Source organism: Rhizobium sp. NZLR1 (assembly GCF_017357385.1).
In the GTDB taxonomy this organism is placed as follows: Bacteria; Pseudomonadota; Alphaproteobacteria; order Rhizobiales; family Rhizobiaceae; genus Rhizobium.
This window is the reverse complement of record NZ_CP071633.1, coordinates 623618-737461: the sequence shown is the minus strand read 5'-3', so window position 1 is coordinate 737461 and position 113844 is coordinate 623618. Positions and strand designations below refer to the sequence as shown.

The 113844-nt window shown below is 61.4% G+C and carries 107 protein-coding genes (2 of these 107 only partly in view); 49 read left to right on the top strand and 58 right to left on the bottom strand.

What is annotated here, in order from left to right; genetic code table 11:
- The 3 genes in view from J3O30_RS25900 to J3O30_RS25890 are tightly spaced (at most 15 nt apart) and all read right to left on the bottom strand, a layout consistent with a single transcriptional unit that may run on beyond the window.
- Nucleotides 1-587: the 5' portion of an aldolase gene (locus tag J3O30_RS25900; protein WP_207584642.1), read on the bottom strand. Its footprint begins 82 nt before the window's first position; 587 of the gene's 669 nt are visible here — the first part of the coding sequence; it begins with the start codon at nt 585-587; its stop codon lies beyond the left edge, outside the window.
- A 15-nt stretch (nt 588-602) separates the two neighbouring features.
- Nucleotides 603-1601 carry a LacI family DNA-binding transcriptional regulator gene (locus J3O30_RS25895; protein WP_207584641.1) on the bottom strand — a complete coding sequence of 333 codons (999 nt, stop codon included), beginning with the start codon at nt 1599-1601 and terminating at the stop codon, nt 603-605.
- A gap of 13 nt (nt 1602-1614) precedes the next feature.
- Complete coding sequence (locus J3O30_RS25890; protein ID WP_207584640.1) at nt 1615-1839, bottom strand: hypothetical protein; 225 nt, start codon at nt 1837-1839, stop codon at nt 1615-1617.
- A gap of 106 nt (nt 1840-1945) precedes the next feature.
- On the opposite strand from J3O30_RS25890, the gene ltnD reads away from it, so the two are divergent.
- From ltnD to J3O30_RS25845, 9 genes are all read left to right on the top strand, one after another.
- On the top strand, nt 1946-2890 hold the full coding sequence (gene ltnD / locus J3O30_RS25885; RefSeq protein ID WP_207584639.1) for an L-threonate dehydrogenase: 945 nt from the start codon (nt 1946-1948) through the stop codon (nt 2888-2890).
- Nucleotides 2891-2904: 14 nt separating this feature from the next.
- Entirely contained in the window at nt 2905-3681 is a 777-nt protein-coding gene (gene otnI / locus J3O30_RS25880; protein WP_207584638.1) for a 2-oxo-tetronate isomerase, read from the top strand.
- 3 nt (nt 3682-3684) lie between these two features.
- Nucleotides 3685-4965, top strand: a complete 1281-nt coding sequence (otnK, locus tag J3O30_RS25875; protein ID WP_207584637.1) for a 3-oxo-tetronate kinase — start codon at nt 3685-3687, stop codon at nt 4963-4965.
- A gap of 727 nt (nt 4966-5692) precedes the next feature.
- The gene (locus tag J3O30_RS25870; RefSeq protein WP_207584636.1) at nt 5693-6406 is read left to right on the top strand and encodes an HAD-IA family hydrolase; all 714 of its coding nucleotides are present in this window, start codon (nt 5693-5695) and stop codon (nt 6404-6406) included.
- 62 nt (nt 6407-6468) lie between these two features.
- A complete protein-coding gene (locus tag J3O30_RS25865) occupies nt 6469-8079 on the top strand; it encodes an ABC transporter substrate-binding protein (RefSeq protein WP_207584635.1) in 1611 nt (536 codons plus the stop codon).
- An 89-nt stretch (nt 8080-8168) separates the two neighbouring features.
- On the top strand, nt 8169-9119 hold the full coding sequence (locus J3O30_RS25860) for an ABC transporter permease (protein WP_207584634.1): 951 nt from the start codon (nt 8169-8171) through the stop codon (nt 9117-9119).
- Nucleotides 9116-9982: an ABC transporter permease gene (locus tag J3O30_RS25855; protein ID WP_207584633.1), complete on the top strand. Its 867-nt coding sequence runs from the start codon at nt 9116-9118 to the stop codon at nt 9980-9982. Before J3O30_RS25860 ends, J3O30_RS25855 begins: the two co-directional genes overlap by 4 nt.
- Entirely contained in the window at nt 9979-11634 is a 1656-nt protein-coding gene (locus J3O30_RS25850; RefSeq protein WP_207584632.1) for an ABC transporter ATP-binding protein, read from the top strand. The genes J3O30_RS25855 and J3O30_RS25850 overlap by 4 nt, the downstream gene beginning before the upstream one ends.
- A 448-nt stretch (nt 11635-12082) precedes the next feature.
- Entirely contained in the window at nt 12083-13408 is a 1326-nt protein-coding gene (locus tag J3O30_RS25845; RefSeq protein ID WP_207584631.1) for an FAD-binding oxidoreductase, read from the top strand.
- 114 nt (nt 13409-13522) lie between these two features.
- Here J3O30_RS25845 and J3O30_RS25840 read toward each other — a convergent pair whose 3' ends face one another.
- The 3 genes from J3O30_RS25840 to J3O30_RS25830 form a co-directional block, all read right to left on the bottom strand.
- Nucleotides 13523-16063 (bottom strand): methyl-accepting chemotaxis protein, encoded by a 2541-nt coding sequence (locus tag J3O30_RS25840; protein WP_207584630.1) that lies wholly within the window; start codon nt 16061-16063, stop codon nt 13523-13525.
- Between the two features lie 169 nt (nt 16064-16232).
- Nucleotides 16233-19940, bottom strand: coding sequence for a trifunctional transcriptional regulator/proline dehydrogenase/L-glutamate gamma-semialdehyde dehydrogenase (gene putA / locus J3O30_RS25835; RefSeq protein WP_207584629.1), 3708 nt, complete (start codon nt 19938-19940; stop codon nt 16233-16235).
- Between the two features lie 28 nt (nt 19941-19968).
- Complete coding sequence (locus tag J3O30_RS25830; protein WP_207584628.1) at nt 19969-20172, bottom strand: hypothetical protein; 204 nt, start codon at nt 20170-20172, stop codon at nt 19969-19971.
- Nucleotides 20173-20345: 173 nt separating this feature from the next.
- Between J3O30_RS25830 and J3O30_RS25825 the strand changes: the two genes are divergently transcribed.
- The gene (locus J3O30_RS25825; RefSeq protein ID WP_207584627.1) at nt 20346-20840 is read left to right on the top strand and encodes an Lrp/AsnC ligand binding domain-containing protein; all 495 of its coding nucleotides are present in this window, start codon (nt 20346-20348) and stop codon (nt 20838-20840) included.
- Between the two features lie 67 nt (nt 20841-20907).
- On the top strand, nt 20908-22560 hold the full coding sequence (locus J3O30_RS25820; protein ID WP_207584626.1) for an acyltransferase: 1653 nt from the start codon (nt 20908-20910) through the stop codon (nt 22558-22560).
- 14 nt (nt 22561-22574) lie between these two features.
- Here the strand turns inward: J3O30_RS25820 and J3O30_RS25815 are convergent, their stop codons facing one another.
- Complete coding sequence (locus J3O30_RS25815; protein WP_207584625.1) at nt 22575-23462, bottom strand: LysR substrate-binding domain-containing protein; 888 nt, start codon at nt 23460-23462, stop codon at nt 22575-22577.
- A 111-nt stretch (nt 23463-23573) separates the two neighbouring features.
- On the opposite strand from J3O30_RS25815, the gene J3O30_RS25810 reads away from it, so the two are divergent.
- Together J3O30_RS25810 and J3O30_RS25805 are read left to right on the top strand one after the other, a co-directional pair.
- Nucleotides 23574-24827, top strand: a complete 1254-nt coding sequence (locus J3O30_RS25810) for an aromatic ring-hydroxylating dioxygenase subunit alpha (RefSeq protein ID WP_207584624.1) — start codon at nt 23574-23576, stop codon at nt 24825-24827.
- Entirely contained in the window at nt 24817-25908 is a 1092-nt protein-coding gene (locus J3O30_RS25805) for a hybrid-cluster NAD(P)-dependent oxidoreductase (RefSeq protein WP_207584623.1), read from the top strand. Before J3O30_RS25810 ends, J3O30_RS25805 begins: the two co-directional genes overlap by 11 nt.
- A gap of 121 nt (nt 25909-26029) precedes the next feature.
- Here the strand turns inward: J3O30_RS25805 and J3O30_RS25800 are convergent, their stop codons facing one another.
- From J3O30_RS25800 to J3O30_RS25715, 18 genes are all read right to left on the bottom strand, one after another.
- Nucleotides 26030-27040 (bottom strand): GlxA family transcriptional regulator, encoded by a 1011-nt coding sequence (locus J3O30_RS25800; RefSeq protein ID WP_207584622.1) that lies wholly within the window; start codon nt 27038-27040, stop codon nt 26030-26032.
- Nucleotides 27041-27070: 30 nt separating this feature from the next.
- Nucleotides 27071-28069: a 4-hydroxyproline epimerase gene (locus J3O30_RS25795; protein ID WP_207584621.1), complete on the bottom strand. Its 999-nt coding sequence runs from the start codon at nt 28067-28069 to the stop codon at nt 27071-27073.
- 16 nt (nt 28070-28085) lie between these two features.
- A complete protein-coding gene (locus J3O30_RS25790) occupies nt 28086-28937 on the bottom strand; it encodes an ABC transporter permease subunit (RefSeq protein ID WP_207584620.1) in 852 nt (283 codons plus the stop codon).
- Entirely contained in the window at nt 28934-29782 is an 849-nt protein-coding gene (locus J3O30_RS25785) for a proline/glycine betaine ABC transporter permease (RefSeq protein ID WP_207584619.1), read from the bottom strand. The genes J3O30_RS25790 and J3O30_RS25785 overlap by 4 nt, the downstream gene beginning before the upstream one ends.
- A 21-nt stretch (nt 29783-29803) precedes the next feature.
- A complete protein-coding gene (locus tag J3O30_RS25780; protein WP_246762833.1) occupies nt 29804-30895 on the bottom strand; it encodes a glycine betaine/L-proline ABC transporter ATP-binding protein in 1092 nt (363 codons plus the stop codon).
- Nucleotides 30896-30975: 80 nt separating this feature from the next.
- Nucleotides 30976-31827, bottom strand: coding sequence for a glycine betaine ABC transporter substrate-binding protein (locus tag J3O30_RS25775; RefSeq protein ID WP_207584617.1), 852 nt, complete (start codon nt 31825-31827; stop codon nt 30976-30978).
- 78 nt (nt 31828-31905) lie between these two features.
- The gene (locus tag J3O30_RS25770) at nt 31906-33252 is read right to left on the bottom strand and encodes an FAD-binding oxidoreductase (protein ID WP_207584616.1); all 1347 of its coding nucleotides are present in this window, start codon (nt 33250-33252) and stop codon (nt 31906-31908) included.
- Entirely contained in the window at nt 33249-34766 is a 1518-nt protein-coding gene (locus J3O30_RS25765; RefSeq protein WP_207584615.1) for an aldehyde dehydrogenase, read from the bottom strand. The genes J3O30_RS25770 and J3O30_RS25765 overlap by 4 nt, the downstream gene beginning before the upstream one ends.
- The gene (locus J3O30_RS25760) at nt 34759-35670 is read right to left on the bottom strand and encodes a dihydrodipicolinate synthase family protein (protein WP_207584614.1); all 912 of its coding nucleotides are present in this window, start codon (nt 35668-35670) and stop codon (nt 34759-34761) included. Before J3O30_RS25760 ends, J3O30_RS25765 begins: the two co-directional genes overlap by 8 nt.
- Nucleotides 35667-36383, bottom strand: coding sequence for a GntR family transcriptional regulator (locus tag J3O30_RS25755; RefSeq protein WP_207584613.1), 717 nt, complete (start codon nt 36381-36383; stop codon nt 35667-35669). Before J3O30_RS25755 ends, J3O30_RS25760 begins: the two co-directional genes overlap by 4 nt.
- Before the next feature lie 404 nt (nt 36384-36787).
- Nucleotides 36788-37357, bottom strand: coding sequence for an S-(hydroxymethyl)glutathione synthase (gfa, locus tag J3O30_RS25750; RefSeq protein ID WP_207584612.1), 570 nt, complete (start codon nt 37355-37357; stop codon nt 36788-36790).
- A 57-nt stretch (nt 37358-37414) separates the two neighbouring features.
- Nucleotides 37415-38251 carry an S-formylglutathione hydrolase gene (gene fghA, locus J3O30_RS25745; RefSeq protein ID WP_207584611.1) on the bottom strand — a complete coding sequence of 279 codons (837 nt, stop codon included), beginning with the start codon at nt 38249-38251 and terminating at the stop codon, nt 37415-37417.
- A gap of 3 nt (nt 38252-38254) precedes the next feature.
- Entirely contained in the window at nt 38255-39382 is a 1128-nt protein-coding gene (locus J3O30_RS25740; RefSeq protein WP_207584610.1) for an S-(hydroxymethyl)glutathione dehydrogenase/class III alcohol dehydrogenase, read from the bottom strand.
- Between the two features lie 96 nt (nt 39383-39478).
- Nucleotides 39479-40180 carry a dimethylsulfonioproprionate lyase family protein gene (locus J3O30_RS25735; RefSeq protein ID WP_207584609.1) on the bottom strand — a complete coding sequence of 234 codons (702 nt, stop codon included), beginning with the start codon at nt 40178-40180 and terminating at the stop codon, nt 39479-39481.
- 16 nt (nt 40181-40196) lie between these two features.
- Nucleotides 40197-41126 (bottom strand): electron transfer flavoprotein subunit alpha/FixB family protein, encoded by a 930-nt coding sequence (locus J3O30_RS25730; protein ID WP_207584608.1) that lies wholly within the window; start codon nt 41124-41126, stop codon nt 40197-40199.
- Nucleotides 41127-41148: 22 nt separating this feature from the next.
- Nucleotides 41149-41898 (bottom strand): electron transfer flavoprotein subunit beta/FixA family protein, encoded by a 750-nt coding sequence (locus J3O30_RS25725; protein ID WP_207584607.1) that lies wholly within the window; start codon nt 41896-41898, stop codon nt 41149-41151.
- A gap of 36 nt (nt 41899-41934) precedes the next feature.
- Nucleotides 41935-42537, bottom strand: coding sequence for a dimethylsulfoniopropionate lyase (locus J3O30_RS25720; RefSeq protein ID WP_207584606.1), 603 nt, complete (start codon nt 42535-42537; stop codon nt 41935-41937).
- 45 nt (nt 42538-42582) lie between these two features.
- Nucleotides 42583-44619, bottom strand: coding sequence for an NADH:flavin oxidoreductase (locus J3O30_RS25715; protein ID WP_207584605.1), 2037 nt, complete (start codon nt 44617-44619; stop codon nt 42583-42585).
- 146 nt (nt 44620-44765) lie between these two features.
- Here J3O30_RS25715 and J3O30_RS25710 point away from each other — a divergent pair, with 146 nt between their 5' ends.
- The 7 genes from J3O30_RS25710 (at nt 44766) to J3O30_RS25680 (ending at nt 51705) form a co-directional block, all read left to right on the top strand.
- Nucleotides 44766-45395: a TetR/AcrR family transcriptional regulator gene (locus tag J3O30_RS25710; RefSeq protein WP_207584604.1), complete on the top strand. Its 630-nt coding sequence runs from the start codon at nt 44766-44768 to the stop codon at nt 45393-45395.
- 12 nt (nt 45396-45407) lie between these two features.
- A complete protein-coding gene (locus J3O30_RS25705; protein WP_207584603.1) occupies nt 45408-46202 on the top strand; it encodes a pyrroline-5-carboxylate reductase dimerization domain-containing protein in 795 nt (264 codons plus the stop codon).
- A 67-nt stretch (nt 46203-46269) separates the two neighbouring features.
- Nucleotides 46270-47271: an ABC transporter substrate-binding protein gene (locus tag J3O30_RS25700; RefSeq protein ID WP_207584602.1), complete on the top strand. Its 1002-nt coding sequence runs from the start codon at nt 46270-46272 to the stop codon at nt 47269-47271.
- 95 nt (nt 47272-47366) lie between these two features.
- Nucleotides 47367-48254, top strand: coding sequence for a proline/glycine betaine ABC transporter permease (locus J3O30_RS25695; RefSeq protein ID WP_207584601.1), 888 nt, complete (start codon nt 47367-47369; stop codon nt 48252-48254).
- Entirely contained in the window at nt 48247-49326 is a 1080-nt protein-coding gene (locus J3O30_RS25690) for a glycine betaine/L-proline ABC transporter ATP-binding protein (protein WP_207584600.1), read from the top strand. Before J3O30_RS25695 ends, J3O30_RS25690 begins: the two co-directional genes overlap by 8 nt.
- A 285-nt stretch (nt 49327-49611) precedes the next feature.
- Nucleotides 49612-49761 carry a hypothetical protein gene (locus tag J3O30_RS25685; RefSeq protein WP_246762881.1) on the top strand — a complete coding sequence of 50 codons (150 nt, stop codon included), beginning with the start codon at nt 49612-49614 and terminating at the stop codon, nt 49759-49761.
- 945 nt (nt 49762-50706) lie between these two features.
- Nucleotides 50707-51705, top strand: coding sequence for a helix-turn-helix domain-containing protein (locus tag J3O30_RS25680; RefSeq protein WP_207584599.1), 999 nt, complete (start codon nt 50707-50709; stop codon nt 51703-51705).
- A 105-nt stretch (nt 51706-51810) separates the two neighbouring features.
- Here J3O30_RS25680 and J3O30_RS25675 read toward each other — a convergent pair whose 3' ends face one another.
- The 7 genes from J3O30_RS25675 to J3O30_RS25645 all read right to left on the bottom strand — a co-directional run bounded on the left by J3O30_RS25675 (nt 51811) and on the right by J3O30_RS25645 (nt 60137).
- The gene (locus tag J3O30_RS25675; protein WP_207584598.1) at nt 51811-53742 is read right to left on the bottom strand and encodes a diguanylate cyclase; all 1932 of its coding nucleotides are present in this window, start codon (nt 53740-53742) and stop codon (nt 51811-51813) included.
- A gap of 86 nt (nt 53743-53828) precedes the next feature.
- Nucleotides 53829-54752 (bottom strand): ribokinase, encoded by a 924-nt coding sequence (rbsK, locus tag J3O30_RS25670; RefSeq protein ID WP_207584597.1) that lies wholly within the window; start codon nt 54750-54752, stop codon nt 53829-53831.
- Nucleotides 54749-55210: an RbsD/FucU domain-containing protein gene (locus J3O30_RS25665; protein WP_207584596.1), complete on the bottom strand. Its 462-nt coding sequence runs from the start codon at nt 55208-55210 to the stop codon at nt 54749-54751. The genes rbsK and J3O30_RS25665 overlap by 4 nt, the downstream gene beginning before the upstream one ends.
- A 44-nt stretch (nt 55211-55254) precedes the next feature.
- Entirely contained in the window at nt 55255-56277 is a 1023-nt protein-coding gene (locus J3O30_RS25660) for a LacI family DNA-binding transcriptional regulator (RefSeq protein WP_207584595.1), read from the bottom strand.
- A 17-nt stretch (nt 56278-56294) separates the two neighbouring features.
- Complete coding sequence (locus J3O30_RS25655; RefSeq protein ID WP_207584594.1) at nt 56295-57206, bottom strand: carbohydrate ABC transporter permease; 912 nt, start codon at nt 57204-57206, stop codon at nt 56295-56297.
- The gene (locus J3O30_RS25650; RefSeq protein WP_207584593.1) at nt 57206-58324 is read right to left on the bottom strand and encodes a sugar ABC transporter permease; all 1119 of its coding nucleotides are present in this window, start codon (nt 58322-58324) and stop codon (nt 57206-57208) included. Before J3O30_RS25650 ends, J3O30_RS25655 begins: the two co-directional genes overlap by 1 nt.
- Before the next feature lie 172 nt (nt 58325-58496).
- Nucleotides 58497-60137, bottom strand: coding sequence for an extracellular solute-binding protein (locus J3O30_RS25645; protein WP_207584592.1), 1641 nt, complete (start codon nt 60135-60137; stop codon nt 58497-58499).
- Nucleotides 60138-60474: 337 nt separating this feature from the next.
- Between J3O30_RS25645 and ugpC the strand changes: the two genes are divergently transcribed.
- Complete coding sequence (ugpC, locus tag J3O30_RS25640; protein ID WP_207584591.1) at nt 60475-61542, top strand: sn-glycerol-3-phosphate ABC transporter ATP-binding protein UgpC; 1068 nt, start codon at nt 60475-60477, stop codon at nt 61540-61542.
- Between the two features lie 99 nt (nt 61543-61641).
- Here ugpC and J3O30_RS25635 read toward each other — a convergent pair whose 3' ends face one another.
- From J3O30_RS25635 to J3O30_RS25620, 4 genes are read right to left on the bottom strand one after another with little or no spacing between them, the layout of a single operon-like run.
- A complete protein-coding gene (locus J3O30_RS25635) occupies nt 61642-63081 on the bottom strand; it encodes a coniferyl aldehyde dehydrogenase (RefSeq protein WP_207584590.1) in 1440 nt (479 codons plus the stop codon).
- Nucleotides 63082-63102: 21 nt separating this feature from the next.
- The gene (locus J3O30_RS25630; RefSeq protein WP_207584589.1) at nt 63103-64209 is read right to left on the bottom strand and encodes an NAD(P)-dependent alcohol dehydrogenase; all 1107 of its coding nucleotides are present in this window, start codon (nt 64207-64209) and stop codon (nt 63103-63105) included.
- Nucleotides 64210-64243: 34 nt separating this feature from the next.
- Nucleotides 64244-65068, bottom strand: a complete 825-nt coding sequence (locus J3O30_RS25625; RefSeq protein WP_207584588.1) for a p-hydroxycinnamoyl CoA hydratase/lyase — start codon at nt 65066-65068, stop codon at nt 64244-64246.
- Between the two features lie 45 nt (nt 65069-65113).
- Entirely contained in the window at nt 65114-66697 is a 1584-nt protein-coding gene (locus tag J3O30_RS25620; RefSeq protein ID WP_207584587.1) for an AMP-binding protein, read from the bottom strand.
- A gap of 216 nt (nt 66698-66913) precedes the next feature.
- Here J3O30_RS25620 and J3O30_RS25615 point away from each other — a divergent pair, with 216 nt between their 5' ends.
- Together J3O30_RS25615 and J3O30_RS25610 are read left to right on the top strand one after the other, a co-directional pair.
- Nucleotides 66914-67399 (top strand): MarR family transcriptional regulator, encoded by a 486-nt coding sequence (locus J3O30_RS25615; protein WP_207584586.1) that lies wholly within the window; start codon nt 66914-66916, stop codon nt 67397-67399.
- 123 nt (nt 67400-67522) lie between these two features.
- Entirely contained in the window at nt 67523-68929 is a 1407-nt protein-coding gene (locus tag J3O30_RS25610) for an adenylate/guanylate cyclase domain-containing protein (protein ID WP_207584585.1), read from the top strand.
- Nucleotides 68930-69106: 177 nt separating this feature from the next.
- On the opposite strand, the gene J3O30_RS25605 is transcribed toward J3O30_RS25610, so the two are convergent.
- The 3 genes from J3O30_RS25605 to J3O30_RS25595 all read right to left on the bottom strand — a co-directional run bounded on the left by J3O30_RS25605 (nt 69107) and on the right by J3O30_RS25595 (nt 71334).
- Complete coding sequence (locus J3O30_RS25605) at nt 69107-69610, bottom strand: SRPBCC family protein (protein ID WP_207584584.1); 504 nt, start codon at nt 69608-69610, stop codon at nt 69107-69109.
- The gene (locus J3O30_RS25600; protein ID WP_207584583.1) at nt 69594-69950 is read right to left on the bottom strand and encodes a metalloregulator ArsR/SmtB family transcription factor; all 357 of its coding nucleotides are present in this window, start codon (nt 69948-69950) and stop codon (nt 69594-69596) included. Before J3O30_RS25600 ends, J3O30_RS25605 begins: the two co-directional genes overlap by 17 nt.
- A 478-nt stretch (nt 69951-70428) precedes the next feature.
- Nucleotides 70429-71334 carry a LysR family transcriptional regulator gene (locus J3O30_RS25595; protein ID WP_207584582.1) on the bottom strand — a complete coding sequence of 302 codons (906 nt, stop codon included), beginning with the start codon at nt 71332-71334 and terminating at the stop codon, nt 70429-70431.
- 119 nt (nt 71335-71453) lie between these two features.
- Between J3O30_RS25595 and J3O30_RS25590 the strand changes: the two genes are divergently transcribed.
- Together J3O30_RS25590 and J3O30_RS25585 are read left to right on the top strand one after the other, a co-directional pair.
- Nucleotides 71454-71876, top strand: a complete 423-nt coding sequence (locus tag J3O30_RS25590) for a DoxX family protein (RefSeq protein ID WP_207584581.1) — start codon at nt 71454-71456, stop codon at nt 71874-71876.
- Nucleotides 71877-71921: 45 nt separating this feature from the next.
- A complete protein-coding gene (locus J3O30_RS25585; RefSeq protein WP_207584580.1) occupies nt 71922-72794 on the top strand; it encodes an NmrA family NAD(P)-binding protein in 873 nt (290 codons plus the stop codon).
- A 336-nt stretch (nt 72795-73130) separates the two neighbouring features.
- Here J3O30_RS25585 and J3O30_RS25580 read toward each other — a convergent pair whose 3' ends face one another.
- The gene (locus J3O30_RS25580; protein ID WP_207584579.1) at nt 73131-74027 is read right to left on the bottom strand and encodes an AraC family transcriptional regulator; all 897 of its coding nucleotides are present in this window, start codon (nt 74025-74027) and stop codon (nt 73131-73133) included.
- A 254-nt stretch (nt 74028-74281) separates the two neighbouring features.
- Here J3O30_RS25580 and J3O30_RS25575 point away from each other — a divergent pair, with 254 nt between their 5' ends.
- The 8 genes from J3O30_RS25575 (at nt 74282) to J3O30_RS25540 (ending at nt 82821) form a co-directional block, all read left to right on the top strand.
- The gene (locus J3O30_RS25575) at nt 74282-75715 is read left to right on the top strand and encodes an aldehyde dehydrogenase (RefSeq protein WP_246762832.1); all 1434 of its coding nucleotides are present in this window, start codon (nt 74282-74284) and stop codon (nt 75713-75715) included.
- Between the two features lie 71 nt (nt 75716-75786).
- Nucleotides 75787-77106: an ABC transporter substrate-binding protein gene (locus J3O30_RS25570; protein WP_207584577.1), complete on the top strand. Its 1320-nt coding sequence runs from the start codon at nt 75787-75789 to the stop codon at nt 77104-77106.
- A 10-nt stretch (nt 77107-77116) separates the two neighbouring features.
- Nucleotides 77117-77872, top strand: a complete 756-nt coding sequence (locus J3O30_RS25565; protein WP_207585189.1) for an ABC transporter ATP-binding protein — start codon at nt 77117-77119, stop codon at nt 77870-77872.
- Nucleotides 77869-78597 carry an ABC transporter ATP-binding protein gene (locus J3O30_RS25560; RefSeq protein ID WP_207584576.1) on the top strand — a complete coding sequence of 243 codons (729 nt, stop codon included), beginning with the start codon at nt 77869-77871 and terminating at the stop codon, nt 78595-78597. Before J3O30_RS25565 ends, J3O30_RS25560 begins: the two co-directional genes overlap by 4 nt.
- Nucleotides 78594-79508, top strand: coding sequence for a branched-chain amino acid ABC transporter permease (locus tag J3O30_RS25555; RefSeq protein WP_207584575.1), 915 nt, complete (start codon nt 78594-78596; stop codon nt 79506-79508). The genes J3O30_RS25560 and J3O30_RS25555 overlap by 4 nt, the downstream gene beginning before the upstream one ends.
- Nucleotides 79505-80530 carry a branched-chain amino acid ABC transporter permease gene (locus J3O30_RS25550; protein ID WP_207584574.1) on the top strand — a complete coding sequence of 342 codons (1026 nt, stop codon included), beginning with the start codon at nt 79505-79507 and terminating at the stop codon, nt 80528-80530. The genes J3O30_RS25555 and J3O30_RS25550 overlap by 4 nt, the downstream gene beginning before the upstream one ends.
- Before the next feature lie 36 nt (nt 80531-80566).
- The gene (locus J3O30_RS25545) at nt 80567-81352 is read left to right on the top strand and encodes a coniferyl-alcohol dehydrogenase (RefSeq protein WP_207584573.1); all 786 of its coding nucleotides are present in this window, start codon (nt 80567-80569) and stop codon (nt 81350-81352) included.
- 23 nt (nt 81353-81375) lie between these two features.
- Entirely contained in the window at nt 81376-82821 is a 1446-nt protein-coding gene (locus J3O30_RS25540) for an aldehyde dehydrogenase (protein ID WP_207584572.1), read from the top strand.
- Between the two features lie 56 nt (nt 82822-82877).
- Here the strand turns inward: J3O30_RS25540 and J3O30_RS33375 are convergent, their stop codons facing one another.
- Together J3O30_RS33375 and J3O30_RS33370 are read right to left on the bottom strand one after the other, a co-directional pair.
- Nucleotides 82878-83144, bottom strand: a complete 267-nt coding sequence (locus J3O30_RS33375) for a hypothetical protein (RefSeq protein ID WP_246762830.1) — start codon at nt 83142-83144, stop codon at nt 82878-82880.
- Nucleotides 83145-83147: 3 nt separating this feature from the next.
- Complete coding sequence (locus tag J3O30_RS33370; RefSeq protein ID WP_246762822.1) at nt 83148-83453, bottom strand: hypothetical protein; 306 nt, start codon at nt 83451-83453, stop codon at nt 83148-83150.
- Nucleotides 83454-83883: 430 nt separating this feature from the next.
- Between J3O30_RS33370 and J3O30_RS25530 the strand changes: the two genes are divergently transcribed.
- From J3O30_RS25530 to J3O30_RS25510, 5 genes are all read left to right on the top strand, one after another.
- Nucleotides 83884-84405, top strand: coding sequence for a DUF4142 domain-containing protein (locus J3O30_RS25530; protein ID WP_207584571.1), 522 nt, complete (start codon nt 83884-83886; stop codon nt 84403-84405).
- Nucleotides 84406-84412: 7 nt separating this feature from the next.
- On the top strand, nt 84413-84733 hold the full coding sequence (locus J3O30_RS25525) for a cupredoxin family copper-binding protein (RefSeq protein ID WP_207584570.1): 321 nt from the start codon (nt 84413-84415) through the stop codon (nt 84731-84733).
- Nucleotides 84734-84772: 39 nt separating this feature from the next.
- Nucleotides 84773-85501: an RNA polymerase sigma factor gene (locus J3O30_RS25520; RefSeq protein WP_207584569.1), complete on the top strand. Its 729-nt coding sequence runs from the start codon at nt 84773-84775 to the stop codon at nt 85499-85501.
- A 139-nt stretch (nt 85502-85640) separates the two neighbouring features.
- Entirely contained in the window at nt 85641-86231 is a 591-nt protein-coding gene (locus J3O30_RS25515; protein WP_207584568.1) for a TetR/AcrR family transcriptional regulator, read from the top strand.
- Between the two features lie 110 nt (nt 86232-86341).
- Nucleotides 86342-87160: an alpha/beta hydrolase gene (locus J3O30_RS25510; RefSeq protein WP_207584567.1), complete on the top strand. Its 819-nt coding sequence runs from the start codon at nt 86342-86344 to the stop codon at nt 87158-87160.
- A 510-nt stretch (nt 87161-87670) separates the two neighbouring features.
- Here J3O30_RS25510 and J3O30_RS25505 read toward each other — a convergent pair.
- Entirely contained in the window at nt 87671-88099 is a 429-nt protein-coding gene (locus J3O30_RS25505; RefSeq protein WP_207584566.1) for a DoxX family protein, read from the bottom strand.
- A 116-nt stretch (nt 88100-88215) separates the two neighbouring features.
- On the opposite strand from J3O30_RS25505, the gene J3O30_RS25500 reads away from it, so the two are divergent.
- The 5 genes from J3O30_RS25500 (at nt 88216) to J3O30_RS25480 (ending at nt 93320) form a co-directional block, all read left to right on the top strand.
- A complete protein-coding gene (locus tag J3O30_RS25500; RefSeq protein WP_207584565.1) occupies nt 88216-89148 on the top strand; it encodes a LysR family transcriptional regulator in 933 nt (310 codons plus the stop codon).
- 186 nt (nt 89149-89334) lie between these two features.
- Nucleotides 89335-90696, top strand: coding sequence for a TadE/TadG family type IV pilus assembly protein (locus J3O30_RS25495; protein WP_207584564.1), 1362 nt, complete (start codon nt 89335-89337; stop codon nt 90694-90696).
- Nucleotides 90693-91223, top strand: a complete 531-nt coding sequence (locus tag J3O30_RS25490) for a TadE/TadG family type IV pilus assembly protein (RefSeq protein WP_207584563.1) — start codon at nt 90693-90695, stop codon at nt 91221-91223. The genes J3O30_RS25495 and J3O30_RS25490 overlap by 4 nt, the downstream gene beginning before the upstream one ends.
- Nucleotide 91224: 1 nt before the next feature.
- Nucleotides 91225-91809, top strand: coding sequence for a TadE/TadG family type IV pilus assembly protein (locus J3O30_RS25485; RefSeq protein WP_207584562.1), 585 nt, complete (start codon nt 91225-91227; stop codon nt 91807-91809).
- A gap of 509 nt (nt 91810-92318) precedes the next feature.
- Nucleotides 92319-93320 carry an Ldh family oxidoreductase gene (locus tag J3O30_RS25480; RefSeq protein WP_207584561.1) on the top strand — a complete coding sequence of 334 codons (1002 nt, stop codon included), beginning with the start codon at nt 92319-92321 and terminating at the stop codon, nt 93318-93320.
- 92 nt (nt 93321-93412) lie between these two features.
- Here J3O30_RS25480 and J3O30_RS25475 read toward each other — a convergent pair whose 3' ends face one another.
- The 10 genes from J3O30_RS25475 to J3O30_RS25430 all read right to left on the bottom strand — a co-directional run bounded on the left by J3O30_RS25475 (nt 93413) and on the right by J3O30_RS25430 (nt 102770).
- Nucleotides 93413-94168: an SDR family NAD(P)-dependent oxidoreductase gene (locus J3O30_RS25475; protein ID WP_207584560.1), complete on the bottom strand. Its 756-nt coding sequence runs from the start codon at nt 94166-94168 to the stop codon at nt 93413-93415.
- A gap of 9 nt (nt 94169-94177) precedes the next feature.
- Nucleotides 94178-94942 (bottom strand): SDR family NAD(P)-dependent oxidoreductase, encoded by a 765-nt coding sequence (locus tag J3O30_RS25470; RefSeq protein ID WP_207584559.1) that lies wholly within the window; start codon nt 94940-94942, stop codon nt 94178-94180.
- A gap of 8 nt (nt 94943-94950) precedes the next feature.
- Nucleotides 94951-95985, bottom strand: a complete 1035-nt coding sequence (locus J3O30_RS25465) for a proline racemase family protein (RefSeq protein WP_207584558.1) — start codon at nt 95983-95985, stop codon at nt 94951-94953.
- Nucleotides 95982-97472, bottom strand: a complete 1491-nt coding sequence (locus J3O30_RS25460) for an aldehyde dehydrogenase family protein (RefSeq protein WP_207584557.1) — start codon at nt 97470-97472, stop codon at nt 95982-95984. The genes J3O30_RS25465 and J3O30_RS25460 overlap by 4 nt, the downstream gene beginning before the upstream one ends.
- A 34-nt stretch (nt 97473-97506) precedes the next feature.
- Nucleotides 97507-98745 carry an FAD-binding oxidoreductase gene (locus tag J3O30_RS25455; protein WP_207584556.1) on the bottom strand — a complete coding sequence of 413 codons (1239 nt, stop codon included), beginning with the start codon at nt 98743-98745 and terminating at the stop codon, nt 97507-97509.
- A gap of 59 nt (nt 98746-98804) precedes the next feature.
- Entirely contained in the window at nt 98805-99683 is an 879-nt protein-coding gene (locus tag J3O30_RS25450; protein WP_207584555.1) for a dihydrodipicolinate synthase family protein, read from the bottom strand.
- Between the two features lie 28 nt (nt 99684-99711).
- Nucleotides 99712-100377: an amino acid ABC transporter permease gene (locus tag J3O30_RS25445; protein ID WP_207584554.1), complete on the bottom strand. Its 666-nt coding sequence runs from the start codon at nt 100375-100377 to the stop codon at nt 99712-99714.
- Between the two features lie 9 nt (nt 100378-100386).
- Nucleotides 100387-101049 carry an amino acid ABC transporter permease gene (locus J3O30_RS25440; RefSeq protein ID WP_207584553.1) on the bottom strand — a complete coding sequence of 221 codons (663 nt, stop codon included), beginning with the start codon at nt 101047-101049 and terminating at the stop codon, nt 100387-100389.
- Between the two features lie 42 nt (nt 101050-101091).
- Complete coding sequence (locus J3O30_RS25435; protein WP_207584552.1) at nt 101092-101874, bottom strand: amino acid ABC transporter ATP-binding protein; 783 nt, start codon at nt 101872-101874, stop codon at nt 101092-101094.
- Nucleotides 101875-101936: 62 nt separating this feature from the next.
- Complete coding sequence (locus tag J3O30_RS25430; protein ID WP_207584551.1) at nt 101937-102770, bottom strand: transporter substrate-binding domain-containing protein; 834 nt, start codon at nt 102768-102770, stop codon at nt 101937-101939.
- 200 nt (nt 102771-102970) lie between these two features.
- Here J3O30_RS25430 and J3O30_RS25425 point away from each other — a divergent pair, with 200 nt between their 5' ends.
- Nucleotides 102971-103690: a GntR family transcriptional regulator gene (locus tag J3O30_RS25425; protein ID WP_207584550.1), complete on the top strand. Its 720-nt coding sequence runs from the start codon at nt 102971-102973 to the stop codon at nt 103688-103690.
- A 4-nt stretch (nt 103691-103694) separates the two neighbouring features.
- The gene (locus J3O30_RS25420) at nt 103695-104477 is read left to right on the top strand and encodes a pyrroline-5-carboxylate reductase (protein ID WP_207584549.1); all 783 of its coding nucleotides are present in this window, start codon (nt 103695-103697) and stop codon (nt 104475-104477) included.
- Between the two features lie 46 nt (nt 104478-104523).
- On the opposite strand, the gene J3O30_RS25415 is transcribed toward J3O30_RS25420, so the two are convergent.
- Entirely contained in the window at nt 104524-105072 is a 549-nt protein-coding gene (locus J3O30_RS25415; protein WP_207584548.1) for a cupin domain-containing protein, read from the bottom strand.
- A 142-nt stretch (nt 105073-105214) separates the two neighbouring features.
- Here J3O30_RS25415 and J3O30_RS25410 point away from each other — a divergent pair, with 142 nt between their 5' ends.
- Entirely contained in the window at nt 105215-106549 is a 1335-nt protein-coding gene (locus J3O30_RS25410) for an aspartate aminotransferase family protein (protein ID WP_207584547.1), read from the top strand.
- Nucleotides 106550-106628: 79 nt separating this feature from the next.
- Here the strand turns inward: J3O30_RS25410 and J3O30_RS25405 are convergent, their stop codons facing one another.
- From J3O30_RS25405 to alr, 3 genes are all read right to left on the bottom strand, one after another.
- Complete coding sequence (locus tag J3O30_RS25405) at nt 106629-107648, bottom strand: AraC family transcriptional regulator (RefSeq protein ID WP_207584546.1); 1020 nt, start codon at nt 107646-107648, stop codon at nt 106629-106631.
- Between the two features lie 82 nt (nt 107649-107730).
- Entirely contained in the window at nt 107731-108981 is a 1251-nt protein-coding gene (locus J3O30_RS25400) for a D-amino acid dehydrogenase (RefSeq protein WP_207584545.1), read from the bottom strand.
- Nucleotides 108982-109011: 30 nt separating this feature from the next.
- Nucleotides 109012-110145 (bottom strand): alanine racemase, encoded by a 1134-nt coding sequence (gene alr / locus J3O30_RS25395; RefSeq protein WP_207584544.1) that lies wholly within the window; start codon nt 110143-110145, stop codon nt 109012-109014.
- A 130-nt stretch (nt 110146-110275) separates the two neighbouring features.
- On the opposite strand from alr, the gene J3O30_RS25390 reads away from it, so the two are divergent.
- The gene (locus J3O30_RS25390; protein ID WP_207584543.1) at nt 110276-110740 is read left to right on the top strand and encodes an Lrp/AsnC family transcriptional regulator; all 465 of its coding nucleotides are present in this window, start codon (nt 110276-110278) and stop codon (nt 110738-110740) included.
- A 290-nt stretch (nt 110741-111030) separates the two neighbouring features.
- The gene (locus J3O30_RS25385; protein ID WP_207584542.1) at nt 111031-111549 is read left to right on the top strand and encodes a hypothetical protein; all 519 of its coding nucleotides are present in this window, start codon (nt 111031-111033) and stop codon (nt 111547-111549) included.
- An 87-nt stretch (nt 111550-111636) separates the two neighbouring features.
- Here J3O30_RS25385 and J3O30_RS25380 read toward each other — a convergent pair whose 3' ends face one another.
- Nucleotides 111637-113283 (bottom strand): cache domain-containing protein, encoded by a 1647-nt coding sequence (locus tag J3O30_RS25380; RefSeq protein ID WP_207584541.1) that lies wholly within the window; start codon nt 113281-113283, stop codon nt 111637-111639.
- A gap of 143 nt (nt 113284-113426) precedes the next feature.
- Here J3O30_RS25380 and J3O30_RS25375 point away from each other — a divergent pair, with 143 nt between their 5' ends.
- Nucleotides 113427-113844: the 5' portion of a GGDEF domain-containing protein gene (locus J3O30_RS25375; RefSeq protein ID WP_207584540.1), read on the top strand. 890 nt of this gene lie beyond the right edge of the window; the window shows 418 of its 1308 coding nt (coding positions 1-418); its start codon is at nt 113427-113429; its stop codon lies off the right edge, out of view.

Here is a 113844-nt window from a genome sequence, read left to right as displayed (position 1 = left end):
TAACGGGGATTGAGATTGCGCAACAGCAGATAGAGCTTCGCCGTTTCCTCCAGTTCCTCGGTCGCAAAGACCGCCGCCTCCAGACTGTCACCGGCAACGACAGGTCCGTGGTTGGCCAGAAGCACCGACGAATACTTGCCCGCCAGTCCGCGGATGGCGTCGGCCACCGCTGGATCGCCGGGACGGTAATACGGCACCAGAGCGGTTTCACCGGCGCGCATGAGATAATATGGCGTCATCGGCGGCAGGGCGGCGCGCGGATCGATCTCCGGCAGCATGGTCAGCGCCACCGCGTGGGTGGAGTGAAGATGGACGATGGCGCGGGCGCTGCCGCGTGTATCGTAGAGAGCAGTGTGCAGCGGAATTTCCTTGGTCGGCTTGTCGCCGGACAAGAGCCGGCCTTCGGCGTCGAGCCTGGAGATCCGTGCCGGATCGAGAAAACCGAGCGAGGCGTTGGTCGGCGTGACCAGCCAGCCACCGTCATCGAGCCGCAACGATATGTTGCCCGACGAACCGGGCGTCAGCCCGCGCTCGAACAGCGAGCGGCCGTATCGGCAAATTTCTTCACGCTGGCGCGCGTCGGACATGACACTTCCTCCATATTACGCGGTTGCGCCTTCGATCAGTTCAAAACCGAGATCGACGGCCTGGGACGGCGCGTTGGCGACGACCAGTTGTGCGGCTATCTCTCCCGTCGCCACGCGCGGTGTTCGGATGGTCGATAAGGGCTGCGGTATCGCCCGGCCGATATCGAGGCCGTTATAGCCGAAAATGGCGAGCTTCGAGGGGATAGCGATCCCCTCAGCCAGACAGTGAAAATAGCCGCCCAGCGCCATATCGTCGTTGGAGAAATAAACCGCATCGAGATCGGTCGTCCGACCAAGCAGCCGCTCCAACCCCAGTCTGCCGTTTTCCACAGACGAAGCGCCGGCGAGAATTTCGCGCGCGACGAGGGGCGCGCCAGAGGCCTCGAGCGTTTCGCAAAAGCTTGAAAACCGCTTGCCGGCGCGGGTATCACGATTGAGGTCGTGACCGACATAGCCGATCCGGCGATAGCCCCGCTTAAGCAGGAAGGCAGCGCTCCCCCGCCCGGCCGCGCGGTTCGAGAAACCGACAGCGATATCGAGCGCATCTCCGTCCAGATCGAGCAGTTCCACGACCCGGCACCCGCTGGCGCGCAGCATCTTCACTGTCCCGTCGGTATGCTCGTATCCGGCCAGCATGACCGCCGCCGGCCGCCAGGCCAACATCGCGGCGACGAGCGCTTCCTCCTTGCCCGGATCATAGTCGGTGACGGAGAACACCGCCTGATAACGGTTTTCCTCCAGGACGGCGCTGGCGCCGCGCAGCACATCGGGGAAGACGATGTTGGACAGCGAGGGAATGACGAAGGCAACGAGACGCGAACCGGTGGAGGCCAGCGTCCCGGCGATCCGGTTCGGCACATAGCCCAACCGTTCGACAGCGGCCATCACCCGCTCCCGCGTCTTGCCGGAAAACGAGCCGTGATTGCGCAGCACACGCGACACCGTACTCTCGCCAACACCGGCCGCTTCCGCGACTTCGGCAAGCGTTACCGCCACCTGCTGTTTGAATTCCATGGTATGTCTGAACTCACGCTTTTGGGATGGCTGCTAGATGTCGGCCGGCAACCACCGCGCTGTCACCATTTTTCACTGCCCCTGCCAAGAAGCAAGGTTTTTTTGGCAGCGCTACCAATTTGGTGTTGGCAGCGCTGCCAAAATAGACTAATGCAAATGGCAGCGCTGCCACAAATGGCTTGGCGTGCTGCGGGAGGACCGACAGGAGACCGCGGCAACAATCGGAGGAGAAAATCATGGCTCTGCGTCCTTAGCGCGTCTTACAGACGCACGGCGCTTTAAAGCCTCTCCGGGATTGCACCCGGCGGGGCACAGACTTTCTCACAGGACTGGAGAACTTCCTGATGTCGCCATTTGCTGAAAACTCGGGGCCTGCCGTCGTCGCGGCCGTCATCGGCCTTGGTTCCATGGGGCTCGGAATGGCCCGGTCGATGAAGCGCGCGGGGCTCGATGTCGTTGGATATGACATCACGCAAGCGGCAGTGGACCGCTTCATCGCCGATGGCGGACGTGGCGCGACGACCCTAGCCGGCGCGGCGAAGGGCGCCAACATCGTCGTCTCCGTGGTCGTCAACGGCGCGCAGACCGAGGCCGTGTTGTTCGGCCCTGAAGGCGTCGCGAGGATGATGAAGCCCGGGGCCGTTTTCATCTCGTCGGCAACCATGGATCCTGCGGTCGCACGCGATCTGGCACAACGGGTCGAGGCTCTCGGCCTGCACTATCTCGACGCGCCGATTTCGGGCGGCGCGGCCAAGGCGGCGCTTGGCGAGCTGACGATCATGGCGTCGGGCTCCAGACAGGCCTTCGACACCGCCCGTCCGGGTCTCGACGCCATGGCCGGCAAGGTCTACGAACTCGGCGATGCGGCCGGAGCGGGCGCGGCCTTCAAGATGATCAACCAGCTTCTCGCCGGGGTGCACATCGCAGCCGCCTGTGAAGCGATAACGTTTGCTGCCAAGCAGGGCCTCGACCTCGATAAGGTCTACGAGGTGATCACGGCCTCCGCCGGCAATTCGTGGATGTTCGAAAACCGCGTGCCGCATGTACTGGCCGGAGACTATACGCCGCTCAGCAGCATCGAGATTTTCGTCAAGGATCTTGGTATCGTCCAAGACATGGCCCGCTCCGAGCGTTATCCGGTGCCACTCGCGGCAGCAGCGCTGCAAATGTACCTGGCCGCCGCCGGCGCCGGCATGGGCCGTGATGACGATTCCTCGCTGGCGCGGCTCTACGCTAAGCTTTCCGGCGCCGAATTGCCCGGTTCCACCAAAGACCCGCACAGCCTGTAAAAGGAACGCCAATCATGCCGGTTTTCGCCGCCAACCTGACGATGATGTTCAACGAATGGGCATTCCTCGATCGCTTCGACGCCGCAGCCGATGCCGGTTTTTCCGCCGTCGAATATCTCTTTCCTTACGACGCGGCGCCGGACGCAATCGCCGAACGGCTTGCCCGCAACAATCTGCAGCAGGCATTGTTCAACCTGCCGCCGGGCGACTGGGCAGCAGGCGAGCGCGGCATCGCGGCTCTTCCCGGACGGTTCGATGCGCTGAAGGCGGATGTCGAGCGGGCATTGGACTATGCGGCGGCGACCGGCGTCAAGCGGCTGCACCTGATGGCAGGCATCGCCGACCCTGGTGGCCAAGACGCCTCCTCCTCTTACCGGCGCTCCGTCACCTACGCTGCCGGACGGCTCGCGGAAAGAGGCATCGATCTCCTGCTCGAGCCGATCAACCGGCGAAACATGCCGGGATATTTCCTCAGCGACTTCGGCGCGGCGGAAAGCCTGATTGCCGAATGCGGTCTGCCGAACCTGAAACTCCAGTTCGACATCTATCATCGTCAAATCATCCACGGCGACGTCACGATGGCGTTGCGACGCCTGCTGCCGATCACCGGCCATATCCAGATTGCCAGCGTGCCGTCCCGCAACGAGCCGGAAGGGGAGGAACTGAACTATCCCTATCTGTTCAGCGAAATCGACCGCCTGGGTTACGACGGTTTCATCGGCTGCGAATACGTCCCGCGCGGCCACACCCTGGAAGGCCTCGGCTGGTTCAGACCTTTTGCACGGAGCTAGACGATGGCTATTTTGCTCGGATCAATCGCTGACGACTATACGGGCGCCTCCGACCTCGCCAACACGCTGACGAAGAACGGTCTGCGCACGGTACAGACGGTCGGCATTCCCGATCCGTCGCTCATGCTGCCGGATGTCGACGCCGTCGTCGTTTCCCTGAAGATCCGCTCGGTCCCGGCCTCGGACGCCGTGACGGCCGCGACCAGCGCCGAGCGATGGCTGCGCCGGCGCGGCGCGGGTCACGTGCTTTACAAGATCTGCTCGACCTTCGATTCCACCGATGCCGGCAATATCGGTCCGGTCACAGAGGCGTTGAACGATGCGGCCGGCGGCGGCGTCGTGCTGGTTACACCAGCTTTCCCGGAAACGGGACGCACCGTCTATCTTGGCCATCTCTTCGTCGGCGGCCAGCCCTTGAACGAAAGTCCGCTCAAAGACCATCCCCTCAATCCGATGCACGATGCCAATCTCGTGCGGGTCCTCACCCGACAATCGCGTGGCGCTGTCGGGCTGATCGATCTGGCAGCCATTGCGGCCGGACGCGGCGCCATCAAGGCGAGGCTCGACGCCCTGCGCAATGCAGGCGTCACCGCCGCCATCGCCGATGCAATTTTCGAGCGGGATCTCGAAACGCTCGGCGAGATCGCACTCGAAACGCCGGTGTCCACCGGTGCGTCCGGCCTCGGTCTCGGCCTTGCCCGCGCGCTCGTCCGCTCCGGTCGGATATCGTCCGGCGGTGCAGCGCCGGCGGATGCCATTCGCCCCGTTGGCGGGTTTTCAGCGATCGTTGCCGGCAGTTGTTCCAAGGCAACGCTGCGCCAGCTCGACGTCGCCGAACGGTCGATGCCCGTCCTGCGGCTCGACCCGGAGCGGCTGCTTGCCGGCCCGGATGAGATCGCCGCGGCGATTTCCTGGGCGGGAGACCGCATCGCCGCCGGCCCCGTCGTGGTCGCCGCGAGCGCCGCACCCGAAACCGTGTCTCGGCTGCAATCACTTTATGGACGAGAGGCCTCCGGCCACGCGATCGAGACCGCCACATCGATCATCGCCGCCGAGCTGGTGGCAAGAGGCGTGCGGCGGCTCGTGGTCGCAGGCGGCGAAACCTCGGGGGCAGCCGTCGACAGGCTCGCCATTCCGGCATTTCTGATCGGGCCGGAGATTGCGCCCGGCGTGCCGGTGCTGCGCACGGTCGGCAATACCCAGGGCGACATGCTTCTGGCTTTGAAGTCGGGAAATTTCGGAGGCGAAGATTTCTTTGCGGCAGCGCTGGCGATGATGCACTGAGGTGTGTCCCTCGCATGCAGGATACCCCAAGCCGGGGCTTGCAGAAATTCTTGGACTTGTCGCGAATTCTACGCTTAGCCAGCGCGGCTTTGAAATCGGCTATGGCACATCACCCTCCAGGTGCCATCTTAGGCGTCGGGTCGAGACGCGACTCGACCGATCGTTTGCGACCCGCTTCACACGCTACTTCTGCATACCCAAGGATAGCCTGAGCGCAATCAGTTCATCTCGATCGATATTGCGGCTCATCCTGGGTTGGCGCAGGCTTGAGTCCGCATCAGAGCGATGCGCGACTGATGCGGGGCTGGCGCCGCTCAGCGAACATCGGCAGTCGCGGCATCTTCGATTGGGCTGAAAGCACCCTCCTTTTCTCAGCGGGCGTGACGGCGTTCATCGATAGACTGCCACCGGCTGCACCGGAACGCTAAGCTCCGTCCGGCGCACACGCTTCACGCTGGACGAGACTGTGACCGATCGGATGTGCACCGGCGATGCAAGCGCGAGAATATCGCGAAAGGGGCAGATTCGGTATTTTGTGCCGCCATATAGCGCCTTTCAGGAGATTCCGGCGCAGTGCAGGTGACAAACTAATATCGGTGAAGGGCTCGGATCCCGGCAAATGCGGGGCCTTCCACATAAGAGCGGGACAATGATCCTGCCTGCGGGAACAGAATATTCTTCTTCGAGAAACCGCGCTCCCGCTGGAGCCGAACACTGGGGAATTCACGTGAGCAAGAGCCTTCCGGAATTCAGATACATGACATTCGACGTCGTCGGTACGCTCATCGACTTCGAGGGCGGCATCAAGGCCTGTTTCGCCGAGATCGCGGCCGAGGTGGGAAGCACAGTGGATGGCGAGCAGGCGCTTAGCCTCTATCGCGCAGCCCGCTACTCCGAGGATGCCGGCCTATTTCCCGACGACCTCGTGCGCGTTTACCTCGCGATCGCACCGAAGCTCGGTCTGCCTGCTGATCGAAAATATGGCGAACGACTACGGGACTCTGTGAAGAGCTGGAAGGGTTTCGCTGACAGCGCCGCAGCGCTGGCCAAACTCGGGAAGGATTACCGCCTCGTTGCGATGACCAATGCCCGCCGCTGGGCATTTAATTTGTTCGAGAAGGAACTCGGCAATCCGTTTTATGCTGCCTTCACGGCCGACGATACGGGCACCGAAAAACCCGATCCCGCGTTCTTCGCGACGGTCTTCGCCTACGTTGCCTCGGAAGGCCATTCGAAGGACGACATCCTGCATGTCGCCCAGAGCCAGTACCACGATATCGGGATTTCCAGGGAACTCGGGCTGGCCAATTGCTGGATCGAGCGGCGACACGCCCAAAAGGGTTACGGCGGAACGATCGAGCCGGTCGAGTTCACCAAACCCGATTTCCATTTCACGTCCATGGCAGGCCTAACAGATGCCGTGGCTGCTGCACGCGCCTGACTTTAAAACCGGATCGGGCCTGCCCGAAACGGGCAGCCCGCCATAGAAAAAAGGGGAATGAGATGAACAACAAGATCACCAATTGGACCAGCTCCGACGACGCCATGATCGAAACCGCCATCCGTCAAGGCGCGACCCGTCGCGAGCTGCTGCACATGATGCTCGCCGGCGGCGTGGCCATGTCCGCAGGCGGGCTGGTGCTTGGCCGCGCCGGCAAGGCGCTTGCGGCGACGCCCGTTTCCGGCGGCGCCCTCAAGGCGGCCGGCTGGTCGTCCTCCACAGCCGATACGCTCGACCCCGCCAAGGCGTCACTCTCCACCGACTATGTCCGGTGCTGCTCCTTCTACAACCGCCTTACCATCCTCGACAAAAGCGGCAAGCCGCAGATGGAGCTTGCCGAGGCGATTGAATCCAAAGATGCGAAGATCTGGACGGTGAAACTGAGGAGCGGCGTCACATTTCATGATGGCAAGCCGCTGACCGCCGACGACGTGGTATTCTCTCTGAAGCGCCATCTCGACCCCTCCGTCGGTTCGAAGGTCGCCAAGATCGCCGCCCAAATGACGGGCTTCAAGGCGGTCGACAAACAGACCGTCGAGATCATGCTCGCCAGCGCAAATGCCGACTTGCCGACCATCCTGTCGATCCATCACTTCATGATCGTTGCCGATGGGACGACCGACTTTTCGAAGGCGAATGGCACTGGCGCTTTCGTCAAGGAGGTCTTCGAACCCGGCGTGCGCTCGGTCGGGATCAAGAACAAGAACTACTGGAAATCGGGCCCGAACGTCGATTCCTTCGAATATTTCGCAATCAGCGACGACAACGCCCGCGTCAACGCCCTGCTTGCAGGCGATATCCACCTCGCAGCCACGATCAATCCGCGCTCCATGCGCCTCATCGAGGCTCAGGGCGACGGGTTCACATTGTCGAAGACGACCTCCGGCAACTATACCAACCTCAATATGCGGCTGGATATGGAGCCCGGTAACAAGCGGGACTTCATCGAAGGCATGAAGTCTCTCGTCAACCGCGAACAGATCGTCAAATCGGCGTTGCGCGGTCTCGGCGAGGTTGGCAACGACCAACCCGTTTCACCAGCAAACTTCTATCATAATGCGGACCTGAAAGCCCGGGACTTCGATCCCGAGAAGGCGAAGTTCCACTTCGAAAAAGCAGGCGTCCTCGGCCAATCCATTCCGATCATCGCTTCCGACGCGGCGAGCTCGTCGATCGACATGGCGATGATCATCCAGGCCGCCGGTGCTGAAATCGGCATGAAGCTCGATGTCCAGCGCGTGCCATCCGACGGCTACTGGGACAACTACTGGCTCAAGGCGCCGATCCACTTCGGCAATATCAACCCACGGCCGACCCCTGACATCCTCTTCTCCCTGCTCTACACCTCGGACGCTCCGTGGAATGAAAGCCAATACAAGTCGGAGAAGTTCGACAAGATGCTGATCGAGGCTCGCGGTACGCTCGACCAGGAGAAGCGCAAGGCGATCTACAATGAGATGCAGGTCATGGTCGCCCAGGAAGCCGGCACCATCATTCCAGCCTATATATCGAATGTCGACGCCACCACAGCCAAGCTCAAGGGTTTGGAACCCAGCCCGTTCGGCGGCCAGATGGGATACGCATTTGCCGAATATGTCTGGCTCGAAGCCTGATAAAGCACCGGGGGCCGGGGCTGCAATCGCGCCCCCGGCTTCCATTTTCGTTGATTAAGCTCAATTCGAACGCCAAAAGGGAGCCGCGCGTGAACAACCAGGTCTTATCCCTTGTGCTGAGCAGATTGCTCATCGCCCTGATCACCCTGGTGATCGTCTCATTCGCCGTGTTCTTCGCAACAACGCTCTTGCCGGGAGACACGGCGACGATCCTGCTTGGCCAGGCGGCCACACCTGAAGCCATCAAAGGTCTTCGCACGGCCATGCATCTCGACGAGCCGGCGCTCTTTCGTTTCCTGCGCTGGTCCGTCGGACTGCTGCAGGGCGACCTTGGCACGTCCTATGCCAACCAAATGCCGATCGCCGACCTCATTGCCGGCCGCTTCGTCAACACGTTGAAACTCGCCGGCGTCACCGCGCTCTTCTCCGTGCCGATTGCTCTGGCGCTCGGGATCACCGCGGCGATGCTGCGTGGCACTGTTTACGACCGGATCGTTACCGTGATCACCATCGGCGTGATCTCCGTACCGGAGTTCATGGTCGCGACCTCCGCCGCGCTGATCTTCGCCGTCTATCTGAAATGGCTGCCGGCGCTATCTTTCGCCAATGAAATTCACAGCCTGGCCGACATGTTGCGCGTCTATGCCATGCCGGTGATCACCCTGACCTTCGTCGTCTCGGCTCAGATGATCCGCATGACGCGCGCGGCTGTCATCGAGACGCTCAACACACCCTATGTCGAGATGGCGCTACTCAAGGGGGCCTCGCGGCCACGCATCGTCTTTCGCCACGCACTTCCCAATGCGCTGGGTCCGATCGTCAATGCCGTTGCGCTTTCACTGTCCTATCTGCTCGGAGGCGTCATCATCGTCGAGACCATTTTCAATTATCCCGGTATCGCCAAGCTGATGCTGGATGCGGTAGCCACCCGCGACCTGCCGTTGATCCAGAGCTGCGCGATGATCTTCTGCCTGGGCTATCTGCTGCTGATCACCATCGCCGACATCATCGCCATCCTTTCAAATCCGAGGCTCCGATGACCATGACCAGTTCCGAAACCACGTCCGGCCGGCTGTCCGGAACCCGGCTTGGCTATCGCTTCAATATCGTCGGAGCCATCGGCCTTGCCGTCATCCTCTCCTGGGCGCTCGTCGCGATCTTCGCGCCCTTGGTCATCCCCCACCCCGTCGGCGAGATTGTCGATCTCGACTATTTCGGCCCAATGAGCCGGGAACTCTGGCTCGGCTCCGACTATCTCGGCCGCGACATGCTCTCGCGAATTCTGATGGGCGCCCGCTACACGGTCGGCATCTCGCTGGTCGCGGTAACGATCGCCTGCTTCTGCGGCGTCGTGCTCGGCATGATCGCGGCGGTGGCCGGCGGCTGGCTGGACACGATCCTCAGCCGCCTCCTCGACGCCCTCAATTCCATCCCGAGCAAGCTGTTCGGCCTGGTGGTCGTCGCGGCCGTCGGTTCCTCAGTCCCGGTTCTGGTCATAACGCTATCGGTGATCTACATCCCCGGCGCCTACCGCTTCGCGCGGGCGCTTGCCGTGAACATCAATGCGATGGATTTTATCACGGTTGCGCGCATCCGTGGAGAAAGCACCCTCTATCTCATTCGCTCGGAAATCCTGCCTAACATCGTCGGACCGGTGCTTGCCGACCTCGGGATCCGTTTTGTGTTCATCGTTCTGCTGCTTTCCGGGCTTTCCTTCCTGGGCCTTGGCGTCCAGCCGCCCTATGCTGATTGGGGCGCGCTCGTGCGCGAGAACATCGGCGGGCTGCCGTTCGGTGCGCCGGCGGTGATGTTTCCTTCACTTGCCATCGCCAGCCTGACGATCAGCGTCAACCTGCTGATTGACAACCTGCCGCATAAAATTCGCGACCGGAGCGTGTCATGAGCAATTTCATTGAAATCCGTAACCTGAAGGTCGAGGCCACCACCGATTCCGGCCGACGCGTCGAGATCATCAAGGGTGTCAGCCTCGACGTTGCTAAGGGCGAGATCGTCGCGCTGATCGGCGAGAGCGGCTCGGGCAAAACAACCATCGCCCTGACCCTGATGGGCCATACCCGTACGGGCTGTCGCATCAGCGGCGGCAGTGTTTCGGTTGGCGGCAAGGACATGGTCACGCTTAGCGAGAAGCAGCGCGCCAAGGTGCGCGGCACCGAAGTCGCCTATGTCCCGCAATCAGCCGCCGCCGCCTTCAACCCGGCCATATCGATCATGGACCAGGTGATTGAAGTCACGCGTATTCATCAGTTGATGTCGCCGGACGATGCGCGCGCCCGGGCAGTCGAGCTCTTTCGGGCGCTGTCGCTGCCCGAACCCGAGACGATCGGCAGCCGTTATCCCCACCAGGTTTCCGGCGGCCAGCTGCAGCGTCTGGCGGCGGCCATGGCGCTGATCGGCGACCCGAGCCTAGTCATCTTCGACGAGCCGACGACGGCACTCGACGTGACCACCCAGATCGAAGTGCTGCGCGCTTTCAAGTCGGTCATGAAGAAGGGCGGCATAGCCGGTGTCTATGTCTCGCACGACCTTGCCGTCGTCGCGCAGATCGCAGATCGCATCGTCGTGTTGAAAGGCGGGGAGACCCAGGAAACCGGCACGACCAAGGAAATCCTCAATAACGCGAAGCACCCCTATACCAGAGAGCTGCTCGCAGCCTTTGAGCCGAAATCGCGTGGCGTAGCAGGCGCTATAGGAAGCGCGACGGAGCCGCTTCTGAAGATCGACGATCTCGTTGCGGGTTATGGACAACGCCAGGCCGACGGCCTGCCCCTCGTTCGCGCGGTCGAGCACGTGAGCCTGAAGGTGGAAAAAGGGCGCAATCTCGGCATCATCGGAGAATCCGGTTGCGGCAAATCAACGCTCGCCCGCACCATCGCCGGCATCCTGCCGGCCGCAGTCGGCAAGATCGTCTTCGACGGAACGGAATTGCGCCGCAGCGCTCGCGAGCGCTCGCGCGACCAGCTGCGCGAGATGCAGATCGTCTTCCAATATGCCGATACCGCTCTCAACCCGGCAAAATCGGTTGAGGACATCCTCGCGAGGCCGCTGGTTTTTTACCACCGCATGGATCGGCAGGCGCGAAACGCCCGGATCGATCAACTGCTCGACATGGTTCGCCTGCCCCGCAACCTCCGCCATCGCCGGCCGGGAGAACTTTCGGGCGGGCAGAAGCAGCGCGTCAACTTCGCCCGGGCGCTCGCCGCCGATCCAAAGCTGATCCTCTGCGACGAGATTACCTCGGCGCTCGACACCGTGGTTGCCGCCGCGGTCATCGACCTGCTCAAGGAATTGCAGCGCGAACTCGGCCTCTCCTACATCTTCATCAGCCATGATCTCTCGGTCGTGGAGGCGATCTGCGACGAGATCGTGGTGATGTATGGGGGCCGGAAGGTTGAGGAAATCACCCACTCGACGGTGAAGGCGCCGACGCACCCCTATTCGCAACTGCTCTTCTCATCAGTGCCGACGCTTGATCCGGCCTGGCTTGATGGGCTCCAGCAGGATCCGGAATTGGTGCGGGCCTATTGTCGGCAATAAGGGTCGGCGTGCTGATCGTTTTGTCCGGCAACGTTTAGAGCATGATGCCGAAAAGTGTGAGCGGTTTTCGGACGACATCATGCTCTAACTCTATAATGTAGAACAGGATTCAGATTTTAGGCCGACTCGGCCTAAAATCATCCTGTTCTGGCATTCGTGAACCGGCCATTCTTCTGCAATCCGCAAAGGATCTTACCTCGTTCCGATCGAGTCTGATCCTACACCTTCTCCGTTTGAGATCGCTAAGGACGCGGAAGATAGCGATGCGGCTTCTCCGACATCGACTACTCAACCGATGAGGCGACGTTGACCACGTTCCGACATAGGCGGAAGCACGAATGGCTGCCGGGCTCCCCGCAAGACGGAATCTTCTGCTGCCGCCATCTCAACTGCGGCAAAGGCGTGGCGCCAGATCCGCTAGACTACAGGCTGAAACGGAGACCCTGCCATGCCCGCAACACTCGATCGCATCGACACCACGCCGGAGCTGCCCACCGCCGCCGATACGGTGGTGATCGGCGCCGGCATCGTCGGTGTTTTCGCGGCCTATTATCTGGCCCGGCGCGGATTGAAAGTCGCCCTCGTCGAGAAGGGCCTCATCGGTGCGGAGCAATCAAGCCGCAACTGGGGCTGGTGCCGGCAGCAGAACCGCGACGCCCGTGAACTGCCGATGTCGACGAAGAGCCTCGATCTCTGGGAGCGCTTCGCCACCGAGACCGGGGAGGACACGGGTTTTCGCCGCTGCGGCCTCTTCTATCTCAGCAATAGCGACGAGGAACTGGCCGGCTGGGCACGCTGGCGGGATTTCGCGCGCTCGGTCGGCGTCACGACGCATATGCTGAGCGGCGTAGAAGCGACCGAACGCGGGCGCGCCACCGGCACCGCGTGGAAAGGCGGGGTATTTTCGCCGACCGACGGCACTGCCGATCCGGCACGTGCCGCGCCGGCCGTCGCGCGCGCGATCCTGAAGCTCGGCGGCACGGTGCATCAGTCCTGTGCGGCCCGCGGCATCGCCGTCGAAGGCGGCAGGCTCTCGGGCGTCGTCACGGAGCATGGCACGATCCGGACAAAAATCGCGATCCTCGCCGGCGGCGCCTGGGCCTCCTCCTTCTGCCGCCAGCTGGGCATTCGATTTCCGCAGGCATCGATCCGTTCGTCGATCCTTTCCGTTTCACCGGGCGCCAGCGGCCTGCCGGATGCACTGCACACATCTGCGGTCTCCGTCACGCGCCGCAGCGATGGCGGCTACACGCTGGCGATCAGCGGCCGCGGCCGCGTCGATCCCACGGCGCAGCAGCTCCGCTTCGCGTCGCAGTTCTTGCCGATGTTCGCCCGGCGCTGGCGCAGTCTCGCACCCGGTGGGTTGGAGGGGTTTCGCTCCGGTCACGAGTCTCTGGCACGCTGGCGGCTCGACAGGCCGACGCCGATGGAGCGCATGCGCATCCTCGACCCGGCGGTCAACCAGGCCACCATTGCCCTCACGCATTCACGGGCACTCGAGCTTCTGCCCGCCTTGAAAAAAACGAGCATCAGCGCGGCCTGGGCGGGCTATATCGACAGCACGCCGGACGGCGTGCCGGGGATCGGCGAGATCGCCACGCTTCCGGGTTTCATCCTCGCTGCGGGATTCAGCGGCCATGGCTTCGGCATCGGGCCAGGCGCCGGTCATCTGATTGCCGATATCGTCACAGGCGACGAGCCGATCGTCGATCCCCGGCCGTACAATCCCGACCGATTCGGAACGTCCGCCTGGGGCAAAGTGGCCGATTTTTGAATGCGGCTCGGCCGAAAGAGAGCTTCATGAAACGCCCACAAATTCGGTGGTGAATGGGTCGATCCCGACAGGAGACTCATCTGTCGCCTCAAAAAGACCGGGGACAGCAAGTGTTCAGGAGACCACGGACATCCGCGGACTGTTGGCAGGCGAGGCGGCCTTGCGACCGTCGGCCGTCTGAAAGTGAGAGATTCTTTCGTTCAATACTTCCACCTGCTGCCGAAGCCGATGAATTTCCGCCGTATTTTCCTCGACCATGGCGGCGTTGTGCTGGGTGATGTGCTCGACGTCTCGAACGGCGTTGTTCACCTCATCGATCCCCTTATATTGCGTGGTCGTCGCAGTCGAGATGACCTGCACCAGCCCGTTGATCGCGGTGAAGTGCTCCATGATCGAGGAAAGCGCCTCGCCGGTCTCCTCGACGAGCCTGACGCCCGCGCCGACCTGCGATGCGCTGGTGGAGATGAGATCCTTGATCTCGCGGGCAGCCTTTGCGCAGCGCTGCGCAAGCTCGCGCACCTCCTGGGCGACGACGGCAAAACCTCTGCCGGCCTCTCCTGCGCGCGCCGCTTCCACGCCGGCATTGAGGGCGAGGAGATTAGTCTGGAAGGCGATCTCGTCGATCACGCCGATGATGCTGCTGACTTTTTCGGATGAGCGATTGATGGCGCCCATGGCGTCGACGGCCTTGGCGACGACGGCCGCGGAATGCTCCGCCTGACGGTGGGCTTCGCCAACCGAAAGCGAGGTCTGACGGGCGTTTTCGGCTGTCGTCCGCACGCTGACGGTCAATTCGCCCAGTACCCGCGAACTTTCCTCGAGGGACGCGGCCTGCTGTTCCGTGCGCCGCGCCAGATCGTCGGCGGCTCCCGAAAGGTTGGTGCTGCCCTCGGCGATCTCGTAGGTCGTGTTGCGGACCTCGGCGAGCGTCAGGCGCAGCGCATCGATGGCGTGATTGTAGGTTTTCGCCATGGCGACATAATCTGCGGCCAGATCCTCGCTCATTTCGGCGGCAAGGTTGCCATTGGCAAGTTTGCCGAGCATGTCCGACAGAGCATTGAGAGCCTCGCTCTGTTCAGCCTCGACACGCGCCTGTTCGGCGGCGCGGCGGGCCTGCTCCCGTTCGTCCCGCGCCCTGTTTGCTTCGGCCACCTCTTCCAGCCTGGTCTTCTCAAGCGCCTGATCGCGGAAGACGGTGACCGATCGGATCATGTCGCCGATCTCGTCGCCGCGCTTGCCGTCACCGATCGGCACGTTCAGATCGCCGTCGGCAAGCCGCATCATCGTCTGGGTAATCCGCTTCAGCGGCCCGCGCAGGGTTTCGATCAGCATGAGGCCGCCGATGATCGCAAGCACAGTGCCCGCAATCATCGCCGCGAGCGACATCGTCGCCGAGCGCTGGCTGATTTCCTTGCCGCTCTCCTGCGCCGTGCTGACGAACTGCTCGAGCGTGTGGCTTGCCGAGGCCACGAGCTCGGTGGCCGCCCCCTTCTCTGCCCGCCACCGATCCGCAATCGAAATCAGAAGCGACGTATCCTTTTCGATCGCCGCAAGCGAAGGCTCGATCTCTTTCGCGAGATCCTGCAGCGCGGCATTTCGCCCGCTCAAAGGCGCAAGCGTCGCGGCGCTTTCGCGCAGCGCCTTGAGATCGGCGAGAGCCGCATCCCGCGCCTCGGCGTCGACGCGTCTGTTCAGTTCGCTCAGGTGCAGGCGCAGATCGTCGATCGATTTGAAAGCGGCGTTGACGATCATCACCATCGAGCGAAGCGTTGATATGCTCGCATCCATGCCGGCAAAGCGCTCGATCGCGGTGTCCGCATTGCCGGAGGCGAGTTTTGCAAACTGCTCCTGAAAGCCCTGCAGGTCCTGGTCGACGGGAGCGTAACTCTCGAGCGACAAGCTGCTGTCCTTGGCCATGACCGCGAGCTTGTCCAGCATCGGCTTCAGCGCTGCAATCTGGCTTTGAGCTTTCTCGGAGGCAAGCGCCTCGCTTTCGCCCGTCTCCTTGACAAGCGGCGGCAGGAGGCTGGCGATCGCCTGGGCAAGCTTCTGGGGATCGGTCGCCCCTCCGGTCGCCTTGCGCAGTTTTGTAATGCGTCCAGCCAGATTCTTATAGGCCGAGGCGTCGAGAAGAAGCGCCCGGACAAAGGCCTCCTTGCCATTCGCCTGATCCTGGAGAACGTCGAGCTGTTTGCGGGCGGTCTGGCTTTCCTTGAACAGTTGGGCGACCGCGTCGTCGATCGCCTGTTCGTTACTGGCGCGCTCCTGCGCCACCGCCCAGAGCGCGTCGGCGCCGCCCTGCATCTTGCCCCCTAGTTCACGCACCATGGATATCTGCTGTTTCTGCGCGGGATCGGAGAGCATCGCATCGAGCGTCGCAGCGCCCTTATTCTGATCGGAAATGCTGGCGATCAGACGATCGCGGGTGGCGGCAGTGGGAAGATCGGTAAAGGCGGTCAGAGCCGATCGCAGTTGCTGAAAGCTAGAAAGAGCTTCGATCGTCTGCCGGGTCAGGGTCATCTGCCCGTTCAGCGTACCGGCGGTGAAATAGCCGAAAAGCCCGATGCCGGCGATGAGGACGATCAGCGGCACCACGAAGAAGAGGACCTTCGTCACGATCCGCATACGCTGCAACAGTCGATCAATCAACGCCATAAGGAAGCCCCGCCCCAGGAAAATAGGCACTTTTACCGGCAGCCCTCTGTTGGGTTGCCGCGCCTCAGCGCACCACAATAGTCACGACTGTTAAAACAATGGTCAATGGTGTCGAGTTTTGGCGGAACATGCGGAGAGGGCGCATTGTCTACGCCCCCATCCGGTTTCCTCAGCCAATGGCCATCAGGCTGGCATTGCCGCCGGCAGCGGCGGTGTTGATCGAGGTCGACACCTCTTCCAGCAGCCAGTTCAAGCAATAGGCCTCGGGATCGCTCGCCAATTCCTCGATCGTCGCGGCCTGGACCAACAGAAGCGGGCCGGGCAGAGCAGCGATCTTCCGATTGACGACCAGAACACTGTCGTGATCCCCTTCGACGAGCGCGCCCGAGAACGGCCCCTCCTTTTCCCAATCCGACGTCCAGGAAACCCGGCCGGCGACAGCCGCCGGGAGATCCGCCAGGACCGATTTCGATAGGGAGCCCGCATCCACGACGATGTGGTTGCCGGTCGACAGGGCTGCGGCGATCTGGCGATGCAGCCCGCTTTCGGTCTGCGGCACGGCAAGAATGCGGCCGCGGGGATGGAGCGCATAGAGATTGAGCTCGCCGACGGGGCCGGTGAGTTCACGCTCAAGTCCGAGCGCTGAACGGCTCGCATAGCCACGCGCTGCCTCTCCCTCGCCCGGCAAGCCCTTCTTGTCGAGCCAGACGATATAGTCGCGAAGGGCGAGGTCCGTATGAACGGAATCCTGCTGCGGCGGCACCGGAGCACGCTGCACCAGCCGGCCGATATAGAGCGGACCGCCGGCCTTCGGACCGGTGCCCGACAGGCCGCGGCCGCCGAAAGGCTGCACGCCGACGACAGCGCCGATGATGTTGCGGTTGACGTAGAGGTTGCCGGCCTTGATGCGGCTGGTCACATGCGCGATCGTTTCGTCAAGCCGGGTGTGAAGCCCGAAGGTGAGGCCGTAACCCGATGCGTTGATGTCGTCGATCAGGCGGTCGAGCCCGTTTCGCTTGAAGCGGACGACATGCAGGACCGGCCCGAAGATCTCCCTCGTCAGGTCCGACAGGGACTTGATCTCGATGATCGTCGGCGGAACGAAGGTGCCGGCCGCCGCACTTTCGGGCAGCGGCAGTTGATCCACCTTGCGACCCATGCCACGCATCTGCTCGATATGCTGGTCGATCTCCGCCTTTGCGCCATCGTTGATGACGGGTCCGACATCGATGCTCAGCCGATCGGTGCGGCCGATCGTCAACTCTCGGAAGGCGCCCTTCAGCATGGCGAGGGTCCGGTCGGCGACATCATCCTGCAGGCAGAGGACGCGGAGCGCCGAGCACCGCTGGCCGGCGCTGTCAAAAGCCGAGGCGATGACGTCGGCCACCACCTGCTCGGCGAGCGCCGAGGAATCGACGATCATGCCGTTCTGGCCGCCGGTTTCGGCAATCAGCGGGATCGGCTTGCCGGTCGAAGACAGCCGTTCAGCCAGCTGCGCCTGGATCATCCGGGCGACTTCGGTCGAGCCGGTAAACATGACACCCGCTGTTTCCGGGGCACCCACCATGCCGGCGCCGAGGCGGCCGCTGCCGGGCACGAACTGCAAGGCGCCGACAGGCACGCCCGCCTCATGGAGGATTTTCACGCTTTCCGAAGCGATGATCGGCGTGACGCCGGCGGGTTTGGCAAGCACGGGATTGCCGGCCACCAGGGCTGCGGCAACCTGCCCGGTGAAAATCGCCAGCGGAAAATTCCACGGGCTGATGCAGACGATCGGGCCGAGAGGCGCATGCGACGGCCCGAGGGTCTTGCGCGCCTGCTCGGCGTAATAACGCAGGAAGTCGATAGCCTCACGCACCTCGCCGACGGCATTGGCGGCCGATTTGCCGGCCTCGCGCATGATAATGCCCATCAGCGTCTTGATGCGGGCTTGCATGATGTCGGCCGCCCGCTCCAGGCAGGCGGCACGCTCCGCGGGCGATACGGCGGCCCATTGCGGCGCATGCTCGGCCGCCATGGCAACGATCCGGGCTGCTTCCTCGACCTTCAATTCGGTGACCGTGCCGACGACGTCGCGGTGATCGGCAGGATTAAGGACGTTACGCGTCACCCCGTCGGTGGAGCCATCGGCAAGGATCGGACCCGCATGCCATGGGCTCGCTGCCGAAGAAACAAGCGTCTGCGCCAGATCGGAAAGGGTCGCCTCGTTCGAGAGATCGAGGCCGTCGGAATTGGCGCGGGCACTGCCGTAAAGCGCCTTCGGCGAGGCGATCTGCGCGTGCGGGGCGCCGACGACCGGCATGGCGGCAACGGTCTCGGCGGGATCGGCAATCAGCGCCTCGACGGAGACGTGCGGATCGGAGATGCGATGCACGAAAGAGGAATTGGCGCCGTTTTCCAGAAGGCGCCGCACCAGATAGGCAAGCAGCGTCTCATGCGTACCCACCGGCGCATAGATACGGCAGGGCCGGTCGAGTTTTTCCTTGCCGACGACTTCATCGTAGAGAGGTTCGCCCATGCCGTGCAGGCACTGGAACTCGTATTTGCCGACAGCGAAATCCGGACCGGCAAGATGATAGATGGTGGCGAGCGTCTGCGCATTGTGGCTGGCGAATTGCGGGAAGACGGCATCCGGTGCGTTCAGCAGCTTGCGGGCGCAGGCGATATAGGCGACGTCGGTGTAGATCTTGCGGGTATAGACCGGATAGTCGTCGAGACCGTCCAGCTGGGCGCGTTTGATCTCCGCATCCCAATAAGCGCCCTTGACCAGACGCACCATGACCCGGCGCCCGGAACGACGGGCGAGATCGATGACGTAATCGAGCACAAAGGGGCAGCGCTTGCCGTAGGCCTGGACGACAAAGCCCAGCCCGTTCCAGCCGGTGAGATCAGGGGCGAAGCAGAGCTCCTCGAGCAGATCGAGCGAAAGCTCCAGCCGGTCGGCCTCCTCGGCATCGATGTTGAGGCCGATATCATAGGTCTTGGCGAGAACGGCCAGCGCCCTGACCTTCGGCAGCAGCTCGCTCATCACCCGGCCGGCCTGCGCCCGCACGTAGCGGGGATGCAGGGCCGAAAGCTTGATCGAAATACCAGGGCCATCATAGATGCCGCGCCCGTCCGAGGCCTTGCCAATGGCGTGGATCGCCTTTTCGTAATCCTTGAAATAACGTTCGGCGTCGGCGGCCGTCGTCGCGGCCTCGCCCAGCATGTCGTAGGAATAACGGAAGCCGCGCGCTTCCAGCGGCCGGGCACGCTTCAGCGCTTCCTCGATCGTTTCGCCGGTGACGAACTGCTCGCCCATCATGCGCATCGCCATATCGACGCCGCGACGGATGACCGGCTCGCCGGCGCGCGCGATCAGCCGCGTCAGCGCTGCCGACAGGCTGCGGTCGTTGACCGTCGAGGTCAGCTTGCCGGTGACGACGAGGCCCCAGGTGGCGGCGTTGACGAACATGGATTTGCCGCCGCCGATATGCGAGGCCCAGTTGCCCTCGGCGATCTTGTCGCGGATCAGCGCATCGCGTGTGTCCGTATCGGGAATGCGCAGCAGCGCTTCGGCAAGGCACATGAGCGCCACGCCTTCCTGGCTGGAAAGCGAATATTCCTGCACCAGCCCTTCGACGCCGGTGCCCTTGTGTTTGGCGCGCAAAGCCTCGATCAGCGTGCGGGCCGTGCTGCGAATGTCATAGCGTTTCGCCTCGGAGACGCGCGCGGCGGCAACGAGCGGCGGCAGGCATTCGGTTTCCGGGCGGCGATAGGCAGCCGTGATCGCCTGGCGAAGCTCGGATTGCGGCCGGATCGGCGGGGCAAAACCGGAGAACGGCGCGCCATTGGCGGGATTACTGGAGGATGCGGGGTCGATCGCTGCGTTCAACATGGGAGTCCCTATCAAATCGGTGTCTGATCTAACGGATAAATGGAACACCGGGCTCATCGTCCCAGGCATCATCCGTGACAACTGGGCCGGAATATTCCGTCTCGCAAAGCGGGCGCGCATCCGGCTTGTCGCGCTTGACGGTGAATGCCGCCGCCACGGCCCTTATCGCCAGCGGCCGGTAATGAACGAGCAGGTCCGGCTTTTGATCGTCATCCGGCTCTCCCTTGTGCATGTATCATCCCCATTTTGGGTTCGGCGCAGACGGCCATCCCGGCAATCTGCCAGGCGGCTTCGCCCTTCCTCCATTGCCCGTCGACAATCTAACACAATCGCAAATCGCGATCTCACTTGATTTTTTCAGTTTCCAGGCTGTATGAACTTATTAACTCACACCAGAAAGATCAAATGGCTATCGATACCGACATCTTTAGTGAATTGGACCAGTTCGACAGGAAGATCCTCGCCGAACTCGCCGAGGACGGCAGGCTGTCGATCACCGATCTCGCGGCGCGTGTCGGGCTATCGAAGACGCCGTGCCAGATCCGCTTCAAAAGGCTGATCAGCGACGGATATATCGAAGGCTTCAAGGCCGTCCTCAATCCGTCGAAAATGCAGCTCGACCATATCGCCTTCGTCGAGGTGAAACTCTCCGATACCCGCGAGGATGCGCTGAAAAGCTTCAACGAAGCCATCAAGAAGATCAGGGAAGTCGAAGAATGCCATATGATCGCCGGCAGGTTCGACTATCTCCTGAAGATCCGCACCCGCGATATCGGCCGCTACCGCCGCGTTCTCGGCGAGCGCATCTCGACACTGCCCCACGTTGCCAGCACCTCGACGAATGTCGCGATGGAAACGGTCAAGGAGAGCTGGGACAAGTTCGGGTCGAGTCTTTCATGAAGAGTGACGATTGCCGACACTCTTGCTAAGCCAACATTCGGCCACGGAAACGAAGACGAGGATCGAAATGGATCAGGCCAATAATTCGCAAGCATCGGCGAACGAGCAGAGAGAAGCGCGCCGGCTGCAATATCTTCCCTGGGAGCGCATTGCGTCGGACCTCGATCATCCCGCCCATCTCGCCCGTAAGGCGGAGCTTCGGCGAGCCTGCGCTGCTGAATTGGCCGAGACGTCCTATATCGCCGAAGATGCCGCAATCTTCACCGAAAGCCTGGCGATGGGTGAGAGGTCCTGGATTGCCGGGCGCGCGCTTGTTCGGGGTGATGTCATCCTCGGCGACGATTGCTCCATCAATCCCTATGCCTGTGTTTCCGGCAAGGTGACGTGCGGCAATGGCGTGCGGATTGCCTCGCATGCATCGATTGTCGGCTTCAATCACGGCTTCGACGATCCTGATCGACCCATCCATCGCCAAGGTGTCATCAGCCTCGGCATCGTGATCGGCGACGATGTCTGGATCGGTGCCAATTCTGTCATTCTCGATGGCGTCAGCATCGGAAATGGCGCCGTGATCGCCGCTGGGGCGGTGGTCACGCAAGACATTCCCGCCCTGTCGATTGCCGGCGGCGTACCGGCAAAGGTGCTGCGGAGCCGAGGCGCGCCGGCCAGGAAATCCGGCACTGCAGACGTCGAAGATCGATTGATCAGGCTCGGTCAGAAAGCGCAGGAGCAATGGCCTGATATTCTTGCACGCTGGAAAACGCCTGAGGCCTATGAATCGCTGGAGGCGGACGGCATCAGGAGACCGGCGATCCGGCATCTGTGCGATGCAATCGAGATCGCGGCCGGCTTCGGCCACCTGCCGCCCGACATCAATCAGTCGGAGACCGTCCAGCTTCTCCAAAATCTCCAGGAACGAGAGGCCGGCCTGTTCCCGGAAGAGCATTCGCGACTGCATGGCGGGTCATTGAGGGAGGATCCAAAGGCGCTCTATAACGTCCTTGCGGTTGGATATGCGCTTGAGCTGCTTGGCTCCAGTCCAAGGAATCCTGTCCACGCGGTCGAGCTCGGCGCGAAAGAGTTGGACGAATGGCTGAGTGCCCTGCCCTGGTCGACCCTGGCGTGGCAGGCTGGGAGCGTGGTCGATGCCATCGGAACCGCGATGTACTTCAATGCAAAGTATTTCGGCATCAGGCAATCACGCCAGGAACTCTTCGAGTGGTTGAGCCGGCATGCCAACAGCGTCTCGGGCCTATGGGGCGAGCCGACAGCGCTGGAAGGATGGTTGCAACCGGTGAACGGCTTTTACCGTCTGACGCGCGGCACCTACGCCCAGTTCGGCGTCGCGCTTCCACATCCGTACGCCTCGCTCGAAACGGTTCACCTCAACTATCGTAACCACAAGGGCTTCGCTGCTCAGAAATACAATGCGTGCAATCTCCTCGATACGATTCATCCTCTGCTGCTGGTTGCCCGCCAGACCGACTACCGACGGGCCGAAGGGGAGGCGATTGCCCGCAATCTCATCTCGAGGGCTCTGGATAGATGGCGGGATGGCGAAGGTTTCCCATTCGCCGACGGTGGTGAACCGAGCCTGCAGGGAACGGAAATGTGGCTTTCTGTCATTCACCTCGCGGCCGATTTCCTCAGCCTCTCCGATCGCTTCGCCTTCGTCCCGAAGGGCGTGCACCGAACGGCGTCTGTGGGACTGGGTTTGTGAATGGGGGCTTTTGATCAACCGTGCAATGATGCCGTCAGCCAGGCGGCGGCAAGGTCGCGGGCATTGCTTCGTTTGGCTTTGACGGGCACGATGACGTTGTATCTGCCTTCGGCGGCAAGCTCGCCGCTGTCGGCCTGCACGAGGGTTCCGTCCTCCAGAAAAGTACCCACCAGCATGCGCCATCCCAGCGCAATCCCCTGCCCTGCGCGGGCGGCGGCGATGGTTTCGGTATAGTGGCTGAACCGAAGCGACGGCTTCACCGCGATATTGGCGCCGGCCAGGGAAATCCATTGTGCCCAGCTATACCAGGAACGATCGAGAACGTCCGTTTCAATGAATTCGTCAGCCGAGCCTAGCGGACCATTGCCTCGACGCCGGAGATAATCCGGGGAGCAGACGGGGGAAATGACGTCGCCGCGCGAGGCGATGACGGTGCCATCGCTGAAGGGCGGTAGGCCGTATCGGATCGCCACATCGACCTCTCCGCCGTGGAGAGCGATCGGGCTATCCTGCGATATCACCCGCACCAGAATGCCGGGGTTCGCCCGGCGGAACTCGGCCAGCCGCGGCAGCAGCCAGAAGGAGGAGAATGCGACGGTTGCCCCGATCGTCACGACGTCCTGGCCGTGCGACTGGATCGCTTCCACGCTCTCGGCGATATCGGCAAAACTCTTCGCCAGCGTCGCGCCGAGGGTGACGCATGCCGCCGTCGGTTCGATCGCCCGATGTTTGCGCACGAACAAGGGCTGGCCGAACTCCTCCTCCAGCACCGCAATCTGCCTGCTGACCGCTGCCTGGGTGACGCCGAGTTCGCTCGCAGCCAAGGTGAAGCTCTTCCTGCGCAGCACTGCTTCCAAGGTCACCAGCGCCGTCAGCGACGGGAGCCGTCTTCGAAACTGCATCCTGAAATTCCTTTTCGCATGATAAAAACTTATGCGAACGTGATTTTTTATGCCGTTGAAGCCCCTGCAATACAAGAGCAATTTACAGAAACGATCACATAAGGGGTTCTCATGCTAAACAGGCTTCCATCCTCGATTTCGGCGCTGCTGGACTCCCGCTCCGAGGGCCATTCGCTCCCGGCCGGCCTTTATGTCAGAGAGGACGTGTTCGACGCTGATATCGAGGTCTTCTTCCACAAGCACTGGATCTGCGTCGGTCTCGACTGCGATGTTCCCGAAGCCGGCGACGCCACTGTAATCGATATCGGCAAGACGAGCCTGATCCTGCTGCGCGACGACGATGGCGAGATCCGCGTGCTGCACAATGTCTGCCGCCATCGCGGCTCCCGCCTTCTCGATCCGGGCAAAACGATCGTTTCGAAGCTCGTCTGTCCCTATCACACCTGGACCTATGAGCTGACGGGCGAGCTCAGCTACGCCCCTCATATGGGCAAGGATTTCGACAAGGACTGTCGCGGCCTGAAGCCGGTCACCTTCAAATCGATCGGTGGGCTGATTTACGTCTGCCTGTCCGACAATCCGCCCGAGGACATTGCCGGCCTCGAGCAGGCGATGACCGAGCGCCTCGCGCCCTACGATATCCGCAACGCCAAGATCGCCCACCAGACCGACGTCATCGAGGACGGCAACTGGAAGCTGACCATGGAGAACAATCGTGAATGCTATCATTGCTCGGCCAACCACCCGGAACTCTGCGTCTCCTTCGTCGATCTCGACTTCGGCTTCGATCCAGAAACGCTGAGCCCGGAAGATCGTGAACAGGCCGCGGAGCATTTTCGGCTCTATGAGAAGCGCACGCAGGCATGGGAGGCCGACGGCTTCCCTTCGGCCGCCGTCGAGCAGCTCGCCGACTGCGCCACGAACTTCCGCACGCAGCGGCTGATCATATCAGGCGCCGGAGAATCCCAGACCCATGATGCCACCGCCGCATCCTCGAAGCTTCTCGGGCAGATGACCCGCAAGGATCTCGGGGACATGCATCTTTGGGGGCACAACAGCTGGAACCACTTCATGGGCGACCATGCCGTCGTGGCAATTGTCATCCCGCTCTCGGCAGGCAGGACGCTTGTCCGAACCAAGTGGCTGGTCCACAAGGAGGCCGTCGAGGGGGTCGATTACGATCTCGACAAGCTGGCGGATGTCTGGGTAGCGACGACGGATCAGGACGCGGACCTGGTCGCCCGCTCCCACGCCGGCACGCTCGATCCCGCTTATGAGCCAGGGCCCTACTCCCCCTTCTCCGAGACGAACCTCGACAAGTTCGCCACCTGGTACATCGACCGGATGCGCACCCATGGATACTAGGAACCCGCAGGAATTGCCCGGAAACGCCGTTCTCAACGGCGTTTGGAATCCCGAGGAAGACGACGCGCTCGTCTGCCTCGACGTCCAGCAGGAAACCCATGACGTCAAGACGTTCACTTTCGCATCACGCGGGGGCAAGCGGTTCGCATTCAAGGCCGGACAGTATTTTCTGTTCGACCTGGAACACAATGGAGATGCTGAAAGCCGGTGTTACAGCATTTCCTCTTCGCCGCATCGAACGAACGCCTTCTCCGTTACGGTGAAGCGCGTTCCGGACGGAAAGATTTCCAACTGGCTTCACGACACCCTCGTTCCCGGGGCATCAGTCAAGGCGAACGGCCCGCTTGGCAACTTCGTCCGGTCCGAGGCGCCGGGACGTAAGCTTCTGCTGCTTTCAGGTGGCTCGGGCATTACCCCAGTCATGTCCATTCTGCGGGAACTCGCAGACAGCTGCGAACCTGCCAACGTCGTCTTCATGCATGCCGCGCGCACACCGCTGGATCTGATCTTTCGCGACGAGCTTGCCTGCATCGCCGGTAGGCTGAAAGCCCTTCGGCTCCATTTCCTCCCGGAAACCGTCGCGGGCGAGGCGTCGTGGCCAGGCCTTACCGGTCGCATTTCGGCAGACTATGTCAGGCTTGCGGTTCCGGATATCGCCGAGCGAACGGTGATGTGCTGCGGCCCCGCGCCGTTCATGGCGGCAGCGCGCGGCATTTCTGCCGAGCTCGGCGTCCCCGCCTCGCACTATCTCGAGGAAAGCTTCGACGCCGCGGTCATCGACGAACCGGAAATCCCCGCGGTTCAGGATGCTGCCGCCAAGGCCTTTCAGGTCACCTTCTCCAAGCAGGCCCGCAGCATCGAAGTAACAAGCGGCCAAAGCGTGCTCTCGTGCGCGAAGAAGGCGGGCGTCAGGATTCCCTCCTCCTGCGCCAATGGCGTCTGCGGCACTTGCAAGTCGAAGCTGACCTCCGGCGCGGTCGACATGAGCCACAATGGCGGAATCCGCCAGAGGGAAATCGACGCCGGCTTTTTCCTGCCCTGCTGCTCGAAGCCGCTCAGCGATCTCGTCATCGAGCGCTGAACACTGAGCGAGGGCGACGTCACTCGCCAAGGGATCGGAGAGCATCAAACTGGAAACGCAGGCTCTGATCATGGCCAAGGGAGCGGCTGACAGTTTCCCGCGGAAGATATTTGAAGTGCGTTCAGTGCACTCTCGAAGCCGCTGCGCGATGCTGCGACGGGGTCTGCCCGAAGGTGCGCTTGAACGTTCGTGTGAACTGCGAGGCGTTTTCGAAGCCGACATCAAGCGCGATCTCGATCAGCGGCGCCTTCGATTGGACGAGGATCGATTTTGCCCGCTCCATGCGAACCCGATTATAGGCCTTGGCAGGAGACATTCCCGTCTTGTCGAGGAAGATTCGTTCCAACTGCCGCCGTGACAGGCCGACCATGGCGGCAAGCTTCTGGATCGATATGCTGCCGTCGACGAATTGCTCCATGGTAATCATCGCCGCCTTGACGCGGGCGTCGTCATAGTCGTCGTATAGCGGACGTCGGGGCTGTATATCAGCCGTCGTCCGGGCCTTCTCGATCTGAAGGACTTCAAGCGCATTTCTCTCGGCATCGCGGCTGATATACTTCCTGACCAGCAACGCAGCCATGTCGGCGGCGCTGCTGCCGCCTGCGCAGGATCCACGCTGGCGATCGAGATTGAAGAGCCGGTCGGACCGAACGCCGAGGTCGGGAAACCGCTCGCGAAACTCCTTGTAATGCAGCCAGCTCACGCAGGACTCGTGCCGCTTCATCAGGCCTGCCGCCGCAAGAATGAACGAACCCGTGCACACGCCGATCAACGGCACCTTCTTGGCATCCGCCTGCCGGAGAAAGGTGATGGTCTGCTGGTCGACAGGGTTCTCCACCGTCAGAAGACCGCCGACGACCACAATGTAATTGAAATTCGACGGATCGACGAAATCGGACGTCGGAGCGACCTGGACGCCGCAGCTCGAGTTTATCAGGTGCCGCGTGCTGCCAATCACCTGCCAGTCAGCAAGGACCCTGCCGGAACGATCCTGCTCGTCGCTGGCAAGCCGCAGCGTGTCGATGAAGAGCGCGAAGGCCGACAGCGTGAACGATCGCGCCAGAACGAACCCAACCTTGAGCCGGGCGGGTTTCGCGGCGCCGTCTGCCTGCCGATGCTGCTCCGGTCGCATAGTCATCTCCTTGCCGCTGCTGAGCAGCGCTTATCGAATCTGAAAACCGTGCGCCAGGGGGTCACGATCGTCAACGAAAATGGTGTTGTGCCCGATGACGCGGGCCCAGCCGCCGATGCTCGGAAGAATACCGCGATAAGATCCGATACTTGCCTCGGCTTCAACCCGGCCCTCGAAAACGGTTCCGATCAGGCTTTCATGACGGTAACTCGACCCGACCGACATCCGCCCCTTCCCATAGAGTTGGGCCATGCGCGCCGAAGTGCCGGTGCCGCCTGGTGACCGGTCGATGGCTTTCTCACCGTAGAAGACCGCGCAGCGCCCACCGGAGTGGTCGTTCACAGGGCGATCGCACCAGATCGCGTGATGCACGCCGGAAATCCTGGCGTCGTCGGGATGAACGGGATCGCAGACACTCGCAAGTGCCGCCCTGAGCTTCTGGCTGCAGCCGACGATATCGGACGCCGTCATGCCGTCGAGCCCGCTCCAATTCTCTTGCGGTTCGATGACGGCATAATAGTTGCCGCCATAGGAAATATCGACGCGCAGACGGCCCATTCCTGGCACATCGACCTCGACATCGGCCTCATGGAGATAGCTCGCGACATTGTGGAGGCGAACGGAATCGACATATCCGCCCTTCTCCTCGTAAGTGACGTCCACTCTGCCGGCAGGCGTTTCGATGGCGACCCTTCCAGCTTCGCGCGGCTTGATCAACCCTTCCTCGATCGCGGCGGTCACGGTGCCGATGGTGCCGGCGCCGCACATCGGCAGGCAGCCGCTCACCTCGATGAAAAGAACGGCGAAATCGCAGTCCTCCCGATAGGCCGGGTAAATGATCGAGCCTGACATGATGTCATGCCCCCTCGGCTCGAACATCAGTGCCTTGCGCACCCAGTCGTGGTCGCGGACGAAGATCTCCCGGCGCTCGCCCATGGGCACATGCGGAAGCAGCGGACCACCGCCGGCGACGAGACGGACGGGATTGCCGCAGGTATGCGCATCGATGCAGAAGAAGCTGTTTCTCATCTTGTTATGTCCTTGCTCATCTCGCCTTCGGCAGCCTGTCGCGGTCGAGCAGGCCGCGGGATACCCGGTCGAGTAGCAGGGCGACCGCGACGATCGCCAGGCCTGCTCTCAAGCCAAGGCCCATCTCCATGCGCGTCAGGCCGCGCGTCACTTCCGCGCCGAGGCCGCCTGCGCCGACGAGGCCGGCCAGCACGACCATCGCCAGCGACAGGAGAATGCATTGGTTGAGCCCGACCAGCAGCGTCTGCTTGGCCAGGGGGATTTCGATCTTCCAGAGGATCGATCGCGGCGGCGCGCCGATGGCGCTGCCGAGTTCGATGAATACCTTCGGGACCTGGTTGAAGGCCAGCGTCGTCAGGCGGAGCATCGGCGGAATGCCATAGACGATGGTGGCGATGATTGCCGGCACCCGTCCGAGGCTGAAGATCATCACCGCGGGGATGAGGTAGACCCATGGCGGCACGGTCTGCATGACGTCGAGAACCGGTCGCACCACCGCCTCCAATGTCTTGTAGCGTGAGCACAGGACGCCGAGCGGGAAGGCGATGAGCACGGAGATAAGGACTGCGACGGTCACCAGCGAGAGGGTCTGCATCGATGCCGTCCACAGCCCGACAAGAAGGCAGAATCCCAGACAGAGGCCTGCCAGGATTGCGGCGCGGAGGCTGACGGCAAAAAATGCCAGGAGGACGACGATCGCAATCAGCGCATAGGGCGGCACAAAGAGGAGTGCCCCCTCGAATGCAGAAAGCACCGCTTCGACCACGGAACTGATGGCAGCAAACAGCGGGTGAAGGTTGGTGTTGAGCCAATCGACTGATGGAGCCAGGAAAGCGCCAGGCGAAAACTGAAAGGTTGACGGATTCATGACTTCCTCCCTGCGCCCAGCCGAGCGGCACTCTGGGTTATTCGGTCAAGCACCATAGTCAGTACCACGATGGCGATCGCGCCGTTGATGGAGGTGGCGATGTCGAGTGTCCTGATCGCGCCGTAGATCGTCTCTCCGAGCCCGCCGGAACCAACGATGCCGGCGATGACGACCATGCCAAAGGCCATCATCAGGCTTTGATTGATGCCTGCCATGATGCTCGGCAGCGCAAAGGGAAGGCGGATCTTGAAGAACATCTTGGTCGGCGTGGTCCCAAGCGCCTCTCCAAGTTCGATGAACTCTTTGGGCGTCATGCGGATACCAAGCGAGGTCAGGCGGATGGCCGGCGGCACGGCGACGATCACGGTGGCGATCAGCGCTGTGGCCGGTCCGTAGCCGAGCAGAGCGATCGCCGGCAGCAGGTAGATATAGGGCGGAAGCGTCTGGATCAGATCGAGGCCGGGCTCCATGAAACGATCCAGCGCCGTGAAGAAGCCGGCGGCGATTCCGATCGGAATGCCGATCGCCAAGGCGATTGAGGTTGCGGTCAAGACCAGAGCCAGGGTGCTCATCGTTTGCGGCCACAGCCCCATCGAAAAACAAAGCGCCAGCGCGATACAGCTGAGGAGAGCGAACCAGATATTGACCAGCCGCCAGCCGATAAGCGCCACGATCAGAGCAACCACGTAGAACGGCGGGAGTTGCAGGAGCCAGAGGATTCCGTCATAGAGCCCTTCGAGAACCTGTCTGATATAGTCGAACAGGAACTCCCCATTGTCGCTCACCCATTCGAGCACGGAGTCCGTCCATTCGTCGAAAACATCGGTGAAGGCTGAACTATCCATGTCAATCAGCTCCAGTTGGGGTCACGCCGCCGTGAGATTGTGGGCCGAGGTTCCTTTGACGCCCATCAGCAGGCTGCGCAGCGTGACCACGCCGACGACCTGGTCACTGTCGACGACGGCGATGGCATCGCGCTCCGACTGCATCGTCAAAGAGATGAGTTCGTCGATATCGGCGTCCGGCGTCGTGCGTGCCAGCAACGCGATGTCGACGTTCGGCGTGCTCTGCTGGAATTCGGCGACACTACGCATGACCGAATGCGCCTTGATCAGATGAAGGCGGGATATTCCCGCGACGAATTCGGCGACATAGGCGTCGGCCGGGTTGAGGATGATCTCCTCGGCCGTGCCGGTCTGGATGATGACGCCATCCTTCATGATCGCGATGCGGTCGCCGATGCGGATCGCCTCGTCGAGATCATGGGTGATGAAGACAGCGGATTTGCCCAGGGCTTTGGTCAACTGGCGGAATTCATCCTGAAGCTGACGGCGGATCAGTGGATCGAGCGCGCTGAACGGCTCGTCCATCAGAATGATCTCGGGGTCGGAGGCGAGCGCGCGAGCAAGCCCGACGCGTTGCTGCATGCCGCCGGAAAGCTCGTTGGGGTATCGGCTGAGCCAGTCGGCGAGGCCAACCTTCTCGAGGGCGGCCGCGGCAGTCTTGTTTCGCTCCGGCTTGGAAATTCCCTGGACCTCGAGGCCGAAGGCGGCATTTTCCAGCACTGTCCGGTGCGGCAGCAGCGCGACGCTCTGAAACACCATGCCGATGTTCTTGGCCCGCATCTGCCTGAGATCAACCGGCGACAAGGCGGCGATGTCGCGTCCCTTGACGAGTACCTTGCCGGAACTCGGCGTGATCAGCTTGTTGAGAAGGCGGATAAGCGTCGATTTTCCGCTTCCCGACAATCCCATGATGCAGAAGATTTCGCCCCGCCGGACCTCGATGCTCGCATCGGAAACGCCGACGACACAATTGAATTCCTTCAAGACGTCTGTCTTTCCGAGGCCGCGCTCCTTGATTGACTTCATCGCTGCGGCGGATTTGCCTCCGAAGACCTTCCAGAGGGATTGGCAGTCGATCAGGACATCTTCGGCATCGATATTGGCGGTTTTCATCGCGATCCCCTTTGAGCCAATCGGCGCTGGCTTCTTCATTTCAGGTTGGCCGCCCGACGGATCGGACGGCCATGAAGCGATTACTTCTTCTTGATGTTTTCCCAGCGCTTGATCAGGTCGGCATGGCTGCCGATCCAATCCTGCACGGCCTGGTCCATCGTCTTGCCGTCATTGACTTCACCGTTGATGGTGGTGATGTCGGCGATTGGCACGTAGACGCTTGCCATGACCTCGCGGGCGTGCGGGTTTTCTTCTGAGAAGCCCTTATGGCCGATCCAGTAGTAGCTCTGCGGCGGCGGGAATACGCCCTTCGGGTCCTTGAGATACTTGACCTCGTACTTCTGGACCATCCACGACGGCTCCCAGATCGTGACCGCGATCCATTCCTTGCGATCATAGGCGGATTTCAGCGCCGCCGTCATCGCGGCCGTGCTGCCCTCGACGAGCTGGAGCTTGAGGCCGTAATCCTTGACAGCATTCGCCGTATCGCGCATCAGGCCGGCGCCCGGCTCGATGCCGATAATCTTGCCGCCGAATTTGTCGGCATTTTCACTGAGCTGATCGAGCGAGTCGATCGGAACATATTTCGGAACGGCAACGCCCTGGTAGAGGCCGTGCGACACCGGCGAAATCTTCTCGAGACGGTTCTTGTTCTTGTCCCAGTAATCCTGAGCGACGTAGTCGGTCTGCGAGGTGAGAGCCTGGATATCGCCCTTGGCAAGAGCGGCATAGGCGATGCCCCATTCGGAAAACTCGGTCACCTTGACGGTGTAACCGGCATCTTCGAGAACCTTCTTGGTAATGCCGGTGATGGGCGTCAGGTCTTCCCATGACATCGTGCCCAGATTGATCGTCTTTTCTTCCGCGCGAGCAGGAAGGATGCTGATCCCTATCACCGCAGCGGCGCAAAGCGCCTTCCACAAAGTCTTCATTGTTCTTACTCCTGGTTTTCGTTCCCATACTCATTGAAGTCTGCGGGCGGCAGTCTTCATATTGCGCGGGCAGAGGGATCATCCCTCGCGGCCTGCGCGCAATTCCTGAAAGCGGATGACCGAGTTGACGCCGAGCCACGCGATGGGCTCCGGAGGCAATCTCGTCGGTTCCGGCTGATTGCTGTATTTGTCGAGTTCGAGGCTACCGGCACCCGCCGCCAGATCGGCCGCCATCATGCCCGCAAAAGTGCTCTTGACCGTGCCGAGACCGTTCTCGCAGCAGGCGGAAAAGAGCCCTTCCTCGACCTCGCCGAATGCCGGCACATGGTTCCGGCTAAGGCAGAGCGCGCCCGCCCAGCTATATTCCATCGGCAGGCTTTCCAGCCCGGGGAACCGGGCATCGAACGACCGGCGCTGTTCGACCGCGATACCGGCAACGCGCTTCTCCGACACTTTCAGGCTCGGGTCATAGGTGAACCTCGTCCTGACGACGATCCTCGAAAGCCCGTCCTTGGTGATCTTGCGCACCGTCGCGCCCATCGGGTCGGCCGGCAATAGCGCCCAGCGATCCACACCGGTGACGTCACCTGCGAATTCGTTCTGGGAAAAGGCCGATGTCATCGACGCGTAGGTGAAGATGTGCATCAGCCGGCCGCGGAAATGGCCGAAGCTTTGAATATGGCCGTTGACGCCCAAAATGACCTTCGGCGCCGAAACGGAGCCGCAACCGGTCTTCGCCTTCCAGGTCCTGCCTTCGCGCGAAAGCTCCAGCACCGGCGAGTGCTCGTGGATGGCGACCTTCGAATGGAGCCCGCGCGCCAGGCCACGAATATAGTCGGCCGGCTGGATCATTACCGCGCCCGGCGTGTAAAGGCCGCCATGGTAATAGCGAGAACCGGTCATCTCTCGCATTTGATGTGCATCGAGAACGCGATGCTGCTCGCCGATCTTCTCGAGCGACTTCCTGTAATTGTCGTTGAGACCCATGCCCCGGTCGGAGGCCGCGGCATTCACCTTGCCCGATGGGTCAAAGGTTTCCCGCGACAGGCCGTTTTCGGCCGCCACATCGGCTGCGAAGGCAATCGCCAGGCGGTTCTGCCGAATCTCCTCTTTGGTCGCCTCTTCGTCGGCCACCGAATACTCGCCCGAGGACAGGTTGTGCGGCACGTCGATCATGAAACCGGAATTCCGGCCGGCCGGACCCTTGGCGAGCTCGCGAGCCTCCAGGACGACGATCTTGTCCTGGGGGCGCAATTGCGAGAGGCGGCGCGCCGCCGAGAGGCCGGCAAATCCGCCGCCGATGATCAGCCAGTCCGCAATAGTGTCGTGCTCAAGCGCCGCTACGGGAAAGGCGCGTTCGCTGGTCGCCTCCCATCCCGAAACGCCGGTGTCGGTCGGCAGGTGCTTGATCACATGGCGGCTCATCGGATGGTCTCGTCGACCGACCGCTCGGATACGTCGATCCAGATGGTCTTGAGTTCGCAGTAATTGTCGTGAGCAAAGACCGACTTGTCGCGGCCGCCGAAGCCGGACTCCTTGTAGCCGCCGAACGGCGTGGTGGCATCACCTTCACCGAAGCAGTTGACGGTGACGACGCCGGCGCGGATTTCGCGCGCGAGCTTGATGGCGTTTCTCAGGCTGCCGGTATAGACCGACGCCGTCAGGCCGTAATTGGTGTCGTTGGCAAGGGCGATCGCTTCGGCAAGCGAATTGAAGGTTGTGACCGAGAGTACCGGCCCGAAGATCTCTTCCTGGAACAGGCGGCTGGCGGGCGTTACGCCATCGAACACCGTCGGCTCGATGAAGATGCCGCCATGCGTTTCGCCGCCGTGGGCGACCGTTAGCTTCTCCGTCTTGGCGTCGTCGAGGAAGGATTTCACCTTCTCGAAATGCGCTTTGCTGACCAGTGCGCCGATGCGATTGTCCGGATCGAGCGGATCGCCGGTCTTCCATTCGCGCATATAGGCGCCGATGCGCTTCAGCAACTCGTCCTTGATCTTGGAATGAACAATGAGACGCGACGTGGCAGAGCAGTTCTCACCCATGTTCCAGAAGGCGCCGTTGACCACCTGCTCGGCAACGAGATCCAGGTCTTCGGCATCGTCAAGAACGACCGCGGGATTCTTGCCGCCGCATTCGAGTACGACCTTCTTGAGGTTCGAATCCGCGGCATAACGCAGAAAGCGGCGGCCGGTCGGGGTCGATCCGGTGAAGGCGACCATATCGACACCCATGTGCAGGCCGATCGGTTCGCCGACTTCGCGGCCGGAGCCGGTGACGACGTTGAACACACCAGCCGGAATGCCGGCTTCATGGGCAAGCTCGGCGACACGCAGCGTCGTCAGCGTCGTTTCCTGGGCCGGCTTGACGATGACCGAGCAGCCAGCGGCGAGCGCCGGGCCGATCTTCCAGGCCAGCATCAGCAGCGGGAAATTCCATGGAAGCACACATCCGACGACGCCGATCGGCTCGCGCACGATCATCGTCAGCGCGTTGGCTCCGACCGGGGCGGTGTTGTCATAAAGCTTGTCGATCAGCTCGGCATGCCAGCGGATCGTATGAATGGTATCAGGAATATCGACCGTCTGGCATTCCCGCACCGGCTTGCCGCTGTCGATGCTTTCCAGGACGGCAAGCTCGTGCCTGTTCTGCTCCATGAGCTTGGCGAGCTTCAGAAGCACTTCCTTGCGCGCTCCCGGCGAGCGCAGCCGCCAGCGTCCATCATCGAACGCATCCCTCGCCTTCGTAACGGCGAAGTCGACGTCGCTGGAATCGCAGGCGGCGATTTCGGCAAGGACCTCGCCCGTTGCGGGGTTCGTGGAGGCGAAGGTCTTGCCGGAATTTGCCGGACGGAATGCGCCATCGATGAAGGCATTCGTCGGAAACTGAAGCTCGGTGGCGATCGCCTTGTATTCGGCGGCGGTCAAGGGTTCATGCATGGTTTGCTCCCGATGTGATCTGGGCGACCGTGCGCTTCAATGTGGCGACGACGGTCTGGAGGGTTCGCTTTTCTTCGGAGTTGAGCGGACGCAGCGGCGCGCGGACCGATCCGACATTCAGCCCGATCAATTCGCATCCGTGCTTGATCGACTGGACGAACTTGCCGCATTCAAGGAAATCCATCAGCGGCAGCATTGCCGTCATGATCGCCCGGCCCTTGTCGAAGTTCTTTTCCAGGACGCAGGCCTCATAGAGAGCGACATGCTCGCGCGGCAGGAAGTTTGAGCCGGCGCAGACCCAGCTCTTCGCACCCCATGCGAAGAATTCGAGCGCCTGATCGTCCCAGCCGCAGGACAGCGCGATATGCGGAAATTTCCGGGCGAGCCGATGAAGATTGCCCATGTCGCCGGAGCTTTCCTTGATGGCGATGACGTTCTTCGACTTGCCGACGCGGGAGAAATACTCCTCGCCCATCACCACGCCCATGCGGGCCGGATAGTTGTAGAGCATGATCGGCAGGTTGGCGGCGCGATCGACCGTCAGCGCATGGACGGCGTTTTCGCGTTCGGTCGGCAGCGCGTAGGGCGGTGACGACACCAGGATTGCATCCGCGCCGATTTCCTTCGCCGCCTTGGCATATTCGACCGAATCTTCGGTACGTATGGCACCGGTCCCGATGATGAGCGGCAGCCGTGTGCCGATGACTTCTCGCGCATAGGCGGCGAGTTCGAAACGCTCCTGGCTGCTCTGGGCGTAGTATTCGCCCGTCGAACCGCCGACGATGATGCCGTGCACTCCCGCCTCGATCAGCGACTCGAGCACGGCGGTAAATCCGGCCCGGTCGATCTGTCCATTTTGATCGAGTGGCGTCACCGCCGGCGTATAGATCCCCTCAAACTTCACGGTGACTTCTCCAATAATTGCGTGGCCGGAGCGCCGAGGAAGGCGTCCGCTTTCAGGCCTTGCGGGGCGATGAACATCTCCATGTTCTCGCGGGACAATTCCCAGTGTTCGAAAACGAGATCGACGACGGCATTCTCGTCGTGAGCGCCGAGCGCGGCGATGAAGCCGTCATGGTGGTCGACCGCCACCTGCAGCCGCCGCTTCATGTCCTCGTTCCTCGGTCGGAAGAACGTGTGGCCGATGCGCGCGTGATCGATGAGCAGCCGGCCGAGACTCGGCTGCAGATAGACGTTGCCCGACATTTCGCCGAAGATCTCGTGAAAGCGGTTGTTCTCCAGCACCATTCTCAGGGCGTCTGCGTCCTCGCTGGCGGCGCGAAAGCGCTCCTGGGTCTGCTTCAGGTCGACAAGCTGGGCGGGCTTGAAATTCTGCACGGCGAGACGGCCGATCGCCGCATAGATCATCGGCGCGACAAGAAAGAAATTGCGCAGCGTGGAGTGGTTCATCGGGATGACCCGCGCACCCCTGTTCTCGCGGATATCGATATAGCCCTCACCGGCAAGGCGGCGGAATATGTCGCGGACCGGCGTCCGGGAGAGCCCATATTTTTCGCTCAGACTGGCCTCGTCCAGATCGGCGTCCGGGTCCAGTTCCATCGTCAGAATCCGGCGTTTCAGATCTTCGTAGAGATTGCTCTTGGGTGTCCTCGCCATCGTCGATCTCCAGCCATTGTTGCTCTACGTCATGAAGATGGCACGGCACTCATGAGGAGTCAAATAATTGTGTACTTTGAGTACACAATTATTATTCCCAGGATACACAATATCGCGAAGTCGCGCGGAGCCGTTGCCGGTTCGGCGCCGTTTCAATTCCAAGGTGAGGGATTGGCTTGCGCCCGATACGCGGATTGGCCGAAACCGCGGGCAATTCCTTCTGGAAACCTGCGTCGGTCGTCGGAGAGAGTTCTTCGTGGCGGGTTATCAGCGCCTTCGGCGCGTCAACGCCAATCATCGGGCGTCGAAAGCTGGCCGCGGCACGGCGGCGCGCCGCCATCTGCGGATATCACGCTGATGGCGGCGGTTTTGTTGGGGCCGTCGAGGTCGGCGTCCCCATTAGATCACGGGGCGAGCGCTCCGCTCTTCTTGGCGGTCCAGGTTGCGATATAGTCCATCAAGCCGGGGTTGAGGCAATCGTACGGCTCGAGGCCCGACGCCTTCAACTGCGCTCTGACGGCGTCCATCTTGCCAGGATCGAAGCCGCTTTCGATGATCGACGACACGAAGGCCGCAAAGCCCGGCTTTGCCCAGCCGCCTTCCTGGAAGCGCTCCGGATGGATGAACGACAATCCCTGGAACGCATGTTCACGCTCGACCGGGCCGTACAGATGCACGCCGCATTGCTTGCAGGCATGCCGCTGGATCAGCGCCGCGGCTTCGACGACGGCAAGTTTGTCACCGTTCTCCAACACTTCGACGCTGTCGGTCGGCGCAACTGCCACGACCGAAAAGACGGCGCCCTCTGGCTTCCAGCACTTGGTGCAGCCGCAGGCGTGATTATGGGCGATATCGCCCTTGATCCTGACCTTTACGGGGTTGCTCGTGCACTTGCACCCGAGCGTTCCGCCTGCAAAGGCAGCGTCAGTCGCCTGAAAGCCTGAATCCACTAGCGGATGAATAGCTATGCTCATTGCTTTTCTCCTTCCCTCCCTGGCCGTTTGCGTTATGCCCGGCCGAGCCCTTCCAAACTAATTTCCCAACCTCTGCGCATGCCAGCGCAGATGGTCTTCCATGAATGTCGAAATGAAAGAGTAGGAGTGGCCGTAGCCTTCCTGCATGCGAAGCGACAGGTCGATGCCCGCCGCTTCGCAGGCTTGCCTGAGCTCATCGGGACGCAATCCGTCCTCCAGGAAGCTATCCGCCGTCCCCTGATCGACGAACAGTTCCGGGAACCGGTACCCGTCTTCGATCAGCGAGCAGGCATCATAGGCCCGCCAGGTCGTTTCATCCGCCCCGAGATATTTCCGCAATGCCGGTTTCGACCAGCCGGAGACCGAGGGACGGCTGATCGGCGCGAAGGCCGAGCAGCTCTGGAAGCGATCCGGGTTCTTGAGCGCGATGGTGATCGCGCCATGCCCCCCCATCGAGTGCCCGAAGATTCCCTGGCGGCCCATGTCGACCGGGAATTCCGCGGCCAGCAGCCGCGGCAACTCGTCGACGATGTAGCTGTACATCCGATAGTTCGCCGAATAGGGCGGCTGGGTGGAATCGACATAAAAGCCCGCACCCTTGCCGAACTGCCAATTGTCGGCTTCGTCGGGGACGTGGTCACCGCGCGGGCTGGTATCCGGGCAGACGACGATCAGTCCGAGCTCAGCCGCAAGCCGCCGATACTCGCCCTTGTCCATGACATTGGCATGCGTGCATGTCAGGCCGGAAAGGTACCATAGAACCGGGCAGTTGCCCTTGAGCGCCTGCGGCGGCACGAAGACAGCAAAGGTCATGTCGCAATCACAGACCTCCGAGCGATTAACGTAACCCCCCTGGATGCCGTCGTGTGACTTCTCTGTCGAGATGGTTTTCATGGCTTAATAGACCACCACGCCGCGGATGCTTTCGCCCTTGTGCATCATGTCGAAGCCTTTGTTGATGTCTTCGAGCGGCATGGTGTGGGTGATCATCGGGTCGATCTGGATCTTGCCCTGCATGTACCAGTCGACGATCTTCGGCACGTCGGTGCGGCCACGCGCGCCGCCGAAGGCGGTGCCCATCCAGTTGCGGCCGGTGACCAGCTGGAACGGCCGGGTGGAGATCTCCTGGCCGGCGCCGGCAACGCCGATGATGATCGACTTGCCCCAGCCGCGATGGCTGGCTTCGAGCGCCTGGCGCATCACCTTGGTGTTGCCGGTGCAGTCGAACGTATAGTCGGCGCCGCCGATCAGGTCGCCATTGCGCTTGGTCAGGTTGACCAGATAGGGCACGATGTCATCGCCGACCTCTTTCGGATTGACGAAATGCGTCATGCCGAACTTGTCGCCCCATTCCTTGCGGTCGCTGTTGATGTCGACGCCGATGATCATGTCGGCACCGGCAAGCCGCAGGCCCTGCAGCACGTTGAGGCCGATGCCGCCGAGACCGAAGACGATGGCGGTGGCGCCGATCTCGACCTTGGCGGTGTTGATCACCGCGCCGATGCCTGTCGTCACCCCGCAGCCGATGTAGCAGATCTTGTCGAAGGGGGCGTCGGGATTGACCTTGGCAAGGGCGATCTCCGGCAGCACGGTGAAATTGGCGAAGGTCGAGCAGCCCATATAGTGATGGATCTTGTCCTTGCCGATCGAAAAGCGCGAGGTGCCGTCCGGCATCACGCCCTGGCCCTGGGTCGAGCGGATCGCGGTGCAGAGATTGGTCTTGCGCGACAGGCAGGAATAACATTCGCGACATTCCGGCGTGTAGAGCGGGATGACGTGGTCGCCCTTCTTGACCGAGGTGACGCCGGGGCCGACGTCGACGACGATGCCGGCACCTTCATGGCCGAGGATGGCCGGGAACAGGCCTTCCGGATCGGCGCCCGACAGGGTGAAATCGTCGGTGTGGCAGATGCCGGTCGCCTTGACCTCGACCAGCACTTCGCCGGCCTTCGGGCCGTCCAGCTGCACGGTCATCACTTCCAGCGGTTTTCCGGCCTGAACGGCAACGGCGGCGCGAACGTCCATCTTGATATCTTCCTCTTAAATTGAATGCTGACTGCTATATATTTGAATAGACTGGCTTCTCACCGGCCTGTTTCGCCGATCGCGGCCAAAGCGCCATCACGTCTCCCGTTCAACCTGGCACCAGACTGCGAGAAGCGGCCTTGCCGTGCATCTGATTGCGAACGATTGCCCTGCATCGTTCGCGAAGACCGTGCCAGTCTCCCCAGAGAACCACTGGGAATTGCCAAGGCAGATTTCTCCAGGCGACAGCAGGATGAAGGCGCGCGGTTGCGTCTGAACATGATCGGGAAACCGGGTATAGCGGTCCATATAGATCACGCCGACCCTGAGATCGGCGCGTTCCTCCATGCCGCCGGGGCCGATCACCACCGCATGAGAATGCGTGTTGCCGAAATTCAGGCTTGCAAACGGACCGGAGCGGCCGCGGCGCCAGAGCAGGCTGTCGGCAAGACTTCTGAATTGGCCGGCGATCGCCTCGTATTTCCGTCCTGATTGAGCAAGATTGCCAATGGCGTCATCAAGCCCTTCGGGCGCGCCTGGTAGAGCAGGCCCGCCCTCCGGGCCGCGCACCTTGCCGGTCTTCAGCAGCTTCTGGAGAACCTTGCCGGCGACGAAACTGGCGACGGCAGGAGCCTCCGCCGACAACATCAGGCCGCCGACGTCGTTGAGGAATTCCTGCAGCGGCCGAGGACGCCTTTCCCTCCCGATGTCGTGCAGCCGTATATATGCCGGCTTTTCCTCATCGTTCAGAAGAAGGTCGGCCCCACGTTTGATTGGACGTCCCACCGCGCGCACCACGTTCGGTCTCCCTCGCTCAGAGCGCCTTTTCCAATTCCGGCAGGGCCTCGAACAGATCGGCGACCAATCCGTAGTCGGCAACCTGGAAGATCGGCGCCTCCTCGTCCTTGTTGATGGCGACGATGACCTTACTGTCCTTCATGCCGGCCAGATGCTGGATGGCGCCGGAGATGCCGGCGGCAATGTAAAGATCAGGCGCCACCACCTTGCCGGTCTGGCCGACCTGCCAGTCGTTCGGCGCATAACCGGCATCGACGGCAGCGCGGCTGGCGCCGACGGCAGCGCCGAGCTTGTCGGCAACGGGAAGGATGACCTCCCGGAACTTCTCGGCCGAGCCGAGCGCCCGGCCGCCGGAGATGATGATCTTGGCCGAGGTCAGCTCCGGACGGTCGGAGGCCGACAGTGCATCCTTGACGAAACGCGACAGCCCCGGATCTGAGATCGCCGGGATCGCCTCGACGCTGGCAGAACCGCCTTCGGCTGCCGAAGCGAAGGAGGCGGTGCGCACGGTGATCACCTTCTTCGCATCACTTGCCTGCACCGTCTGAATGGCATTGCCGGCATAGATCGGCCGCTTGAAGGTGTCGGATGAGATCACTTCGATGATTTCGGAGACCTGGGCGACGTCGAGCAGGGCAGCGACGCGCGGCAGCACGTTCTTGCCGGTCGAGGTGGCAGCCGAGATGATCGTGTCGTAGGCACCGGCCAGCGAAACGATCAGGTCGGAAAGCGGCTCGGCCAGATTGTTGGCGAGCTCGTCGCTTTCGGCCAGCAGCACCTTGGCGACGCCGAAGAGTTTTGCCGCGGCATCGGCGGCTGCCTTGGCAGCCTTGCCGGCGACGAGGATGTGAATATCGGAGCCGATCTGGCTTGCTGCCGTCAGCGCCTTGGCGGTCTGGTCGGAGAGGCTTTGATTGTCGTGGTCGGCCAGAAGAAGAATGGTCATGATGTTGTTCTCTCTTTCCTGCTTAAAGCACGCCGGCTTCGTTTTTGAGCTTGTCGACCAGTTCGGCGACCGACTTGACCTTGACCCCGGCCTTGCGGCCCGACGGTTCCTCGGTCTTCAGAACCTTCAGCCGCGGCGTGGTGTCGACACCGAAATCGGCCGGGCTCTTCTTGTCGAGCGGCTTCTTCTTCGCCTTCATGATGTTCGGCAGCGAGGCATAACGCGGTTCGTTCAGCCTGAGGTCCGAGGTGATGACCGCCGGCAGCGTGATCTCGATCGTCTGCAGGCCGCCATCGACTTCGCGGGTGACCTCAGCCTTGCCGTCAGCGATTTCGATCTTCGAGGCGAAGGTGGCCTGGGCGGACCCCAGCAGTGCTGCCAGCATCTGGCCGGTCTGGTTCGAATCGTCGTCGATCGCCTGCTTGCCGACGATGACAAGACCCGGCTGCTCGGCATCAACGATGCCCTTGAGGATCTTGGCGACGGCGAGCGGCTCGACGGCATCGTCGGTCTCGACCAGGATCGCCCGGTCGGCGCCCATGGCAAGGGCGGTCCGCAGCGTCTCTTCGGCCTTGGCCGGACCGATCGAAACGACGATCACTTCCTCGCACCTGCCGGCTTCCTTCAGCCGCAGCGCCTCTTCCACCGAGATTTCGTCGAACGGGTTCATCGACATCTTCACATTGGCAAGCTCGACACCCGTGCCGTCCGGCTTCACCCGGATCTTGACGTTGTAGTCGACGACCCGTTTGACGGGTACGAGAATCTTCATTTGCAAAACCCCTTTTATTTCCTAGACTGCCGGCCGTCAGTGCGGCCGTTCGGCAAGCAGCGCCCAGAAGGCGAAGAGCGGTGTGCCCACCGACCTCATGGCATGTTTGATTCCAGGGATATTGTAGAACGATCCGCCGATACCAGGCGAAAACCAGTCCCCTTCCCCTTGCTGAAACTCTCCCTCGGAAAGCACCAGATAGACTTCCTCGGGCGCATGGTCATGGTCCGGATAGCGCACCTGAGGCGCCATTAACGTCACACCGAGCCACAGGTCGTTCCGCTCCTCCAATCCTCCCGGGCCGATGATCATGGCATTGGCATGCCCATCGACGAAATTGTCGTCGGCCGTGTGGTCATACTTGGTGCGCCGACGCCATTCAAGCATCGGCTCGATGCCTTTGAAGGCCTCGATTAATCCCGTCAGCGAAGGATAGGACGTATCGATCGCGAGCGCCAGATCGAGGTGATGACACACCGGCAACCGGCTTCCCTCTCCCGCACGTGCGGCTCCCCGCCGTTCCAACGCCGCAAAAAACTGACCGATCGAGCGGCGTGCTTCCGGCGCCTTTGCGAATTGGTCGAAAGCGGCAGACGCCGCATCCACGAAAAGCTGCAGGCTTTCTCCGCGTAAACTCATGTCATCCCCCCGAAATGAGCGGCCGGCGAGCGGCCCCTCTTGCGATCATATATCCTTGGCGATGCGCAGGCCGTCATAGATGGCGGCATGCGTGTTGCGCGCAGCGACAGCATCGCCGATCCGAAACAGCTGGAACTTGCCCTCGGGATTGCGAATGACGGATTGAGGTTCCCCGGAAAGAAGCTGGTCGTGCGACATCTCGCCGAGATTGCTCGAGCTGGGTTTCAGCTCGAAATAGAGCTCGTCGAGCGGGATGGTCCCATGGTTGACGACGATCTGGTCGAAGCTGTGCTGCCGGGCAATCCCGCCATAATCGCTGCCGACATGAGCGACGAGCTGATTGCCGCTTTTCTCGACAGCTTCCAAGCGATAGGTGACGGTGAAGGTCACGTCGTGCTTCTGAAGCGAGCGCATATAGGGCACCAGGTTCATGGCCATAACTTCGGGCGCGAAGGACCGGTCCGGCGTCATGATCTCGACCTTGGCGCCGGCCTTGGCCAGAAACTCCGCCGCCTGAAGGCCGGCATGGTCGCCGGCATCGTCGAAGATCAGCACGTTGGTTCCAGGCTTCACGTCGCCGGAGATGATGTCCCATGACGAGACCACCAGCTCGTTGCCGCTCGAGAGAACCTCGGTATGCGGCAAACCGCCCGTCGCGATGATGACGACATCGGGATTCTCGGCTTCGATCGAGTGAGCTTCCGCCCAGGTGTTGAAATGGAAGGTGACGTCGTATTTCTCGCACTGGCTCATGCGCCAGTCGATGATGCTTATCATTTCCTTTCGGCGCTCGCTCTGGGCGGTGAGCCGGATCTGGCCGCCGGGATTGTTCGCCGCTTCGAAAACGACCACCTGGTGGCCGCGTTCTCCGGCAACGCGCGCTGCTTCCAGACCGGCCGGGCCGGCGCCGACGATGACGACCTTTTTCCTGGCGTCGGCCTTCGCCACCATATGCGGCATGGTCAGTTCGCGGCCGGTGGCGGCATTGTGGATGCAGTAGGCGGCCCCGCCTTGATAAATGCGGTCGAGACAGTAATTGGCGCCGACGCAGGGACGAATGTCCTCTTCCCGCTTCTCGATGATCTTGCGGACGATGTGCGGGTCGGTCATGTGGGCGCGGGTCATGCCGATCATATCGACCTTGCCGGAGGCGATCGCATGGCGCGCGGTGGCGACATCAGGGATCTTCGCGGCGTGGAAAGTCGGGAAGTCTGTCGCGGCGCGGATTTCGCCGGCGAAATCGAGATGCGGCGAATTCGCCATGCCCTGGATCGGGATCACGTCGGTCAGGCCAGCGTCGGTATCGATGTGACCGCGGATTACGTTCAGGTAGTCGATAAGGCCGCTGTCCCTGAGGCGCCTGGAGATTTCGATGCCTTCGGCCTTGCCGGTGCCGCCCGGAAGACATTCGTCGGCCGTGTAGCGCACGCCCAGGATGAACTCGTCCCCGACCCTCTGCCGGATCGCCTTGAACACATCGAAACAGAAACGCAGCCGGTTGTCGAGCGAGCCGCCATAGGGACCATCGAGCTCGTTGGTGAGCGGCGACGTGAACTGGTCGATCAAGTGGCCGTAGGCCTCGAGTTCGACGCCGTCCATACCGCCCGCCTTCATGCGTTCGGCTGCGTCGGCGAAATCCTTGATGATGCGCTCGATATCCCAATCTTCCAACTTCTTCGGAAAGGCACGATGGGATGCCTCGCGATGATGCGATGGGGCGACAACCGGCAGCCAGTCGCCCTTGTCCCAGCGTGTGCGCCGGCCGAGATGGGTGAGCTGGATCATGATCGCCGCCCCCTCTTCGTGCACGGCGTCGGTCATTTCCCTGATCCACGGAACGATTTCGTCCTTGTAAGCCAGCAGATTGTTGAAAACCGGCGGACTATCCCTGGACACCGCAGCCGAGCCCGCCGTCATCGTCAATGCCACTCCGCCCTTTGCCCGCTCCACCGTGTAGGCACGATACTTCTCCTTCGGCATACCGTCTTCGGGATAGGCCGGCTCGTGGGAGGTGACGATAATACGGTTACGCAACTTCAAGTGCTTGAGCTGATAGGGCTGAAGGAGAGGATCGTTCGACATGGGCCGCGGTTCCGATTAAAAATACCAGAGGAGACGCTAGGCGTAATGTACATATGTGTCAATATTGAAAACATTATGGTCGTTATTTTTGACACTTCTGTACATTTTTCTTGTGCGCGACCTCGGAATTTGATAGGAGATAACCTATGGATCAGGCTTTGAACGACACCGGTTGGCGCGGATCACAGGAAGGATGGCTGGAAGCAGCTTACCACTCACTGCTGGAGTCCGGCGTGGATTCGGTGAAAATTCTGCCGCTGGCGAAAAAGCTAAATCTCTCGCGCACGAGCTTCTACTGGTTCTTCAAGGATCGGGAGGAGCTGTTGAGTGCACTCGTGGCGCTATGGCGCGACAAAAACACCGGCAACATCGTCAAGCGATCTGAGGCTTATGCGGAATCGCTCGCCGAAGCGATGCTCAATGTCTTCGATTGCTGGCTCGACAACGATCTGTTCGACGCGAAGTTCGAATTTGCCGTGCGCAGTTGGGCGCTGCAGTCCGACGAGCTTCTCGCAGAGGTCCAGAAGGCCGATCAGATTCGGCTGGAGGCGCTCAAGCGCATGTTCATGCGGTTCGGGTTACCAGAAACGACATCGGATGTCAGAGCGCGTACAACTTACCTCGTCCAGATCGGATACATCTCCATGCAATCAAGGGAGGAACTCGCCGTCCGCATGAAACGGATTCCCGAATATATCGCGATCTACACGGGCGAAGTGCCGCAGCAGAGGGAGCTCGATCGCTTCTTCTCCCGGCATGGCCACAAGCCCGATTAGAGGAAAGCCGAGATGAGCGTTTCCTTGAGGATCGGTATTATTGGCGGCAGCGGCTGGCTTGGCGGAGCCATCGCCGCCTCGATCCTCGACGCGGGTTTGCTAGAGCCTCGAAAGCTCTCTCTCTCCTATCGCGGTAAACAGCCGGATCGTTTCTTGAATTCTTTCTGGACGGCCGACAATCAGGCGCTGGCCGACCGCTCGGACGTGATCTTCCTCTCAGTCCGTCCTGATGACTGGCATCCCCTTGATGTCGATGCCGGCGGCAAGCTCGTCATTTCGGTGATGGCGGGGATTGGTCTCGCCGCCCTTTCGCAACACCACAAGACCGGCCGTGTCGTCCGCGCCCTGCCGAATGCGGCTGCCGAAGTGGCTAAGTCCTATACGCCGTGGATCGGCACAAGCGAGGTCACGGAAAATGACCGGGCCGTCGTCCGCGCCATTTTCGAGGCCTGCGGATCGCAGGACGAGGTCGCAAGGGAAGGCGACATCGATTACCTCACCGGCCTTTCCGGCTCCGGACCGGCGTTGCCGGCGCTGCTTGCGGCTGCCATGATGGATGACGCCGTCGCCCGCGGCCTGCCGGCGGAGATTGCGCGCCGCGCCGTCAATACGGTGATGACAGGCGCCGGTCGCCTTTTGGAGCGCCGCGACGAAAGTCCCGAAGACGTCGTTCAGACCTTTCTCGATTATCGCGGTACGACGGCGGCGGCCATCGAAAGCATGCGCGCTGCGGGATTCGACGCGTCGATCGCCAAGGGTTTGTCGGCGGCATTTGAGAAATCGGTGAGTATGGGAAAGGTTTCCTGACGACCGTTGGGGCGGGCACTGCGGCACCCCGCTCGGCAAGACCAGCCGCTAAACAGAGGGAACGACAATGAAAAAACTACTCGCAACGACATGTCTGACATTCGGCCTGATTGGCGGAGCGTCTTTCGCCAGCGCCGCCGAATGCGGCAGCGTGACCATCGCCAGCATGAACTGGCAGAGCGCCGAAGTTCTCTCAAACCTGGACAAGTTCATCCTGAACGAAGGCTATGGCTGCAGCGCTGACATCACCGTTGGCGACACCGTCCCGACGATCACCTCCATGGCCGAAAAAGGCCAGCCGGATATCGCGCCCGAAGCCTGGATCGATCTTCTCCCCGACGTCGTCAAGAAGGGCACGGAAGAAGGCCGCATCGTTCAGGTCGGTTCTCCACTGCCGGATGGCGGCGTGCAGGGCTGGTGGATTCCTAAATATCTCGCCGACGCTCATCCCGATATCAAGACCATCGGCGACGTGCTGAAGCATCCGGAACTCTTCCCCGATCCCGAAGACGCGAAGAAGGGCGCCATCTTCAACGGCCCGCAGGGCTGGGGTGGCACTGTCGTCACCTCGCAGCTCTACAAGGCCTTCGAAGCCGAGAAGGCGGGCTTCACCCTCGTCGATACCGGCTCGGCCGCCGGTCTCGATGGTTCAATCGCCAAGGCTTACGAGCGCAAGGAAGGCTGGGCCGGTTACTACTGGGCGCCGACCGCGCTGCTCGGTAAGTATCAGATGGTCAAGCTCGAAGCCGGGGTGCCGCAGGATGCCGCCGAATGGAAGCGTTGCATCACCGTCGCCGATTGCGCCGACCCGAAGCCCAATGCCTGGCCGGTCGATCATGTCGTCACCCTGGTTGCCAAGCCCTTTTCGGAAAAGGTCGGGCCTGAGGTCATGGGCTATCTGGCGAAGCGCTCCTGGAGCAATGACACGGTCAACAAGCTGATGTCGTGGATGACCGACAACCAGGCAACTGGTGAAGACGGCGCCAAGCACTTCCTGAAGGAAAACAAGGACCTTTGGACCAAGTGGGTCTCGCCTGAGGCGGCCACGAAGATCGAAGCTGCGCTTTAACATTGACTATCGCGGTGCGCGAAAAGCGCACCGCCTCTCACAGCCGATAAAATCAAAAAGACTGCGGCGGCTCTTTGAAGAAAAAGGGGATCCGAATGGAATGGTTTTATAAATTCCCACATATGGATGACGACGCGCTTCGCAATTTGAAGAAGGCGATCGATGACGGCTTTCGCGGATTTACCCGCGCCTACGGCGACGGCATCGAAACCCTCTTCATTCCGCTGCAGCATTTCCTCATCGCCGCCGAACGGTTCATGACGCAGACGCCGTGGCCGATCATCACCGCGATCATCCTAGCCATCGCATGGCTTGGGAGCCGCAGCCTGAAGGTCGTCTTCGGCTGTCTGGTGACGCTGCTGCTGATCGGCTATTTCGACATGTGGGACGATACGATGCGGACGGTCTCGATGATCTTCGTCTGCACGGTTCTTTCCATCGCCATCGGCATTCCGATGGGAATATTCATGGCACGTTCCGACCGGCTGCAGCGCGTGATCAATCCGATCCTCGACGTCATGCAGACCATGCCCAGTTTCGTCTATCTCATCCCTGTCGTCATGCTGCTCGGCATCGGCAAGGTGCCGGGACTGATCGCCGTCGTCATCTACGCCATTCCGCCGATGATAAGGCTAACGGACCTCGGCATCCGGCTGGTCGACAAGGATGTGCTGGAGGCAGCCGATGCCTTCGGGACCTCGAGCGCGCAGAAGCTGTTCAAGGTGCAGCTGCCGCTCGCGCTTCCCACCATCATGGCCGGCATCAACCAGACGATCATGATGGCGCTGGCCATGGTGGTCATCGCATCGATGATCGGCGTCCAGGGCCTCGGCCAGCCGGTGCTGAAGGCGATTGCAAACCAGTATTTCACCCTGGGTATTTTCAACGGCCTTGCCATCGTCGGCATCGCCATCATCTTCGACCGAGTCAGCCAGGCGTATGGCAAGAGGCTCCAGAAGCATCGGGAGATCGTCCATGGCTGATCAGCGTTTCGGCGGCATCAAGATCCGCCATCTCTACAAGATCTTCGGTCCCAACCCCTCCGCGCATGTCGATGCCGTCCAGAAGGGAATGTCAAAGACCGAACTCAACGAAAAGCACGGTCACGTGCTGGGCCTGAGGGATATCAATGTCGAGATTCCCTCCGGCCGCATCCAGGTAGTCATGGGCCTTTCGGGGTCGGGGAAATCGACGCTCATCCGCCACATCAATCGTCTGATCGATCCAACCGCCGGCGAAGTGCTGGTCGACGGCGTCGATGTCGTGAAGATGAACGAGACCGAATTGCGGGCGTTTCGTCGGCACCAGACGGCGATGGTATTTCAGAAGTTCGCGCTTCTGCCGCACCGGAATGTTCTCGACAACACCATCTTCGGCCTCGAAGTGCAGGGCGTGGAGCGCGCGAAAGCGACCGACATCGCCATGCGCTGGCTGGAGCGGGTCGGCCTGAAGGGCTTCGAGCAAAGATATCCCAACCAGCTTTCCGGCGGCATGCAGCAGCGCGTCGGCCTGGCGCGCGCCCTTTCCAACGACGCGCCGGTCCTTCTGATGGATGAAGCCTATTCGGCGCTCGATCCTTTGATCCGCACGGACATGCAGACGGTGCTTCTCAACATTCAAAAAGAGATCAAAAAAACTATCGTCTTCATCACCCACGATCTCGATGAAGCACTTCGCCTGGGCGACCAGATTGCCATCCTGCGCGACGGCGAAGTCATCCAGCAGGGCACCAGCCAGGACATCGTTCTGCGTCCGGCGGACGAATACATCGCCAACTTCGTCAAGGAGGTCAATCGAGGCCGGGTCATCCATGTCGAAGCCGTCATGACGCCGCTGCACTCCGGTGCGGCGCCGGTTGGACTGGCGATTGCGGCAGGCACGACCGTCGAAGAGGCCGTCCGAATGCTGGCATCGGCGCCAGAGGGCGATGCCAGGGTCGTTTCGCCCTCCGGGGAAACATTGGGGCTTGTCACTTTCCGGCAGCTCGCGGGCGCGATGGTGAATTCGCAGGAGATAGCCCCCCGACGCGATAGTGCCCTGTCGGTCGCCCTCTGACGCTCCAGATGCGGCCGTCTTTCCGTTTGCTGGCGACACCGATTCAGGCACGTCGCCAGCTCATGTCGGCGCGCATGGGGATTCCGATAGCTCATACCGCTCGCATCGGTCTCCGTCCGGCTTGCCGAGCTATCACGACAGCGACGGCTCGCATGCCATGAGCGAGGCCGAGATCTGGGAAATCATCGACGGATTCGTGCAGGCTGCCCGACAGCGGGCTGGAATGGCGTCAGCCTACTCGATAACAACACCAGTGAGCATTTCTTCGAGGAAGGCGACAGCCTGGTGCTGGCCACCACCGATGCGTCCGCGAACTGGCTGGGCGAGGAATTGCGCTCGCAGAGTATCGATGTCATAGAGATCGGAGATTGCGCCGCCCCGCGCCAGGCGCCCTATGCCTTCTATGAGGATAGGCGAGCTGCCTTGGAGCTGTGACGCCCGCTCCCGCTACGCCCTAATCGACCTCTTCCTGTGTCCGCAAGCCGCGCACGAACAACCTCTCGCCAGCGCTTGCGTATACATTTTGCGCAAGGCCAGTCCAGACTGCGTCGCGAAAAGCCGCTTAGCCGACTTTATCGGGCGCCGGCAATTGCTCCATCGCCACGGAGTAATAAGATGATTTTCGACCAAACCATGATGGTTCACGGTCCCAGAGCCAAGCCCCTCCACCCATCACCCCCAAAAAAGGATGGAAGGGATCATACATACGCACCCCATCCCGTGCGTATGCCTGCATGCCTGTCTGCTTGCCGAAGGCTATAGGCGGTCCACTATAGAACCTTCGGCAGGCGACTGCGCAGATCCCGGATTGGGGCGTTTTCCATAGCTTCAGATGATGATGCGCATCAAGGCCAGACCGTAGCGTTTGTGCCTTTCGTGGCCTCACGGATACACCCTATAAAATTGCCCCTCTGCGTAATCGTTTCATCACCGGCTTATCATTATAGCAGGTGGTGCGAAGGCTTGCCTATTGTTCAAAGGTCTGCCAGTTCCTGGCTTCAGGCTGCGGAGAGCTGACCGGATTGGATCTGTCGACAAATGCATTTAACCGCTTGGTTTCCTTGACGCCTGCCACGCTCGAACTCGACCTGTGTCGACTTGCACATGGTGCTGATCTCTCTGCCGATACCACGCGGATATCCACATGCTCCGCCGAGGCGTGCTGCGTTCCAGGCCCCGTTCGGCTAAGATATAGCCAAGCATCGCCCATCACTCCCGCCCGCAGGCGCTGACAAAGCGGAGGACACCGATCGATGGCGACCGGCGGGGCCAATAGAGGTACGCACATCAATCCGTCGACACGGATCGCGTGTCGCGTCGAAATCTGCGAGCGGTTGAGAAGGACAAGTCAACGCAGCCACGTTGAACAATGGGGGCAGCATGTCGGAAAATAGCGCGCCGCAATTCTCATTTCGATTTCGCGGCTCGTCCTTCGACAACATGGTCGAAACCCTCGGAGGCGCTTTTGGCGCATTCGATGCAGAGCCTGTCGGCCGGGCTCAGGAGTTCCACTGGGGATTGGATTTTGCCGCGACTGACGATGCGGTACTGCTCACCGGTTATCATGAGGCCGAGTTTCAGTTCAATATCGAGCCGACCGTCGATACGGCGGAGTATCTGTCGATCGTTGTGCCACGCAGCGGCGGTATGGGGGTCACCTATGGCCCCCGCGTCGCCGAGGCCGGGCAAGGAAAACTGCTTCTTTACAATAATTTCGAACCCAACAGCGTCATCATGCACGGGCAAGCGAACGTCATCGACGAGCTGCTGGTCAACTGGCCCGTCATCCTGCAGACGATCGGCCAGACCTTCGAGATGCCCTTCAGCGGCTCTCTCGACCTGCTGCCAGAACTCGATCTATCCAAGCCGGCCGGCCGGATGATCGGCAGCCTCACGGAAACGATCATCCAGGGCATGCGCGACGATGGCCCCTTGCTGCAGTCGCCGATTGCCATGGCGCACCTGACGCAGGCGCTGGCCGATCTGGTCGTACGCCTGGTGCCTCACCGGCTGTCGCATTTCCTGGAGAACGGGCCTGCCCTGATCGCACCCCGGCATGTCCGCAAGGCGATCGAATTCATGCACGCCAATATCGATCAGCCGATCACCATGCCGAAGGTGGCCGAAGCGGCGGGCGTATCCAGTCGGGCGCTGGAAACCGGTTTTCGTGCCTTCAGGGATACCTCTCCCGCAGCATACCTGCTGACGCTCCGTCTGCGCGCAGCGCGCCAGGATTTGCTCGATCCAGAGAGCAAGGACACCATGAAGGCCGTCTGCCTCAAATGGGGTTTCTTTCATTTCGGCCGGTTTTCCGCGGTTTATAAAACGACATACGGGGAATATCCGTCCGACACCAGGAAGCGCGCGATGCGGCGATAATGGCCGTGCATTGCCGAAGTGAATAAACCATCCGGGGCGCTGGCGCGATGGTTCGACAGAAAAAACAGGATGAGCAGATTTGGCCGCGTCCGTTGATAGAGCGGCCTAGCCAGCTTCCTTTATCTCGTGCCGTTCGCCGCTGGGCGAATGGGCCATAATGCGATTGCGGCCTTGCGTTTTGGCGTCGTAGAGGGCGGCGTCGGCCTCGGTCAGGAGACGGTTCGGGTTGGCCCGCAGGACCGCTCCCGTCGCGCAGGATACGCCGATGCTGGCCGTCACCCTTCCGAATTCGCTGCCGGAATGAACGATACTCTCTTGGGCCAGGCGACGAGCGAACTGCTCGGCAACGATCATTGCTCCTTTGGCGCTGGTGTCGGGGAGGAACACCACGAATTCCTCTCCACCGTAGCGGGCAACGATATCCGCCGGTCGGCTGACCGACTGGCGCAAACACATGCTGACGACACGCAGGCATTGGTCGCCGGCGGGGTGGCCATAGGTGTCATTATAGGCTTTGAACCGGTCGATATCGACCATCAGAAGGCTGAACGGCGTGTTCTTCCGGGCGCTGCCTGCCGTCTCACGTGCGAAAGCTTCGTCGAAGGCCCGGCGGTTGACCATGCCGGTCAGCCCATCGGTCTCGGCAAGATTTTTCAGCTGTTCCGCCGATAGCCTGAGTGCGATTTCTGCCTGCTTCGTCGCCGTGATGTCCGAGACCACAGCCATTGCCGCACCGTCTTCCGCAAGCCTTGTCCGGATGCTGCGCCAGTCGCCGTTATGAAGCTGAACTTCTTCGTCCTTGTTGCTGTGCAGTGAAGCAGTAGCAGCCTTGATCCACTCCTCCACATCCCCTTCCGGAACACCGGGCCGCTCACCGGTTTCGGCGACGCGGCGCAGGATGTCGCTGATATGGGCGCCGACCACGCGGGCCTCTCCGGAGAGCGGGAACGCATTGCGATACTGATCATTGCAAAAGAGGATAAACCCTCTGCTGTCGTACATGGCGATGCCATCGGACATGCCGGCCATCGCATGCGAGAGCAGGTTCTTGCTTTCGCGCAATTCCCGCTCCAGGGCGGTGCGCTCCGTAACATCTCGCGTTACGCCTGCGAGGCCGATCACACGCCCCTGCTTGTCCCTCAGCGGAACCTTGGAGGCGAGCAGAAATCTGCCTTCGATACGCTCGGTGGAATCGATCAGCGGCACCCCGGTGTCAATGACCTGCTGCTCGAGATGATATAATTCCTCGGCGAGTGGTCGCGACATCAGATTGAAATCCGACAATCCGATCATCTCCGCCGTCGTCCTGAAACGGAAGAGGCGGGTCATGTTTTCATTGACGGTGATGAACCGGCTGTTTCGGTCCTTCACATAGAGATAGTCGGGTGACTGCGAAAATGCGGTCACCAATATGCTTCGTTCCAACTCCCATTGCTGCGTCTTCAGGAGAACGAAACCGCCCAGAACGGTCGCCAGGCAATTCAATACGGCCAGGGGAAAACCGACGCCGGCCAGCACATGGGCATTCACCAAGGTGGGAAGCATAGCCATCGACAGGACCAATGCAAAGCCGAGTGCCAGGCTCAGCAGCGCAACATCCATCGGTCCCGGAGATCTCTTGCGGGTCCAGACATGACCGGCCAAACCGATACCGGTGGCGATGGCCATTGTGATGATCCCGTCGACCATCGCCGTACCGCCGACGGCAAAACGAAAGGCAATCGCCAGCGCTGCGGCAAAAGCCGCCGCGATCGGCCCCCCGAACATGCCGGCCAATACAAGTGGCGAAAAGCGCAGGTCGACATAGATGCCGGGATGGAATTCAACGGCCAGCAATATGGATCCGATGGAGGCGCCGCCGGCTATGATTCCGAAGGCGATTTTTTCCTGCCTGAAGGCACGGCGCTGAAACTGGATGGAAAAAAGCGCCCACAGCGAGATCGCCAGGCACACGAATGAAAGGTTGCCACCGAATTGCGTCCAATTGCCATTCACCGCGCTGGATCCACCTTCCAAGCTATGTAACGAAGCTGTCATACGACAACACTAGTTTGAGCTTCGTTAAACCGGGGCCTGTCAGCCTCATTCTTTGGCTGATGCGCCCGCGAGCCTGGCACGAACTCCTAGCGCAGCAAGGCGTCGATCTCGGCGCGCGAAGGCATGGCGGGGGCCGTGCCTGGCCGGGTCACGGCGATTGCCGCCGTCGCGCAACCGAAGCGGACGGCCTCGATCGGCGCATATCCTTCGGAGATCGCTGTCGCGAAGCCGCCCAGGAAGGCATCGCCAGCGCCCGTAGTGTCGACGACGTTGCCCGCAGAAAAGGCGGGTACAAATTCGCTCTGACCGGCCGTGTGATAGAAAGCGCCGCGTGCACCGAGGGTGATGATGACCGCTCTCGCTCCGCGATCCAGCAGGGTACGGGCCGCGGCTCGTGCCTGGTCATCCGTTTCGATCGCATGCCCCGCCAATTCGGCCGCCTCCACCTCGTTTGGAACGATGAAATCGCACAGGCCATAGATGCTGTCCGGTAGCGTGCGGGCGGGCGCCGGATTGAAAATCGTGGTGCCCCCTGCCCTTTTCGCCATCGTCAGGCCATGGACAGCCGCGTCGAGCGGTTGTTCAAGCTGGGTCATAAAAATGGCGGCGCTTTCGATCTCCGCCCGGTTCGCATCGACATCTTCTATGCCGATTAGACCAGCAGCACCCGGCGCGACGATGATGGCATTGTCGCCGCTCATTTCGTCGACGAAGATGAAGGCAGCACCGCTGGAAACGCCGTCCATCTTCATCACATTGGCTTTGACGCCGGCCGCGGCATAGGCCGCAAGGGCCATCTCGCCGAACGGGTCGTTGCCGACCCGAGAGATGAAGGTTACCGTGCCGCCGGCCTTTGCCGCGGCTATTGCCTGGTTGGAGCCCTTGCCTCCCGGCCCAAGCGTGAAGCCCGACCCCATCAGCGTCTCGGCAATATGGGGCAGGCGCTTGGCCTTATAGGCGGTGTCGGCGGCAAAAATACCCAGAATGACGATTCCGCTTTTCCCGCTCATCTGACCGCCTCCTCCGCCGGGATGACGCCCTTGGTCAGAAGGAAGCATCCATAAAATCGCAGTTCTCCCGTTGCGATCACACAATAGGCTTTTTTGGCGATGTCGTAGAACGTCATCCGCTCGACCGGATACATGGGCGATGACTTGCCTTCGGCGCGATCGACGATGACCTGGACTTCCTGTTGAATCGGCGGGATTTCGTCAGGCTTGCCGATCACTTCCATGCGCCCCGCCGAAGGCTGAATCGGGGTGTCCAGCGGGAAGACGGAGAGGACCGCATCTATCGCCTGCGGCGCGGAAATGTTTTCCATCGTCAGAAGCCTACCCAGACGCGTCTGGCGGGCGATCGAATCCGACGGAAAGTTCGTGTCGGAGATGACGAGATAGTCGCCGTGTCCCATGTTGCAAAGTGCTTGAAGAATATCGCCGTTGAGTTCGGCCCTGATTCCCTTGAGCATTCGATCTTTCCATCCCTTATAATGGCGGCAGTGCCGGCCTTGCTTCAATTTTTATGCCCGGCGACCTTGGGCTGCGCGCACGGGCCACTCGAACCCCGCACGATCAGCGATCCGTCGATCATCTCGTCTCCTTTGCCTGGCGGCTCCTCAAGGAGAAGGCTGACCGCGCGCCGTGCCAGCGTGTCGGCCGGCTGGCGTATGGTTGTCAGCCGTGGCACGACGAGGTTAGCGAGCGAAATGTCGTCGAACCCCGTCACGGACAGCTTGCGCGGCACATCGATCGTGAGGTCGCGTGCAGCGCGCAGCGCGCCGATGGCCTGCTGGTCGCTGGCAGCCGCGATTGCCGTGGGTCGATCCTGTGGTGGGCGCGAAAGCAGGTCGCGGGCAACTTTCTCACCGGACTCATAATCGAATTTGCCGTACGCGATTTCGAGTTCAACTGCCTCGCCGGTCTTTCCAAACAGGTCAATGCGGCTGACAAAGCCCTCTTTACGCATGCGCCCCGCCTCCGTGTCGGGTGGCCCAGCGATGTAGGCGATGTGGCGATGGCCCAACCCATAGAGATGGTCTGCAATTAGCGCGGCAGCTTGCGCATGGTTGGTCGACACCAAGGGAAAGGTGCCGAAGCGCCGGTCCAGCGATATGATTGGAACCGCTCCCTCCAAGGGGAGGCCCGAACCGTCGCTCGAAGCCACCACGATGATGCCGCGCACCGACCGGTCGAGGAACGCGAAAACGTGGCTCTGCTCCGCCTCGCGATCGTCATGCGAACTAGCCAGCATGAGGCTATGCCCGCATTCGAGCGCGGCGCGCTCGACGCTTGCAGCAAGTTGCGCGAAGAACGGATTGGTGATGTCGGGAACGACGAGACCAATGACGTCGGTTTTGCTGGTGCGCAACGCTCTCGCGGTCACATTCGGCCGGTATCCGAGCGCAGAAATGGCGGCGCTGACCTTTTCGCGCAGCACAGGTTTGACCGCGGCTTCGCCCGACAGCACGCGCGAAACGGTGCCCACGGATACGCCCGCATACTCGGCGACATCCTTGACTGTAGGCATCTTTGACATTTTCGAACGTCCCGCAGCTACTTTACCGCTCCCGCGGTCATCCCGGCGATGATATGCTTTTCCAGCATGACGCTGACAACAACCAGTGGAAGGATGCCGGCGGTGGAAAGAGCCGCCATCGACCACCAATTGATGCCCTGGCTGCCCGTCTGGCTGGCAATCATCACCGGCAATGTATTGGTATTGGTGGAAGTCAGCAGCGCGGCGAAAAAATATTCGTTCCAGCACAAGATCAGCGCCAGCAGAAAGGCGGCCACCATGCCCGGCAGAACGAGCGGCACGATGATGCGGGCAAACGCGCCCCAGATCGACAGTCCGTCGACAAGCGCTGCCTCCTCGAGCTCAACCGGAACCGTGGCGAACTGGTCGCGCATGATCCAGACGACAATCGGCAGGACCATCAGTGTATAGACGGCGATCATTCCCACATAAGTGTCCAGCAGCGCCAGTTCCTTGTAGAGAACGAGGAACGGCAGGGCGAGAACGACCGGCGGCATTATGAGCTGCGACAAGAAGAAGAACGAAATGTCGGAGTTGCGCATATGGCCGAACTTGTACGAAAAACGGCTGAGGCCATAGGCCGCGAGCGATCCGAGCACGACCGCAAGAGCCGATGCCGCGACCGAAATGATGACGCTGTTCCAGAGCCTGCGCATGAACTCGTCGCGCACGGTCGAGATCTGGAAAATCGTATCCGGGGAGAGCCCGAGCGAGCGCCAGCCAAGCCAGTTGGGGGCAAAATTGAACCAGGGGATCAGGTTGCCGCGCATGACGTCAGCCGCTGTCTTGAACGAGGTCGAGACCGTCCAGAACAGCGGGAAAATGCAGACAAATGCCCAGGTGACCAGCAGGCCGTAGATGGCGAAACGCATGGCCCACCAACGAATGCGCTGACCGCGCGCGTATTTTTCGAAATCGATCCGAACCATCAGAGCCTTCCTGTCATGCGCTTCACGATACGGTCGGAAATCTTCATCAGCCCGGTCATGCCGAAAACGATGATCACCAGATAGACGAGCGCGAGAAGGGTGCCGTATCCAACATTTGAACGGTCGCGATATTCGCGATAGATGAAACTAGTGACGGAATCGGTCGCCCCGCCGGGACCTCCCGATGTCACCGTAATGATGATGTCGGCGAGCTTGAGCTTGAAGATGATGCGGATCATCACCGCCGTTACCGAAACCGGCAGCATGAGCGGGAAAATCACCTTCCAAAAGCGTTGCCACCTGGTGGCACCATCGACTTCGGCCGCCTCCAGCACTTCCCGCGACAGGCCCTGCAGTCCGGCGAGCAGCATGATCATCATGAACGGAATGAAGGTCCAGGCATCCATAATCATGATCGAAAGCCGCGCCACGAGCGGATCGCCGAAGAAGGAGGGATTTTCCCAGCCGAGCCAGCGGGCGAACCGCGCGACCGGGCCGAAGCGGGTTTCCATCATCGACTTGCCGGCCATCCAGCTCACCGCGACCGGCGACAACATCAAGGGCACCAGAAAGGTGACGCGCCAGAACTTGCGGGCAAGGATTTCCTGATTGAGGAGCAATGCCAGGCCGAACGCGATTGCGTATTCGACGACGATCGCCAGGCAATAAAGGATCATGTTGAGCAGGGCATTGCCATAGAACGGATCGGTGATCATCCGGCGTACATTGTCGAACCCGTTGAAGCGCCGCCCGGCCGAAGAGGCGAGGTTCCAATCAGAAAAGCCGATCCAGAGCGCAAAGATCAGCGGGAATACCACCATCGACACAACGAAAAGCGCGGCCGGTAGAACAAAAAGCGCCTTCTTGCCCGACTCGCCGTAAATGACGACGCGGGTGACGCAGAGAACTGCGGCCCAGAGAAAATAGGCATAAAGTATCGGGCGCCAGTTCGAAAAACCCCAATCGATCCAGCCCAACGCATGGGCACCCTGCAATGCAAATGACGTTACGAACCATATGGCGCTCAGCCACAGAACCGCTTGGCCCCAGAAACGACGGCTCGCGGAAATTGAGCCGGCTTCGACCGTGTGCAGCAGGTCGCCTTCGACTGTCGACATGATATTCCTCGCCCGAACAGAATGGGCGCTGGCGAAATCGTTGCCGATCCGCCAGCGCGCTCACAGCGCCGCGCGTCTGAAAGACGCGCAAAGGACGCTGTACACTTTGAATTGCTGCATAATTTTATCCTCAAATCGATTCCGATTTAAGGAATTATGCAGCAGTCACCGATCAGAGCCCGAGGCTCGTCCGATAAAGTTTCAGCTGGCTATCGCGGCCGATCTGGTCGGTGATCTTTTCCCAGGCGGCCGCAATCGCATCCGCGGTCTCCTGTGCCGACTTGTACTGTCCGGCAAAACCCTTCGCCAGTTCGTCTTCGGCGACGGAGTAATATTGGAAGATGCCGGGGATACGCGGTTCGATAGCGGCGTTCGGGTGGTTGTAGCTATCGACGTTCGAACCCAGATAGTCCTCGATATAGGCGCGGTCGTAACCTGCCTTTTCCCATTCGTCATAGTTGAAGTTGGACTGACGATAGGGTTGGAAGCCGGAGGGATAGGCCGACGTCCACAGAGAAATATCCTTGCCGCCGAGATGGGCAGCAGCAGACCAGGCCGCCTTGCGCTTTTTCTCGTCGCTGGAGACCTGCTTGGTAACGTAAATGCCCCAGCCCAGATAGGCCATGTTAGGCGCTTCGTTATACTTGTCTTCCCACTGCCCGGTCTTGCGGTTGTAGACACGGTTGGAGCCGCGGTTGATGCCGAAGCCGACCACGTCGCCGACGACCGAGGTGTCGGAGGTGCGTGCGCTGGAGCCGACATCGCCCCACCACATCAACATTGCGCCGGTGCCGGCCAGGAACTGCGAGAAGGCTGTGGTGCCGGGATCGGCATTGATCTGGTCGGCTGGATAGGCCTTCGCCGCAATCAGATCCAAGACGTCCTGGATCGCCTGAACCCATGCCGGGTTATTGACCAGCGGCTTCATGTTTTCAGGATCGAAAAGCCAGGCCGGGTCGCCCGGATATTTAGCATAGGCCGTTGCGCGGTTCTCGATGAAATAGAAGCCGAAACCGCCCCATCCCTTGAGGGGATCGAGATAGCCGTAGGCTGGCTGACTGGTCAGCGGATCGGTCTTGCCGATCAGCGCCTGGGAAGCTGCATTCACTTCTTGCCAGGTCTTCGGCGGCTCGGCCATGCCGCTGATCGAGCCTTCGCCGAAGTAATCCTTGCGGTAGGCGAAGGTGTGGCAGTCGCCATCGATCGTCACGCGATAGGTCTTGCCATCCCAGGTGCCGACCGGTGGCTTCAGGTAGCTGACCATGTCGTCCGCCTCGATCTGCTTTGCAACCCAGTCAGGCATCTCGTCCAGAAGCCCGCGTCCGGCGGTGTCGCCTTCGAACGGTGCACCCATCTCCAGGATGTCGAAGTCGACCGTGCCGGTTGCGATCGATTGTTGAAGGCGAGCGTTGTAATCAGCCTGAGCAAGGTCGATCCAGTTGATCTTGGCGCCCGTATAGGCTTCCCACGGCTTCAGGAATCCGCGGAACAGGAAGTTGTGGAGGTTCTGATTGTTGAGCCCCATGAAGGTCAGCTCGACACCGGCGAACTCGCCCTGCTTGACATTGGCCTTGGTCGGACCGAGGCAAAGCTCGCCGACCTTCTGCCAATCTGAGTCCGTCGGCGAGCCCTTGCCGACACCTGGAATTTTCAGGATCTGGGCGCGCAGATCATCGGCAGCAAACGCCGTGCCGGCAATGCCGCCCATCGCGCCAGACAGCCCGAGCAGAGCTGCGGCACTTGCCGTTCCGCGCAAGACGTCGCGGCGACTTGCCTGACGGCGCACCAATGCATCATATATTTCAACTCTCATGCCTTCCTCCTCCATGTTTCGTTGTGCTGCCGCCAGCTGGCCTTGCCGGGCTGGCTCCAGTGCTTTTTTACACTGGCCTCGTGCGGAACTATCTGGTAACAAGAAAATGAAACGTTTCATATCTTGCCTGAAACCGCTCCTCCCGGTCTCGATTTCGAGAATTAGACGGCAGGTGGAAAAAGTCAACAGGAAATGAAACGTTTCATGGAGGAGGCCTGACAGGTAGTTTCAAATCGGCAAAAGGCGGCTCATCGGCCCTCTTGCAGGAAGCACCTGTCGTGAGATGTACGGCCCTTGGGGAGCGCCCGGGGGCCGGCAGAAAGCGAGTGGGAGGCACATGGCTGAGGTCAATATTTCGGGGGCACGCAAGGCCTACGGCGCGTTAAATGTCCTGCATGGCGTCGATATAGAAATCCGCGATGGCGAGTTTGTGGTGCTTGTCGGCCCTTCCGGTTGTGGCAAGTCAACTCTGTTGCGCATGGTGGCAGGGCTCGAAAGCATCACCGACGGCACGATTTCAATCGGCAGAAACGTCGTCAACAATCTCCCCCCGAAGGACCGCGATATCGCAATGGTCTTCCAGAGCTATGCGCTCTATCCGCACAAGACCGTTGCCGAAAACATGGTTTTTGCGCTTCGCCTACAGAAGCAGCCAGCCGACGTTATCAAACAGCGCCTGCAGGCGGCGGCCGAAACACTCGATCTCGTGCCTTACCTCGACCGTTATCCGCGCCAGCTTTCGGGTGGCCAGCGGCAGCGTGTGGCGATGGGGCGGGCCATCGTCAGATCTCCGCAGGTATTTCTGTTCGACGAACCTTTGTCGAACCTCGATGCCAAGCTGCGCGTTCAGATGCGCAAGGAGATCAAGGAACTGCACCAGCGGCTGAAAACCACGACCATCTACGTCACGCATGACCAGGTCGAAGCGATGACCATGGCCGACAAGATCGTGGTGATGCAGGGAGGCAAGGTCGAACAGATCGGCACGCCGCTGAAACTCTACGACCGTCCCAACAACACGTTCGTGGCAACCTTCATCGGCTCGCCGTCGATGAACCTCCTGAAAGGCCGGTACAAGGCCGATGGCGCTATCTTCGTCACCGAGACCGGCGACGAGATCAGTCTTGGTTTCACACCCGAAGCAACAGACGGGCAGTCCGTGCTCCTCGGCGTTCGCCCCGAACATCTGTCGCTCGCCGAACGCGGCTTGAAGGCAACGGTCAGCGTCACCGAACCCACCGGCCATGAAACGATGGTGTTCCTGCGCTACGGGCCGGGCGAACTTGTCGCGGTGTTTTCGGAACGCCATGAGTTCGAGCCCGGGCAAGTCGTGACGGTGGCTCCCCGTACGGAAAAGCTCCATCTATTTGATGCTGGATCGGGCAAGACGCTGCGGCTCGATTAAGCCGCCACGCCTTCGGATAAGGGACGCTTGACGGTACGTCGAATGAACAGGGATCGATGGCCTCGCAAATATGCGGTGCCATCGATCCCTGTTCTGTCGTTACTTGCAGATCGCCGCGGCCAGGAAGCCGCGCATTGCCTCGCCGAAGGGCGGGCGCATCATATATTCCGCTTCCACCATCTTGCTCTGGTGGTAGACGGCGCGCGGATGCGAGAAGGCGAGGAAGCCGAATTTGCCGTGATAAGCGCCCATGCCCGAATGGCCGACGCCGCCGAAGGGTAAGCCTTCCGCCGTGACATGGCTCATGCAATCGTTGACCGTCACCCCGCCGGAGGTCGTATTGTCGAGAACCCGGCGCTCCTCGTCACCATCCTGGCTGAAGTAATAGAGAGCGAGCGGGCGCGGCTTGGCATTGATCCGATCAATGACGTCGGCGATATCGCGATAGGCAATAACCGGCAGCACCGGCCCGAAGATTTCCTCCTGCAGCACGCGCATGTCTTCGGTGGGATCGAGGATCAGGGTCGGCGGTATGCGATGGGCCGATTGCTGGGAGAAATTCTCCGCCGCCGGGTTGATCTCGACGACGCGGGCACCCTTGGCCCTGGCGTCGGCGACCAGGCTCTGGACGCGGGCATGATGGCGGGCATTGACGATCGAGGTGTAATCAGGATTTTCCTTCAGCCCCGGATACATCGCGCCGACCGCCGCGGCCGCATGTTCGGCGAAGGCCGTCACACTTTCCTCGGGCACATAAACATGGTCCGGTGCCAGGCAGATCTGGCCGGCGTTCAGCGTCTTGACGGTCATGACGCGACGCGACGCGTCCGCGAGGTCGGCCGAGCGGCCGATGACGACGGGGGACTTGCCGCCGAGCTCAAGTGTCAGCGGCGTCAGGTTTTCCGCCGCCGCGCGCATGACGTGGTGGGCGATCGCGGTGCCGCCGGTGAAGATCAGATGGTCGAAGGCAAGTGATGTAAAGGCCGTGCCCGTGGCCGGTCCGCCCTGCACGACGGCGATTTCCGTTTCGTCGAAGGCGCCGGCAATGAGTTGCGCCATCAAGGAGGAGGAAGCCGGCGTCACCTCTGACGGTTTGATCATGGCGCGGTTGCCGGCGGCGAGAATGCCGGCAAGCGGCGCAAGGGCCAGCTGATACGGGAAATTCCAGGGGCTGAGTATCCCGACCACCCCCTTCGGCTGATAGACCACTTCGGCCACCGCGTCCGGGAATAATGCCTCGTGCTGCTCGGGCTTCAGCCATTCGGCGAGATGGCCCTTGGCATATTTGAGCGAACCGACGCAGGTGAAGACATCGAGAAGCAGGCTCGCCTCGACGCTGCGGCTGCCGAAATCCTGCGACAGCGCCGCGGCGATCGCATCCTTGTAGTCGACGAGAAGAGCGATGACGCGATCGATGCGATCGGCACGGGTTTGGATGCTTGGTGGCCCTTCCCTCAGGAAGGACGCCCTTTGCCGTTCGAGCAGCGCCTTCATGGCATCGGGACTGGTATCGGTAGCGATTGGGGCGACGGTGTTCATTCTTTCCTCCCTTGAACGGTGTCAGACGGCCGGCTGGCGCACGACCGGTTTCAGCACGATGCCCTTTTCGGCATCCTCCACCGCCCGGTTGATGTCGGCGAAATCATAGAAGGTGACGAGCCTGTCGAAGGGGAAGCGGCCCTGTCGGTGAAGGTCAATCAGCAGCGGGATCAGCACGTCGGGATTGGAATCACCCTCGACGATGCCGCGCACCCGGCGTCCACCGGAGAGAATATGAGTGAGATCGAGCGTCAGCGTCGCGCCATGGGGCGAAGCGCCGACAATGCCGCAGGTGCCGCGCGGCGCCAGCACCCGCACGCACTGGTCGATGACGGCGGGCACGCCGGAGGCATCGATCGCATAATCGACGCCCGCGCCCGTCAGCGCCATGATCGCGGCGACGGCGTCGCTCGCTTTGCCGTTGACGATATCGGTCGCGCCGAGTTCAGTGGCAAGCGCCAGCCGCGCCTCGTTGACGTCGACGGCGATGATGCGCGAAGCGCCGACGATCCGCGCCGCCATGACGGCGGCGAGGCCCACGGACCCCATGCCGAAAACCGCAAGCACTTTTCCCGGTTCGACCTTGAGCGCATTCATGACCGCGCCGGCGCCGGTCTGGATGCCGCAGGCAAGCGGCCCGAGCAGCGCCAGATCGGCATCGCTTGGCACTTTCACGATATTGCGCTCATGACAGAGCGCGTGGCTGGCAAAGGAGGATTGCCCGAAAATATTGCCGTTCACCCGCTCCCCTCTATAGGAGAGCCCGCTCGAACCATCGGCGCGCGAACCGAAGAAATTGCGCGGGAAGAATTCGTGGCAATAGGTCTCCTCGTGATCGTTGCAGCTCGGGCAATGACCGCAGGAATTGAAGGTCATGACCACGTGATCGCCTGGCGCTACCTTGGCAACGCCCGGCCCGACACGCTCGACGATTCCAGCACCTTCATGGCCGAGCACCACCGGCTGCGGCACCGGCAGATGCTGGTCGCGCATGACGATATCGGTGTGGCAAACCCCGGTCGCGACGACGCGAACCAGGATCTCCCCCTCGCGCGGCTCCTCCAGATCGAGGCTTTCCAGCGAAAACGGCATATGCGGCGCACGCGCCACCGCGGCATGAATCTTCATGGTTTCCTCCTCCTGATGATTTGCCCGCGAACCCTCAGCGGCCGCGCTTGTAGGCACCGAGCCCCGGCTGATAGGTCTTGTCGTCGAGGAACTGCTTCAGCCCCTCGTCGCGCCCCTTGGTCTTGTCGAGAAACAGCATCTGCTCCAGCTTGGCGTAGATGTAATCGTCGGCCAGATCCCAGGGCAGGTTGCGCACGCGCTTATAGGTATCCTTGGCGGCCTTCAGCGTCACCGGGTTCTTTTCGAGCAGGCTGGCGCAGATCTTGCGGACCCGGGTTTCAAGCTCGGCCAGCGGCACGGCCTCATTGACCAGACCCATTTCGGCGGCCTTGCGCCCGCCGAACAATTCGCCGGTCATGATGTAGTAGAGCGCGTCGCGATGGCGCATCACCTCGGCGACCGCGCGGGTAACGTTGCCGCCCGGCAGGATGCCCCAATTGATCTCGGAAAGGCCGAAATTCGCTTCCTCGGCGGCGATGGCGAGATCGCAGGAAACCAGCGGCGTGAAGGCGCCGCCGAAGCACCAGCCATTGACCATGGCGATCGTCGGCTTTTCGAAATACATCAGCCGGCCCCACCAGCCGCCGGATTGGCGCCGCGCCTTCAGCGTGGCATCGCGCGGCTTGTCGTCATTGTCGCGGAAATATTCCTTCAGATCCATGCCGGCGGACCAGGACTCGCCGGCGCCGCGCAGGACGAGAACGCCGCAGCGCTCGTCGCCCTCGAGTTCATCGAGCACTTCCATCATCCGGGCGTTCAAAGCCGGATTCATCGCATTGCGCTTTTCAGGGCGGTTCAGGGTCACGAAAGCGATGCCGTTATCGAATTCGACCAGAACCGGCGATTGATTTTCAGTCATGGGTCTACTCCATTGGTTTCGGCATTGAATGCCGGGGCCGCTTCATCAGGCCTGTCGTTGAAGGGTTTCGTCGGAATGCAACCGGCGTAGAACATGTTTCTGCACCTTGCCGGAGGCGGTGCGGGGAATACTCTCGATGAAGAGGATGCGGGCCGGGCGCTTGAAGGCGGAGAGCCTTGCCGCGCAATGGCCGGCAATCTCCTCGCCCGTTGCCGCGGCACCCGGCCGCTGCACGACATACGCGACGCCGCATTCGCCCCACCTGATATCGGGAATACCGACGACCGCGACGTCGAGGATATCGGGATGGCTTGCGAGCGCTGCTTCGACCTCGGCGGGATAAACATTCTCGCCACCGCTGATATACATGTCCTTCAGCCGGTCGACGATCTGATAGAAGCCGTTGGCTTCGCGGCGGCCGAGATCGCCGGTGCGGTACCAGCCGTCGGTGAAGGCGACAGCGGTCTCTTCAGGCTTGTTCCAATAGCCCGGCGTCACCGCCGGCCCGCGCAGCCATAATTCGCCGATCTCGCCTTCCCCGACGTCGCTGCCCTCTTCGCCGACGATACGGATGTCGAGAAGCGGTGCGGGAAGACCGACACTGCCGGGATTATCCTGGACGGCACGCCGGTCGATCGGCACATGCAGCACCGTTCCCGCCTCGCTCATGCCGTAACCGTTGACCAGTGCCACGCCATCGCCGAGATAGCTTTCGATCAACAGCTGGGTCAGCGGCGCGCCGCCGACGAAGAGCGCGTGCAGGCCGGAAAGAGCCGCGGCGCTATAAGCGGGGTCGCCGCGCAGGGCGAGCGCGATCTGCGGCACGGCGAAATAATGGCTGATGGCGCGTTGCCGATCGGCAAGGACTGCGAGTGTGCGCGCCGGCGTGAACCGGTCGGAGACGACAAGCGTGCCGCCCAGCATCAATGTTGTGCGCGCCACGGCGATCAGGCCGATCGTGTGGAAGAACGGCAGGTCGCACAAAGCGACCGATCCCGGCCCTATCTCGCCGACGAAGGAAAAATTGACGGCAGCAAAGAAGGCGTTGCTGCGGGTGATGACGACGCCCTTCGGCTGGCCCGTCGTGCCCGACGTATAGAGCAGGACGCAAGGCTGATCCGCATCGACGGGCACGGGCTCCCCCGGGAGGCTCGCCTCGATCCGCGCGGCAAACCCGCCCGGGCCATCGGCCGTCGCGATCACCGTCATCTGGGGATCAACGTCCGCAAGGCTTGTCACGGCTGCCGAAAACTCTTCGTCGTGGACTAGGAGAGCCGGCGTGCAATCGGCAAGGATCGGCCGAAGCTCGGCGGCATTGAGGCGCCAGTTAAGCGGCACGTAGATGGCGCCGGCGCGCTGGCAGGCAAAGGCAAGCACGAGCGAATCCATCGAATTGCGCGCCAGCATGGCGACACGCGCCCCGTCCCGCCGCTCTCCCAGCATATCGCGGAGGAAACCGGCGCAGCGGGCAATCCGCACATCGAGTTCGGCATAGGTCAGCTGCCGGCCGGTGGCGATCTCGAACAGAGCCCGACGATCCGGCGCGACGCGGGCGCGGTAGAGGATCGGATCATCCTTCACCAGTCCGCAATCCGCCGAAGAAGCCATCCCGGAAAAGGAATGCACCATTTTCTCCTCCCATGCCCGCCGCTCCTCCGCCGCAGGCATCAAATTTGTATGCAACACATACTAATATCTTTTTCCGACGAGATGCAAGAGGCTGTTTTTCGGCAAATCCGAGCCTTCGGAGGATCGCGGGAAAATATCCCTGCTGCCGCCAACAGGGATATTGACTAACCCGCTGATTTTGATGGTTATGATCCCCGAACGAAACGAGAGCGAACGATGCGCACAAAACCCCCGCCGGAGGATGTCGAAGCCGAGGAGGCCTCCTTTACGCCGCCGCTCGACGTCGGTCGGCTCGGCGATCTCCTGGGCTTTCATCTGCGCATGGCGCATGTCGCGATCTATCGCGACTTCGCTGAAACCATGGAGGAGCTTCGGCTGACGCAGAAGCAGCTCGCAGTGATGGAACTTGTCGCGGGCAATCCCGGCGTATCGCAGATCGACCTTGCCAATACGCTCGGCACCGATCGCGCGACCATGATGGCCCTCGTCAATCGGTTGGCGGCCCGTGACTTCATCGAGCGCCGTCCTTCCGCGGCAGATCGCCGGCGCCAGGAACTGCATCTGACGGAGGCGGGACGCGCCACGCTCGCGCGGGCACGCGCGCTGATCGCCATGCATGAACAGCGCTTCATCGAGCTGTTTTCGCCGGACGAAATGGATGCGCTGTTGGCCGCGCTGAAGCGGATCTATAAGGGGGGCTGAAACCCGCTTCCGCTTGTGAAGCAAGCAGCATTTAAGCCCATAGATTTCTATTGGGAAACTCCCGTGTTATGATCCCGGCCCTGGCGTTGTCCGCCGTGGGTTATGCACACGGAGACTTGTCTCATGAGTGAAATGGACGGGCTTTTTGCCACATTGCGACAGGCGGCTGACCCGCAGACGGTCGAGTGTATAGAAAACGTCGTCATGCATGGCTCGGATCGCGATCTCAATCGCATCAATGCGCTCGCCTTCGCCAAGACGCATCATCTCGATGAAGAGAAAACGATCGCAGCGCTTCTGCATGCAGCCCGCATAGGGGCGTTCGAGATGACCTGGAATGTCCTTTGCCCGGGATGCGGCGGAGTTCTTGACAGTGGCGCAACTCTCAAAGGGGTCGTCCATGAGACGTACCATTGTGCGCTTTGCGCCGCCGGATACGAACCCACCCTCGACGAGATGGTCGAGGTAACGTTCACAGTCAGTCCACGCGTTCGCAGGATCGCTGCCCACGACCCCGATCGGCTGACTCCGCTTGAATACTACCGCCAAATCTTCTTCAGCTCCGGCGTCGACTTGCCGGAGGATCTGGAAGCGAAGTTCGCCCGCATCATGTTGGAGATGATCGAGTTGGCTCCGGGCGAGAAGGCTTTCGTCTCACTGCAACTGCCGGCGCAATTCGTCATCATCTTCGATGCGGTAACGCACTCGGCGCAGTTCATCGACGTGAAGGGTGAGCCCACCGACGAACGTCAAAACCTCTCAATGGTCATCAGTCGGGGGCATGCGCTGAACGAAACGGTCACGCTGCGTCCCGGCTTGCTGCGGCTGACCCTTGAAAACCACACCGATAGCAGAGTCGTACCAAACGTTTGCATCGCTGGAGATGACCTGCACGATCTGCTGGGTAGCAGGCGCGCTTTTCTGACCGCTAAACGTCTGCTGACGAACCAGAGTTTCCGCGACATCTATCGGACCGACACGCTCGACGTCGACCAGCGCCTCAAAATCACCAGCCTGACTTTCCTCTTCACCGACCTGAGAGGCTCGACTGCTCTTTACGAGCGCGTCGGAGATCTTGCCGCTTTCGATCTGGTGCGGGCGCATTTCAGGGTTTTGCACGAGATCGTCGCCGCGGAGGCCGGAGCGGTGGTCAAAACCATAGGCGATGCCGTGATGGCGACCTTTCCGAGCCCGGACCGCGCAGTGGCGGCCGCACTTCGGATGCGGGAGGAGATGCTTCGTCTAAATGCCGAACACGGCAGCGACGATCTCCTGCTGAAGATCGGCATCCATGAAGGACCATGCCTTGCAGTCAACCTGAACGACCGGCAGGACTATTTCGGCCAGACCGTCAACATCGCTTCCCGCGTTCAGGGCCTTGCCGATCCCAACGTGATCATGACGACGGAAGCGATTGTCGGGGATGCCCAGGTTTCGGAGATCCTGCGTGACAGCGGCATAAAATCCGCCTCCCGGATGGCGGAACTTCAGGGCATCGGGCGGGAAGTCAGAATTTTTGCCCTGTCGTGAGGTTGGTCTGCTCTTCGAGGTCAAGTGAACGTCAGCAGTTTCCGCTACGGTCCATTGCGGACTTTCATTGGGCAATCTGTGTTTGGCAGCTTCGCGCTTTCGCTCCGGCCAGAAAGGCCGTGGAGTCACGTCCTCCCAAGAGCAGACGTTCCCACGAGGCGAGCTTCCCGACCCTCGCTACTCGCCCAGGCTGGAAAGCAATTCGTCGAGCTGCTCCAACTGCTCCGGCAATGCGGCCGCCGAGCCCTGTAGTGCTTCCTCAAGCGCCTGCTTGGACGGATAGACTTCGTGGAAATTGAGTAGTGTCCTCCCGCCCTGGTCCTCGAAGGTCACGGTCGTGATCGCGCCCTCTTCGCCCTCGTCGTTGGTCCAGACGATGCGCTCGTTCGGCACCACCTCGAGATACTTGCCGTAGAAGGCCATGGTGTCCGAACCGCCGGCGCCGAATTCCAGCCGATATTTGCCGCCGGTACGGACGTCCATATCGCACGACACGAGCGACACGCCGGATACCGATTTTGGCATCCACCAGCGCTGGAACAGCTCGGGCTGGCTCCACGCCTTGTAAACCGTGCTCGGCGGCGCATTGAATGTCCGCGTTACGACGAGTTCGCGATCCCCTCTGCGCTCGACTGACGTGCGGTTCTGCGCATCACCTGCACTGTTAACTTGCTGAGTCATCCCTTCCCTCCTGTTTCATTTCGCTGATGATTTCGTCCAATGCTTCGAAGCGGGCCTGGAAGAGCTTGCGATGCGCCTCGATCCACTCGGCCTCCGCCTTGAGGCCGCGTTCCCCAAGCTTGCAGGTTCTCACCCGTCCGACCTTCTGCGTGACGACGAGCCCCGCCCGCTCAAGAACCTGGACGTGCTTCTTCATGCCGGTCAGCGTCATCTGGAACTTATCCGCGAGACTGGTGATCGACGCGTCCCCTCGCCCAAGCTGATCGATGATCCCGCGGCGGGTCGCGTCGGACAGCGCCGCAAACGAGAGATCGAGAGGAGGACCTAGATACTGAACCATCTAGTTCAGTATCTACCCTGTTCGCGCAGGAAGCACAAGCGTCCCGAACTTTCCACGCCGTAGACCGGCATCCGAGGTCATACGCCGCGGCGGCGGCAGCAAAAATCGTCTGGCGTGGGCCGACAGCTGCAGAAGTGTTTCGGCAGCTTCGCGCCCTCATCCTCGCCGTTCCCAGGCAAAGTGAGCCGCCCCCGAAAGCGACCATTCGTTCCCATTGCCCGTTTGCTGCCTTACGGAGATCGACGGGCGGCCCCGGATAAGGTTGCGAGCAACAGGATAGCTCCGAACCTGATACGGAATGGTTCTGTTGCATTGGCACGGCGTTGTGGAGACAGAAGGCGGAAAGTTTGAGGATATCTCTGTCAGATTTCAAAAGGTCGCCGGTTTCAGTGTCGCATTCTGTTGGACCGCCGGCCGCCGACCGGCAGACACAACTTCAGAATGTTGATTTCGAGGGCCGGATGAAGATGTTCGTCTCCTATTCCAGATACGGTGTCAGCACATCTTCGATCCATTTCATGAATGCGCGGACTCGGCGCGAAAGATTGCTCCGATGTGCTACGACGAGGGAAACGGCGAGCGCCCGGCGACGAAAATCGGGTATGATCTCCACAAGCGCTCCACTCTCTAAGTATGGGCCAATCCCCAAGAGTGGCGCCTGAATCAAGCCAAGGCCAGCGAGGGCAGCAGCTTCGTAGGTCTGCGCGCTGTTGACGTGTAGCGCACCTGGCAACTGAATCGTCGCGTAACTGTCGCCGTCCGGATATTCCCATCCATAGGGTCTTGCGCCTAGCATCGTCGAAAAATGAATTGTCCGGTGTTCCTGACGCTGGAGATCTTCTAGCGATCGAGGAGTGCCATAGCGCGCCAGGTAGGCGGGACTGGCAGCGTTGACCATGCGCAACAGTCCCAGTGGGCGGGCAATTAGCGTCTCGTCCCTTATGGGTCCAAGCCGCAATACACAGTCGAACCCCTCTTGAACCAGATCAACCTGGCGGTCCGTACTCGACACCTCCAGCTCCAATTCGGGATAAGTCGCCATGAAATCCGGCAAGACCGGCACGATCGTTTTGCGCGCAACCTCGGTCGGAAGATCGACCCGTAAACGCCCGCGAAGTGCCACGTGATCGCCTGCGAACATCGAGTGTAGGTCATCGACTTCAGCAAGCAGATCGCGGGCACGGGCATGAAATGCGCGCCCGTCCTCCGTCAACTGCACGCTGCGCGTCGTCCGGTGCAGGAGCCTGACACCGACATCTTCTTCCAGCTTCCGGACCGCCGTTGAGGCTCTCCCCTTTTGGATGCCCAGGCTATCGGCCGCGCGGGTGAAGCTCCCCATTTCTGCTACCGTTATGAAAATGAGGATGGGTTCGAGATTCTGCATTTTCGTGCCTCGGCATTGTTCTCCACAAAGAGAACAGTTAGTTAATTTCCTCGGTGTTTATCATACCTAGGCGACACAGTAAGCTCCGAATATGGGATCCCCTCATCGGAGAATGACAAGTGTCCGAAACTATGAAGCTGCATCAGGTGCCTGAAACTATGACCTTGCATCGTGCCCTGTGGGCCGGCCGGATAATGAGCGCGTTTGTCGTTCTCGCTCTGGTGGCAGACGGCACTATTCAGCTTTTCGCGCCGGCACAGATCGCGAGCATGTTGCAGGAAACCGGGTTCGCGATGGACCTGACCCGTGTCGTGGGTCCGATCATACTCGCCTGCGCCATCCTTTACGCCATCCAGGCCACTGCCGTCCTCGGCGCGATCCTAGTGACGGGCTTTTTGGGAGGTGCCATCTGCGCCCATGTCCGCATTGGTGAGTTGGGGTCGCCGCCGGAAATCATTTCCCTGCTTCTGGGCGCGATGACATGGGGCGGCCTCTACGCGCGCGATCCCCGAATCCGGGCCATTCTACCGCTCATTCATTGAACCAACAGGGGCAGTGCTCTGTCCCTCATCATCAGGAGAAAACACATGTTTTTAGTAATGGGAATCACGGGAAAAGTGGGCGGCGCAACGGCGGAACATCTGTTGACGCACGGCAAGGAAGTACGCGCGCTCGTCCGCAATCGCGAGAAGGCGGTTAACTGGGCGAACCAGGGCGTGGAACTGGTAGACGGCGATTGGAATGATTCGGCAGCCATCGAGCAAGCGCTCAAAGGCGTCGAAGGCGTGTTCGTCATGTTGCCGGCTGTCTGGGCGCCCTCGCCCGATTACAAAGAAGCAAAGGGCATGATTGCAAACTATGTTGAGGCGCTCACCAAGGCAGCGCCGCCGCGAGTGGTTGCCCTTTCGTCGATGGGTGCGAACAGAACCAGCGGGCTCGGGATGCTCACGGCCTTGTCGCTTCTGGAGCAAGGTTTTCGCGACTTGACATCCCCAATCGCATTTGTGCGCGCAGGCGGCTTCTTCGAAAATTTCCTCTACGGCTTGCAGGTCGCCCGGGGCGGAACGCTACCGGTCTACTACAATCCGACAGACCGGAAATCGACTATGGTCGCGACGAACGACATCGGCGCGGAAGTCGCAACCCTTTTGACCGGGCCAGCGTGGTCAGGGCAGCGCGTCGTCGAGCTTGGTTCGATGGTCACCGCGGATGAAGTCGCGGAGCAATTGGGTGAAGTCCTGAATCTCGACGTGAAAGCCTTTGCAGTCCCGCGTGCAGGATGGGCGGAAGCGTTCGAGCAATTCGGCATCCCGAAGGGCCACACCGGACCTGCCGAAGAAATGTTTGAGGCCGTGAATGCAGGATGGATGGACCTCGGAATCGCGGGTACGGAGCACGTAGCGGGTACGATGTCCGCACGCGATGTATTCGAGGCTGCACAGAACACCGCCAAAGCGTAAATCCGGGACGGATCAAGTATGAGACGGAGACTGCCCGCTTCTGCGCCGGACGCATCGCGGGCAGAGCTCAACAGCTCAAAGCAACGCGAAGCGCCTCCACTCCCGCCTGCCAGGCTCAACCTTGCCGCGCAGGCGGTTCCTAGGCCAAATGCCGCTATCCACGTCTCTTCATTCCATAGCGGACCGGCGCTTGCGGCCCCAAAGCGGTCGTTCACCCGATCCGTTGTGACGGTTACTATTGGCGCATTGCAGTCCTACGTCTGTTGGAACTTCCATATCAATGTGATTTGCGATCCAAGACCGGCAAATTCCAACTTTGACCAATGAACCCCGAGCCTAAGGCCAATCGGCATAGCCCGAGGAGAGCATGCTGTTTTCCGATCCGGCCGACGCGCGGGCGATCTCGCGGTAGCCGGCGGGGGAAAGGCCGGTCTTGCGTTTGAAGAAATGGCTGAAATAGGTCGGGTCGCGAAAGCCGAGGCCGTCGGAGATTTCTTGGATATTGCGGGCCGAGCGCTCCAATCTCAGCTTTGCCTCCTGCACCACGCGCTCGTGCAAAAGCTGGATCGGCGAGCGGCCGAGCGCCCTTTGGCAGATCGAATGAAGCCGGTCGGCGGTGACGCCCAATTCCGCGGCGTAGTCGCTGATGGGCCGGTGCTGGCGGAAGCCGGCCTCGACGAGTTGCCGATATCTTTGCAGGATCGATCCGGTTTCGCCCTGCCCGCGCGGCTCGCTTCTCTCGCCATCCCCGCGCCACAGCGCCATCAGGATCAACCTGATATAGGCGGACGCGACCATCCAGGAGGAACGCAAGGGATCACTGAGTTCCCGCACGAAACCCAAAATCAGCGGACTGATTTCGGCTATCAGCAGGGGATCCAATGCCTCGACCAGCCTGCGCTGCTCGGTGAAGATGCGCAGCGAATAGGATTCCACCTTGTCGCCGATCGCATCGACCATGATCTGCGGCGAGGTTCCAACGAGATGGGCAGCGGTTCCGGCAGAAATCGACAGGTCGCAGCGAGCCTGAGGCGGCAGGAAGGCAAGCAGCGGTCCCTGCAACGGCCGATCCTCGCCGCTGTCGAAGTGAAGCTCGGCCCGCCCCTCCCCGAGCAGAAGGAAATGGTGGAAATCGGCATAGAGTCCCTTCTGAAGACGGATGCGCCGACGCGAAAGCGACGGCGCGTGCCACTCGCCCCTGGCATAATGATGAATGCCTCCGTCCGTCGCCAACGCCTCTCCTCCGCTTCCACCAATCATTGCAGCAATCGCCGGATAATTACAATATTAACCCAATAAATCGCATTCCATCCGCCGATGATCGGCGTAACCTGACCGTCATCAGCCTTTGGGAGGAGGCATTCCGACAGACACACAGATGGTCAGGCGGCCTTGAGGCTGCGGCGTCGGCTCGTCTTTCTCCCCATGGCAACAATGCAAGCGCCAGCACATGGCGGGTGGGTGAAACAGTGTTTTCGGCAAAGCTGATGATCAATAACGAGGCGATGGAGGCTTTCGAGGGGGCCACCTTCGAACGCATGGATCCGCTGACCGGCGATGTCGCAACGATTGCTTCGGCGGGATCCGTCGCCGACATGACGCGGGCAGCCAATGCGGCCGCAGCCGCCTTTCCCGACTGGTCACAGACCGGCCCCGGCGAACGGCGCCGGCTTCTGAATGCCGCCGCCGATCTGCTGGAGGCCCGCACGCCGGAGCTCATTGCCGCCATGACCGGCGAAACCGGCGCCACCGCCCAATGGGCGGCGATCAATTGCGGGCTCGGCGCCGATATTCTTCGCGAGGCGGCGGCGATGACCACGCAAATATCAGGCGAACTCATTCCGTCGGGCATTCCCGGCAGCCTCGCTATGGCCGTGCGCCAGCCGGCAGGCGTCTGCGTCGGCATTGCCCCCTGGAACGCGCCGATCATTCTCGGCACCCGCGCCGTCGCCATGCCGCTTGCCTGCGGCAACACCGTTGTCCTGAAGGCCTCCGAACTCTGCCCGAAGACCCATGGCCTGATCGGCGACATCATGCGTGACGCCGGTTTCCCGCGCGGCGTCGTCAATGTCGTCTCCAATGCGCCGAGCGATGCCGCCGCAGTCGTCGCCGCCCTGATCGCCCATCCGGCCGTGCGCCGCATCAATTTCACCGGTTCCACGCGTGTCGGCAGGATCATCGCCGAAGCCTCGGCAAGGCATTTGAAGCGCTGCCTGCTCGAACTCGGCGGCAAGGCACCGTTCATCGTGCTTGCCGACGCCGATATCGACGAGGCCGTCAGCGCCGCCGCCTTCGGCGCCTTCATGAACCAGGGCCAGATCTGCATGTCGACGGAGCGGATCATCCTGATGGACGAGATCGCCGACCACTTCGTCGGCAAGTTCGGGACGAAAGCCGCGACCCTCGTTGCAGGCCACCCAGGGGACGGCAACACGCCGCTCGGGACGCTGATCAACGCAGAGGCCGTGCGCCGCGTCAGGTCGCTTATCGACGACGCGCTGCAGAAGGGTGCAGTCCTCGTCTGCGGCGGTCAGGCCCACGGGACGCTGATGGACGCGACCGTCATCGATCACGTGACGCCGGCCATGCGCATCTACCGTGAGGAGAGCTTCGGGCCTGTCGCGGCGATCGTCAGGGTCGGCAGCGTTGACGAGGCCGTGACGGTCGCCAACGACAACGAATACGGGCTCTCGGCCGCCGTCTTCAGCGCCGACGTCAGTGCCGCGCTTGCCGTTGCCATGCGGCTCGAATCCGGCATCTGCCACATCAATGAGGCCACAGTTTCCGACGAGCCGCAGATGCCGTTCGGCGGCGTCAAATCGAGCGGCTACGGGCGCTTCGGCGGCAAGGCCGCGATCGACGAATTCACCGAGCTGAGATGGATCACCATGGCATCGGGAAAACGGCACTACCCGATCTAATCACCAGATCGGGCGGGATGAACAATGGGAGCAGGCCCAAGAGGCCAGCATCAAGAGGGAGGAATGATTTCATGAACGGCATTTTCCGCAACGGAAAATTCAACGCAGCATCGCTCACCCGCCGCTCTTTCATCGCATCGGCCGCAGCGGGCGGAACAGCACTGGCGCTCTCCGGTCGCACGGCCTTCGCTCAGAGCGGCGATACGCTGAAGGTCGGCTTCATCAGCCCGCGCACCGGCCCGCTCGGCGGCTTCGGCGAGACCGACGGTTACGTGCTCGACCTCGCGCGCAAGGCGCTGGCGAACGGCCTGCAGGCGGGCGGCAAGACCTGGAAGGTGGAGATCCTCGACCAGGACACCCAGTCCGATCCCTCGCGCGCCGGCCAACTGGCGAAGGACCTGATCAACAACAAGGCGATCGACCTGATGCTCGCCGTCTCGACGCCCGAAACCATCAATCCGGTGGCCGACGCCTGTGAAGCGGCCGGTATTCCCTGCCTCTCGACAGTCATGCCCTGGGAAGCCTGGTATTTCGGTCGCGGCGCCAAGCCGGGCGCGCCTTCACCGTTCAAGTGGACCTATCATTTCGGCTTCGGCGTCGAAGAGTTCCACAAGGCCTATGTTTCGCAATGGAACCTGATCGAGACCAACAAGAAGGTCGGCGTCATGTATCCAAACGACGCCGATGGCAATGCGATCCGCACCCATCTGGCGCCGGCGCTTGCCAAGGCGGGCTTCACCATCGTCGATCCCGGCGCCTATGAAACCGGAACCACCGATTTTACGGCGCAGATCGCTCTCTTCCGGCAGGAGGGCGTCGAGATCTTCAACTCGTTCCCGATACCGCCAGATTTCGCCGCCTTCTGGCGTCAGGCCGCGCAACAGGGCCTTACCCAGCAGATCAAGATCTGCCAGGTCGCCAAGACGGGGCTGTTTCCTTCCGACATCGAGGCGCTCGGCGACCTCGGCTTGAACATTGGCAGCGCCGCCTACTGGCATAAGGCCTTCCCCTACAAATCGACGCTGACGGGCGTGTCCGGAACCGAGCTCGCAGACGGCTACGAAACGGCAAGCGGCAAACAGTGGACACAGCAGCTCGGCGCCAGCCTTGCACTTCTCGATGCAGGCTTCGATGCGCTGAAGGCCAGTACCGACGTCAAGAGCAAAGAGGCAGTGGCCAAAGCGATCAGCACGCTGAAGACGACGACGATCGCCGGCAAGGTCGACTTCACCAGCGGCCCGGTCGCCAACGTCTCTCCCGGGCCGATCATCGGCACGCAATGGGTGAAGGCGGCAGAGGGCTCGAAATTCGCGCTCGACTATGTCGTCACCGAAAACGCCACCGACCCCAATGTGCCGGTCGGCGCCAAGCTCATCGCTTATAACGGATAACGGATAACGGATAGTGCAGCAGCTAGCTCAAAATCGGCCGGGGGGAGCCTTTCTCTCGGCCAAGGGGATCCACAAGCAGTTCGGCGCGCTCGTCGTCCTGGAAAACCTGGATTTTTCCATGGGCGATGGCGACGCGGTCGGCATCGTCGGGCCGAATGGCGCGGGCAAGACGACGCTGCTCAGCGTGCTCGCCGGCGCCTTCCCGCCAAGTGCGGGAACCGTCACCTTCGATGGCGCCGATGTCACGAGCCGGACGGCGGCGGAGCGCTGCCGCTCCGGGCTCGTCCGGACCCATCAGGTTCCCAAACCCTTCAGCGGCATGACGACCTTCGAAAACGTCTTCGTCGCCGCATCGCACGGCAATGCCGCAAGCCGCGACGAAGCATATCAGCGGGTGGTGGATTCGCTGTCGCTCTGCGGCATGCTCGACGTCGCCAACCGCCCGGCCGACACGCTCGGCCTTCTCGATCGCAAACGCCTGGAGCTTGCCCGTGCGCTGGCCACGCAGCCGAGGCTGTTGCTGCTCGACGAGATCGGCGGAGGACTGACCGATGGCGAGGCGAGCGAGCTCGTCGAAACCATCCTCGAATTGCGCCGCCGCGGTATCGGCATCGTCTGGATCGAGCACATCGTCCATATCCTTCTGCAGGTGGCGGAACGGCTGATCTGCATGGACGCGGGCAGGATTATCGCCGACGGCGAGCCGAAAATGGTCATGAGCAATGCGGAGGTGGTCAAGGCCTATCTCGGAGGGACACCCGCATGAGCCTTCTCTCCATCCGCGACCTCGACGTCCGCCACGGCCTGCTTCAGGCGGTGCGCGGCGTCAGTTTCGATATTGCCAAGAGTGAGGTGCTGGCACTGGTCGGCGCCAACGGCGCGGGCAAGACGACGCTGCTCAGATCGATCGCCGGCGCCCATCTTCCATGCTCCGGCCAAGTCCTTCTCAACGATGAAGACCTGGCCGCCGTCCCGTCCCACAAACGGATCGCCAAGGGCATTGCCCTGGTGCCGGAAGGCCGGCGCCTTTTCTCGCAGATGACCGTGGAAGAGAACCTGCTTCTCGGAAAGAGCTGCGGCCGCAAGGGTGAATGGAGCGTCGACCGCGTCCTCGACGCCTTCCCGAACCTCAAACCCCGCCGCCACGCAAAGACCGGGCATCTCTCGGGCGGGGAACAGCAGGCGACTGCCATCGGCCGGGCGCTGATGAGCAATCCCGATATTCTTCTGCTGGACGAAGTCTCGCTCGGACTTTCGCCTCTGGTCGTCGATCGCGTCTACGCCCAACTGCAGGCATTGCTGACCTCGGGAACGACCATCGTGCTCGTAGAGCAGGACCTTGCCCGCGCCATGAGCGTGGCAAGCCGCGTCATCTGCATGCTGGAAGGACGCATCGTCCTCGACAGGCCGGCCGCAGCCGTCACTCGCGAGCACGTCACCCAGGCCTATTTCGGATTGCACCGGGCCGCCGGCGAAAGGAGCGCATCATGATCAACACTCTGATCCAGGGCATTCTGCTCGGGGGCTACTACGCCGTCATCGCCTGCGGCCTGTCCTTCATGTTCTCCGTCATGCGGATCATCAATCTCGCCCATGGCAGCCTGGCGGTCGCGGCCGCATATGGGCTGTGGCTGCTTGCCGCCAAGGCCGGCATTCCGCCTTTCGCCGGCCTGCTGATCGTGCTGCCCGTCATGGCGATCCTCGGCTGGCTGCTGCAGCGATTCATTCTGGAACGCAGCGCCCGTGGCGGGACGCTGCTGCCGATCCTCACAACCTTCGGCCTGTCGATCGTCATCGACAACCTGCTGTTTGAGCAGTTCGGCGCCGACACACGGTCGCTCGCGCCCTTCATCGGCAACCTGTCCTATGCGTCCTGGCAGTTGCCGGGCCACATCTTCGTCGGCAAGCTTGCCGTCATGATGATGGTGACGGCAGTCTTCATTCTCGGGGGGCTGCAGTTTTTCCTCGGCCGCTTTGCGCTCGGCCGCGCCATCCGCGCCACGGCCGAGGATCCCGATACGGCAGGGCTGGTCGGCATCGATGCGCGCAGGGTCAATGCCGTCGCCACCGCGATCACCATGGTCACCATCGGGATTGCCGGGGCCTTTCTCGGGATGCGGGCAACTTTCAGCCCCTATGCCGGCGGCCCGCAGCTTCTCTTCGCTTTCGAGACGGCTGTCATCGGCGGAGCGGGATCGCTGTGGGGCACGCTTGCCGGCGGCATCGTTCTTGGCCTTGCCCAATCGCTCGGTGCGCAATTGCATCCGCAAGGCTTCCTGATTGGCGGCCACGCCGTATTTCTGCTGGTACTTTTCATCAGGCTGTCCCGCTTCGGCATGCCTCAACTCGACAAGCTCGGTGCGTTTTTCAACCTTCGTGCACGTCTCCGGAGCCCGACATGACCTTTGTCTCCAACGGCATATCGATAGAACGCTGGACGAAATCGTCGCGGGTGGCGCTTGGCTCCATGGCCGCGGTGCTTGTCCTGCTGATCTTCGCCCCCGCCGTCCTCGGCGCCGGCGCGATCGACCGGATGACGGCCCTGTTCATCTACGTAATTCTTGCTGCCATGTGGAATGCGCTCGCCGGTTTTGGCGGGCTGGTTTCGGTCGGCCAACAGGTGTTCTTCGGGCTCGGCGCCTACTTCACCATTCGGCTCGCCGATGCCGGGCTCGATCCGTTCATCGCGCTCTTTGCGGCCGCGATCGTGACCGGCGCGCTGTCGATCCCGCTTTCGCTGTTCATGCTGCGGCTGAAGGGCGGCGAGTTCGCGATCGGCATGTGGGTCATCGCCGAACTCGCCCACCTGCTCGTCAACCTCGACCGGCTGATCCAGGGAGAAACCGGAACCTCGCTGATCTCGCTCAACGTCTATGACAGCGGCACGCGGCGGGCGACAATCTACTGGCTTGCGCTCGCGTCCATGACCGCCCTGCTCGGTGCGCTCTTCATGCTGATGCGCAGCCGCGCCGGCGCGGCCATGCAGGCGATCCGCGACAATGAAGAGGCGGCGACCTCGGTCGGCGTGCGTGTGATCGCCACCAAGAGGCTGCTCTTCGTGCTCGCCGCCTTCGGCATCGCGATCGCCGGAGGCCTGTGGCTGGCGACTGCCACCACCTTCCAGCCGAAGACTTATTTCAGCGTCCAATGGACGGCCTACATGATCTTCATGGTGCTGGTCGGCGGGATCGGCAAGTTCGAAGGCGCGATCATCGGCGCCGTCCTGTTCTTCATGATCGAGACCTTCTTCGGCGGAGCCGGCGTGTGGTACCTGATCGGCCTCGGCGCCACCGCCCTGATTTTCTCGCTCTACCTGCCGCGCGGCCTCTGGGGCGAAATCGAGCGCCGCTTCGACCTGCAACTTCTTCCCGTCGGCTACCGGCTGAAATTGCCCGGTCCGAATAAGATCAAATGGGAAGAATGAGCCGGCTTCCGGATTCTATTGTGAAAGGTGACGTTGATGCTTTTTGGTAAAACAATCCTGGTAACCGGAGTGGCTTCCGGCATCGGCGCCCGGACGGCGGAACTGGCCGGCCAGATGGGCGCCGAGGTCATCGGTGTCGATGTGCGCGAGCCGGCCAATGGAGGCGCCGCCTTCATCACGGGCGATCTGTCCACGCCATCGGGCGTTGCCGAGATCGTTGCACGGCTCCCGACGCGCCTGGATGCGCTCGCCAATGTCGCCGGCCTTTCCGGCAGCACCGGCGTCGTCGCGACGCTCGCGGTCAACTTCTACGGTCTTCGCGCCCTGTCGGAAGCCGTGGCACCCCGCCTGCGCGAAGGCAGCGCCATCGTCAACGTCGCCTCGATCGCCGGCTACGGTTGGCGCGCCAATCTCGAGCGAGCAAAGTCGCTGACATCAATCGAGGGCTTTCCCGATGTGGCGGCGATCGTTCGCGAACACGGCCTCAAGGACGAGCAAGGCTACCCGCTCTCCAAGGAACTGCTCCTACTCTGGACCATGCGCGCGGCCCACCAACCATTGTTCAAGAACCGTGGCATCCGGGTCAATGCGGTCAGCCCCGGGCCGGTGGAAACGCCGATCCTTAAACAGTTCCGCGCCGTGCTCGGCGACGCCAGGGTCGACAGCGACATTACCCGCGTCGGCCGCGCCGGCACCGCCGCCGATATCGCGCCCGCCGTGCTCTTCCTCTGCTCTGACGGCGGGCGCTGGATCAACGGCGCCAATCTAGCCACCGACGGCGGCCTCGAAGCATCCATCAACGCCGAAGTCCTCGGCTTCTAGTTCTTTCCCTCAGGAGACCCCAGATGAATATTTCCCTCCTCATCAACGGCGCGGACCGCGCAGCCTCCGGCGGCCGGACCTACGACCGCCTAGATCCCTTCACCGAGAAGCTCGCAAGCCGCGCCGCCGCCGCCAATCTGGAAGACGTTGCCGCGGCCGTCGATGCCGCCGCCGTCGCCTTCGGCGCCTGGTCAAAGACCGGCCCTGGCCAGCGCCGCGCCATCCTGATGAAGGCTGCCGACATCATGGATTCCAAAGTGGGCGAATTTACCCGGCTGATGATCGAGGAAACCGGCGCGACCGCGCCCTGGGCCGGCTTCAACGTCATGCTCGCCGCCAATATCCTGCGCGAGGCCGGCGCCATGACGACGCAGATATCAGGCGAAATCATCCCGTCCGACAAGCCCGGCACGCTCGCCATGGGCGTTCGCCAGGCGGCCGGCGTCTGCCTGGCGATCGCTCCCTGGAACGCGCCCGTCATTCTCGCCACCCGCGCCATCGCCATGCCAATCGCCTGCGGCAACACCGTCATCCTCAAGGCATCCGAACAATGCCCGGGCACACACCGGCTAATCGCCACAGTGCTGACCGAGGCCGGCCTGCCAGCTGGCGTCATCAACGTTCTTACCAACGCGCCCGAAGATGCGCCTGAGATCGTCGCCGCGCTGATTGCCCATCCCGCGGTCAAGCGCGTGAACTTCACCGGATCGACCAAAGTCGGCAGGATCATCGCCGAGACCTGCGGCAGGCATCTCAAACCCGCTCTCCTCGAACTCGGCGGCAAGGCGCCGCTGGTTATCCTCGACGACGCCGATATCGACGGCGCCGTCAATGCCGCCATTTTCGGCGCCTTCATGCATCAGGGCCAGATCTGCATGTCGACGGAGCGGATCATCGTCGACGCGACGATCGCCGATCAGTTCGTCGCCAAGCTGGCCGCCCGCGCCAGCCAGCTGCCGGCAGGCGACCCACGCGGCCATGTCGTTCTCGGTTCGCTGATCAGCCTCGATGCAGCCAAAAAGATGGAAGAGCTGATCGCCGATGCGACGGCCAAGGGGGCAAAACTCGTAGCCGGCGGCAAGCGCTCCGGCACCGTGGTCGAGGCGACGCTGCTCGATCACGTCACATCCGACATGCGCGTCTATGCGGAAGAATCCTTCGGCCCGGTCAAGCCGATCATTCGCGTCTCCGGCGAGGAAGAAGCGATCCGCATCGCCAACGATACCGAATACGGCCTGTCGTCGGCCGTCTTCAGCCGTAACGTGCAACGGGCGATGGCAGTTGCGGCCCGGATCGAATCCGGCATCTGCCACATCAACGGCCCAACGCTGCACGACGAGGCGCAGATGCCCTTCGGCGGCGTCAAGGGCAGCGGCTACGGCCGCTTCGGCGGCAAGGCGGCGATCGCCGAATTCACCGACCTGCGCTGGATCACGATCGAGGATTCCGCCCAGCATTACCCCTTCTGACGACGAAACACATCACCGTGCCACAACGGCTATTGCAGTTGTGGCGCGGTCAATGTTCAGGCTGAGAAGCCATCCAGCGCATCGGCAAGTTTCAGCCAGAGATCATGGGGAGGCGAAGGAATTGGCCGTGAATCTTCATCGGAGATCCGGATTTCGAAAGCGACCCCATTCGATCTGAAGCCCGCCAGCATCCGGCGAAATTTCGTCGCCTTCTCCGTGAACGGGCCCGAACCCTGTTCGCCCAGCACGGTGCGGACCGTCGCCAGGGCGAGATTGAAGTTCTTCTGCAATTGTCCGAAGGCGCCGCGATGTTTGTCCCGCATGCCTCAATGGAGATCCCCGTGGGCGAGAGCGGCCATCGCATCGTTGAAATCGGACAAGTTATCGTCAATCGACACGATCAGCTCATTGAGGATGACAGCCGAACGGGAGAGATCCGGATCGGCGTAGTCGGCATTCATCCGCCGCGTCAGATCTCCGCTCAGGACAGCCGTCGCCAATGCCGCGATCTCCGCGCAGAATCTGTCTTTCTGATCTTTGAGATCAGTTGGCGCTTCAATGCTGCCGGGATCATCGGGAACTCGATCCTGATGCGCCGCATTCCAACCCGAACCGTTCGTTGTCTCGACCATGCACATCGAGCCTTAACGCAATACACCGCAGCCGTAGAACCAGCGGCGGATCATAAGTGCACAACTGCTATGGACCATGTCGTATTCCCGTATCCCTGCCGACCAATCGTGCCGCTGTCCCCGTGACAAGCGCGATCCCATCCAAGGCGGCAAGGCTTAAAAAAAGTGCTTCGGCGCCATCCCCGGTCGGATGTTTTGCGCGCGAAACGGATAGCATCGACGTATTTTTGACTATGATTGGGCGGCCTGCCACGCGTTTCGAAAGCTGCTGGTGATCCGAGGGGCTTGGCGGCGGCCGACGCCGATGAGGCGCCGCTTGCCTGCAAAAATTTCCGGGAACCTTTTCGGCCGATCTGCATCCAATGCCTGCTTCCAAAGGCGCCACCGCCGCAGAAGCCATTCCGTCACATGGACACAAAGGAGACAGATCATGTTGAAACAGATTCTCGGCGCAACCCTCCTGGCAGCCTCGCTCGGCACGGCTTCGATCGCCGCCGATGCAAAGCCGACCGACCCTCAGATTGCTCATATCGCCTATACGGCGGGGCAGATCGACGTCACCGCCGCGGATCAGGCGTTGAAGAAAAGCAAGGATGCCGAAGTCATTGAATTCGCCAAGACCATGGAGCGCGACCACAAGGCCGTCAACGATCAGGCGCTCGCCCTCGTCAAGAAACTAAAGGTGACGCCTGAAGACAACAAGATCAGCCAGTCGCTCTCGACTCAAGCAAGCAAGGAGTTGAAGACGCTTGACGCTCTCGACGGCGCGGCTTTCGACAAGGCCTATGTCGAAAACGAAGTCGCCTATCACAAGTCGGTCAACGATGCGCTTGCCAAGGTGCTGATCCCCTCGGCGCAGAACAACGAGCTCAAGTCGCTCCTGGAAACGGGCCTGACCCTGTTCAAGCAGCACCAGATGCATGCCGAGCATCTTGCCTCGACGATGAAGTAGACTGGCGATGCATTTGCTGACGAAATCGCTGCCGCTGCTGTGTGCGCTACTCTGGACAGGCGGCGGCGTCGCCTCTGCCGCGGAATACCAAGTCACCATTGCAGGGATGAAATACAGCGCGCCGCCTGCCGAACTGCATGTGGGCGACGTGATCGTCTGGCGAAATGATGATATCTTCCGGCACACGGTGACGGCCCGCGACAAAAGCTTCGATATCGACCTGCCGCCGAAATCGGAAGGTCGCATGACGATCAGCCGAGCGGGAGCAGTCGACTTCTATTGCCGCTTTCATCCGGCCATGACGGGCAAACTGGACGTCCGGCCATAGCGCCGGGCTTCAATCAAATACGGTAGGCGGAGGATTCCCATGACAGCCATTCCGGTTCCGACCGAGCGACAGCAGCAGCACCAGCAGCAGATGTCGACATTCTCCGACGCAGATCTCGTGCCCTTGGCGAAAATGGGCGACGAGCCCGCCATCCGCACCATCATTCAACGCCACAACCAGCGCCTGTTCCGCACCGCGCGCGCCATCATCCGCAACGATGCCGAGGCGGAAGACGTCGTTCAGGCCGCCTATATCAAAGCATTCACCAATCTGGCGGCGTTCCGAGCCGATGCGCAGTTTTCGACGTGGCTGACCCGAATTGCGATCAACGAAGCGCTGGGCCGCGTGCGGCGCCGAAAGAACACAGCTAGGCTCGAGGAAATCGACATGCAGACGACATCGCCGGGCGGTGAAGTACTACAATTTCCTTCCTCCTTGTCCGCAACCGATCCAGAAACCGAGCTGTCGCGGAGCCAGGCGCGGCATCTCCTCGAACATGCGGTCGACGAACTTCCGGATGATTTTCGCGCCGTCTTCGTACTGCGTGATGTCGAGGGCATGAGCACCGACGAGGCCGCATCCTATCTCGGCATAAGACCCGAAACTGCCAAGACCCGATTGCACCGGGCGCGGAAGATGATGCGTCAGTCGATCGAAAAACGGCTCTCCGGCGCATTCTCGGCGCTGTTTCCGTTCAATGGCGCCCGGTGCGCTTTCATGGCCGATCGCGTCATTGCCGCCCTAGGCTCAGGACTCACAACGGGGTAGCCAAATAGGAGGATGGCGGCGAGGGTGATTGCGCCCATGAAGGTGTTGGCGCAGCGATCGTAGCGGGTGTGAATGCGTTACCCGTGTCCCCACCAAAAACTGCTTGACAATAACAAGACGACCGGTCATATATCTATTCATGCCTAGACCAGCCAATCCCGAAACGCGATCGCGCCTCCTGGATAAGGGGGGAAACCTCATCAGCACCCGCGGCTTCAATGCCACGGGCGTGCAGGAGATTACGTCGGTCGCCGGTGTGCCCAAGGGTTCGTTCTACAATTATTTCGAAAGCAAGGAGGCCTTCGCTGTCGAGGTACTGACCGAGTATTGGGATTCGGTGGTTGCTACCTACGGCCCGATCTTGGCCGATCACAACATGGCGCCGCTCGCGCGTATCGCGCGCTATTTCGCGAGCCTAGCAGAGTTTCACGAGCGCCGCGGTTACGCGGTTGGCTGCCTGATCGGGAATATGGCGCTCGAGGTCACGCCGTCGAGCGAGCATGTACGCATTACGCTGGCGGCAATCTATCGCCAATGGATGGCCTCGCTCACCGAATGCCTCCGGGAAGCCCAGGCCCAGGGCGAATTGCCGGCCGGAAAGGACCCGGGACAGGTTGCCGTCGCGTTGATCGACGCGTTCGAAGGCGCGGTCACGCGTGCCAAGGTCGAACGTAACCGGTCGCCATTCGACAGCTTTGAAGGTTTCGTTTTGCCCGCCCTTGTAACCTGAACAATTTTGGCCGGTAAATATACGACCGGTCATGCATTTGACAAGTTTCTCGCTGGAACGCTGCGACAACGAGTGCTGACCTTTATCCGCGGCAATCAAAGGAGCAAATCATGTCCACGATAATTACTACAGACGGCGTAAATATCTTCTACAAGGACTGGGGATCAGGTCAGCCGATCGTTTTCAGCCACGGTTGGCCGCTGACAGCGGACGACTGGGATGCCCAGATGACATTCTTCCTTCATCACGGGTATCGGGTGATCGCCCACGACCGGCGCGGCCACGGCCGGTCCGACCAGCCCAGCACCGGCAACGACATGGACCACTGGGTTGCCGACCTCGCGGCGCTGACTGAACACCTCGACCTGCGCGACGCGATCCATATCGGGCATTCGACGGGTGGCGGTGAGGTAGCTCGCTATGTCGCTCGCCACCAGGAGCGGGTTGCGAAGGCGGTGCTGGTCGCTTCGCTGACGCCGAACATGTACCGGAGCGAGGACAACCCGGCCGGTCAGCCGCCGGAGTGGTTCGAAGCGATCCGGGCCGGCGTGCTGGGCAACCGGTCGGAGTTCTACCGTTTCGTCCCTGAGAACCCGTTCTACGGCTACAACCTCGATGGGGCGAAGCCTTCGGAGGCAATCATTGCGAACTGGTGGCGCCAAGGCATGGCCGGCGGTGCCCTCGCTCATTACGCGACCGTCGACTCTTGGCTCGAAGATTATACCGAAGACCTCAAGAAGATCACTGTGCCGGTGCTGGTGATGCATGGCGAGGCTGATCAAGTCGTCCCGTTCGCAAGTTCAGTGCCGCGTGCGGTCGACCTGCTTAAGAACGGGTCGCTGAAGACTTATCCGGGCTACCCCCACGGCATGCTAACCACACATGCGGATGTCCTCAACCCTGACCTGCTGTCTTTCATCAGGTCTTGACGACACCTCTTGTCCATCATCGTATAGTGGTAACACTTGGGTTCGTAAATTGAGGAGGGTTCGGGTTTCGTCGTAGTGTTGAAGGAACGAACAAGAAGCTCAAACCCTCCTCGAGAATTCGTCGGCCAAGGCCCCTATCGAAGCGGCGGCCTTGGCAGCGTTGCTCGGCCTTGGCGGAGGTCCACTCCGACGTCGGCCTCGCGCCCTACCTGCCCTAGACGATGCCCGACAGCACCGCCGGTCGCCCACCCGCGCTCGACCACGCGACAAGGGGAAGTAGGGCTCGATCCGGCGCATCTGCGCCTCGTTCAGCAGGAACATGTCGGCCATCGGCAGCGCCACCTCGACGCCGCCACTGAATCAAACTGGCCCCGCTCCACAAGTCCGTTTATGGGTCCTGAGCCTAATCCAAAAGACATCATGACTGGCGATGCAGCTCAAAACTCAATCTGTCGAGTTCGTCCAAAACCTGTTGGATCCGGGCGCGCGCCTCCCGATCGGCGGCGTCCGTCATTGGCGCGGCGTAATCGGCGCCCTCTTGCCGCGGCCCCACAGGATGAAAGCTGAAAGGGCAAGCAGGATGACATTGAGTGGCAAGGCGGACGCTTCGCCGCGGGAGAGATGAAAGATCATCGCAGTGATCTGCAGCAGCACGCAGCCAAGCGCCGCAAGCACGGTCAGACGCGGCTGAATCCGAGTTAGGGCCGGCAGCAACACGCCCACTCCGCCGGCGAAATCGATAATACCCATGAGGCGCAGAAACCATGCGGGAACGTCGCCGGGCCATACCCACATTGCCGCCAGTTGGTCGACCGGCATGAAAAACTTCATACAGCCGAACAGCGTGAAGGCAATAAAGAGAAGCACCTGAGCGGACCATAGCCCGATTAGAAGCAACTTCCCCTGGGGCGCAGGCAAACCAGTCGCGGTGTTGGACATTCGAACCTCCTTGATAAGGGATGACGGCAATCCCGTCGAGCGAACAGATAGAGCTGGAAGCTCATCGTGAAAACCGTTATATTTTCGTGAAAATTTATCGACAGGATCGATGAGATATGCAGCCCCACCCGACTTTGGATCAGCTTCAGGTCTTCCTAACCGTGGTGGAGAAAGGCAGTTTTTCAGCCGCGTCCCGCGCCCTCAACCGAACGCAGTCGGTCGTCAGCTATACGATCGCCAATCTCGAGGCGCAGCTCAGGGTGGCGCTTTTCAGCCGCTCCGGCACCAAACGGCCGCAGCTGACGGAAGCCGGAAGGTCGGTGCTCGAGGATGCCCGCCGGTTGCTCGGCGATCTCGATCTGATGCGGGCGCGCGTCCAGGCCCTGAGCGACGGGCTGGAGGCCGAGCTCAATGTGGCGATGAGCGCTATCGTGCCGACGGACATTGTCGTCGACGTGCTGCGTGCCTTCCGCAGTCATTATCCCACCGTCTCCCTGAATGTAACGGTCGGCACATTGGGGATCGTCATGGATGCGGTTAGCAATGCGAGGGCCGTCGTCGGCTTTGGCGGCGCCATGGCGACAAGGAACGATCAGATCGTTTTCGAACGGATCGGCCAGTCGGCGATGATCCCCGTCGCCGCCCCCGACCATCCACTTGCAAAGTTGCGCCGGCCGATGACCCTCGCTGATGTGCGGGACGAAACCCAGCTCGTCGTCTACGACGCTTCGGGCTTGACGAAGGGACGCGATTTCAACGTGTTCTCGCTCAAGACTTGGCGTGTCAGCGACAACGCGACAAAACATCTCTATATCCGCGGCGCATTGGGCTGGGGCGGACTTCCGGCATCCTTGGTTAGAGATGATCTCGCCGATGGCCGTCTCGTCCATCTCCAGTTTCCCATCTTCGACCAGGGTGAGTACCCCATCCACGTGATACGCAATGTCGCAAACCCGCCGGGGCCGGCGGCAAGGTGGCTTACCACCGAACTTCAGGCGCGGCTTTCAGCCACTGACAAAGACGGGGGAGATCAAAAGGGCGTCCATTGAACGAGCCGCACTCAGTTCGATGCGTATCCTTGCGATATCCAAATTTCGCAGGCATGTACAATATGCGCAGGAAACCGTGCGTCGGCTACCCGTTTTTCTACAGGAACTGCAGGAATTAACAGAGGCTTAAGCGCTTTAGCGACATCTCGCACGGGACTATTTTCATAATCCATATGCGGTGTTTCTTTGCGGTCGACTCTTTCACATTCACTTGCCCGGGTCTTCGGAACCCTTCGCAGTCTCGGAAGAGATAGAGGCGGCAACGTCGCGATCGTCGTCGCCCTCACCCTGGTCCCGATGATCATCGCGGTCGGCGCGAGCTTCGACTACATTCGCACCTACAATATCCGACAGAGGATGCAGAGCGATCTTGACACTGCCCTGATTGCCGCTGTCAAAGAGATCGACACCGACGACAGCACCGCCCTCAAACAGAAAGTGTCCGACTGGTTCGGCGCGCAGGTGGAAAGCAGCTATACGCTTGGTGACATCAATATCGATACCAGCAACCATAAGATAACCGCGACGGCAAGCGGCACCGTTCCGACGACGTTGATGAAGATTGCCAACATCAACACCGTTCCCATCAGCGTCGGCAGCGCCGTCAAGGGGCCGGCCACCTCCTACCTCAACGTCTATATCGTCATCGACACGTCGCCTTCGATGCTTCTGGCGGCAACGACTGCAGGTCAGGCGACCATGTATTCCGGGATCGGCTGCCAGTTCGCCTGCCACACGGGCGATTCCCACACTATCGGCAACAAGACATACGCCAACAACTATGAATACAGCACGGCCAAGAACATAAAGCTGCGCGCCGATGTCGCCGGTGACGCCGTCAAGGACGTGCTTGCTTTGGTCGACACGTCCGACAGCAATCATCAACGAATCAAGGTCGGATTATATAGCCTGGGCGATACGCTGACGGAGGTTCTGGCCCCAACGCTGAGCACGGACACCGCGCGCAGCCGCCTCGCGGATTCGAGCTACGGCCTCACCAGCGCGACCTCGAAGGCGGCCACCTATTTCGACGTGTCGCTGGCGACGCTGAAGCAGAAGGTCGGCACCGGAGGGGACGGAACTACCTCAGGCACGCCGCTCAAGCTCGTTCTGCTGTTGACGGATGGCGTCCAGTCGCAGCGCGAATGGGTTACCGACAGCGTCGTATGGAAGAACAACAAGGCTGTATCCGGAGCATACTGGAATAAAGTCGCGCCGCTCAATCCGGACTGGTGCGGTTATCTGAAAAATCAATCCGACACGATGGCCGTGCTTTACACTGAATACCTGCCGCTCACCTCGGATTGGGGTTACAACGCGACCGTCGGCTCGACCATGGCAAGCGCCAACTGGAAGAATACCTGGGGCGGCACCATGCAGAGCGGCGTGTCTACAAGCATCACGAGACGCGACTACATTCCCTATGCGCTCTCGGACTGCGCATCCTCCAAGAGCCTGTTCATTTCAGCAGCGTCATCAGCCGAGATCACGGCAGGTCTGTCGGCGCTCTTCACACAATATCTCTCTTCCGTTCGGCTGACCCAATGAGGCGAAGGGGATTGTTTGTCTTGCTTCGCCGCATCTTGGGTGATCGCGATGGCGTCGCTGCAATTGAATTTGCGATCCTGGCCCTGCCGCTCTTCATCATCATATTTGGCATTATCGAAGTGTCGCTGATGTTCTTCGTCAACGCCACGCTTGACGCTTCGGTGCACAAGATCTCGCGGATGATCCGCACCGGCGAGGTAGCGTCTTCGAAGATCACATTGGCCGATTTCAAAGCCAGAATTTGTAATGACATGCTGCTCTCGTTCAACTGCTCCAGCGATCTCCTGGTCAAGGTGAGCGTGCTTTCCGATCTGTCGTCCGCGACCAGCGGCAATCCAATCGACACCAGCGGCAAGCTCGCCGTCACCGAGACTTACAATATCGGTCAGGGCAGCGACTATATCCTGGTCCAGACCTTCCTGCCCTGGACGGCCGTCGTCAATTTCCTCAGTCTTTCGAGCGCTAAGCTTTCCGACGGCCGCTATCTCATCGGATCTTCCGTGCTGTTTCGTAACGAGCCTTTCTGAGATGATGATAAAGCGGAATCTCTCCTTTTTCCGATGCGTCCTATCCCGCATCCTCCATCTTACGCGCGACCGCAGAGCCGCCTCGGGGGTCGAATTCGCGCTCGTGCTGCCGCTCCTGGTGATGCTGCTGTTCGGCACTGTCGACCTCGGCCATGCGCTCACGGTCAGCCGCAAGATAGACGAAATCGCCTCCACAACGGGCGACATGATCTCGCAGCAGAACACCTGGACGACGTCTGACGTCGCCAAGCTTCTTTCCGGCGCCAGCTTCATCCTCCAACCCTATGACACGACGGGTCTCACGATAACGGTCACCGTCAACGATATCAGCAAGACTGGCAGCGCGACGGTCAACTGGTCTGCCGCATTCAACACCACCGCGCTCAAATCCGGTACCGCGAGCGCGATCGAAATCCCGTCGCAAATCCAGGATCAAGGCGTTCAGGTCGTACTGACGCGGGTGCAATACAAATTGACGACACCCGTCTCGGCGTTCTTTTCAAGCTTTACCGGAATGAACGGCTACAGCTTCGATCAGCATTTCTTCAATCGACCGCGGACCAGCGATACGATCACCTACAAGTAGACCGTAAGTGACGAGGCATGGGTCAGAAGAGTAACGGACGACCGCCGCCGCGGCGCGCCCTCGTTCTGCTGACCACGCTGCGTTCGCATATGTCGTCGCGGCATCCTGAGATCGGCAATGCCCGCAAGATCCCGGCAGCCACTGCAATTCGTAGCACCGGCCTGCTTGACCAGCGGGCCACACCCTTGGATCGGTGCCCCGTCAATGGAAAGGCGCCAGGCGAAGGGATGTTGCCCCGCCGGGACGGCGAGCGAGTCCGGCGGCGTCTCAATCCAATGGCGAATTCACGCATCAAAGCGCGTCGCGATCTTTCAGATTCGCTCCTTGCGCTTTAGCTCTTTGTTTTTGCGCATGTCGTTGACGCAAAACCGCTGCACACTTTTGCACGACATGCTTTAGTCTTGCAGACACTATTGTACATTTTGCTGTTGGCGGTCCCCTGCTTTTGCTAGGACGGTCGGGCCACGGCACCGATCGGACCGGATGCCCTGAAAGAGCGGAGATTTGAGATGCCGGATGAGGTCGTAGTCTATCAGGCGGAAGCCGAGGCTTTAGCGATGCGAGCCTGCCTGGCAGCCGGCGCTCGGGAAGCCACCGCCCGCTCCCTTGTGGGCGCCACCTTGTCCGCCGCGCTTTATGGGCCTTCGACACTCGGATTTCCGCACATGGTGGATTACCTCGACAGCTTCCGCGAGGGCCGCATCAACTGCGATCCTGCGCCGACCTGCGAGCGTCCCTATCCCGCCTTCTTCGTCGCCAATGCCGATCAGGGCATCGCCCAACTCGGTTTCGATCTTGCGTTCGACGATCTCACGGCCGCGGTGCGCAATTTCGGGCTCGCCGTCTTCACACAGACGAACAGCTATACGGCAGGAGAACTCGGCTATTATGTTCGCAGGCTCGCCGGCGAAGGGATTGTCGGCATCGCCGCAACCAACGCCAATGCCATGGTGGTCGCCAAAGCAGGCGGCGCGGCTGTCTACAGCACGAACCCGCTGGCCTTCGGCTTTCCGCTTGGAGAAGGGTCGCTGCCTCTCATCATCGATCAGGCCTCCAGCGCCACCGCCTATGTCAATATCGTCGCAGCAGCAGCCGAGGGGCGCAGCATCCCGGAAGGATGGGCCGTCGACAAAGCGGGAATGAACACCTCCGATGCCGCAAAAGCGCTCGGCGGAGCCCTGCTTCCCTTCGGCGGGCGCAAGGGCGCCAATGTGGCGCTGATGGTGGAAATGCTGTCGGCCGGCCTGTCCGGCGGCCCCTGGTCATTGGACACGCCGTCTTTCAGAGAGGGGAGCGCCAGCCCCGCAGTGGGCTTGACGGTCGTGGCGATGATGCCCGGGCGCCCTGATGATGGCCTTGTCGAACGTGCACGTCGCCAGGCAGCCCGCCTCCAAGAGCACGGCGTGTTCGTGCCTGGCGTCAGCGGCATCGAACATCCCAGGCCAGGGTCGGAAGGGCTGAAAATGCCGCGCGCGGTATTCGAAGCCATCGTGAAGATTGCGGGCGCCTGACGGGTCCCCGTCGATCATGAACTGCCGCACAGCGGGGCTTTTTTCGGGGAGATGTTCGAGGAACGATCCGGATGCAAAGCCGATCGGCACTTTCACGCCACGGCTTGTGCGCCGGTAATTTCCACGAGCGAGCCGCACATGAATGCCGCCTCGTCGGAGGCGAGGAATGCGACGAGGGCCGCGACCTCCTCCGGCCTGCCGATGCGACCGTAGGGAACGAGCTTGTCAAGATCGGCGATCGTCCGGCCCGAGCGGGTGACGCCGGCCTCCAGCATCGGCGTGTGGATTTCGCCAGGACAGACGGCATTGACCCGCACTTTGTCGGGCACGTAGTCCCTGGCGAGATTCTGGGTGAAGGCGGCGACCGCCGCCTTCGTCGTGTTATAGGCAATGTGGTTCGGCGCGGGATGGAGCCCCCATTGCGAGCCCGTGTTGACGATCGCACCGCCACCGCCCGCGATCATATGCGGCAGGGCCGCGCGGCAGAGATGGAACATCGAATCCAGATTGACCGCGAAACTCGTCTGCCAATCTTCATCCGACAGAGAGAGCAGGTTGCCGCGCCGGTTGATACCGGCATTGTTGACCAGCACGTCGAGCCGCCCCTTGATGGCAAAGGCTTTCTCGACCAACTCGACGCATTCCGGCTTGCGGGAGATGTCGGCCGCAATGGCGGTCGCCGATCCGCCTGCCGCCTCGATGAGCGCGGCGACTTCGCCTGCGGCCTGGGCGTTGGCATCCGTCACCACCACCAGAGCGCCTTCATCGGCGAGCCTCCTTGAGATGGCCGACCCGATGCCGCCTCCGCCGCCTGTCACGACCGCGACCTTGCCCGAAAATCTCTTCATGTCACTCTCCTACCTGATATAGCTGCCGCCGTTGACATCGAAGGTCGCTCCATTGACCGACGCCTGCGAAGGGCGGAGCAGGAACGCCACCAGCTCGGCGATCTCGGCTGTCTCTGCCATCTCGCCGATCGGGATGTCGCCGACAACAGCGTCCTTTCCGTGTTTCGCCACGAACTCTTCGGCCATGTCGGTGCGCACCCAGCCCGGCGCAATGGAGACGGCGACGACCCCATCGCGCCCGAAGCTGCGCGCGATCGATTTTGTGAGATTGATGAGCGCGGCCTTGGTCGCGCCGTAGGGCATGGCGTCGGCGGCGTAACCGCGCTGTCCGGCGCGGCTGGCCATATTGACGATCCGCCCGCCGCCCTGTTGTTTGAAATACATGATGGCCTCCTTGCAGAGGTCCGCCGCTGCGAAGAAATTCACCTGAAATTCTTTCTGCCAGGCGGCCCGCCAATCGGACGGATCGGCGTCGATCGAAATCTCGTTGCGGATGCCGGCATTGTTGACGACGGCATGAATGCGCCCCGCCGCCGCGAGCGCGTCGCGCCATAGCGCGAAGGCGCCGTCCAGGCTGGAGAGGTCGGCCTGGACGATCCGGCCGTTGCCACCGAGCTTGCGGAGCAGGGCTTGCGCCCTCTCTTTGTCACGCCCGTAATGGATGACGGGGCGCGCGCCTTCGGCAGACAGGCGCTCGACGATGGCGGCGCCGATCCCGCCCGATGCTCCGGTGACGAGGACCGTCTGGCCGGCCAGGGATTGAACGTGGGACATCGTGACTCCTAACCGAGCAGGTCGACCTGGGGGCCCCAGGTGTCGGACAGGGCAAATCCTGCGGCGAAGGGATCGTCGTCGGAGATACGCAGCTGTTCCCGGCCATAGATATATGCTTGGCCGGTTATTCTCGGCAGCACGGCGCGGCGGCCGCCCACCTCGGTTTCGCCGATCGCCTCTGCCAGGAACTCGCCGCCGATGATCGACCGCGACGTCCTCGCATCTCCAACGGAGACCTCGCCGCGGGCATAGAGCGTTGCCAGGTTCGCCGAACTGCCGGTTCCACAGGGCGAGCGGTCGACGCGGCCCGGCTGCAGCGTCGTGCAGGTCCTCACCGCGCCATCGGCTTCACGGCCGCGGAACATCACGTAAGCGATCTCGTCGACGCCGCTCAGGACGGGATGAGCGACCGAGACCTGGCCAGCCAGAAGCGCCTTGAGCTCGATACCGGCTTCCGCCAGCAGTCGGGCATTGACAGGCGCAATATCGAGGCCGAGCTGGTCGACGTCGACCAGCGCATAATAGACGCCGCCGAAAGCGACATCGATCTTGATGCGCCCCCATTTCGGCGTCTCCACTTCCCGGTCCAGCGCTTCCGCGAAGCTGGGCACGTTGTCGAGACTGACGGACAGGCATCTGTTGTCACGGCAGATGGCACGCGCGACGATGAGACCGGCCGGCGTATCGAGGCGGACGATCGTCTCCGGCTCCGACATCGGCAGCCGCCCGCTCTCGAGAAGGGCGGTGACCACGCAGATGCAGTTGCTGCCGGACATCGGATGAGCGCGGTCGGCCTGCAGCACGATGAAGCCGGCGTCGGCATCGGCGCGCGTCGGCGCGACCAGCAGGTTCACCGACATGGCGACATTGGCGCGCGGCTCGAAGGTGACGAAGCGGCGCAGGCTGTCGTTGACCGTGTTGATATGGTTCATTTTATCGAGCATCGTCGCACCCGGTATCTCAGGCGCGCCTGAGACGATGACCTTGCCGATCTCACCCTGGCAGTGGACCTGCAGCAAGTCGAGGCTGCGGTCCCAGTTCATTCGGCCGCCTCCGGCTTGATGTACCAGCCCCAGGGATCTTCGCTGGCGAAGCGGGTGATCTGCTTGGTCTCGAGATAGTTGTCGAGACCCCAGCGGCCGAGTTCGCGGCCGATGCCGGATTCCTTGTAGCCGCCCCAGGGCGCCTCGGTGAAGGTCGGCTGCGAGCAGTTGATCCAGACGATGCCGGCGCGGAAGGCGGCCGCGACGCGCTCAGCCCGAATGTCGTCCTTCGACATCACCGCGGCTGCAAGGCCGAAGCGGGTATCATTGGCGAGCTCGATCGCCTCCTCCTCGGTCTTGAACGGCCTTATGCAGACGACGGGCCCGAAGATTTCCTCCACCCAGGCGGCGCTGTCGAGCGGAACGTCCGTCAGAACGGTCGGCTGGAGATAGTAGCCCCTGTCGAACCCTTCGGGACGGGCTCCACCACAGGCAACCGTCGCGCCTGCCTGCCGGGCCGCTTCGATCGCCGCAACGACCTGCTCGTGCTGGCGCTCGGAAACCAGCGGCCCCAGCAGAACGCCCGCGTCCAGGCCGTTGCCGATCTTGATCTTGGTCGTTTCCTCGATGAGACGCGCAAGCAACCGCTCGTAGACGGTGTCCTGCACCAGGACTCTAGACGTCGCGGAGCAGACCTGGCCCTGGTTCCAGAAGATGCCGAACATGATCCACTCGGCGGCCTTGTCGATATCGGCGTCCTCGAAGACGACGAAGGGCGACTTTCCGCCGAGTTCGAGGCTGACGCGCTTGATGTCGCGAGCGGCTGCCGCCATGATTTTCGAGCCGACCGGCCCGGAGCCGGTAAAGGCCAGCTTGTCCACCTCCTTGTGATCGATGATCGCCTGTCCGGCGACCGACCCCGCTCCCGTAACGATGTTGAGCACGCCCGGCGGCAACCCGGCTTCGTCGGCGACCGCCGCCAGTTCGAGCGCCGTCAGCGACGTCAATTCGGCAGGCTTCAGCACCATGGTGCAGCCGGCGGCCAGTGCCGGCGCAACCTTCCACGCCGCCATCAGCAGCGGATAGTTCCAGGGAATGATCGCGCCGGCGACGCCCAGCGGCTCGCGGACCGCCTTGGAGGTAAAGCGCTGATCGGGAAGCGCGATCGCCTCCTCGGGATTGTTGTCGAGCTGTTCGGCGAGCCCCGCATAGAAATCGAAGCAGCCCGCCGCGTCGGCAACGTCCCAATCGGCCTCGGGGAACGGCTTGCCATTATCGAGAACTTCGAGGTGTGCGATCTCGGCCTGATGGGCACGGATGCCATCGGCGATCGCGCGGAGATACCGCGCGCGCTGGGCACCCGTCAGCTTCGGCCAGCCGTCCTTGTCGAAGGCTCGGCGAGCTGCCTTGACGGCAAGATCGACGTCCTCGGCCGTTGCGGCGCCGATCGTCTGGATCACCTCTTCCGTTGCAGGGTTGGTCACCGTGCAGGTACCACCCTTGATCGGCTTCACCCACTGTCCGTCGATATAGAGTTCGCTTCGCATGTTCACTCCCTTGCTTTCGTAGGTGTCAACCGCCCTAGAAGCGGTCGATACGGTAGGGTCTCATGTCCACGGGCGGCTGCGCGCCCGTAACAAGATCGGCCATCAGGCGGCCGGTCGTGGCTGCATAGGTGAGACCGAGATGTCCATGGCCGGTGGCGTACCAGACGTTGCGGCGCTTGGCGGACGGCCCCATGACCGGCACGGTGTCGGGCAGCGCCGGGCGATGCCCCATCCATTCCGTCGTCTCCACCGCCTTCAGCTCAGGCAGCGCCTCTTGGGCTCGCTTCACCAGGATCTTTGCACGCCGATAATCCGGCGGAGCATCGAGGCCGGCCATTTCGACCGTACCGCCGACGCGGATGCCGCCTGCCGTCGGCGTAACCATGAAAGCGCGCGCCGGCCAGATGATCGAATGGCGCATCGAAATACCAGGCTCCATGATCTGCGTGTGATAGCCGCGTTCGGTTTCGAGCGGGATATGTTCCCGCAGCAGCGCGGAAAGCCGGGCAGTGAAGGCGCCGGCCGCAAGCACCACCGCGTTCGCGGCAAAGATCTGCCCATCTGCCAGGCGGACCGCGGAAACGCCGGCCTCGTTTTGCTCGAAATCGACGACATCACCCTGAACGATCCTGCCGCCGAGCGCCTGGAATTTTTCAGTCAGCGCGGTGACGAGCTTGTACGGATCGGCGATCGACCGGTTGTCGGGAAAAAGGACCGCCTTGCCGATCGTGGTCGTCAAAGCCGGCTCGAGATCGCGGATGGCATTGCCGCCAAGGATTTCGTGCCGGAAGCCGAAGCGCTCCAGGATATCGATATGTTCCCGGTCCGTCTGGAACTCGGCCTCGTCGGCATAGAGGCTGAGGCACCCCTCGGCCGTCAGCATGTGCGTGAGGCCCGTCTCCTTCAGCAACACGTCCAGATCTTCGTGGACGCGCCGGCAGAGCGCGGCGCCGGCCGCCTCCAATTCCCTCAGCTTCGAGGGACGGCTCGCAGCGAGGAACATGAGGAACCAGGGCACCAGTTTCGGCAGATAGCCGGGCCGGATGCGCACAGGACCTTCCGGATCGAGCAGCCATTTGGGCATCTGCGCCCAGATGCCGGGGCGCGAGGCCGGCATGAATTCGGTGACGGCGATGCTCGCCATATTGCCATAGGAGGCGCCTCGACCCGGCGCCGCCTTGTCGAGCAAGGTGACGTTGTTTCCCCGGCGCTGCAGTTCATAGGCGATGGTGGCGCCGATAATGCCGGCGCCGACGACCACAATGGATGACACGGTGAACCTCGCAAATTTAGAGATCCTCGGGGCGGCTCGGCCACCCCGACCTGTTCTTATTACCAGTTGAGGATCGGTTGCATCGCCGCCTTGAACTCGGCCTTTTCCTCCACCGTCAGTTCGCCGAGTGGTGCGCGGCACGCACCCACGGGCAAGCCCTGAAGCTCGCAGCCGTACTTGATCTTCTGCACGAACTTGCCGCTCTCGAGAATATTCATCGCCCGGTAGAGCGTTTTCATCTGCTGGCGCGCCTTGTCCAGATCGCCGGATCTGAACGTGCGGTCGAGATCGCAGCAGGCCTTGGCCATGCAGTTGGACGGACCGCAGATCCAGCTTTCCGCGCCCCAGAACATGAAATCGAGCGCGATATCGTCGGAGCCGCTGACGAGCTGGATCTTGCCCTCATAGCGACTGGCGATGTCGATCGCGCGCTGCAATACCCCAGAGCTTTCCTTGATCCCGATCACATGCGCATTATCGGCAAAATGATCCATCAGCTCGAAACTGATGTCCGAGCCATCCTTGGCCGGATAGGAATAAAGGACGAGGCTCACATCGACGGCACGGAGCACGGCTTCGTAGTGCTTGATGAGCTCTGCCTGGGTCGGACGGGTATAAAATGGCGGCGCCAGCAGCACCGTGTCATAGCCGATATCCTTGGCCATCGCCGTCTGCTCGATCACCTCGCGGGTGGCGGGCGCGTTGGTGCCGGCGATCAGAATTTCGCCCGGTTTGGCAAATTCCTTGACGAACTGCAGCACGTCACGGCGCTCTTCCTTGGATTGGCTGAAATACTCGCCGGTCGACCCGTTTGGAACCCAACCGGTGACGCCTGCCTCACGCAGATGTGCCAGGAGCTTTTCGAATGCCTTGAAGTCGATCTTGTTGTACGCGTCGAAGGGAGTGATGAGCGCGGGCATGACGCCGGAAAGTTTCATGGGATTCTCCTGTCTGGGAACGACATTGTTAGATTGCGAGCTTCTTGAGAATGCGTCCCTCGATGAGGGAGACGGCCCGCGTGAGTGGGAAGGCGATGATGAAGTAGATCAGGGCGACGATCGTCAGCACCTCGACGGGACGGGCGGTGTTGTTGGAGATGTTCTGGCCGACGAACATCAGATCGGCCATCCCCACCGCCGAGACGAGCGCGCTCTCCTTGAAAAGGCTGACGCAGTTCGACAGCAGCGTCGGAATTGCCCGCAGCACCGCTTGGGGTAGCACGACGTTCAGGACCTGGGCCCTGCGCGGCAGGCCGAGAGCGACGCAGGCGTCCAGCTGTTCCCGGCCGATGGACTTGAGGCTGGCCCGGAAGGTTTCGCTGGCAATCGCTCCCATGTAGAGCGTGAGCGCGATGACGCCCGATACCAAGTTCGAAAGCTCGACGCCGAGGATGAGCGGCAGGCAGAAAAATATCCAGAAGAGCTGGATGAGGACCGGCGTGCCGCGGAAGAATTCGACGTACAGGCTCGAGACCGCGCGAAGTACGAGGTTGCGCGACGTTCGGGCAAGGCCGACGAGGAAGCCGAGGGAGCATCCGAGCACGACGCAGATGACCGTGAGCTTGATCGTCATCCATAGGCCGAGCAGGAGTGCGTTTTCGAAGCGCAGCAGGATCGAGAAGTCGAGTGTCATTCTGGCCTCCTAGCTGACGAGGATCTGGCGGCGGCGTTCGAGCAGGCCGACGATCTGGGTTATCGGGAAGGAGACAGTGAAATAGATGAGGGCGACGACGGTGAAGGTCTCAATCGGACGATAAGTCTCCGTCGCCAGCGTTTTGCCCTGGTACATCAGGTCCTGGATCGCCACGATCGCGACCAGCGCGCTCTGCTGGAAGATGACGATGCCGTTGGTCAAAAGCACCGGGATCGAGGCGCGGAACGCCGTCGGAAACACGATGTAAAGCACCCGTTGCAGCGGATTGAGACCGAGCGCGATGCCGGCGTCGAGCTGCTCGCGCGGAACCGCCTGGATGGATGCCCGGTAGGCCTCGGCGTTGAACGCCATCAGGTTGAGACCGAGCGCCATGATGCCCATCGTCATCGGATCGAGGAAGACGTCGAACAGCATCGGTACGCAGTAGAATATCCAGACGATCTGAACGATGGCCGGCGTGCAGCGGAAGAATTCGACGAAAAGCATGAACGGCAGCCGCACGACCTTGATCGGGCTCATGATCAGCAGGGCCAGTCCGAAGCCCAGAACGATGCCGATGACGTTTGCCGCGGCCGTCAATTGCAGTGAAACCCACAGCCCCTGCAGAAGCGGAGCGATGGAGACTGCGTTGAAGTCGAACGTGTAGTTCACTTGTGCCTCCCTACTTCTTGATGGGCCTACTTCTTGATGGGCCTACTGCTTAATATGGAAAACGCGGTCGATGAATTCCTTCGTACGCTCCTCGCGCGGGGCGGCGAGCACCTGCTCGGGAGGGCCGTCCTCGACGACCACGCCGCCGGCGCAGAAGATGACGCGCGAGGCGATGTTCTTGGCGAACCACATGTCGTGGGTCACGATCATCATCGGCATGTTCTGGGCGGCGAGTTGCAGGATGACCTGCTCCACCTCGCTGACGAGCTCCGGGTCGAGAGCCGACGTGACTTCGTCGAAAAGCATCAGTTTCGGGTCGAGCATGAGCGCGCGGGCAATAGCGACGCGCTGTTTCTGGCCACCGGAAAGCTGGGCCGGATAGGCATTGGATTTGGCTGCGAGCCCGAACCGCTCGAGCAGCGCCTGCGCGCGGGCCGTGGCCTTCGCCTTGGCTTCTCCGCGCACCTTGCAGGGAGCAAGAATCAGGTTCTGAATGACGTTCAGATGCGGAAACAGCGTGTAGTGCTGGAACACCATGCCGATCGAACGGCGGACATCGGTGTCGATCTGGGTCTTCCGGCCTGCGCTATCGGATGAAATATATGCACTCCCATCGAAGCTGACTGACCCGCTGTCGATCTGCTCCAGCCCCATCATCACGCGCAGCAGCGTGCTTTTGCCGCCGCCGCTGGGCCCGATGACGACGACACGTTCGCCGGGCTTCATTTCGATGTCGATGCCTTTCAGCACCTGAATGGCTCCGTTTCCATAGCTTTTGTGGAGCGCCTGCATTTTCACGAGGGGAAGGCTGAAAGACGTGGTCATGGCCAATCTCCGATGATCGAAGCTGGAAGGGCCGGCGCGATCTTCGCACCGGCCCGGCGAGGTTACTTTGCGCCCTTGAGCACGTCGTCGACCGCCTTGCGGATCAGTTCATCGACATGGCCGGTGGCGACCCTCTCTTCGAGGAAGATATTGATCACTTCGACGTCGGCGGCCGAAAGCTGATGCGGCAGGCCGAAAGCAACGCCCTGCTTGGCGAGTGCCGGCGTCGGGTTGAGCGCCAGCGCCCAATCCGGGTTCGATTGCGTGAAGAGCTGGTTGGTGTCGGAAGCGTCGACCAGGATATCGGCGCGCTTCGAGCTCACTGCCAGGCGGGTTTCGTCGTTGCCGGGAAGACGCATGACCGTGGCATTCTTCACCGCCGCGGAGATGGCTTTGTCCTGCGCCGTGCCGGACATGACCGCGAGCGTCACGCCCGCCTTGTCGATATCGGCCACCGAGGCGGCGCCGGCCGGAATTTTCGGATTGTTTTTGTTATAGGCGAGCGAGATCTGGTACTCCATCGCCGGGATCGAAAACTGCACAGCCATGGCACGCGCCGAGGTCCGGTTGAGCGCCAGTGACAGATCCCATTTGCCCGCCTGCAGGCCGGCAACGATGTTGTCCCAGGTCGTATCGACGAATTCAGGCTTCACCTTAAGGACGTCGGCAAATTCCTTGCAGAGATCGGCAAAGAAGCCGGAATATTCGCCGGTTGCCGGATCGCGCATGACATAGGGCGGCGCCACTGCCGCGCCGCAGCGCAGCACACCCGCCTTCTGCACGCCCTGCCAATATCCTTCGGCGGTCTCAGCATGTGCGGCGGTTGCGCAAAGACCGCCCATCAGGGCGAGCGCGGGCAGCGCCCGCAAGGCGGACGTCATCAGTTTCGAAAGCATCGGGCATTCCTCTTTTGCTGTGCGCGAAGCGCGCGGTTCCACTCGTCGGCTGCAGCCGTTTCTCTTATTTTCTTGTCGGCTTCGTGTCGACTGTGAATAATATGTCAACAGCGTGTCGACAAAGTCAAGCGGAAAAATTCCATTGCCGACACGCTGATTTTCTGGCCCAATGGGACCTGCGTTTGGAGAAAGGGACTTGAGTGTCTGATGAATCGGAAGTGAAACGAATCCGTGGGACTGGCTGGAAGAGCGTCTACGAGACGCTCCGCAACGAGATCCTGTCGCTCGCTCTGCCGCCCGGTCAGCTCCTCGACGAGATGACGCTCGCCGAACGCTTCGACATGTCGCGCTCGCCGGTGCGCGAAGCCCTGATCCGGCTCGGCGGCGACGAACTGGTCGTGACGCTTTCCAACCGCAGCACGATTGTTGCGCCGATCGAAGTGGCGACCTTTCCCAAATATGTGGAGGCGCTCGATATCGCGCAGCGCATGAATACGCGGCTTGCCGCCGCACTCAGGACGGAAACCGACCTGAAGACCATCACCAAGCGGCTGAAAACCTTCGAGGCGGCAGTCAAAACCGGCAATCACCTGGCCATGTCGGAAGCCAACAAGGAGTTCCACATGGCCATCGCCCATGCCGGAAAAAATCAGTATCTCGCCTCGTTCTACGAGAAGCTGCTGTCGCAGGGACAGCGCATGCTCCACCTGCATTTCGAATATCTGGAGCGGACCCATGAGGGCTATCTCTTGACCGACGAGCACTCGCTGATGCTCGATGCCATCAAGGACAAGAACGTCGATCTCGCCGATGAGCTCGCTCACGCCCATACACGCCAGTTCCAGGACAATTTCATCAACTTCATGCGCGAGAACTACACCACGGATGTCGCGCTGGGACCGTTGCGGGCTGCGGAGTAATTAGATGAAGATCGACAGAATCGGATTTGTCGGCACCGGCGCCATCACCGAAGCGATGGTTCGTGGGCTACTGGCCGAACCGGCCTATGCCGCCGAGATTCACGTTTCGCCACGAAGCGCCCATATCGCCGAGGGCCTGGCGGCCGAATTCGCCGCCGTGACGATCGCCCGCGACAATCAGGATGTCGTCGCGCGCAGCGACATGGTGTTTCTGGCGATACGGCCGCAGATCGCCGAGGAGGTCGTGCGGGAACTTTCGTTCAGGAATGGCCAGATGGTCGTCAGCCTCGTCGCGGCGACGGAGCGCCAAGCCCTGCTCGAATGGATCGGCGCCGATGTCAGCCTCCTGCAGGCGATACCCCTGCCCTTCGTCGCACACCGGCAAGGTGTGACCGCCGTCTATCCCGCGGATGCCACGGTTGCGGCGCTGTTTGACACGCTCGGAACGGCCGTCCAATGCCAGTCCAGGAAGGAATATGATCTCCTCGCAGCCGCAAGCGCCGTCATGTCGACCTACTTCGGCATCATGGAATCGGTTGCCGGCTGGCTGGAAAAAAGCGGGCTCGAAAGGGCGAAGGGACAGGCCTACATAGCCCCGCTCTTCGCAGGCCTGGCGCAGAAGGCGAGCGGAGCCGGCGCCGAGCCGTTCAGTGCGCTGAGCCGCGAATTCGCCACCAGGGGAGGACTGAACGAGCAGGTTCTTTCCGACTTCGACAAGAAGGGCGGCGTTGCCGCACTTACCGCAGCACTCGACGGGGTGCTCGCCCGCATCGAGGGCAAAGGCTAGAGCATGATGCCGAAAGGTTTAAGCGGTTTTCGGACGACATCCTGTTCTAAAAAGTTGGTGGCGTGCAGGCGCTGATGACGTCGCAAGGTACAGGCCCGACACAGCGGAACCGATGCGGTCGCCGGCTCTCGAAATAATAGGCATCGCCCGGCCCGAGGATACGCCGCTCGTCGTCGACGGTCACCTCAAGCCTTCCCGAGAGTACGATCCCGCCCTCCTCTCCCTCGTGGACAAGCGGAATCTTTCCGGTGTCGGCGCCTGGCTGGTAGCATTCCTTGAGCATTTGCAGGCTGCGCCCGAACAAGTTCTCCCCAACCTGCCTGTAGGAGATGGCACCCTTGCCGATCTCAACCAGTTCCTCGGCCGCATAGAAGGCCTTCCTTGGACGCTCAGGCTCAAAGGCGAAGAATTCCGCCAGACCGATCGGGATCCCGTCCAGAATTCTCTTCAAAGCCCCGACCGAGGGGTTGGAGGCGTTCGATTCTATCAGCGAAATGGTCGAATTCGGCACTCCCGTACGCTTGGCAAGTTCACGCTGCGAAAGCTTGCGGGCGATACGGAGATGGCGAAGGCGGTTGCCGATATCGACTGACATGGTGCGGTCCGTTTATGTTGTCCAGAATATCGAAAAGACTACCTTCTCGTCTATTTAATTTCAATGACTTGTGCCGACTGAGAAAAGGACTTGTTTGACAAGAAGAAATTGCCATGCTCGGCGGCAATCACAGGAGGCCAGCATGGACCAGATCAGCAAAACCAACGCGCCCGTACTCGATAATTTCTGGATGCCGTTCACCGCGAACCGGCAATTCAAGGCGACGCCGCGCCTTCTGGCGGCCGCGGAGGGCATGTATTACACCGATGTCGATGGAAATCAGGTGCTTGACGGCACCGCCGGGCTCTGGTGCTGCAATGCCGGCCACGGCCGCAGGAAGATCTCCCAGGCGGTCGAGCGGCAGCTTGCGACGCTCGACTATGCCCCGACCTTCCAGATGGGCCATCCGATCGCCTTCGACTTCGCCGCGAAGCTGGCTGCGAACGCGCCAGGCGGCCCGGAAGCCAAGCTCGACAGGGTCTTCTTTACAGGCTCTGGTTCGGAATCGGTCGATACGGCGCTGAAGATCGCCATCGCCTACCAGCGTGCGATCGGCCAGGGCACGCGTACGCGGATCATCGGGCGCGAGAAGGGATATCACGGCGTCGGCTTTGGCGGCATTTCCGTCGGCGGCCTCGTCAACAACCGGCGGGTCTTTCCGCAGATACCGGCCGACCATATGCGCCATACGCTCGACGTCGAGCGCAATGCGTTTTCGAAGGGCCTTCCTGCCCACGGCGTGGAACTGGCCGACGATCTGGAACGCCTGGTGCAACTGCACGGCGCCGAAACCATCGCCGCCGTCATCGTCGAGCCGATGTCGGGATCGGCGGGCGTGGTCCTGCCGCCGAAGGGCTATCTGGAAAAGCTGCGTGCAACCGCCGACAAGCACGGCATCCTGCTGATCTTCGACGAGGTCATCACCGGCTTCGGCCGCCTCGGCACGCCTTTCGCGGTCGATTATTTCGGCGTCGTGCCCGATCTCGTCACCACGGCAAAGGGCCTCACCAACGGTGCAATCCCGATGGGCGCGGTCTTTGCCAGCCGCAAGATCTATGACGGCCTGATGGTCGGCCCGGAAAATGCGATCGAGCTCTTCCATGGCTATACCTATTCCGGCCATCCGGTCGCCTGCGCAGCCGGCCTCGCGACCCTCGAAATCTATGAGGAGGAGGGGCTATTGTCCCGTGCATCCGAGCTTGCCGAATACTGGCAGGAGGGCCTCCATTCGCTGAAAGGCCAGCCTCATGTCGTCGATATCCGCAATCTCGGTCTGGTGGGCGCGGTCGAACTGGCGCCCCGTGACGGGGCACCGGGAACCCGCGGTTACGACATCTTCGTCGACTGCTTCAACAAGGGCCTGCTGATCCGCGTGACCGGCGACATCATCGCGCTCTCGCCACCGCTCATCATCGAGAAAAACCAGATCGACACGATCGTTTCGACCCTCGGCGATGCACTGAAGCGCGCCGCATAGACCTGCATCCGGCGTCCCCCGTCAGCGATCGGACATTTAGTCCATCGCCGACGGAACCATCCGGCCGCCGACGTGGAACTCAGCGCTTCAAGGTCTGCGACGGCAGTTGACCGAAACGCTTCTTATATTCAGCTGAAAATCGCCCGAGATGGGTAAACCCCCATCTGAGCGCGATGTCGGCGACGGCCTGTTTCAAGCCGGATTCGAGCAAATCGCGATGGGCGGCAAGCATCCTGAGTTCATGCAGGTAGGCCATCGGAGTGGTATCCCTGAACTGCCGGAAACCCTGTTGCAAGGTCCGAACGCTGACCTCGGCTGCGGTCGCGATGTCGCTCAGCGAAATCGGCTCGGCGATATGTTCCCGCATGAAGTCAATGGCCCATTTCACATGGCGTGGAGCGGGCGCCGGAGCGGGGAGCGCGAGTGCCTCCGAATAGCGATGGGGACAGGTCTCCAGCAGCAGATAGATCGTCGCGTCGCAGAGCGCGTTCAGAGCCAGCGGCGACTGTCGCAGCGGCCCGTCGCGGTTCAGCCCGCGATGGAGGTTCACGGCCAGTTGCTGCAACACAAGTCCCGAACCGGTCGTCAGGTCGATAATGGGATGAAAATCGGTGTCACCGATGATCGTTCGCTCAAACATATGCGTCAGCTGCCTGTTGATCCTCGCTTGATCGATGAACAGACCGAGATGATGGCGCGGGCCGACTAGGCGGGCACCCGAGGCGCGGCCTGCCCCGAGAATGGTACCGCAACCGGGAACCGAATGGATCTGCTCCTTCCCCGCATGGAAGACGGCGTTTCCCTCCATCGGCAGGAATATGATCACCTTGCCGCTGGGTGCCTCCCGCCTGATCGAGATCGTGCCTTCGTAGGCGCATTCGGCTATGGCCAGATCTTCCGTCGAGACGAAATTGCAGCGGTAGGCGATGGGCGCGTCAGCCTGAGCCGCAGCCTTGATCGGGGAGTTCGGCGTCGACAATATTTCCGAGAGTGCGTCCGGGTCCGTCCCGCTGAAGGCCGTCTCCCAAAACGACGGACTCTGCCTCGCCGGATCGTGGAGGAAGCTGCCATTGACGGGGTTATGGGAACGACTGGACATTCATGACCTCAAAGACAATGCCCATCGGTGATAAGCGATTTGCGCAATCAATTCTCTTCATTTAGCGCCGTCGGATGAGGTTTCAGCCGTAGCGATTGATTGCGAGATCCCGAGCGTCGATCTCAGGCGTGCGGCCGCCGACCAGATCGCTGATCAACCGCGCCGAACCGGTGCTCATCGTCCAGCCGAGCGTACCGTGGCCGGTATTGAGGAAGAGGCCGATGATCTTTGTCGGACCGATGACCGGCGTGCCATCCGGCGTCATCGGGCGCAGGCCGGACCAGAAGGACGCTTTGGAAACATCGCCGCCGGGGAAAAGGTCGGTCACGGAATGCTCCAGCGTGCTGCGGCGGGCCAGGCCGAGATCGTTGGTATAGCCTGAGATTTCAGCCATGCCGCCGACCCGGATCCGGTCGCCGAGCCGGGTGATCGCAATCTTGTAAGTCTCGTCCATGACGGTCGATTCCGGTGCGCGCGACGCGTCAGTGATCGGGATAGTGAGCGAGTAACCCTTGACGGGATAGACCGGCAGGCTGATGCCGAAGGGCTTGAGCAGCAGCGGCGAATAGCTGCCGAGCGCAACCACCACCGCATCCGCACTCATCCGTTCACGATCGGTGATAACGCCGCGCACGCGGCCGGCCTCGACATCCAGTGCTTTGATCGTCGTCCCGTAAACGAATCGGACACCAAGCGCTTCGGCCTTCGCGGCCAGCGCATTGGTGAATTTGAAGCAGTCACCGGTCTCGTCCTTCGGCGTCAGCAGGCCGCCGACGATCTTGTCGCGCACGTGCTTCAATGCCGGTTCGAAGCGGATGCAGCCGTCCCGGTCCAGCACTTCATAGGGAATGCCGTCGGCGGCCAGCGCCTTGACATCCTTTGCCGAGGCATCAAGCTGCTGCTGCGTGCGGAACAGTTGCAGGGTTCCCTGCATGCGTTCGTCATAGGCGATGCCGGTTTCTGCGCGAAGCTCGGCCAGCGCGATGCGGCTGTAATCTGCAAGGCGCAGCATGCGGCTCTTGTTGATTGCATAGCGCTCGGAGGTGCAGTTCGACAACATCCTTGCCATCCAGGAGAGCATGGCCATGTCGAGTTTCGGGCGCAGGACGAGCGGCGCATGTTTCATGAACAGCCACTTGATGGCTTTGGCAGGAATGCCGGGCGCTGCCCATGGCGAGCAATAGCCGAAAGAGACTTCGCCGGCATTGGCAAAGCTCGTCTCCAGCGCCGGACCTTTCTGCCGGTCGACGACCGTGACCTCATGGCCTGATTTAGCCAACTGATAAGCGGATGTGATGCCGACAATGCCGGCCCCCAGAACGATGACTTTCATGATCTTCCCAATGATGCAGCCGGCGGGCTCTCAGCGATATTGCCTGTGATAACGATCGCCCAGACCGGTTAGGATTTCGTAAGATACAGTGCCGGCGTCGCCGGCGATGTCCTCGAGCGTCTGGCTGGGGCCGAGCACTTCGACAAGGCTGCCGAGGCTCAGCGCGCCTTCCGGCAATGCCGATATGTCGACGGTCGTACTATCCATCGACACGCGGCCGACGATTGGCAGGCGGATACCGTTGAAATAGACGGCGCCGCGATCGCTGAGGCTGCGCGGCAGGCCGTCGGCGTAGCCCGCGGCAATGGTGGCGAGACGCATTTCCCCTCGCGTGACATGCGCGCCTCCGTAACCGACTTTCGCGCCGGATGGTACAGTGCGCGTCTGCACGACGGCGACATCAAGGTTGACGACCGGTTCCATCGGGTTCTCGACGCTGGAGTTCGGAGCGCCGCCATAAAGGGCGATGCCGGGGCGAGCGAGCACGCCGTGACAGGCCCGGCCCAGGAACACGCCGCCGGAATTGGCGAAGGAGATATCGTAGCCGGGAAATTCGTCGGCAATGCGCGACATTTCGGCAAATTGCTCGCCGTTCTGCTCGCTCCCCACGTCGTCGGCTGAAGCCAGATGGCTCATGATGAACAGGATTTCGACGCTGCTGGCTTCGCCAAGGGCCACCGCCAGCTCGGTTCGCTCCTCCTCGGGAAAACCGAGCCGCGACATGCCGGTGTCGAATTGCAGCACGGCAGGCAGGCAGCGCTTCAGCATGCGCGCTGCCGTCGCCCATTGCCGCCACTGGGCCAGCGAGTTGAGAACCGGGACGATGCCCATCTCGGCGCAGGCGATCTCGTTGCCCGGCTGCAAGCCGTTCAGCACGAAAATCTGAGCGTCGCGCGCAAGGGCCGGCCGCAACCTGACGGCCTCGACGAACTGGGCGACGAAGAAATGCCTGCAGCCGTGATCATAGAGTGTTTGGGCGACCCGTTCGGCGCCGAGGCCGTAGGCGTCGGCCTTGACAACGGCCCCCGAGCGAACCGGCGCCAGCACCGATACGAGCTTACGGTAGTTACGGCCGAGCGCTGCCAGATCGATTGTCAGATAGCCCGTCGCACCCTGCATGGCCGGGACGGTGCGGGTGCGGGAAACCAAAATGTCGCTATCCATATCGACCCCTTATCCATTTGCCACCCGGAGTCTATGAAATAATGAGCGAAATTGCTCATCATTTCGTCGCATGATCTTGCACAATTTATCTATTATCCGCATAATCAGCTAAAAATTGGAATGAACAATCATGTCCGCCCTCGACGCTACCGATCGCAATATTCTGAGACTGCTGCGCCTCGATGCCCGCATGAGCAATGCCAAGCTCGCAGCAGAGATCGGCCTTTCTCCATCGGCCTGCCTCCGGCGCATCAAGATCATGGAAAAATCAGCCGTGATCCGCGGCTATACGGCGCTGGTGGACACCGGCAATGCGGATGAGATGATCGCCGTGATCATCAACATCACCCTCGAACGGCAGACGGAGGACCATCTCGACCGCTTCGAGGCGGCGGTCCGCCGGCATCCTGAGATCCGCGAATGCTTTCTGATGACGGGCGGTTCCGACTATCTCCTGCGCGTGGAGGTCGCCAGTCCGGGCGAATTCGAGCGGATCCACAAGGAAATACTATCGACCCTGCCGGGCGTTCTCAGAATTCATTCCAGTTTCTCGATCCGCAATGTTCTGGCGACGCGCACGAGGGGCAGGCGGTGAATCACACCGCGCTGGTCGAAATGCACAACGCACCTCCCTCTCCTTATTACTCAACGGTTTCAGGCGGAAGAGGAATAGCGGCCACCGTGCCTTTCCCGGTATGCGTGTTCTCGACAGCCGGCATGACCCAATTTATCGTATCCCATAGAAGTCGACCCGATTGACGCCGCAATGCGGCAAGGGCACCGACCTTCACCGCAAACGTGGCACGCCCATTCAAAGGCATGAGCCTTGTCGGAACAATCGGCCGCATCATCGGTTCGGGAGAGCGCTTAACCGGGGAGGCTTTCATGCGTGCGGCTCTGATTGCTGCCATATTCTCGCTGTCGTGCCTGCCTGACACCGCAAAGGCGTCGGAGACAGGGTTTTTGCGATCCTTGGCAGGCGATTGGCACGGGACCGGGATGGTGCTCACCAAGATCGGCGGCACAAACCTCAATGTCTCCTGTTCGCTCCGATCCGACGCCAGTGAATCCGCTGTGTCGATGAACGGGAAATGTCGCGGCCTTGCGGTTTTCACAAGAGCTTTCTCGGCCAATGTAAAGGTATTGGGACAGCGTTACACCGGCAGCTACATCGGACCATCGGGACAGCCATCCAAACTGGTGGGCAGCAGGCAGGGCGACGCGCTCAATCTTCGCGTGACCTGGGCTCGCGTGGTCAATGGCGACCGGAACGCAATATTGATGATCGAAAAAATCGGACAGGATAGGCTCCGACTGCAGACGGCCGATCGAGACCCGGCGTCAGGCCAATCCGTAGTAACGAGCCGCATCGATCTCCAACGTCCTACTTCAGCGGGAAGATAGGGAGGCAGTCGGGAGTATTGGCGTGGTCAGCTTCAACCCGCTCATGCTTCCCGGCATATCTGCTCGACTGATATCCCTGTCTGGACTTTACCTTCCGCCTCCAGGTCCCCCGGTTGAGAAGACAACTTCGAAGACGAGCCCTTCGGGCCTGTAGTCCGACCTGGATTGCGCCCGCGCCTTGGAGGAAAAGGCCCGCTCTATAAGGACGGAGCCGAAGCCTCTTTTCGTCGGCATCGACACCGCCGGGCCGCCGGTTTCCGTCCAGACGAGAAGGACGCGCCCATCATCGTGCCTCCACTCGATGGCCACGGTTCCCTGCTCGCCTCCGAGGCTCCCGTACTTCGTCGCATTGGTCGCCAACTCGTGGAGCACGAGTGAAAGCGGCAGGGCGATGTCGGCGGGAAGAACCACGTCGGGGCCAGCCAGACGAATGCGTTCCTCCGAGGCAATGTGCGCCCGCAAGGCGGCGGAGATGATCTCCCGGATGGGCGCGGCCGATCCCTCCCGCGACAGGATCAGATCATATGTGCCGGCAAGCGCCGCCAGCCTTTCGGCAAAGGCGTTGTAGCTTTCCGGATTGGCGCGCGAGAAGGTCTGCCGGGCGATCGCCTGAACGAGGGTGAAGCCATTCTTGACCCGGTGCGCCATTTCGCGGACGAGCAGAGTTCGCTCCTCCTCGGCCTGCTCGTTCTGGCGTCTGCGCTCGTCGAGTTCGTCGAGCAGCCGATCGAAGGTAGCGCCGACGACTTCCAGCTCGTCCGGCCCCGTCATGCCGGTGCGCGCCGTCGTCTGGCCGCTGCGCCACTTCTCCATCACCTCTGCTATCCTGGAGATCGGCAGGAGGATGAAGCGGTTGCCGATGAAGATCGCGGCGAGGAAGGCGAAAAGCGCGCCGCCGATGATGGCGAGCGTATTCATCAGCGTCGCCCGGTTGATCGGCGCAAAAGCCTCCGGTTTCGAGAAGCCGGCACTGACATAGAGGGGACTGGCAGGCAGGGCTATCGGGCGATAGCCGAGAACGCTCGTTGTTCCATCCTTGCCTGTAATCTCGACCACGTCGGGCTGCTCGGCATGGACCAGGCGCTGGTATTCCTCGGATATGACAGTGCCGACGAACTGCTCCGGAAGGGGAACGTGCGCGACAACGGTTCCCTTGCCGTCGGCTATGGTCACCTCGTTACCGGGCGCGACGCCACGCTCGGTGATGCGGTTCTGCAGCCAGTCCACCCGGATCCCGCTGACGATGACGGCCTTGACGGTCTCGCCTTCCATCAAAGGCATCGCAAGCGGCAGGACGGGGCGGTCGGTTAGGCGGCTCTGCGTGTAGGTCCCGACGGAAAAGTCTTTGGTTTCCAGCGTCTGCTGGAAGTAATCGCGATCGGAGAATACCACGCCGTCCGGAAAGGCCATGCTGCCGCAGACGGGCCGTCCATCAAGGCCGACGACGAAGATGGTGCGAATGTTCGGAATGCTTTCGGCGACCGACTTGAGCGCCTCGTTGCAAGCCTGGACATCGAGGTGGCGGACCGAAGGCATGGCGGACACGGACACCAGAAGGGCGTGCAGCCCCTCCACGATCCGTTCTACTTCCGAGGATGCTTGTCTGGCCGCCTCCGCCGCGGATGCGCGCATCTCTTCGTTGCGCTGATTGCGAAGCGCGACTTCGTTGTAGGCGAGCATCGCAACCACCGGCGCGAGCGCCGCGACCGCAACTGCAACCAGCTTGAGTCTCATCCTGTTCCCTCTCGGACAAGGGTTCGTAGCACGATCTGGCCCAGATCACGCGGGCTAACTTGTTTACAAAATATCAACGCACGAATCCGGCCGTCGGCGCGCAAGCCTTGCCGACCTTTCGATCGCGGCTAGATAATCCAAGGATGATTGATGCCAAAAGCATGCCTTCCGAAGGTTCTGCAGCCGGGTCTTGCTCGTCGCGGCCGCTGACTGGCGCGATGGCGGATGAGGTCGAACGTCTTTTGTCCGGCCGAACCCGTGATATCAGGCTGTCAGGAGATCTGCGCCGCCGATTCGACGAAAAGTCATGGCGACAGACGGCGAAGGTCATCCGTTCCTGGATGATCTGGGTGGCATTCGTCGATGTTCTGACGCTGGCGCTGAACGCTATTCTGCTTCCTCACCCAGTCGTCCTGTCGATGGTCGCTCCCGCCTGCCTTTTGCCGCCGGCGGCAGTATTTACGGCGATCGTTTGGAGCAAGCCGCGCGCCGCAACGGTTCAGCGAGCGTCGCTGCTTGCGGGAATGTCTCTCATTCTTCTCTCGGTGGCACTCGTCGGCG

Excerpts from the sequence above, each read along its gene's own strand:
- J3O30_RS25895 (WP_207584641.1), bottom strand. The coding sequence starts at position 1,601 with ATGGAATTCAAACAGCAGGTGGCGGTAACGCTTGCCGAAGTCGCGGAA.
- J3O30_RS25890 (WP_207584640.1), bottom strand. The coding sequence starts at position 1,839 with ATGATTTTCTCCTCCGATTGTTGCCGCGGTCTCCTGTCGGTCCTCCCG.
- ltnD (WP_207584639.1), top strand. The coding sequence starts at position 1,946 with ATGTCGCCATTTGCTGAAAACTCGGGGCCTGCCGTCGTCGCGGCCGTC.
- otnI (WP_207584638.1), top strand. The coding sequence starts at position 2,905 with ATGCCGGTTTTCGCCGCCAACCTGACGATGATGTTCAACGAATGGGCA.
- otnK (WP_207584637.1), top strand. The coding sequence starts at position 3,685 with ATGGCTATTTTGCTCGGATCAATCGCTGACGACTATACGGGCGCCTCC.
- J3O30_RS25865 (WP_207584635.1), top strand. The coding sequence starts at position 6,469 with ATGAACAACAAGATCACCAATTGGACCAGCTCCGACGACGCCATGATC.
- J3O30_RS25855 (WP_207584633.1), top strand. The coding sequence starts at position 9,116 with ATGACCATGACCAGTTCCGAAACCACGTCCGGCCGGCTGTCCGGAACC.
- J3O30_RS25850 (WP_207584632.1), top strand. The coding sequence starts at position 9,979 with ATGAGCAATTTCATTGAAATCCGTAACCTGAAGGTCGAGGCCACCACC.
- J3O30_RS25845 (WP_207584631.1), top strand. The coding sequence starts at position 12,083 with ATGCCCGCAACACTCGATCGCATCGACACCACGCCGGAGCTGCCCACC.
- J3O30_RS25840 (WP_207584630.1), bottom strand. The coding sequence starts at position 16,063 with ATGGCGTTGATTGATCGACTGTTGCAGCGTATGCGGATCGTGACGAAG.
- putA (WP_207584629.1), bottom strand. The coding sequence starts at position 19,940 with ATGTTGAACGCAGCGATCGACCCCGCATCCTCCAGTAATCCCGCCAAT.
- J3O30_RS25830 (WP_207584628.1), bottom strand. The coding sequence starts at position 20,172 with ATGCACAAGGGAGAGCCGGATGACGATCAAAAGCCGGACCTGCTCGTT.
- J3O30_RS25825 (WP_207584627.1), top strand. The coding sequence starts at position 20,346 with ATGGCTATCGATACCGACATCTTTAGTGAATTGGACCAGTTCGACAGG.
- J3O30_RS25820 (WP_207584626.1), top strand. The coding sequence starts at position 20,908 with ATGGATCAGGCCAATAATTCGCAAGCATCGGCGAACGAGCAGAGAGAA.
- J3O30_RS25815 (WP_207584625.1), bottom strand. The coding sequence starts at position 23,462 with ATGCAGTTTCGAAGACGGCTCCCGTCGCTGACGGCGCTGGTGACCTTG.
- J3O30_RS25810 (WP_207584624.1), top strand. The coding sequence starts at position 23,574 with ATGCTAAACAGGCTTCCATCCTCGATTTCGGCGCTGCTGGACTCCCGC.
- J3O30_RS25805 (WP_207584623.1), top strand. The coding sequence starts at position 24,817 with ATGGATACTAGGAACCCGCAGGAATTGCCCGGAAACGCCGTTCTCAAC.
- J3O30_RS25800 (WP_207584622.1), bottom strand. The coding sequence starts at position 27,040 with ATGCGACCGGAGCAGCATCGGCAGGCAGACGGCGCCGCGAAACCCGCC.
- J3O30_RS25795 (WP_207584621.1), bottom strand. The coding sequence starts at position 28,069 with ATGAGAAACAGCTTCTTCTGCATCGATGCGCATACCTGCGGCAATCCC.
- J3O30_RS25790 (WP_207584620.1), bottom strand. The coding sequence starts at position 28,937 with ATGAATCCGTCAACCTTTCAGTTTTCGCCTGGCGCTTTCCTGGCTCCA.
- J3O30_RS25785 (WP_207584619.1), bottom strand. The coding sequence starts at position 29,782 with ATGGATAGTTCAGCCTTCACCGATGTTTTCGACGAATGGACGGACTCC.
- J3O30_RS25780 (WP_246762833.1), bottom strand. The coding sequence starts at position 30,895 with ATGAAAACCGCCAATATCGATGCCGAAGATGTCCTGATCGACTGCCAA.
- J3O30_RS25775 (WP_207584617.1), bottom strand. The coding sequence starts at position 31,827 with ATGAAGACTTTGTGGAAGGCGCTTTGCGCCGCTGCGGTGATAGGGATC.
- J3O30_RS25770 (WP_207584616.1), bottom strand. The coding sequence starts at position 33,252 with ATGAGCCGCCATGTGATCAAGCACCTGCCGACCGACACCGGCGTTTCG.
- J3O30_RS25765 (WP_207584615.1), bottom strand. The coding sequence starts at position 34,766 with ATGCATGAACCCTTGACCGCCGCCGAATACAAGGCGATCGCCACCGAG.
- J3O30_RS25755 (WP_207584613.1), bottom strand. The coding sequence starts at position 36,383 with ATGGCGAGGACACCCAAGAGCAATCTCTACGAAGATCTGAAACGCCGG.
- gfa (WP_207584612.1), bottom strand. The coding sequence starts at position 37,357 with ATGAGCATAGCTATTCATCCGCTAGTGGATTCAGGCTTTCAGGCGACT.
- fghA (WP_207584611.1), bottom strand. The coding sequence starts at position 38,251 with ATGAAAACCATCTCGACAGAGAAGTCACACGACGGCATCCAGGGGGGT.
- J3O30_RS25740 (WP_207584610.1), bottom strand. The coding sequence starts at position 39,382 with ATGGACGTTCGCGCCGCCGTTGCCGTTCAGGCCGGAAAACCGCTGGAA.
- J3O30_RS25730 (WP_207584608.1), bottom strand. The coding sequence starts at position 41,126 with ATGACCATTCTTCTTCTGGCCGACCACGACAATCAAAGCCTCTCCGAC.
- J3O30_RS25725 (WP_207584607.1), bottom strand. The coding sequence starts at position 41,898 with ATGAAGATTCTCGTACCCGTCAAACGGGTCGTCGACTACAACGTCAAG.
- J3O30_RS25720 (WP_207584606.1), bottom strand. The coding sequence starts at position 42,537 with ATGAGTTTACGCGGAGAAAGCCTGCAGCTTTTCGTGGATGCGGCGTCT.
- J3O30_RS25715 (WP_207584605.1), bottom strand. The coding sequence starts at position 44,619 with ATGTCGAACGATCCTCTCCTTCAGCCCTATCAGCTCAAGCACTTGAAG.
- J3O30_RS25710 (WP_207584604.1), top strand. The coding sequence starts at position 44,766 with ATGGATCAGGCTTTGAACGACACCGGTTGGCGCGGATCACAGGAAGGA.
- J3O30_RS25705 (WP_207584603.1), top strand. The coding sequence starts at position 45,408 with ATGAGCGTTTCCTTGAGGATCGGTATTATTGGCGGCAGCGGCTGGCTT.
- J3O30_RS25700 (WP_207584602.1), top strand. The coding sequence starts at position 46,270 with ATGAAAAAACTACTCGCAACGACATGTCTGACATTCGGCCTGATTGGC.
- J3O30_RS25695 (WP_207584601.1), top strand. The coding sequence starts at position 47,367 with ATGGAATGGTTTTATAAATTCCCACATATGGATGACGACGCGCTTCGC.
- J3O30_RS25690 (WP_207584600.1), top strand. The coding sequence starts at position 48,247 with ATGGCTGATCAGCGTTTCGGCGGCATCAAGATCCGCCATCTCTACAAG.
- J3O30_RS25680 (WP_207584599.1), top strand. The coding sequence starts at position 50,707 with ATGTCGGAAAATAGCGCGCCGCAATTCTCATTTCGATTTCGCGGCTCG.
- J3O30_RS25675 (WP_207584598.1), bottom strand. The coding sequence starts at position 53,742 with ATGACAGCTTCGTTACATAGCTTGGAAGGTGGATCCAGCGCGGTGAAT.
- rbsK (WP_207584597.1), bottom strand. The coding sequence starts at position 54,752 with ATGAGCGGGAAAAGCGGAATCGTCATTCTGGGTATTTTTGCCGCCGAC.
- J3O30_RS25665 (WP_207584596.1), bottom strand. The coding sequence starts at position 55,210 with ATGCTCAAGGGAATCAGGGCCGAACTCAACGGCGATATTCTTCAAGCA.
- J3O30_RS25660 (WP_207584595.1), bottom strand. The coding sequence starts at position 56,277 with ATGTCAAAGATGCCTACAGTCAAGGATGTCGCCGAGTATGCGGGCGTA.
- J3O30_RS25655 (WP_207584594.1), bottom strand. The coding sequence starts at position 57,206 with ATGGTTCGGATCGATTTCGAAAAATACGCGCGCGGTCAGCGCATTCGT.
- J3O30_RS25650 (WP_207584593.1), bottom strand. The coding sequence starts at position 58,324 with ATGTCGACAGTCGAAGGCGACCTGCTGCACACGGTCGAAGCCGGCTCA.
- J3O30_RS25645 (WP_207584592.1), bottom strand. The coding sequence starts at position 60,137 with ATGAGAGTTGAAATATATGATGCATTGGTGCGCCGTCAGGCAAGTCGC.
- ugpC (WP_207584591.1), top strand. The coding sequence starts at position 60,475 with ATGGCTGAGGTCAATATTTCGGGGGCACGCAAGGCCTACGGCGCGTTA.
- J3O30_RS25635 (WP_207584590.1), bottom strand. The coding sequence starts at position 63,081 with ATGAACACCGTCGCCCCAATCGCTACCGATACCAGTCCCGATGCCATG.
- J3O30_RS25630 (WP_207584589.1), bottom strand. The coding sequence starts at position 64,209 with ATGAAGATTCATGCCGCGGTGGCGCGTGCGCCGCATATGCCGTTTTCG.
- J3O30_RS25625 (WP_207584588.1), bottom strand. The coding sequence starts at position 65,068 with ATGACTGAAAATCAATCGCCGGTTCTGGTCGAATTCGATAACGGCATC.
- J3O30_RS25620 (WP_207584587.1), bottom strand. The coding sequence starts at position 66,697 with ATGGTGCATTCCTTTTCCGGGATGGCTTCTTCGGCGGATTGCGGACTG.
- J3O30_RS25615 (WP_207584586.1), top strand. The coding sequence starts at position 66,914 with ATGCGCACAAAACCCCCGCCGGAGGATGTCGAAGCCGAGGAGGCCTCC.
- J3O30_RS25610 (WP_207584585.1), top strand. The coding sequence starts at position 67,523 with ATGAGTGAAATGGACGGGCTTTTTGCCACATTGCGACAGGCGGCTGAC.
- J3O30_RS25605 (WP_207584584.1), bottom strand. The coding sequence starts at position 69,610 with ATGACTCAGCAAGTTAACAGTGCAGGTGATGCGCAGAACCGCACGTCA.
- J3O30_RS25600 (WP_207584583.1), bottom strand. The coding sequence starts at position 69,950 with ATGGTTCAGTATCTAGGTCCTCCTCTCGATCTCTCGTTTGCGGCGCTG.
- J3O30_RS25595 (WP_207584582.1), bottom strand. The coding sequence starts at position 71,334 with ATGCAGAATCTCGAACCCATCCTCATTTTCATAACGGTAGCAGAAATG.
- J3O30_RS25585 (WP_207584580.1), top strand. The coding sequence starts at position 71,922 with ATGTTTTTAGTAATGGGAATCACGGGAAAAGTGGGCGGCGCAACGGCG.
- J3O30_RS25575 (WP_246762832.1), top strand. The coding sequence starts at position 74,282 with ATGATCAATAACGAGGCGATGGAGGCTTTCGAGGGGGCCACCTTCGAA.
- J3O30_RS25570 (WP_207584577.1), top strand. The coding sequence starts at position 75,787 with ATGAACGGCATTTTCCGCAACGGAAAATTCAACGCAGCATCGCTCACC.
- J3O30_RS25560 (WP_207584576.1), top strand. The coding sequence starts at position 77,869 with ATGAGCCTTCTCTCCATCCGCGACCTCGACGTCCGCCACGGCCTGCTT.
- J3O30_RS25555 (WP_207584575.1), top strand. The coding sequence starts at position 78,594 with ATGATCAACACTCTGATCCAGGGCATTCTGCTCGGGGGCTACTACGCC.
- J3O30_RS25550 (WP_207584574.1), top strand. The coding sequence starts at position 79,505 with ATGACCTTTGTCTCCAACGGCATATCGATAGAACGCTGGACGAAATCG.
- J3O30_RS25545 (WP_207584573.1), top strand. The coding sequence starts at position 80,567 with ATGCTTTTTGGTAAAACAATCCTGGTAACCGGAGTGGCTTCCGGCATC.
- J3O30_RS25540 (WP_207584572.1), top strand. The coding sequence starts at position 81,376 with ATGAATATTTCCCTCCTCATCAACGGCGCGGACCGCGCAGCCTCCGGC.
- J3O30_RS33375 (WP_246762830.1), bottom strand. The coding sequence starts at position 83,144 with ATGCGGGACAAACATCGCGGCGCCTTCGGACAATTGCAGAAGAACTTC.
- J3O30_RS33370 (WP_246762822.1), bottom strand. The coding sequence starts at position 83,453 with ATGGTCGAGACAACGAACGGTTCGGGTTGGAATGCGGCGCATCAGGAT.
- J3O30_RS25530 (WP_207584571.1), top strand. The coding sequence starts at position 83,884 with ATGTTGAAACAGATTCTCGGCGCAACCCTCCTGGCAGCCTCGCTCGGC.
- J3O30_RS25525 (WP_207584570.1), top strand. The coding sequence starts at position 84,413 with ATGCATTTGCTGACGAAATCGCTGCCGCTGCTGTGTGCGCTACTCTGG.
- J3O30_RS25520 (WP_207584569.1), top strand. The coding sequence starts at position 84,773 with ATGACAGCCATTCCGGTTCCGACCGAGCGACAGCAGCAGCACCAGCAG.
- J3O30_RS25515 (WP_207584568.1), top strand. The coding sequence starts at position 85,641 with ATGCCTAGACCAGCCAATCCCGAAACGCGATCGCGCCTCCTGGATAAG.
- J3O30_RS25510 (WP_207584567.1), top strand. The coding sequence starts at position 86,342 with ATGTCCACGATAATTACTACAGACGGCGTAAATATCTTCTACAAGGAC.
- J3O30_RS25505 (WP_207584566.1), bottom strand. The coding sequence starts at position 88,099 with ATGTCCAACACCGCGACTGGTTTGCCTGCGCCCCAGGGGAAGTTGCTT.
- J3O30_RS25500 (WP_207584565.1), top strand. The coding sequence starts at position 88,216 with ATGCAGCCCCACCCGACTTTGGATCAGCTTCAGGTCTTCCTAACCGTG.
- J3O30_RS25490 (WP_207584563.1), top strand. The coding sequence starts at position 90,693 with ATGAGGCGAAGGGGATTGTTTGTCTTGCTTCGCCGCATCTTGGGTGAT.
- J3O30_RS25485 (WP_207584562.1), top strand. The coding sequence starts at position 91,225 with ATGATGATAAAGCGGAATCTCTCCTTTTTCCGATGCGTCCTATCCCGC.
- J3O30_RS25480 (WP_207584561.1), top strand. The coding sequence starts at position 92,319 with ATGCCGGATGAGGTCGTAGTCTATCAGGCGGAAGCCGAGGCTTTAGCG.
- J3O30_RS25475 (WP_207584560.1), bottom strand. The coding sequence starts at position 94,168 with ATGAAGAGATTTTCGGGCAAGGTCGCGGTCGTGACAGGCGGCGGAGGC.
- J3O30_RS25470 (WP_207584559.1), bottom strand. The coding sequence starts at position 94,942 with ATGTCCCACGTTCAATCCCTGGCCGGCCAGACGGTCCTCGTCACCGGA.
- J3O30_RS25465 (WP_207584558.1), bottom strand. The coding sequence starts at position 95,985 with ATGAACTGGGACCGCAGCCTCGACTTGCTGCAGGTCCACTGCCAGGGT.
- J3O30_RS25460 (WP_207584557.1), bottom strand. The coding sequence starts at position 97,472 with ATGCGAAGCGAACTCTATATCGACGGACAGTGGGTGAAGCCGATCAAG.
- J3O30_RS25450 (WP_207584555.1), bottom strand. The coding sequence starts at position 99,683 with ATGAAACTTTCCGGCGTCATGCCCGCGCTCATCACTCCCTTCGACGCG.
- J3O30_RS25445 (WP_207584554.1), bottom strand. The coding sequence starts at position 100,377 with ATGACACTCGACTTCTCGATCCTGCTGCGCTTCGAAAACGCACTCCTG.
- J3O30_RS25435 (WP_207584552.1), bottom strand. The coding sequence starts at position 101,874 with ATGACCACGTCTTTCAGCCTTCCCCTCGTGAAAATGCAGGCGCTCCAC.
- J3O30_RS25430 (WP_207584551.1), bottom strand. The coding sequence starts at position 102,770 with ATGCTTTCGAAACTGATGACGTCCGCCTTGCGGGCGCTGCCCGCGCTC.
- J3O30_RS25420 (WP_207584549.1), top strand. The coding sequence starts at position 103,695 with ATGAAGATCGACAGAATCGGATTTGTCGGCACCGGCGCCATCACCGAA.
- J3O30_RS25415 (WP_207584548.1), bottom strand. The coding sequence starts at position 105,072 with ATGTCAGTCGATATCGGCAACCGCCTTCGCCATCTCCGTATCGCCCGC.
- J3O30_RS25410 (WP_207584547.1), top strand. The coding sequence starts at position 105,215 with ATGGACCAGATCAGCAAAACCAACGCGCCCGTACTCGATAATTTCTGG.
- J3O30_RS25405 (WP_207584546.1), bottom strand. The coding sequence starts at position 107,648 with ATGTCCAGTCGTTCCCATAACCCCGTCAATGGCAGCTTCCTCCACGAT.
- J3O30_RS25400 (WP_207584545.1), bottom strand. The coding sequence starts at position 108,981 with ATGAAAGTCATCGTTCTGGGGGCCGGCATTGTCGGCATCACATCCGCT.
- alr (WP_207584544.1), bottom strand. The coding sequence starts at position 110,145 with ATGGATAGCGACATTTTGGTTTCCCGCACCCGCACCGTCCCGGCCATG.
- J3O30_RS25390 (WP_207584543.1), top strand. The coding sequence starts at position 110,276 with ATGTCCGCCCTCGACGCTACCGATCGCAATATTCTGAGACTGCTGCGC.
- J3O30_RS25385 (WP_207584542.1), top strand. The coding sequence starts at position 111,031 with ATGCGTGCGGCTCTGATTGCTGCCATATTCTCGCTGTCGTGCCTGCCT.
- J3O30_RS25380 (WP_207584541.1), bottom strand. The coding sequence starts at position 113,283 with ATGAGACTCAAGCTGGTTGCAGTTGCGGTCGCGGCGCTCGCGCCGGTG.